This is a genomic window from Phenylobacterium sp., from assembly GCF_965229015.1.
In the GTDB taxonomy this organism is placed as follows: Bacteria; Pseudomonadota; Alphaproteobacteria; order Caulobacterales; family Caulobacteraceae; genus Phenylobacterium.
Map to the genome: position 1 here is coordinate 600,592 of NZ_CBDDIM010000002.1, position 110,667 is coordinate 711,258.

General features: G+C 68.4%; 109 protein-coding genes, 1 tRNA gene and 4 pseudogenes (1 of these 114 only partly in view). 51 read left to right on the plus strand and 63 right to left on the minus strand.

Features of this window, described 5'->3' with window-relative positions; translation table 11 throughout:
• Window positions 1–198 carry the 5' portion of a hypothetical protein gene (locus ACO06I_RS19215; RefSeq protein WP_421934229.1) on the minus strand. The gene continues 135 nt to the left of window position 1, outside the view, so 198 of the gene's 333 nt are visible here — the first part of the coding sequence; its start codon is at window positions 196–198; its stop codon lies off the left edge, out of view.
• A gap of 40 nt (window positions 199–238) precedes the next feature.
• On the minus strand, window positions 239–856 hold the full coding sequence (phaR, locus tag ACO06I_RS19220; protein WP_421934230.1) for a polyhydroxyalkanoate synthesis repressor PhaR: 618 nt from the start codon (window positions 854–856) through the stop codon (window positions 239–241).
• Window positions 857–1,031: 175 nt separating this feature from the next.
• On the opposite strand from phaR, the gene ACO06I_RS19225 reads away from it, so the two are divergent.
• The 3 genes from ACO06I_RS19225 to ACO06I_RS19235 all read left to right on the plus strand — a co-directional run bounded on the left by ACO06I_RS19225 (window position 1,032) and on the right by ACO06I_RS19235 (window position 3,877).
• On the plus strand, window positions 1,032–2,207 hold the full coding sequence (locus ACO06I_RS19225; RefSeq protein ID WP_421934231.1) for an acetyl-CoA C-acetyltransferase: 1,176 nt from the start codon (window positions 1,032–1,034) through the stop codon (window positions 2,205–2,207).
• Window positions 2,208–2,261: 54 nt separating this feature from the next.
• Entirely contained in the window at window positions 2,262–2,987 is a 726-nt protein-coding gene (phbB, locus tag ACO06I_RS19230) for an acetoacetyl-CoA reductase (RefSeq protein ID WP_421934232.1), read from the plus strand.
• A gap of 116 nt (window positions 2,988–3,103) precedes the next feature.
• Window positions 3,104–3,877, plus strand: coding sequence for a DUF4908 domain-containing protein (locus tag ACO06I_RS19235; protein WP_421934233.1), 774 nt, complete (start codon window positions 3,104–3,106; stop codon window positions 3,875–3,877).
• 132 nt (window positions 3,878–4,009) lie between these two features.
• On the opposite strand, the gene gloB is transcribed toward ACO06I_RS19235, so the two are convergent.
• Window positions 4,010–4,756, minus strand: a complete 747-nt coding sequence (gene gloB, locus ACO06I_RS19240; protein WP_421934234.1) for a hydroxyacylglutathione hydrolase — start codon at window positions 4,754–4,756, stop codon at window positions 4,010–4,012.
• Window positions 4,757–4,833: 77 nt separating this feature from the next.
• Between gloB and ACO06I_RS19245 the strand changes: the two genes are divergently transcribed.
• A complete protein-coding gene (locus tag ACO06I_RS19245) occupies window positions 4,834–5,589 on the plus strand; it encodes a class I SAM-dependent methyltransferase (protein WP_421934235.1) in 756 nt (251 codons plus the stop codon).
• Between the two features lie 82 nt (window positions 5,590–5,671).
• Window positions 5,672–6,016, plus strand: a complete 345-nt coding sequence (locus tag ACO06I_RS19250) for a P-II family nitrogen regulator (protein WP_304698340.1) — start codon at window positions 5,672–5,674, stop codon at window positions 6,014–6,016.
• A 163-nt stretch (window positions 6,017–6,179) separates the two neighbouring features.
• Here ACO06I_RS19250 and ACO06I_RS19255 read toward each other — a convergent pair whose 3' ends face one another.
• From ACO06I_RS19255 to ACO06I_RS19270, 4 genes are read right to left on the minus strand one after another with little or no spacing between them, the layout of a single operon-like run.
• Window positions 6,180–6,536, minus strand: a complete 357-nt coding sequence (locus tag ACO06I_RS19255) for a VOC family protein (RefSeq protein ID WP_421934236.1) — start codon at window positions 6,534–6,536, stop codon at window positions 6,180–6,182.
• Window positions 6,537–6,570: 34 nt separating this feature from the next.
• Window positions 6,571–6,963 (minus strand): VOC family protein, encoded by a 393-nt coding sequence (locus ACO06I_RS19260; RefSeq protein ID WP_421934237.1) that lies wholly within the window; start codon window positions 6,961–6,963, stop codon window positions 6,571–6,573.
• Window positions 6,960–7,370 carry a hypothetical protein gene (locus tag ACO06I_RS19265; RefSeq protein ID WP_421934238.1) on the minus strand — a complete coding sequence of 137 codons (411 nt, stop codon included), beginning with the start codon at window positions 7,368–7,370 and terminating at the stop codon, window positions 6,960–6,962. Before ACO06I_RS19265 ends, ACO06I_RS19260 begins: the two co-directional genes overlap by 4 nt.
• 14 nt (window positions 7,371–7,384) lie before the next feature.
• Entirely contained in the window at window positions 7,385–8,146 is a 762-nt protein-coding gene (locus ACO06I_RS19270) for an ArsR family transcriptional regulator (RefSeq protein ID WP_421934239.1), read from the minus strand.
• A 206-nt stretch (window positions 8,147–8,352) separates the two neighbouring features.
• On the opposite strand from ACO06I_RS19270, the gene ACO06I_RS19275 reads away from it, so the two are divergent.
• On the plus strand, window positions 8,353–8,775 hold the full coding sequence (locus tag ACO06I_RS19275; RefSeq protein WP_421934240.1) for a YciI family protein: 423 nt from the start codon (window positions 8,353–8,355) through the stop codon (window positions 8,773–8,775).
• Window positions 8,776–8,819: 44 nt separating this feature from the next.
• Here the strand turns inward: ACO06I_RS19275 and ACO06I_RS19280 are convergent, their stop codons facing one another.
• Together ACO06I_RS19280 and ACO06I_RS19285 are read right to left on the minus strand one after the other, a co-directional pair.
• Window positions 8,820–9,689: an alpha/beta fold hydrolase gene (locus ACO06I_RS19280; RefSeq protein ID WP_421934241.1), complete on the minus strand. Its 870-nt coding sequence runs from the start codon at window positions 9,687–9,689 to the stop codon at window positions 8,820–8,822.
• A gap of 260 nt (window positions 9,690–9,949) precedes the next feature.
• Complete coding sequence (locus tag ACO06I_RS19285) at window positions 9,950–11,272, minus strand: cytochrome P450 (RefSeq protein ID WP_421934242.1); 1,323 nt, start codon at window positions 11,270–11,272, stop codon at window positions 9,950–9,952.
• A 219-nt stretch (window positions 11,273–11,491) separates the two neighbouring features.
• Here ACO06I_RS19285 and ACO06I_RS19290 point away from each other — a divergent pair, with 219 nt between their 5' ends.
• Window positions 11,492–12,169 (plus strand): nitroreductase, encoded by a 678-nt coding sequence (locus ACO06I_RS19290; RefSeq protein WP_421934243.1) that lies wholly within the window; start codon window positions 11,492–11,494, stop codon window positions 12,167–12,169.
• 45 nt (window positions 12,170–12,214) lie between these two features.
• Window positions 12,215–13,840, plus strand: a complete 1,626-nt coding sequence (locus ACO06I_RS19295; protein ID WP_421934244.1) for an NAD(P)/FAD-dependent oxidoreductase — start codon at window positions 12,215–12,217, stop codon at window positions 13,838–13,840.
• Here the strand turns inward: ACO06I_RS19295 and hemE are convergent.
• From hemE to ACO06I_RS19310, 3 genes are all read right to left on the minus strand, one after another.
• A complete protein-coding gene (gene hemE / locus ACO06I_RS19300; protein ID WP_421934245.1) occupies window positions 13,837–14,889 on the minus strand; it encodes a uroporphyrinogen decarboxylase in 1,053 nt (350 codons plus the stop codon). The genes ACO06I_RS19295 and hemE overlap by 4 nt on opposite strands.
• Before the next feature lie 88 nt (window positions 14,890–14,977).
• Window positions 14,978–16,345, minus strand: a complete 1,368-nt coding sequence (locus tag ACO06I_RS19305; RefSeq protein WP_421934246.1) for a hypothetical protein — start codon at window positions 16,343–16,345, stop codon at window positions 14,978–14,980.
• A gap of 16 nt (window positions 16,346–16,361) precedes the next feature.
• Window positions 16,362–16,703 (minus strand): helix-turn-helix domain-containing protein, encoded by a 342-nt coding sequence (locus ACO06I_RS19310; protein ID WP_421934247.1) that lies wholly within the window; start codon window positions 16,701–16,703, stop codon window positions 16,362–16,364.
• A 149-nt stretch (window positions 16,704–16,852) separates the two neighbouring features.
• Between ACO06I_RS19310 and ACO06I_RS19315 the strand changes: the two genes are divergently transcribed.
• Window positions 16,853–19,906 (plus strand): autotransporter outer membrane beta-barrel domain-containing protein, encoded by a 3,054-nt coding sequence (locus tag ACO06I_RS19315; protein WP_421934248.1) that lies wholly within the window; start codon window positions 16,853–16,855, stop codon window positions 19,904–19,906.
• Window positions 19,907–19,918: 12 nt separating this feature from the next.
• A complete protein-coding gene (locus ACO06I_RS19320; RefSeq protein ID WP_421934249.1) occupies window positions 19,919–20,197 on the plus strand; it encodes a hypothetical protein in 279 nt (92 codons plus the stop codon).
• 115 nt (window positions 20,198–20,312) lie between these two features.
• Here the strand turns inward: ACO06I_RS19320 and metW are convergent, their stop codons facing one another.
• Complete coding sequence (gene metW / locus ACO06I_RS19325; RefSeq protein ID WP_421934250.1) at window positions 20,313–20,969, minus strand: methionine biosynthesis protein MetW; 657 nt, start codon at window positions 20,967–20,969, stop codon at window positions 20,313–20,315.
• The gene (metX, locus tag ACO06I_RS19330) at window positions 20,966–22,123 is read right to left on the minus strand and encodes a homoserine O-acetyltransferase MetX (RefSeq protein ID WP_421934251.1); all 1,158 of its coding nucleotides are present in this window, start codon (window positions 22,121–22,123) and stop codon (window positions 20,966–20,968) included. The genes metW and metX overlap by 4 nt, the downstream gene beginning before the upstream one ends.
• Before the next feature lie 107 nt (window positions 22,124–22,230).
• On the opposite strand from metX, the gene ACO06I_RS19335 reads away from it, so the two are divergent.
• From ACO06I_RS19335 to ACO06I_RS19350, 4 genes are all read left to right on the plus strand, one after another.
• Window positions 22,231–22,722, plus strand: a complete 492-nt coding sequence (locus ACO06I_RS19335) for a SixA phosphatase family protein (RefSeq protein WP_421934252.1) — start codon at window positions 22,231–22,233, stop codon at window positions 22,720–22,722.
• Between the two features lie 158 nt (window positions 22,723–22,880).
• The gene (locus ACO06I_RS19340; RefSeq protein WP_421934253.1) at window positions 22,881–23,222 is read left to right on the plus strand and encodes a DUF952 domain-containing protein; all 342 of its coding nucleotides are present in this window, start codon (window positions 22,881–22,883) and stop codon (window positions 23,220–23,222) included.
• The gene (locus ACO06I_RS19345; protein WP_421934254.1) at window positions 23,219–24,259 is read left to right on the plus strand and encodes a quinone-dependent dihydroorotate dehydrogenase; all 1,041 of its coding nucleotides are present in this window, start codon (window positions 23,219–23,221) and stop codon (window positions 24,257–24,259) included. The genes ACO06I_RS19340 and ACO06I_RS19345 overlap by 4 nt, the downstream gene beginning before the upstream one ends.
• Window positions 24,260–24,325: 66 nt before the next feature.
• Entirely contained in the window at window positions 24,326–25,810 is a 1,485-nt protein-coding gene (locus tag ACO06I_RS19350; protein ID WP_421934255.1) for a sensor histidine kinase, read from the plus strand.
• Window positions 25,811–25,959: 149 nt separating this feature from the next.
• On the opposite strand, the gene ACO06I_RS19355 is transcribed toward ACO06I_RS19350, so the two are convergent.
• Entirely contained in the window at window positions 25,960–27,669 is a 1,710-nt protein-coding gene (locus ACO06I_RS19355; protein ID WP_421934256.1) for a gamma-glutamyltransferase family protein, read from the minus strand.
• 102 nt (window positions 27,670–27,771) lie between these two features.
• On the opposite strand from ACO06I_RS19355, the gene ACO06I_RS19360 reads away from it, so the two are divergent.
• The 3 genes from ACO06I_RS19360 to ACO06I_RS19370 all read left to right on the plus strand — a co-directional run bounded on the left by ACO06I_RS19360 (window position 27,772) and on the right by ACO06I_RS19370 (window position 32,091).
• On the plus strand, window positions 27,772–28,797 hold the full coding sequence (locus ACO06I_RS19360) for a P1 family peptidase (protein WP_421934257.1): 1,026 nt from the start codon (window positions 27,772–27,774) through the stop codon (window positions 28,795–28,797).
• Between the two features lie 284 nt (window positions 28,798–29,081).
• Window positions 29,082–30,356, plus strand: coding sequence for a hypothetical protein (locus ACO06I_RS19365; RefSeq protein ID WP_421934258.1), 1,275 nt, complete (start codon window positions 29,082–29,084; stop codon window positions 30,354–30,356).
• A gap of 37 nt (window positions 30,357–30,393) precedes the next feature.
• Window positions 30,394–32,091: a glycosyltransferase family 4 protein gene (locus tag ACO06I_RS19370; RefSeq protein ID WP_421934259.1), complete on the plus strand. Its 1,698-nt coding sequence runs from the start codon at window positions 30,394–30,396 to the stop codon at window positions 32,089–32,091.
• Here ACO06I_RS19370 and ACO06I_RS19375 read toward each other — a convergent pair.
• Complete coding sequence (locus ACO06I_RS19375; protein WP_421934260.1) at window positions 32,067–32,732, minus strand: class I SAM-dependent methyltransferase; 666 nt, start codon at window positions 32,730–32,732, stop codon at window positions 32,067–32,069. The genes ACO06I_RS19370 and ACO06I_RS19375 overlap by 25 nt on opposite strands.
• Before the next feature lie 178 nt (window positions 32,733–32,910).
• On the opposite strand from ACO06I_RS19375, the gene ACO06I_RS19380 reads away from it, so the two are divergent.
• The 7 genes from ACO06I_RS19380 (at window position 32,911) to ACO06I_RS19410 (ending at window position 39,637) form a co-directional block, all read left to right on the plus strand.
• A tRNA-Arg gene (locus ACO06I_RS19380) sits at window positions 32,911–32,987 on the plus strand.
• Window positions 32,988–33,173: 186 nt separating this feature from the next.
• Window positions 33,174–33,419, plus strand: coding sequence for a hypothetical protein (locus ACO06I_RS19385; protein ID WP_421934261.1), 246 nt, complete (start codon window positions 33,174–33,176; stop codon window positions 33,417–33,419).
• A gap of 78 nt (window positions 33,420–33,497) precedes the next feature.
• Window positions 33,498–34,427 (plus strand): ArdC family protein, encoded by a 930-nt coding sequence (locus tag ACO06I_RS19390; protein ID WP_421934262.1) that lies wholly within the window; start codon window positions 33,498–33,500, stop codon window positions 34,425–34,427.
• Window positions 34,428–34,551: 124 nt separating this feature from the next.
• The gene (locus ACO06I_RS19395) at window positions 34,552–36,648 is read left to right on the plus strand and encodes a ParB/RepB/Spo0J family partition protein (RefSeq protein ID WP_421934263.1); all 2,097 of its coding nucleotides are present in this window, start codon (window positions 34,552–34,554) and stop codon (window positions 36,646–36,648) included.
• 68 nt (window positions 36,649–36,716) lie between these two features.
• On the plus strand, window positions 36,717–37,829 hold the full coding sequence (locus ACO06I_RS19400) for a DUF7146 domain-containing protein (RefSeq protein ID WP_421934264.1): 1,113 nt from the start codon (window positions 36,717–36,719) through the stop codon (window positions 37,827–37,829).
• Between the two features lie 256 nt (window positions 37,830–38,085).
• Entirely contained in the window at window positions 38,086–39,021 is a 936-nt protein-coding gene (locus ACO06I_RS19405) for a DUF2493 domain-containing protein (RefSeq protein WP_421934265.1), read from the plus strand.
• Between the two features lie 121 nt (window positions 39,022–39,142).
• A complete protein-coding gene (locus ACO06I_RS19410; RefSeq protein WP_421934266.1) occupies window positions 39,143–39,637 on the plus strand; it encodes a hypothetical protein in 495 nt (164 codons plus the stop codon).
• Between the two features lie 32 nt (window positions 39,638–39,669).
• Here ACO06I_RS19410 and ACO06I_RS19415 read toward each other — a convergent pair whose 3' ends face one another.
• Window positions 39,670–39,924 (minus strand): hypothetical protein, encoded by a 255-nt coding sequence (locus tag ACO06I_RS19415; protein ID WP_421934267.1) that lies wholly within the window; start codon window positions 39,922–39,924, stop codon window positions 39,670–39,672.
• Between the two features lie 105 nt (window positions 39,925–40,029).
• On the opposite strand from ACO06I_RS19415, the gene groES reads away from it, so the two are divergent.
• The 14 genes and pseudogenes from groES (at window position 40,030) to ACO06I_RS19485 (ending at window position 50,719) form a co-directional block, all read left to right on the plus strand.
• On the plus strand, window positions 40,030–40,344 hold the full coding sequence (gene groES, locus ACO06I_RS19420) for a co-chaperone GroES (RefSeq protein ID WP_421934268.1): 315 nt from the start codon (window positions 40,030–40,032) through the stop codon (window positions 40,342–40,344).
• A 51-nt stretch (window positions 40,345–40,395) separates the two neighbouring features.
• Window positions 40,396–42,033 carry a chaperonin GroEL gene (gene groL, locus ACO06I_RS19425; protein ID WP_421934269.1) on the plus strand — a complete coding sequence of 546 codons (1,638 nt, stop codon included), beginning with the start codon at window positions 40,396–40,398 and terminating at the stop codon, window positions 42,031–42,033.
• A gap of 173 nt (window positions 42,034–42,206) precedes the next feature.
• Window positions 42,207–42,455, plus strand: a complete 249-nt coding sequence (locus ACO06I_RS19430) for a zinc-finger domain-containing protein (RefSeq protein WP_421934270.1) — start codon at window positions 42,207–42,209, stop codon at window positions 42,453–42,455.
• A gap of 973 nt (window positions 42,456–43,428) precedes the next feature.
• Window positions 43,429–43,752: a DUF736 domain-containing protein gene (locus ACO06I_RS19435; RefSeq protein ID WP_421934271.1), complete on the plus strand. Its 324-nt coding sequence runs from the start codon at window positions 43,429–43,431 to the stop codon at window positions 43,750–43,752.
• 191 nt (window positions 43,753–43,943) lie between these two features.
• On the plus strand, window positions 43,944–44,201 hold the full coding sequence (locus ACO06I_RS19440) for a DNA -binding domain-containing protein (RefSeq protein ID WP_421934272.1): 258 nt from the start codon (window positions 43,944–43,946) through the stop codon (window positions 44,199–44,201).
• A 120-nt stretch (window positions 44,202–44,321) separates the two neighbouring features.
• Window positions 44,322–44,648 (plus strand): transcriptional regulator domain-containing protein, encoded by a 327-nt coding sequence (locus ACO06I_RS19445; protein WP_421934273.1) that lies wholly within the window; start codon window positions 44,322–44,324, stop codon window positions 44,646–44,648.
• Window positions 44,554–45,093 (plus strand): DUF2285 domain-containing protein, encoded by a 540-nt coding sequence (locus ACO06I_RS19450; protein ID WP_421934274.1) that lies wholly within the window; start codon window positions 44,554–44,556, stop codon window positions 45,091–45,093. The genes ACO06I_RS19445 and ACO06I_RS19450 overlap by 95 nt, the downstream gene beginning before the upstream one ends.
• A 146-nt stretch (window positions 45,094–45,239) precedes the next feature.
• Window positions 45,240–45,521, plus strand: a complete 282-nt coding sequence (locus ACO06I_RS19455; RefSeq protein WP_421934275.1) for a helix-turn-helix transcriptional regulator — start codon at window positions 45,240–45,242, stop codon at window positions 45,519–45,521.
• Between the two features lie 17 nt (window positions 45,522–45,538).
• Window positions 45,539–46,357: pseudogene (locus tag ACO06I_RS19460) on the plus strand (replication initiator protein A); the annotation flags it as partial.
• Between the two features lie 227 nt (window positions 46,358–46,584).
• Window positions 46,585–47,049 (plus strand): DUF2840 domain-containing protein, encoded by a 465-nt coding sequence (locus tag ACO06I_RS19465; protein ID WP_421934276.1) that lies wholly within the window; start codon window positions 46,585–46,587, stop codon window positions 47,047–47,049.
• Window positions 47,046–47,597 (plus strand): S26 family signal peptidase, encoded by a 552-nt coding sequence (locus tag ACO06I_RS19470; protein WP_421934277.1) that lies wholly within the window; start codon window positions 47,046–47,048, stop codon window positions 47,595–47,597. The genes ACO06I_RS19465 and ACO06I_RS19470 overlap by 4 nt, the downstream gene beginning before the upstream one ends.
• A gap of 35 nt (window positions 47,598–47,632) precedes the next feature.
• The gene (locus ACO06I_RS19475) at window positions 47,633–47,974 is read left to right on the plus strand and encodes a DUF736 domain-containing protein (protein ID WP_421934278.1); all 342 of its coding nucleotides are present in this window, start codon (window positions 47,633–47,635) and stop codon (window positions 47,972–47,974) included.
• Window positions 47,975–48,111: 137 nt separating this feature from the next.
• On the plus strand, window positions 48,112–48,729 hold the full coding sequence (locus ACO06I_RS19480) for a lytic transglycosylase domain-containing protein (protein ID WP_421934279.1): 618 nt from the start codon (window positions 48,112–48,114) through the stop codon (window positions 48,727–48,729).
• Between the two features lie 250 nt (window positions 48,730–48,979).
• Window positions 48,980–50,719 (plus strand): relaxase/mobilization nuclease domain-containing protein, encoded by a 1,740-nt coding sequence (locus ACO06I_RS19485; protein WP_421935105.1) that lies wholly within the window; start codon window positions 48,980–48,982, stop codon window positions 50,717–50,719.
• A gap of 129 nt (window positions 50,720–50,848) precedes the next feature.
• On the opposite strand, the gene ACO06I_RS19490 is transcribed toward ACO06I_RS19485, so the two are convergent.
• Complete coding sequence (locus tag ACO06I_RS19490) at window positions 50,849–51,277, minus strand: hypothetical protein (protein ID WP_421934280.1); 429 nt, start codon at window positions 51,275–51,277, stop codon at window positions 50,849–50,851.
• Window positions 51,278–51,683: 406 nt separating this feature from the next.
• Between ACO06I_RS19490 and ACO06I_RS19495 the strand changes: the two genes are divergently transcribed.
• The 3 genes from ACO06I_RS19495 to ACO06I_RS19505 all read left to right on the plus strand — a co-directional run bounded on the left by ACO06I_RS19495 (window position 51,684) and on the right by ACO06I_RS19505 (window position 55,106).
• On the plus strand, window positions 51,684–52,358 hold the full coding sequence (locus ACO06I_RS19495; RefSeq protein ID WP_421934281.1) for a GntR family transcriptional regulator: 675 nt from the start codon (window positions 51,684–51,686) through the stop codon (window positions 52,356–52,358).
• Between the two features lie 270 nt (window positions 52,359–52,628).
• Entirely contained in the window at window positions 52,629–53,297 is a 669-nt protein-coding gene (locus tag ACO06I_RS19500; protein ID WP_421934282.1) for a lasso peptide biosynthesis B2 protein, read from the plus strand.
• A gap of 9 nt (window positions 53,298–53,306) precedes the next feature.
• Window positions 53,307–55,106: an asparagine synthase-related protein gene (locus tag ACO06I_RS19505; protein ID WP_421934283.1), complete on the plus strand. Its 1,800-nt coding sequence runs from the start codon at window positions 53,307–53,309 to the stop codon at window positions 55,104–55,106.
• On the opposite strand, the gene ACO06I_RS19510 is transcribed toward ACO06I_RS19505, so the two are convergent.
• From ACO06I_RS19510 to ACO06I_RS19545, 8 genes are all read right to left on the minus strand, one after another.
• Entirely contained in the window at window positions 55,100–57,541 is a 2,442-nt protein-coding gene (locus ACO06I_RS19510; protein ID WP_421934284.1) for a prolyl oligopeptidase family serine peptidase, read from the minus strand. The genes ACO06I_RS19505 and ACO06I_RS19510 overlap by 7 nt on opposite strands.
• A gap of 24 nt (window positions 57,542–57,565) precedes the next feature.
• The gene (locus ACO06I_RS19515; RefSeq protein ID WP_421934285.1) at window positions 57,566–60,646 is read right to left on the minus strand and encodes a TonB-dependent receptor; all 3,081 of its coding nucleotides are present in this window, start codon (window positions 60,644–60,646) and stop codon (window positions 57,566–57,568) included.
• A gap of 124 nt (window positions 60,647–60,770) precedes the next feature.
• Window positions 60,771–61,802 carry a FecR family protein gene (locus ACO06I_RS19520; RefSeq protein ID WP_421934286.1) on the minus strand — a complete coding sequence of 344 codons (1,032 nt, stop codon included), beginning with the start codon at window positions 61,800–61,802 and terminating at the stop codon, window positions 60,771–60,773.
• A gap of 17 nt (window positions 61,803–61,819) precedes the next feature.
• Window positions 61,820–62,359, minus strand: a complete 540-nt coding sequence (locus tag ACO06I_RS19525) for an RNA polymerase sigma factor (RefSeq protein WP_421934287.1) — start codon at window positions 62,357–62,359, stop codon at window positions 61,820–61,822.
• 633 nt (window positions 62,360–62,992) lie between these two features.
• Window positions 62,993–63,409: a helix-turn-helix domain-containing protein gene (locus tag ACO06I_RS19530; RefSeq protein WP_421934288.1), complete on the minus strand. Its 417-nt coding sequence runs from the start codon at window positions 63,407–63,409 to the stop codon at window positions 62,993–62,995.
• Window positions 63,410–63,538: 129 nt separating this feature from the next.
• Window positions 63,539–64,513 (minus strand): HEPN domain-containing protein, encoded by a 975-nt coding sequence (locus tag ACO06I_RS19535; protein ID WP_421934289.1) that lies wholly within the window; start codon window positions 64,511–64,513, stop codon window positions 63,539–63,541.
• Between the two features lie 2 nt (window positions 64,514–64,515).
• Window positions 64,516–65,022, minus strand: coding sequence for a GNAT family N-acetyltransferase (locus ACO06I_RS19540; protein WP_421934290.1), 507 nt, complete (start codon window positions 65,020–65,022; stop codon window positions 64,516–64,518).
• A gap of 3 nt (window positions 65,023–65,025) precedes the next feature.
• Window positions 65,026–65,316: a DUF1778 domain-containing protein gene (locus ACO06I_RS19545; RefSeq protein ID WP_421934291.1), complete on the minus strand. Its 291-nt coding sequence runs from the start codon at window positions 65,314–65,316 to the stop codon at window positions 65,026–65,028.
• A 123-nt stretch (window positions 65,317–65,439) separates the two neighbouring features.
• Between ACO06I_RS19545 and ACO06I_RS19550 the strand changes: the two genes are divergently transcribed.
• Window positions 65,440–66,528 carry a LysR family transcriptional regulator gene (locus ACO06I_RS19550; protein ID WP_421934292.1) on the plus strand — a complete coding sequence of 363 codons (1,089 nt, stop codon included), beginning with the start codon at window positions 65,440–65,442 and terminating at the stop codon, window positions 66,526–66,528.
• Here the strand turns inward: ACO06I_RS19550 and ACO06I_RS19555 are convergent.
• The 16 genes and pseudogenes from ACO06I_RS19555 to ACO06I_RS19630 form a co-directional block, all read right to left on the minus strand.
• On the minus strand, window positions 66,497–66,751 hold the full coding sequence (locus ACO06I_RS19555) for a DUF7662 domain-containing protein (RefSeq protein WP_421934293.1): 255 nt from the start codon (window positions 66,749–66,751) through the stop codon (window positions 66,497–66,499). The genes ACO06I_RS19550 and ACO06I_RS19555 overlap by 32 nt on opposite strands.
• Window positions 66,752–66,822: 71 nt before the next feature.
• Window positions 66,823–67,041 carry a DUF2274 domain-containing protein gene (locus ACO06I_RS19560; RefSeq protein ID WP_421934294.1) on the minus strand — a complete coding sequence of 73 codons (219 nt, stop codon included), beginning with the start codon at window positions 67,039–67,041 and terminating at the stop codon, window positions 66,823–66,825.
• Entirely contained in the window at window positions 67,041–68,264 is a 1,224-nt protein-coding gene (locus tag ACO06I_RS19565; protein ID WP_421934295.1) for a TrbI/VirB10 family protein, read from the minus strand. The genes ACO06I_RS19560 and ACO06I_RS19565 overlap by 1 nt, the downstream gene beginning before the upstream one ends.
• Window positions 68,261–69,265, minus strand: coding sequence for a P-type conjugative transfer protein TrbG (gene trbG / locus ACO06I_RS19570; RefSeq protein WP_421934296.1), 1,005 nt, complete (start codon window positions 69,263–69,265; stop codon window positions 68,261–68,263). Before trbG ends, ACO06I_RS19565 begins: the two co-directional genes overlap by 4 nt.
• Window positions 69,262–69,928 (minus strand): annotated as a pseudogene (gene trbF / locus ACO06I_RS19575) (conjugal transfer protein TrbF). The gene trbG and the pseudogene trbF overlap by 4 nt, the downstream one beginning before the upstream one ends.
• Before the next feature lie 2 nt (window positions 69,929–69,930).
• Window positions 69,931–71,193, minus strand: coding sequence for a P-type conjugative transfer protein TrbL (gene trbL / locus ACO06I_RS19580; RefSeq protein ID WP_421934297.1), 1,263 nt, complete (start codon window positions 71,191–71,193; stop codon window positions 69,931–69,933).
• 4 nt (window positions 71,194–71,197) lie between these two features.
• On the minus strand, window positions 71,198–71,467 hold the full coding sequence (trbK-alt, locus tag ACO06I_RS19585; protein WP_421934298.1) for a putative entry exclusion protein TrbK-alt: 270 nt from the start codon (window positions 71,465–71,467) through the stop codon (window positions 71,198–71,200).
• Window positions 71,468–71,475: 8 nt separating this feature from the next.
• Window positions 71,476–72,216, minus strand: coding sequence for a P-type conjugative transfer protein TrbJ (gene trbJ, locus ACO06I_RS19590; protein WP_421934299.1), 741 nt, complete (start codon window positions 72,214–72,216; stop codon window positions 71,476–71,478).
• Window positions 72,217–72,219: 3 nt separating this feature from the next.
• Complete coding sequence (gene trbE, locus ACO06I_RS19595) at window positions 72,220–74,658, minus strand: conjugal transfer protein TrbE (protein ID WP_421934300.1); 2,439 nt, start codon at window positions 74,656–74,658, stop codon at window positions 72,220–72,222.
• 9 nt (window positions 74,659–74,667) lie between these two features.
• Window positions 74,668–74,931: a VirB3 family type IV secretion system protein gene (locus ACO06I_RS19600; RefSeq protein ID WP_421934301.1), complete on the minus strand. Its 264-nt coding sequence runs from the start codon at window positions 74,929–74,931 to the stop codon at window positions 74,668–74,670.
• Window positions 74,931–75,275 (minus strand): TrbC/VirB2 family protein, encoded by a 345-nt coding sequence (locus tag ACO06I_RS19605; protein ID WP_421934302.1) that lies wholly within the window; start codon window positions 75,273–75,275, stop codon window positions 74,931–74,933. The genes ACO06I_RS19600 and ACO06I_RS19605 overlap by 1 nt, the downstream gene beginning before the upstream one ends.
• Window positions 75,272–76,192: a P-type conjugative transfer ATPase TrbB gene (gene trbB / locus ACO06I_RS19610; RefSeq protein WP_421935106.1), complete on the minus strand. Its 921-nt coding sequence runs from the start codon at window positions 76,190–76,192 to the stop codon at window positions 75,272–75,274. Before trbB ends, ACO06I_RS19605 begins: the two co-directional genes overlap by 4 nt.
• Before the next feature lie 202 nt (window positions 76,193–76,394).
• On the minus strand, window positions 76,395–76,829 hold the full coding sequence (locus tag ACO06I_RS19615; protein WP_421934303.1) for a CopG family transcriptional regulator: 435 nt from the start codon (window positions 76,827–76,829) through the stop codon (window positions 76,395–76,397).
• Window positions 76,830–76,837: 8 nt separating this feature from the next.
• On the minus strand, window positions 76,838–78,829 hold the full coding sequence (locus ACO06I_RS19620) for a conjugal transfer protein TraG (protein WP_421934304.1): 1,992 nt from the start codon (window positions 78,827–78,829) through the stop codon (window positions 76,838–76,840).
• Between the two features lie 736 nt (window positions 78,830–79,565).
• The gene (locus ACO06I_RS19625; protein WP_421934305.1) at window positions 79,566–79,802 is read right to left on the minus strand and encodes a hypothetical protein; all 237 of its coding nucleotides are present in this window, start codon (window positions 79,800–79,802) and stop codon (window positions 79,566–79,568) included.
• Between the two features lie 13 nt (window positions 79,803–79,815).
• A complete protein-coding gene (locus ACO06I_RS19630; RefSeq protein WP_421934306.1) occupies window positions 79,816–80,226 on the minus strand; it encodes a hypothetical protein in 411 nt (136 codons plus the stop codon).
• Between the two features lie 103 nt (window positions 80,227–80,329).
• On the opposite strand from ACO06I_RS19630, the gene ACO06I_RS19635 reads away from it, so the two are divergent.
• Window positions 80,330–80,632 carry a hypothetical protein gene (locus ACO06I_RS19635; protein ID WP_421934307.1) on the plus strand — a complete coding sequence of 101 codons (303 nt, stop codon included), beginning with the start codon at window positions 80,330–80,332 and terminating at the stop codon, window positions 80,630–80,632.
• Here the strand turns inward: ACO06I_RS19635 and ACO06I_RS19640 are convergent.
• The 3 genes from ACO06I_RS19640 to ACO06I_RS19650 form a co-directional block, all read right to left on the minus strand.
• Complete coding sequence (locus tag ACO06I_RS19640) at window positions 80,533–81,162, minus strand: HpcH/HpaI aldolase/citrate lyase family protein (protein ID WP_421934308.1); 630 nt, start codon at window positions 81,160–81,162, stop codon at window positions 80,533–80,535. The two genes, ACO06I_RS19635 and ACO06I_RS19640, sit on opposite strands and share 100 nt — an antisense overlap.
• Window positions 81,163–81,246: 84 nt before the next feature.
• Window positions 81,247–82,275 (minus strand): hypothetical protein, encoded by a 1,029-nt coding sequence (locus ACO06I_RS19645; RefSeq protein WP_421934309.1) that lies wholly within the window; start codon window positions 82,273–82,275, stop codon window positions 81,247–81,249.
• Window positions 82,276–82,474: 199 nt separating this feature from the next.
• Entirely contained in the window at window positions 82,475–83,155 is a 681-nt protein-coding gene (locus ACO06I_RS19650; protein WP_421934310.1) for a class I SAM-dependent methyltransferase, read from the minus strand.
• 211 nt (window positions 83,156–83,366) lie between these two features.
• Between ACO06I_RS19650 and ACO06I_RS19655 the strand changes: the two genes are divergently transcribed.
• On the plus strand, window positions 83,367–84,836 hold the full coding sequence (locus ACO06I_RS19655) for a PfkB family carbohydrate kinase (protein WP_421934311.1): 1,470 nt from the start codon (window positions 83,367–83,369) through the stop codon (window positions 84,834–84,836).
• Between the two features lie 29 nt (window positions 84,837–84,865).
• On the opposite strand, the gene ACO06I_RS19660 is transcribed toward ACO06I_RS19655, so the two are convergent.
• Both ACO06I_RS19660 and ACO06I_RS19665 read right to left on the minus strand, forming a co-directional pair.
• On the minus strand, window positions 84,866–86,923 hold the full coding sequence (locus ACO06I_RS19660) for an FkbM family methyltransferase (RefSeq protein WP_421934312.1): 2,058 nt from the start codon (window positions 86,921–86,923) through the stop codon (window positions 84,866–84,868).
• Window positions 86,920–87,750, minus strand: coding sequence for a phytanoyl-CoA dioxygenase family protein (locus tag ACO06I_RS19665; protein ID WP_421934313.1), 831 nt, complete (start codon window positions 87,748–87,750; stop codon window positions 86,920–86,922). The genes ACO06I_RS19660 and ACO06I_RS19665 overlap by 4 nt, the downstream gene beginning before the upstream one ends.
• 118 nt (window positions 87,751–87,868) lie before the next feature.
• Here ACO06I_RS19665 and ACO06I_RS19670 point away from each other — a divergent pair, with 118 nt between their 5' ends.
• Window positions 87,869–89,788: a hypothetical protein gene (locus ACO06I_RS19670; protein WP_421934314.1), complete on the plus strand. Its 1,920-nt coding sequence runs from the start codon at window positions 87,869–87,871 to the stop codon at window positions 89,786–89,788.
• A gap of 6 nt (window positions 89,789–89,794) precedes the next feature.
• Here ACO06I_RS19670 and ACO06I_RS19675 read toward each other — a convergent pair whose 3' ends face one another.
• The 6 genes from ACO06I_RS19675 to ACO06I_RS19700 all read right to left on the minus strand — a co-directional run bounded on the left by ACO06I_RS19675 (window position 89,795) and on the right by ACO06I_RS19700 (window position 96,189).
• Window positions 89,795–90,922, minus strand: a complete 1,128-nt coding sequence (locus tag ACO06I_RS19675; protein WP_421934315.1) for a class I SAM-dependent methyltransferase — start codon at window positions 90,920–90,922, stop codon at window positions 89,795–89,797.
• Between the two features lie 3 nt (window positions 90,923–90,925).
• Complete coding sequence (locus ACO06I_RS19680; RefSeq protein WP_421934316.1) at window positions 90,926–91,918, minus strand: SDR family oxidoreductase; 993 nt, start codon at window positions 91,916–91,918, stop codon at window positions 90,926–90,928.
• A gap of 61 nt (window positions 91,919–91,979) precedes the next feature.
• The gene (locus ACO06I_RS19685; RefSeq protein ID WP_421934317.1) at window positions 91,980–92,669 is read right to left on the minus strand and encodes a hypothetical protein; all 690 of its coding nucleotides are present in this window, start codon (window positions 92,667–92,669) and stop codon (window positions 91,980–91,982) included.
• 142 nt (window positions 92,670–92,811) lie between these two features.
• A complete protein-coding gene (locus ACO06I_RS19690; RefSeq protein ID WP_421934318.1) occupies window positions 92,812–93,552 on the minus strand; it encodes an ABC transporter ATP-binding protein in 741 nt (246 codons plus the stop codon).
• Between the two features lie 61 nt (window positions 93,553–93,613).
• Window positions 93,614–94,402 (minus strand): ABC transporter permease, encoded by a 789-nt coding sequence (locus tag ACO06I_RS19695; protein ID WP_421934319.1) that lies wholly within the window; start codon window positions 94,400–94,402, stop codon window positions 93,614–93,616.
• A gap of 26 nt (window positions 94,403–94,428) precedes the next feature.
• The gene (locus ACO06I_RS19700) at window positions 94,429–96,189 is read right to left on the minus strand and encodes a hypothetical protein (protein ID WP_421934320.1); all 1,761 of its coding nucleotides are present in this window, start codon (window positions 96,187–96,189) and stop codon (window positions 94,429–94,431) included.
• A 379-nt stretch (window positions 96,190–96,568) separates the two neighbouring features.
• Here ACO06I_RS19700 and ACO06I_RS19705 point away from each other — a divergent pair, with 379 nt between their 5' ends.
• Window positions 96,569–97,168, plus strand: a complete 600-nt coding sequence (locus ACO06I_RS19705; protein ID WP_421934321.1) for a hypothetical protein — start codon at window positions 96,569–96,571, stop codon at window positions 97,166–97,168.
• Window positions 97,169–97,182: 14 nt separating this feature from the next.
• Entirely contained in the window at window positions 97,183–97,845 is a 663-nt protein-coding gene (locus tag ACO06I_RS19710) for a class I SAM-dependent methyltransferase (RefSeq protein WP_421934322.1), read from the plus strand.
• On the opposite strand, the gene ACO06I_RS19715 is transcribed toward ACO06I_RS19710, so the two are convergent.
• Both ACO06I_RS19715 and ACO06I_RS19720 read right to left on the minus strand, forming a co-directional pair.
• Window positions 97,833–98,567 carry a nucleotidyltransferase family protein gene (locus ACO06I_RS19715; protein WP_421934323.1) on the minus strand — a complete coding sequence of 245 codons (735 nt, stop codon included), beginning with the start codon at window positions 98,565–98,567 and terminating at the stop codon, window positions 97,833–97,835. The two genes, ACO06I_RS19710 and ACO06I_RS19715, sit on opposite strands and share 13 nt — an antisense overlap.
• A gap of 207 nt (window positions 98,568–98,774) precedes the next feature.
• Window positions 98,775–98,882 (minus strand): annotated as a pseudogene (locus ACO06I_RS19720) (CarD family transcriptional regulator); the annotation flags it as partial.
• 187 nt (window positions 98,883–99,069) lie between these two features.
• Between ACO06I_RS19720 and ACO06I_RS19725 the strand changes: the two are divergent.
• Window positions 99,070–100,231 (plus strand): annotated as a pseudogene (locus ACO06I_RS19725) (IS3 family transposase).
• 47 nt (window positions 100,232–100,278) lie between these two features.
• On the opposite strand, the gene ACO06I_RS19730 reads toward ACO06I_RS19725, so the two are convergent.
• A complete protein-coding gene (locus ACO06I_RS19730; RefSeq protein ID WP_421935107.1) occupies window positions 100,279–100,638 on the minus strand; it encodes a PilZ domain-containing protein in 360 nt (119 codons plus the stop codon).
• A gap of 62 nt (window positions 100,639–100,700) precedes the next feature.
• On the minus strand, window positions 100,701–100,919 hold the full coding sequence (locus ACO06I_RS19735) for a hypothetical protein (protein WP_421934324.1): 219 nt from the start codon (window positions 100,917–100,919) through the stop codon (window positions 100,701–100,703).
• Window positions 100,920–101,306: 387 nt separating this feature from the next.
• On the opposite strand from ACO06I_RS19735, the gene ACO06I_RS19740 reads away from it, so the two are divergent.
• Together ACO06I_RS19740 and ACO06I_RS19745 are read left to right on the plus strand one after the other, a co-directional pair.
• Complete coding sequence (locus tag ACO06I_RS19740) at window positions 101,307–102,851, plus strand: PAS domain S-box protein (RefSeq protein WP_421934325.1); 1,545 nt, start codon at window positions 101,307–101,309, stop codon at window positions 102,849–102,851.
• Entirely contained in the window at window positions 102,848–103,345 is a 498-nt protein-coding gene (locus tag ACO06I_RS19745) for a response regulator (RefSeq protein WP_421934326.1), read from the plus strand. The genes ACO06I_RS19740 and ACO06I_RS19745 overlap by 4 nt, the downstream gene beginning before the upstream one ends.
• A gap of 303 nt (window positions 103,346–103,648) precedes the next feature.
• Here the strand turns inward: ACO06I_RS19745 and ACO06I_RS19750 are convergent, their stop codons facing one another.
• The 4 genes from ACO06I_RS19750 to ACO06I_RS19765 form a co-directional block, all read right to left on the minus strand.
• The gene (locus tag ACO06I_RS19750; RefSeq protein WP_421934327.1) at window positions 103,649–105,541 is read right to left on the minus strand and encodes an ATP-binding protein; all 1,893 of its coding nucleotides are present in this window, start codon (window positions 105,539–105,541) and stop codon (window positions 103,649–103,651) included.
• Window positions 105,542–105,746: 205 nt separating this feature from the next.
• Window positions 105,747–106,160 carry a TadE/TadG family type IV pilus assembly protein gene (locus tag ACO06I_RS19755; RefSeq protein WP_421934328.1) on the minus strand — a complete coding sequence of 138 codons (414 nt, stop codon included), beginning with the start codon at window positions 106,158–106,160 and terminating at the stop codon, window positions 105,747–105,749.
• Complete coding sequence (locus tag ACO06I_RS19760) at window positions 106,150–106,575, minus strand: TadE/TadG family type IV pilus assembly protein (RefSeq protein WP_421934329.1); 426 nt, start codon at window positions 106,573–106,575, stop codon at window positions 106,150–106,152. Before ACO06I_RS19760 ends, ACO06I_RS19755 begins: the two co-directional genes overlap by 11 nt.
• A complete protein-coding gene (locus ACO06I_RS19765; protein WP_421934330.1) occupies window positions 106,572–107,723 on the minus strand; it encodes a pilus assembly protein TadG-related protein in 1,152 nt (383 codons plus the stop codon). The genes ACO06I_RS19760 and ACO06I_RS19765 overlap by 4 nt, the downstream gene beginning before the upstream one ends.
• 560 nt (window positions 107,724–108,283) lie before the next feature.
• On the opposite strand from ACO06I_RS19765, the gene ACO06I_RS19770 reads away from it, so the two are divergent.
• Window positions 108,284–109,432: a hypothetical protein gene (locus ACO06I_RS19770; protein WP_421934331.1), complete on the plus strand. Its 1,149-nt coding sequence runs from the start codon at window positions 108,284–108,286 to the stop codon at window positions 109,430–109,432.
• Between the two features lie 3 nt (window positions 109,433–109,435).
• Here ACO06I_RS19770 and ACO06I_RS19775 read toward each other — a convergent pair whose 3' ends face one another.
• Entirely contained in the window at window positions 109,436–109,717 is a 282-nt protein-coding gene (locus ACO06I_RS19775; protein WP_421934332.1) for a response regulator, read from the minus strand.
• 457 nt (window positions 109,718–110,174) lie between these two features.
• Window positions 110,175–110,567, minus strand: coding sequence for a response regulator (locus tag ACO06I_RS19780; protein WP_421934333.1), 393 nt, complete (start codon window positions 110,565–110,567; stop codon window positions 110,175–110,177).
• Window positions 110,568–110,667 lie beyond the last annotated feature (100 nt).

Consider the following 110,667-nt stretch of genomic DNA (forward strand, 5'->3'; position numbering starts at 1 on the left):
CTGGCCCATCAGCTGGGCGCTGAACACGCTGGCGCCCTCGGCGGCATGGTCGGGGGCGGGGCGCACGGTCTCGCCGGAGACGATGGCCGGCACACTGCGGTCGTCGGTGTCGTGCAGCCTTTCGGAGTCGTCCACGCGGGAGCGATGGGCCCGGCGGGCCTGGGCGGCTCTGCGAATGGGGTCGATCGGCGAGGTCATGGTTGCCGATCCTGGCCCCGGCTTCGTTAAAAAACCACGCCTAGGTCTTGGAGATCAGCTTCTCGATCTGGGCCTGCATCTCCTCCATCCGCCGCTTCATCTCGGTCAGGGCCTCGTCGGCGGCCGGGCTGGGCGCGGCTTCGGGGGCCCGCGGCGCGGGCGGCGGCTCCTCGGTGCGGGTGTAGGCGAAGGGCGAGAACATCTTCATGGCCCGGTCGAAGAGGGCCAGGTTCTGGCGGATCTGGTCGTCATAGACCCCGATCCCGGCGCCCTGGCCGAGGGTCGAGAACTGCGAGCGCATCCGCTCCTGCTGCTCGGCGAAGGTCGAGAGCGACAGCTCCAGATAGGAGGGCAGGAAGGCCTGCATGGAATTGCCGTAGAAGCCGATCAACTGCCGCAAGAACTGAATGGGCAACAGATTCTGCCCCTCGCGTCCCTCCTCCTCGACGATGATCTGGGTCAGCACCGAGCGGGTGATGTCCTCGTTGGTCTTGGCGTCATAGACCACGAAGTGGACGCCCTGCTTGACCATGTCGGCGAGGTGCTCGAGCGTCACATAGGAGCTCGAGGCGGTGTTGTAGAGCCGCCGGTTGGCGTACTTCTTGATGACCACGCGGTCTTCGTTGGATTTGCCGGTATTGCCCTGAGCGTCCGCCATCCCAGTTCCTTCTTGGCGACCCGCCGCCCCCGGCGAGCCTCTATCTTGCGGCGCAGTATCGCGGATGCGAGCGCATTCGCAAAGCGCGCCGCGCATGGCCCCTACGATTTCACCCCCTTGCTCATTCCCGAGCGGTTCTCGATAGATACAGCTTCAGAGCTTGAAGGAGCCCGCCATGACCGACGTCGTCATCGTCTCGGCCGCCCGCACCCCGGTCGGATCGTTCAATGGGGCGCTCTCCGCCCTTCCGGCGCATGAGTTGGGCAAGATCGCCATCCAGGCCGCCATCGAGCGCGCCGGCATCACCGCCGCCGACGTCGAGGAGGTGATCATGGGCCAGGTGCTGCAGGCCGGCGCCGGCCAGGGCCCGGCCCGCCAGGCCGCCGTCAACGCCGGCATCCCGGTGGAAAGTCCCGCCTGGAGCCTCAACCAGCTGTGCGGCTCGGGCCTGCGCGCCGTGGCCCTGGGCGCCCAGCAGATCGCCGACGGCTCGGCCGCGATCGTCATCGCCGGCGGCCAGGAGAGCATGAGCCAGTCGCCCCACGCCTCCCAGCTGCGCACCGGCACGAAGATGGGCGACACCACCTTCGTCGACACCATGATCAAGGACGGCCTGCTGGACGCCTTCCACGGCTACCACATGGGCCAGACCGCCGAGAACATCGCCTCGCGCTGGCAGATCACCCGGGCCGAGCAGGACGAGTTCGCCGTGGCGAGCCAGAACAAGGCCGAGGCCGCCCAGAAGGCCGGCAGGTTCACGGGCGAGATCGCGCCGGTCACCATCAAGGGCCGCAAGGGCGACACCATCGTCGACCAGGACGAATACATCCGCCACGGCGCGACCCTGGACAGCGTCTCGGGCCTGCGTCCGGCCTTCAACAAGGAAGGCTCGGTCACCGCGGCCAACGCCTCGGGACTCAATGACGGGGCCGCGGCCCTCGTGCTGATGAGCGCCGAGGAGGCCAAGAAGCGCGGGCTGAAGCCTCTGGCCCGCATCGCTTCCTGGGCCAGCGCCGGCGTCGATCCGGAGATCATGGGCACCGGCCCGATCCCCGCCAGCCGCAAGGCCCTGGAAAAGGCCGGCTGGTCGGTGGGCGACCTGGACCTCATCGAGTCCAACGAGGCCTTCGCCGCCCAGTCGATCTGCGTGGTCCGCGACCTCGGCCTCGACCCGGCCAAGGTCAACGTCAACGGCGGCGCCATCGCCATCGGCCATCCCATCGGCGCCTCGGGCGCCCGCATCCTGACCACCCTGCTGCACGAGATGAAGCGTTCCGGAGCCAAGAAGGGCCTGGCGACGTTGTGTGTCGGCGGGGGCATGGGCGTGGCCATGTGCGTCGAGCAAGTCTAGCCGAACGCCGGACCAACCGGCGTGGGCCTTTGTAGTTCTTAGGGAGAGACAGGAATGGCGAGAGTCGCATTCGTCACGGGCGGGACCCGTGGCATCGGCCGGGCGATCTGCGAACGCCTGAAGGCCGACGGCATGAGCGTCGCGGCCGGCTATTCCGGGAACGAGGAGGCCGCCGCCGCCTGCGCCAAGGAGCTGGGCGTGATGGTGGTGAAGGGCAATGTCGGCAACTTCGAGGACTGCGAGCGGGCGGTGAACGTGGTGATGGCCGAGCTCGGCCCCATCGACGTGCTGGTGAACAACGCCGGCATCACCCGCGACGGCGTCTTCCACAAGATGAAGCCCGAGCAGTGGTCCGAGGTCATCCGGGTCAATATGGACTCAGTCTTCAACATGACCCGCCACGTCATCGAGGGCATGCGCGAGCGCGAGTGGGGTCGGATCATCAACATCTCGTCGATCAATGGCCAGAAAGGCCAGATGGGCCAGACCAACTACTCGGCCGCCAAGGCCGGCGTCATCGGCTTCACCAAGGCTCTGGCCCTGGAGAACGCCCGCAAGGGGGTGACGGTCAACGCCATCGCGCCCGGCTACATCGACACCGAGATGGTGCAGGCGGTGCCGGAGAACGTGCTGGCCTCGATCATCAGCCAGATTCCGGTGGGCCGCCTGGGCAAGGGCGAGGAGATCGCCGACATGGTGGCCTTCCTGGCGGGCGAGCACGCCGGCTACGTCACCGGCTCCACCCTGTCGCTGAACGGCGGCCAGTACATGGCCGGCTAGGGCCGATTCCCTTGCGGGAAAAGGACTGGCGAGGTCGAACAAGGCGGTGGGAGCTTGAGCGTAGGCCTATTGGCGTCCAAAAAGCGCCCCAGTCCTCCAGCATCACCTTGCGTCTGATGATAAGCGAACGACCGGCGCAGGCTTGCAAGCTCGCCTTCGTCGCGGCCCTGGCCGCGGCGGGGCTGGCCGGACTCGCAAGCCCGGCCTGGGCGGGCCCCGAGAACCTGCGGGAGAACCTGTTCGGCGAGCGCCAGATGGCGCCGGGCCGCAACACCTCCCCGCCCATCGCCCGCTATGTCAGCCAGCAGGGCGACGTCTTCGTCCTCGACCGCAGCCAGAACCGGCCGCTGCTCAAGTTCCAGGACAGCCCCGAGGTCTGGGCGCTCAAGCCCCAGCCGGCGCCGCGGGGCGACATCATCTACAAGAACGACCTGGGCGAGCCGGTGCTGCGGGCCACCCGGCTGGGGGGCCTGACCCTGTTCACCGAGGACCGGCCCGGCGGCACGGCGGCGGCCCTGGCCGGGGGCGGACCGGCCCTGCGGCTGCCGGCGCTCGGCCCTCAGGCCCTGCTGGAGCGCCTGGCCCAGGCCAGCGCCCGGGCGACGCGGGCCGCGCGGCGGCTGATCCCCTTCGAGGCCGACGCCTCGCCGGCCTCCTCGGCCCTGGTGGCCGACGCGGCCCTGGTGGCCTCGGAGGCGGTGATCCGGATGTCCAAGAAGCCGGGGGGCCTGAGCCTCATCAACCGGTTCAACAAGGTCGCCCTGGTGGAGGGCCGCAAGCCCGGGGCGAGCGTGCACCAGGGGGTCATGCACATCACCATCACGCCTGGCGACGGCCTGGCCGGGCGCCCGTCCTCCGACCGCATCATGGCCGCGGCCGGCAGCCGCTGACATGTTGGTGGCCGCGGAGGGATGAGAGCGCCCTTCAGAGGCCTCCAGGCGCCGACGAACCCCTGATCCACAGGGGGTCAGGCCGGCCAACGCGGGCCGACAGGTGGCCGTCGAGGTCCCGACGAAGCCCGATCAGCCCTTGAAACCGTCCTTGGCCGCCCGCACCGCGGCGAAGGCCTCGTGGGGCGCCAGGCCGGGCTTCAGCACCGGCGCGCGCAGGAAGGGGTTGGTGGCCTTCTCCAGGCCGATGGTGGTGGGCACGGTCCATTCGCCCCGCTCGCGGGCGGCGAAGATCGCCTCGGCGCGGGCCTTCAGGGCCGCGCCCGAATCCACCGACAGGGCGAAGCGGGCGTTGGACGCGGTATATTCGTGGGCGCAGTAGACGGCGGTGTCGTCGGGCAGGGCGGTGAGCCGCGCCAGGCTGGCCCACATCTGCTCCGCCGTCCCCTCGAACAGCCGGCCGCAGCCGAGCGCGAACAGGGTGTCGCCGACGAAGGCCACGCGGTCGGCGGCGTCGAAATAGGCGATGTGGCCAAGGGTATGGCCGCCGGACTCGATCACCTCGAAGCTGGTCTCCCCCAGCTTCACCACGTCCCCGCCCGCCACCTTGCGGTCGACGGGGGACAGGCGCTCCACCTCGGCGGGGCCCACCACCGTGCAGCCGGTGGCCGCCTTGATCGCCGCGTTGCCGCCGGCGTGGTCGGGGTGCCAGTGGGTGTTGAGGATCAAATCCAGCTTCCAGCCCAGCTTGGTCAGTTCGCTAAGGATCGCCTCGGCGTCGGGGGTGTCGATGCAGGCGGCCAGGCCGGTGGCGTCGTCGCGCACCAGGAAGCCGTAATTGTCCGATAGGCAGGGGAACTGGTGGATGGTGACCGACATGGGCTTCCTCCTGGATGGACCTAGCCGATTTAGGTTGGGGGTCGCGATAAGTCGAGCGGAGCCTTAAGTTCCAGGCCATGCGCCGCGACGTCCTCGAGCTCCGCCAGTTCTACGCCTCCAAGCTGGGGGCCGCGGCCCGCGAGATGACGGCGCGCAAGGTGCTGGAGACCTGGGGCGACGGCCGCGGCCTGGACATCCTGGGGCTGGGCTACGCCACCCCGTTCCTGGGGCCGCTCGCCCCCGGCGCGCGCCGGGTGGTGGCGGCCATGCCCGCCCAGCAGGGGGTGGAGCTGTGGCCCGCCGGCCCGCGCAACCTGGCCGCCCTGACCGCCGAGGACAGCCTGCCGTTCCAGAACGCCCTGTTCGACCGCATCCTGGCGGTCCACGCCATCGAGGAGAGCCCCGATCCGGTGGCCCTGCTGCGCGAGGTCTGGCGGGTGCTGTCCCCCTCGGGGCGGGTGATCCTGGTGGTGGCGGCCCGCAACGGCCTGTGGGCCAACGCCGAGGCCACCCCCTTCGGCCATGGCCGGCCCTATACGCGTAGCCAGCTGGCCGAGCTGCTGCGGGAGGCCGAGCTGGAGCCGTCCGGCTGGACGCGCGCCCTCTATGTCCCTCCCGTGACCTGGCTGGCCGGCTGGGCCGAGGGGTTCGAGCAGGCGGGCTCGCGGCTGTGGCCGGGATTCGCCGGCCTGGTGCTGATGGAGGCGGTGAAGCAGACCTTCGCGGTCAAGCCCCGCGCGGCCCGCGCCCGGGTCCGCGTGGCGCGCCCGGCGCTCAATCCCCTGCCGGCGGGGCGGGCGCCTGTTTCGCGGGCGCCTGGCGGAACCGACTAGCCCACCCCTTGGAGCCGGCGGCGGATCGCCCTAGCTTGGGGGCTCAAGCGGCCGCCCGCGCGGCCCATCCGGAGATCCGCCCATGAAAATGATCGTCGCGATCATCAAGCCGAGCCGCCTCGACGCGGTGCTCGAGGCCGTCACCGAGGCCGGGGCGTCGGGCCTGACGGTCACCGAGGTGCGCGGCTACGGCCGCCAGCGGGGCAAGACCGAGGTCTATCGCGGCGCCGAATACGAGGTGAAGCTGTTGCCCAAGGTGAAGCTGGAGATCGCCGTCCCCGACGACATCGCCGACACCGTCATCGAGGCCGTGGCCCGCACCGCCAACACCGGCAAGATCGGCGACGGCAAGGTCTTCGTGCTGGACCTCGAACAGGCCCTGCGCATCCGCACGGGCGACCGGGATGCCGCGGCGATTGCGGGGTAGCCACACACCCGCTCATCCCCCAAATTACGGTGACCGTGCACGAATGGAAGTCGCCAGCAGGCCGCGACCGCTCGCGGACCTCAATGATGCACGGTCACCGAATTAGCGAGACGATTTGAGGGCGCTGTCACCGCGTTCCGGAATTCCGGGATTCGGGCCTGTCTCAGTCGTACCTGACCAGCTGGATCTCGAAGCCGCCGGACGCCTTCAGGAAGGAGGTGACCATGCGCGCGATGTCCCGGCGGTGGGGGGCCACGGCGTCCTCCATGCCCGCCGCCACCAGGGTCTCGTGGGTGGCGGCGACGTCGTCGGCGCGGAAGCCCAGGTGGCGGAAGTGGGCCTGCGCGTCGGCCGAAGGGCTCAGCTCCAGGCTCAGGCCCGACGCCGGGTCGGTGACCAGGGCGAAGTGATCGGACCGGACCTGGGCGACCATGCCGAAGTCGCCGGTCAGCCGGTCCACCAGGCCCTGGAGGTCGGGCACGGTCAGGGCGATGTGGTCCAGGGCCGGCGCGGTGCTCATGTCAGGGTCTCCGATAGGGATGTGGGCCTGGAGGTCAGCCCGCCGCGGCGGGCTGGAACAGTTCGACGACGTTGCCCGAGGGGTCCAGCAACAGGACCTGCTTGCCGCCCGGACCTGAGAGGATCTCGTTGCGGAAGGTCGCGCCGGCCGTCCGCAGGCGGGCGACCTCGGCCTCGATGTCCTCGACGATCAGGTGGATGCGGTTCCAGCCGCCGGGTCCGGGCCGATCGCCATCGGGCATGGGGCGGCCCGCCGAACTGGCGGGTCCGCTCAGCAGCAGCCGCAGGCGGCCGCGAGCCACATCGGCGAAGGCGGGCGGGAAGCTGGTGAGGACCTCGAAGCCGAGCATGGTGGTGTAGAAGTCCGTCGCCGCGGCGACATCCTCGACCATGTAGCGGACGCTGACCCGTTCCACGGACTGGGTCATGCGCGGCGTCCCTGCGTCTGGGTGGCCTGATCCCGGACCGCCAGGGCGATGGCGACGACGAAGGTGTGACTGCCCCCCTTGACCGACACCGTTCCCCCCTGGTGCACGGCGACAAGTTCGTCATGGGAGAACGCCACCTCGTGGGTGTGCCCCCGCGCCAGGGTCGAGGTGAGGGTCACGCCCTCACGCGGCGGCGCGCTGAGGACCGCGTACGGGATCCAGAGATCGTGGGTGTGGGGCACGAAACCCTGGCCGGAACGGATGATCAGGGCGCCGGCGGACGGAGGGCCGCCGGCCGGCGAAGGCGCCGCCGCGCGCGCGGCCGAGGGCAGGACCTGAAGGGACAGGAGCGCCAGCCCGACGCCCGCGATCACGCCTCTTCGGTGGGTCTCGTTCGCAAGGCGCATGGCTGGTCCTCGTTTCAGGTTGCGGTTTCGTGGGGAAGGGCGGCGAGCAGGAAGTCGGCGCGGGTGGCGATGTCGGCGGCGGCCGCCACGAACCGCGGGTAGGTGACCGCATCGGGTTCGCCGCCGGCGGGGTTGACGATGCTCCAGTGGAGAACCTCCGCGGCGCCCGGGAACGGGGGGCAGACCTCGCGGACCCGGTCACACAGACTGACCACCCGGTCGAAGGCCTGATCGGCGAACACCTCCAGGGATTTGGAGACCTGACCGCTCAGGTCCAGGCCGTAGTGCTCGGCCATCACGCGGGCCGCGTTGGGGTGCAGGGGCGCTGGATGGCTGCCGGCGCTGTGGGCCTCGACGGCCCCGCCGGACCGGGCCCTGACCAGGGCCTCGGCCATCTGCGAGCGCGCGCTGTTGCCGGTGCAGAGGAACAACACCCGCGCCGGCGCGACAGGCCCGCGGGGCGGCGGCGCGAGCCGGAGGCCGGGGTGGAGCGCGCCTCCGGCCTGCGACAGGAGCGCGCCGAACCGGGTCAGGTCCAGGCCGTAATAGGTGTCGCGGCCGTCTGCCGAACTGCGGCGCGCCGAGACCAGGCGGGCGTCCCTGAGCTTGGCCAGGTGGTAGGACACCAGATTCTGCGCCTCGCCCACCCGGCCGGTCAGCTCGTGCACCAGCCGGTCGCTTCGCGCCAGCTCGCTCAGCAGGCGCCAGCGCAGGGGGTGTCCTGCCAGTTGCAGGAAGTCCGGCGGCGAAAGGTCGGTGGCGGCCAGGGATGTCATGCATCATGGATACATCAATCTAGATTGATTAATCAAGGTGATTTGATGCATGCGCAGAAAGTGCGATGACGAAATTCGCGAAATTCGGTGCGAATTCGGTGAGCCGAAGGTGATTTGACGCACTGTCGCCGAACCCGATGTCGATTTCCGCCGCGCTCGTTCGTCGTTCCGATGAGCCGCCGAGGGCTCAGGCCGGGAGACAGGCGATGCGGGTGATGGTGTTGGCGAAGGCCACGCAGGCGAGCGAGGCGGGGACGCCCCCCACGATGGAAGCGTTCGAGGCGATGGAGCGGTTCACCGAGGAGCTGGTGGCCGCCGGGGTCCTGGTGGCCGGGGCCGGTCTGAAGAACTCCGGCGCGGCCAAGCGGATCGTCTTCGAGGGGCCGGAGCGGACGGTGATCGACGGACCCTTCGTCGAGAGCAAGGAGCTGGTGGCCGGCTTCTCGATCTGGGAGGTCAAGGACATGGACGAGGCCGTGGCCTGGGCCCGGCGCAGCCCCAACCCCATGCCTGGCCGCAGCGAGATCGAAATCCGGCCTTTCTTCGAGGCGCAGGACATGGCGCAGGCCCTGGACCTGGAGGTTCCGGCGCCGCAGGGCGGGGAACGCGGGGCGCTAGGGGTGGCCTAAGGGCCGGGATGACGGCGGCTATAGGTCTATCAGCGCCCCGCCCCCTATTCCGCCAGGAAGGTCTCCACCTCGGCCATGAAGGCTTCGAGGCGGTCGTGGTGGACCCAGTGGCCGGCGCCTTCGAAGTTCACCAGGCGGGCGTTTTGGAAATGCTGGATGCGGCCGTCGACCACGGGGTCGGAGGCCCAGGACTCGGCGCCGCGCACCAGCAGGACCGGGGCGGTGATCTGGCTCCACAGCCGGTGCTGGTCGGCGTGGGAGAGGCCGCCGACCCCACCGCCGCCGGTGTGGTTGTCGAACTTCCAGCTATAGGTGCCGTCCTCGTTCTGGTTGACGCCGTAAAGGGTCAGGTGGCGGGCCTGCTCCGGCGAGAGGTGGGGGTTCTGCTGGGCCATGCGGGCCACGGCCTCGTCGAGGCTGGGGTAGCGGCGCGGGGTGCGGCCGGAATTCTTGCGCCGGTCGTCGACCCAGGCGCGCAGGCGTTCCTCCACCGTGCGCTTGGCCTGTTCGGCCATCATGGCCGGGGAGGGGCCCAGGCCCTCGATGGCGACGATCCTGCTCACGCTCTCGGGGAAGGCGCCGCTGTAGTTGAGCGCGATCCCCGCGCCGAGGGAGTGGGAGATGATGGTGGCCGGGGCCATGCCCTTCTGGTGGATGATCTGGGCCAGGTCATAGAGGTAGGCGGCCTGGTCGTAGCCGCCCCCCACCGCCCATTCGCTGTCGCCATGGCCGCGCAGGTCCGGGGCGATGACGTGGTAGCGGTCGCGCAGGCGCTGGGCGACCCAGTCCCAGTTGCGGCAGTGGTCGCGGCCGCCATGCACCAGGACGAGGGGCGGCGCCGCCTCATTGCCCCAGTCGACATAGTGCAGTCGCAGCCGCTGCGAGACGTAGAAATGGGACGTGGGGCCTTCCATGACGATCTCCGCGGGCAGGGCCGGCGAGGCTTAGCACCCGCAGGCCCGCGGAGGGCAGGGAGATTTGGCGCTGTAGATGCCCCGCCCTTTGGGGAGCTCCCGGCCGAAGGCCGGGTGACGGGGACTGGAATGCGCTTTGCGGGGGCCGGGCGGTCGCTGAGGGAGGCAAAGTCCCCCTCAGTCAGCTTCGCTGACAGCTCCCCCAGCGGGGGAGCATCGGGGGCGCCCCGTCGCTGCGATCGCTCGGTCTGCGCGCCGCCCTAGAGCTTGCGGGGGATCATCACCTGCATGGACTTGTAGCCCTTGACGAAGGTGGAGGGGACGCGCTGCGGCTCCTCCAGGACCTTGATCTCGGGGAAGCGCTTGAGGATCTCCTCCCAGATGATCTTCAGCTGCAGCTCGGCCAGGCGGTTGCCGACGCAGCGGTGGACGCCGAAGCCGAAGGAGAGGTGCTGGCGGGGGCGCTCACGGTCGATGATGTAGGCGTTGGGGTTCTCGATCACCGTGTCGTCGCGGTTGCCCGAGGCGTACCACATGACGACATTGTCGCCCTTCTTGATGGTCTTGCCCCCCAGTTCGAAGTCGCGGGTCGCCACGCGCTTCATGTGGGACAAGGGGGTCTGCCAGCGGATGGTTTCGGAGACCATCGAGGGGATCAGGTCGGGATTGGCGCGCAGCTTGGCGTACTGGTCGGGGAACTTGTTCAGCGCATAGACCGAACCGGAGATCGTGTTGCGGGTGGTGTCGTTGCCGCCGATGGTCAGCAGGATGATGTTCCCGAGGTACTCGAACTGGTTCATGTCCTTGGTGGCCTCGCCGTGGGCCAGCATGGAGACCATGTCGCCCTCGACCGGCTGGGCCTTGCGCTCGGCCCACAGGTTCAGGAAGTAGCCGGCATAGGCGGCCATCTCGGCGCGCTTCTCCTCCCAGGTCTCGACGACGCCGTCGCCGGGACGCGACATCACCGTGTCCGACCAGCGGGTCAGCTTGCGGCGGTCCGCCTGCGGCATGCCGAACAGGGTGGCCAGGGTCATGGCCGTCAGTTCCATGGAGACCTTGTCGACCCAGTCGAAGGCCTCCCCGATGGGCAGGCTGTCGAGGATCATCCCGGCGCGCTCGCGGATCAGCGGCTCCATGATCTTCAGATTGTGCGGCGAGACCGCCGGGCTGACGGTCTTGCGCTGCTCGTCGTGCTTGGGCGGGTCCATGGCGATGAACATGGTGGGCCCGCCGCTGGGGCCGCCGAAGGGGCCGCCGGTCATCTGGGCGCCGCTGGCCACCAGCTTGGCGATCATCTCCTCGCTCGGGCCCAGGCTGATGCCTTGCGCCGAGGAGAAGACCTCGTGATTGGTGTCGACGGCCATGATGTCGTTGTAGCGGGTGACGGCCCAGTGGGGCTCGAAGTCGCTGGCCGGGGTCCAGTGGACGGGGTCCTCGGCCCGCAGGCGCTCGAAATAGGGCCACTGGGCGTCGGCCTGGAAGAGCGCCGAGTTCGCGACGTTCAGGCTTTCGATGGGCTGGGCGTAGACCTCTTCCCGGACGGCGTCGGCCGTGCGGCCTTGGAGCGTGGCGCTCTGGCTCATGGGGGCGTTCCTCGATTGGGTCAGGTCCTTGGAGACCCGTTGCCCCCACATCTGTCGCCTTGAACGGCGTTCGACAAGGGCCATCCTGACGGGGGCGTCATTTTCATGGTCACGTTTCCGGGGGCGCCCGGGCGGCGCCCAGGGTTTGGAATTGTGGCGACGGCGCCCTTAGACTGAGGCGACAGCGGTTTGGCCGCCCAACTCTCCCAGGACCCCTCCATGAAGTTTGACGACGTTATCCTCGGTCGCCGGAGCATCCGCGGTTACAAGCCCGACCCCGTCCCCCGCAAGCTGATCGAGGAGATCATCGCACTCGCCATGCGCGCGCCGTCGTCGATGAACACCCAGCCGTGGAACTTCTACGTCATCACCGGCGAGCCGCTGGACAGGATCCGCGCGGGCAACACCGAGCGGATGGTGGCCGGGGTGCCGCAGTCCCGCGAGTTCCGCCAGGGCCAGCCCTTCGCGGGTCCGCATCGCGACCGCCAGGTGGTGGTGGCCAAGCAGCTGTTCTCGGCCATGGGGATCGCCCGCGAGGACAAGGAGATGCGCCAGGACTGGGTGCTGCGCGGCTTCCGCCAGTTCGACGCCCCGGTCTGCGTGATCGTCACCTATGACAAGGTGCTGGACGGCAGCGACGACACCCCCTTCGACTGCGGCGCGGTGACCACGGCGCTGGTCAACGCCGCCTGGTCGCGCGGCCTGGGGGCGGTGATCAACAGCCAGGGGATCATGCAGTCGCCGGTGGTGCGCGAGCACGCCGGCATCGCCGACGACCAGGTGATCATGAAGTCCATCGCGCTGGGCTGGCCCGACGACGACTTCCCGGCCAATGCGGTGGTGTCCGAACGCAAGGCGGTGGAGGAGGCCACCGTGTTCGTGGGGTTCGAGGAGTAGCGCCCCACAGGTGCGCTGAACCCCCAGAACCGCTAGAGAACCGCCATGTTGCGGATCTCGGAACTCAAGCTGCCCCTGGACCATCCGGCCGACGCCCTGCCGGCGGCGATCGTCGCGCGCCTGGGCGTGCCCGCCGGCGACCTGCTCAGCTGGTCGGTGTGGAAGCGGGCGCATGACGCGCGAAAGAAGGCCGCGATCCTCAAGGTCTATATCGTCGACGTCGAGCTGAAGGACGAGGCGGACGTGCTGGCGCGGAGGGCGGGCGACCCGCATCTGCGGGTGACGCCGGACACGTCCTACAGGCCGGTGGCCAGGGCCCCGGGCGGGGCGCCGCGGCCGGTGGTGGTCGGGGCCGGGCCGTGCGGCCTGTTCGCCGGGCTGATCCTGGCGGAGATGGGATTCAACCCCATCATCCTCGATCGCGGCAAGGCCGTCCGTGAACGGACGAAAGATACCTGGGGCCTTTGGCGGCGCGGCGAGCTGAACCCCGAATCCAACGTCCAGTTCGGCGAGGGCGGGGCCGGGACCTTCTCCGACGGCAAGCTCTACAGCCAGGTGAAGGACCCGCGCTTCCTGGGCCGCAAGGTGCTGGCCGAGTTCGTGGAGGCCGGCGCGCCGGCCGAGATCCTCACCGAGGCCCACCCGCACATCGGCACCTTCCGCCTGGTGACCATGGTGGAGGCGATGCGCGCCAAGATCGAGGCGCTGGGTGGGGAGTACCGCTTCGGCTGTCAGGTGACCGACCTGGAGATCGAGACGGGGGCCGACGGCGTCCGGCGCCTGGCGGGCCTGCGCCTGAAGGGCGGGGAGGTCATGGCGGCCGAGCAGGTGGTGCTGGCGGTGGGCCATTCGTCGCGCGACACCTTCGAGGCGTTGCATGCCCGGGGCGTCCACATCGAGGCCAAGCCCTTCTCCATCGGCTTCCGCATCGAGCACCCGCAGTCCTGGATCGACAAGGCCCTGTTCGGCCCCTGCGCCGGGCATCCCGACCTGGGGGCGGCGGCCTATTCCCTGTCGCACCACTGCGCCAACGGACGGACGGTCTACAGCTTCTGCATGTGCCCGGGCGGAACCGTGGTGGCCGCGGCCTCCGAGCCGGGCCGCGTGGTCACCAACGGCATGAGCCAGTATTCGCGCAACGAGCGGAACGCCAATTCCGGTTTCGTGGTGGGGATCTCGCCGGAGGACTACGGCAGCGACCATCCGTTGGCCGGGATCGAGCTGCAGCGGGCCCTGGAGAGCGCGGCCTTCGTGGCCGGCGGCGGCGACTATTCCGCGCCGGGGCAGAGGGTGGGGGACTTCCTGGCGGGCCGGGCCTCGACGGCGCTCGGTGAGGTGGTTCCCAGCTACAAGCCCGGTGTGCGGCCGACGGACCTGGCGGCCCTGATGCCGGACTATGTGAGCGCGGCGATGCGCGAGGCCCTGCCGGTCTTCGGCCGCAAGATCCCGCGCTACGACGATCCCGACGCGGTGCTGACCGGGGTGGAGACCCGCACCTCCTCGCCGATCCGAATCACCCGCGACGCCGACTTCCAGAGCCTGACCCTGCGCGGCCTGTTCCCGGCCGGCGAGGGGGCGGGCTATGCCGGCGGCATCCTCTCGGCGGCCATCGACGGCATCAAGGTCGCCGAGGCGGTGGCCCGGGCGATGGTGGGCGAGGCGGTCACCTAACCCCGCCAGGCCTGGACCTGGCGAACCAGGGCGCCGACGTGCTCGGGCGGGGTGGTCTTGGGGATGCCGTGGCCGAGGTTGAAGATGAAGGGTCCGCCCGTGGCCGCCCGCAGGATGCGGTCGGTCTCGGCGGCCAGGGCCGGGCCGCCGGCCACCAGGAGCTGGGGGTCGAGATTGCCCTGGATGCAGCGGCCCTCGCCCTGGATCCGGTCGGCCGCCCAGGCCAAGGGGACGGTGGTGTCGAGGCCGATGCAATCGGCGGCGACCTCGGCCACATAGGTCTCGTAGAGCAGGCCCGCGGCGCGGGGGAAGGCGATCACCGGCACGGTGGGATGTTTGGCCTTGAGGGCGGCGACGATGGCGGCGGCGGGGGCGACGCACCAACGGCGGAAGAAGGGCTCGGGCAGCAGGCCGGCCCAGCTCTCGAAGATCTGGACCGCCTGGGCGCCGCACTGAATCTGGCGGTCGAGGAAGGCGATCACCGCCTCGGTGAGCAGGTCGATCAGGGGCTGGAAGCTGTCGGGATCAGCCAGCGCCCACTGGCGGATGACGGCGTGGTCGGTGGCGCCGCCGCCGCGGCCCTCCACCATGTAGGTGGCGATGGTCCAGGGGGCGCCGGCATAGCCGATCAGGGTGACGTCGCTGGGCAGCTCGACGGCGAGCCGGCGCACGGTCTCATAGATCGGGGCCAGGTTCTCATGCAGGCGCTCGGCGCTGAGATGGCGCTCGATGTCGTCGGCGCAGCGGATCGGCGGGCTCAGCGTCGGGCCCTCCCCCTCGACATAGTCCAGGGTCTGGCCCAGGGCGGCGGCGAGCTGGGGCAGGTCGGCGAACAGGATGGCGCCGTCGAGGCCGAAGCGGCGGATCGGCTGCAGGGTGACCTCGACAGCGTGGTCGGGGGAGTTGCAGAGCTGCAGCATGCCGCCGGCCGCGGCCCGGGTGTCGTGATATTCGGGCAGGTAGCGACCGGCCTGGCGCATCAGCCAGATCGGGGGGCGCTCGGTGCGCTCGCCCCGCAGGGCGCGCAGCAGCAACTTCTCCTGGACCATGTCATCTCCGCCTTGGGTTGAAGCTGCGCCCTATTGCTAGCAAGCCGGGTGGGAGTCGCCAATGACGGAGCGGGGGGGGCGGCGGGCCCTAGCCCAGGAAGTCGCCGTCGGGGATGGGCGGGTGGACCGGGAGGGTGATGGGGGCGCTGTCGGGGGCGATGGGCGGATGGGCGCCGCCGGCGAGGACATGGTTCACCAGGCCCGCGGCGCCGGTTCCGGCGACCATGACGAAGCCGTCGGCCTGGTTGTCGCCGTTGACGTCCACCTCGACCCGGAAGCCGGGGACCGGCGGGGTGGGGAGGTGGCCGGTTCCGGTGAAGCCGCGCAGGCCGCTCAGCACGTCGTCCTGGCGGATGGCGTTCAGGATATTGATCAGGCGCCCCGCGCCGTCGGCCAGGCGGTCGCCGGCGGAGAAGTCGAGGATCACGCCCAGGGCGTGCTGCGGGGGCGGGGTCTGGTCGTGGGCCGGCGGGGTGATGACGAAGGTGTCGTCTCCGGCGCCGCCGATGGCCACCACGTTCTGGCCGAGTTCGATGCGGTCGTTTCCGGCGCCCCCCTCCAGGAGGTCGACCTGGGTGGAGCCCGCCCCGCCGCCCGCCAGGGTGTCGTCGCCGTCGCCCCCGAGCAGGTGGTCGCCGCCGCCGCCGCCGTTCAGGCTGTCATTCCCGGAGCCGCCCGTCAGCAGGTCGTCGCCGTCGCCGCCGCGCAGCGTCTGGCCCCCCTCGGCGCCCTGGAGCGGGCGGGCGTCGCCCGCCAGGGTGGCGTCGGCGTCGCCGGCGCTCGCCTCGGCCTGCAGGGACGACTTGGCGGCGTCGGCGTCGGCGTCGGCGTCGGGCGGGGCGAGGGCCGGGGTGGCGGGCTGGTCTTCGGCGCCCGCCGGGTCGGCGGAGGACCCCTGAGGGCCGTCGGTCTCGGCCGGGGCGGCGTTGCGTTCGAAGCGCTGGTGCTCCTGCGCCTCTGCCGAGGGGGCGGCCAGGGTCACGGCGGCGGCGAAGGCGGCCAGGATCTCGGCGGGCGTGTCGTGATGGCCGTCGAAGTCGGGCGCCTCGTGGGCCTGGGCGGTCATGTCGAAGAAGGCGGCGGCCACCACCAGGGCCATCAGGGTCTGGGCCTGGCGGGCGGCCATCGGCACCACCACCTGGCCCTCGGCCTCGCGCCAGCCCTCGCCCAGCAGGCGGTCGAAGGCGGTCCAGAGGGTGTCGCCCTCCTCCACCGCGTCGGCGGCGGCGTCATGGATGACGAACTGGCCGTTGATGCGGGCGACGTGGACCAGGACCTCGTCGTTCTCGTCGGTGATCACGCACCAGGGGTCGCCCGCGTCGGTGGCCCCATAGACCACCCGCACATGGATGCCCTCGGCGGCCAGGCGGTCGGCCAGGTCCGACAGCTTGGCGCGCTCGCCGGCGGTCCAGCCGCCGGTGTCAGGCCTCGGGGTGAAGGGGACGACGTTGCTCATCGGGAAGGGGCGGTCCTCAGGTCCCGAAGGCGCGCTGGGCGTCGGGGATGATCTCGGCGGCGTCCCCGAACAGCAGCCGGTTCAGCTCGGGCTCGTAATAGGCGAGCAAGGTGCGGGCGAAATGGGCGGGATCAAGGCCGACCGCAAGGGCCCAGGCCCGCTGCATCTCGATGGGGACGCGGCCCAGGCCGCTCTCCACCTGGGAGACGAAGGTGTAGTAGCGCATGCCCACCTGCTCGGCGAGTTCGGCCTGGGTCAGGCCCGCGGCCTCGCGCCCGGCCTTCAGCCAGCGGCCGGCCTCCTGGCGCAGGGCCTTGGTGGCGGCGGCGCGCACCGGGTCCACGGCGGGTCTCGGCATCTCGGTTCCTACTCCAGGGCGGCGCCATCTTGCCGCCGCAATCGACACAATATACAGTTCTTACGAAACACATTAATACGCGACGTATAACGCCTCGTCGTCCGTACAATAGACGACCTCCCCTCGTCCCGCCACCACCTGGATCGCCCATGTCGCCTCGCCACCTCCTGCTCGCCGCGGCCTCCCCCCTGTGCCTGATGGCCGCGCCCGCCTGGGCCGAGACCGCCATCTCCACCGCGGTGACCACGCCGGTGGCCACCGCCACCGCCGCCAGCGGGGCCCGCGACGACGTGCGCGTCACCTCGGCGGGCTCCATCAAGCCCACCAGCGGGACCGCGATCACCCTGAACAGCAACAACAACGTCACCCTCGAGGGCGTGGTCGCCATCAGCGACGCCAACAACGCCGTCGGCCTGGCGGTGGTGGGGGGCAATACGGGCGAGGTGAAGCTGTCGGGCTCCATCACCGTCGATGAGTCCACCGAGATCAAGGACACCGATTCCGACGGCGACAACGACGGCCAGTTCGCCGTCGGCTCGGGCCGGTTCGGGGTCCGGGTGACGGGGCCCGCCACCTTCCATGGCTCGATCACCCAGACCGGCGGGTCGATCGTGGTGGAGGGCAATGATTCAGCCGGCGTCGCGTTGGAGAGCGCCATCGACGGATCGCTGCAGACGGCCGGCGCGATCTCGGTGGTCGGCGACCGTTCCTTCGGTATCCACACCGGAGGCACGGTCGGCGGCGACGTGGCGGTGACCGGGAGCGTCACCGCCCAAGGCCTGGACTCCATCGCCGTGGCGGTGGACGACAATGTCGGCGGCAAGCTCTCCCTCAATGCGGCGGTCTCGGCCACCGGCTTCCGGTCGACCACGCGGGGAACCGACGCGGTGGTGGCCAAGCTGGACGCCGACGACCTGCTGCTGGGCGGGCCGGCAGTGCGGGTGCGCGGCGACCTGTTCGGCGGCCTGCTGGTGGGGTCGTCGGGGGCCGTCACCTCCTATGGCTCGGCGCCGGGCATGGTGATCGGCGCGGCCGGCCGCGGCGTGCGGCTGGGCGTCCTCGGGACCGGGGCCGACGCCTATGGCCTGATGAACAAGGGCGTCATCCAGGCGGCGGGGATCTATGACGGGATCACCGCCACGGCCCTGCAGCTGGGCGGCCAGGGCGGGACGGTGACCGTGGACGGCGGGATCTGGAACGCCGGCTCGATCCTGGGGGTGGGGGTCAAGGCCAGCGCCACGGCGGTCCGGGTCGGGTCGGGGGCCCAGAGCCCCAGCCTGACCAACACCGGGATCATCCGGGCCACCGCCACCGCCACCGACGTCGCCGACGCCACCGCCCTGCGCCTCGACGCCGGGGCGAGCCTGCCCTACCTGGCCAATGGCGGGGTGATCAATGCGGTGGTGAATGGCTCCAAGGCCTCGGCCACCGCCGTCCTGGACGCCTCGGGGTCGCTGCGGGCCATCGAGACCACCAATTCCATCACCGCCACGGTGACCGCCACCGACTCCACGATCGCCGTCACCGGCCGGGCCATCGCGCTCGACCTGCGGGCCAATACGGCGGGCGTGCTGCTGCGCCAGTACGCCAATACCGACACCACCATCATCCCCACCATCACCGGCGACGTGCTGTTCGGCTCCGGGGCGGCGCGGCTGGAGCTGCTGGCCGGGGTGCTGAACGGCGCCGTCGGCTTCGGCTCGGGCGCCGACAGCCTGCTGATCAACGGCGGCGCCAGGCTGACCGGCGCGCTGACCGACGCCGGCGGCGGCCTGGCCATCGACATCGTCAAGGGCCGGCTGACCGATACGAGCACCCAAGGCGTCAACCTCACCAGCCTGAACGTCGGCGCGACCGGCGAGCTGGTGTTCACCGCCGATCCCAAGGCCGGCAAGGCCACGACCTTCAACGTGGCAGGCGCCGCCACCCTGGCCACCGGCGCCAAGGTGGGCCTGGCCTTCGCCTCCAAGCTGGAGGCGCCGGCCAGCTTCACCCTGATCAGGGCCGGTTCGCTGACCACCGGCGCTCTGGATGAGAGCCTGCTGGGGGACACCCCTTTCCTCTACAAGACCAGCCTGCGGGTCGACACGCCCACCGCCAGCCTGATCGCCGAGGTGCGCCGCCGCACCGCCGCCGAGGCCGGGCTGACCACGGCGGAAGGGGCGGCCTATGACGCGGTGTTCGCCGCCTTCGACAAGGACGCCTCGGTGCGCGACGCCCTGCTGTCCAAGACCACGGCGGCGGGCTTCCAGGCCCTCTACGACCAGTTCCTGCCCGACCATTCCGGCGGCCTGTTCCACACCCTGGCGGCGGCCTCGGACGCCGCGGGCCGGGGCCCGGAGGCCGACGCCTCCATGGCGGCGGGGGACGGCGTGCGGGCCTGGACCCAGGAGATCGCGGTGATGGTCAAGCGCGACCTCGACCGGGCCTCCTCCTACGACGCCGGGGGCTTTGGCCTGGCCGCGGGGATCGAGGTTCCCGACACCGCCTTCGGCACGCTGGGCCTGCAGACCAGCTTCCTCAATGTGGACGTGGACGAGGCCGGCTCGGTGGGCTCGGAGTCGCTGACCGGCTCGGTGCTGTCGGCCGGGGTCTACTGGCGCGAGAGCCTCGGCGACCTGACGGTGGGGGCGGGGATCACCGGCGGCTACGCCTCGCTGAAGAGCGAGCGGGTGCTGACCGACTCAGGCTTCACCCGCACGGCCTCGGCCGACTGGAACGGCGCCACGGTGGCGGCCCACGCCCACCTGAACTGGAACCTGGAGGGCGACACCTTCTACGCCCGGCCCCAGGCCAGCTTCGACTACTTCCTGCTGAAGGAGGGCGACCGCACCGAGACCGGGGGCGGGGACGCCATGAACCTGGCCATCGACGAGCGGTCCTCCAGCCAGATGGCGGCCTTCGCCGGGGTCAGCGTCGGGGCGAGGTTCGGGCTGAAGGGCGACTTCCGCTGGGGCCCGGAGCTCACCGCCGGCTGGCGCCAGGTGGCCGGCGACGGCGCCGATTCCACCACCGCGCGGTTCGTCAGCGGCGGATCGGCCTTCACCATCGCGGCCCCGGAACTCTCGGGCGGCGGGGCGGTTGTACGGTTGGCCCTGCGTGGCCAGGGCGAGTATCTCGACTTCGCCCTGGAAGGCGGCGGGGAGATTCGCGACGACTACGAGGCCTATGACGCCCGCATCGTCGCGAGGATGTTGTTCTAGGGGCTTACTCCGATGATCCACCTGGCCGGAGGACTTCTGGCGCTGGCGGCGGTTCTCGTCTGCGTCGCCCGCCACACCGCCGGAAAGCCGCCGCTGTGGCGCTCCAAGGTCGCCTTCGCGGGCTCGATCCTGTGCCTGGTCGCCGGCGGCGTCCTGGTGGCCCTCGACCCCCGCGCGCTGGGCGAGACCCCGGTGCTGATCGTCGCGGCCCTGTGCCTGTTCGAGGGCGCCATGGCGGCCATCAGCCTGATGGCCGCCGCTGGCCTGCGCCAGCCGAGGTGGCTGGCCTGACAAGTCCCCCCCGGGCGCTCATCCCGGCCTGCCCCCAGGCCGGGACCCAGGACAGACAGGACCCCTCCCCGGGTCCGGCGTCCCGGGCCCCGGCCGCGCCGGGGTGAGCGGGGGGTTATTTCGGAAACAGTTCGCCCGGTGGGATCGCCGCGGCCTGCGCTTGGCCCTTGCGGCTGAGCAGGAAGAGGGCGGTCTCCGAGCGCCAGTTCTCCAGGGCCCGGGTCGGGTCGATGGCCCGCGCCGGCTTGCCGTTGTTCAGCGCCGCGCAGGCCTCGATCCGCAGGTCGAGGTCGTCGCACAGGGCGGTGAAGTCGTGCAGGGTGCAGAGGTGGATGTTGGGGGTCGACCACCAGGGCTCGGGCAGGGCCTTGGTCTCGGGCATGCGGCCGCGCACCATCAGCGACCAGCGCACCCGCCACTGGCCGAAATTGGGCAGGGAGACCACCGCCCGGTCGGCGATGCGCAGCAGCTCGTTGAGCACGTGCCGGGGCTCGCGCATCTGCTGCAGGGTCTTGGACAGGATGGCGTAGTCGAAGGCCTTGGTGGGGAAGTGATCGAGGTCGCGGTCGCCGTCCCCCTGCACCACCGCCAGGCCGCGGGCCAGGCAGGCCGAGACGCCTTCGCTGGAGATCTCCAGGCCCTGGCCATCGACATGCTTCTCGCGGGTCAGCAGCTCCAGGAGCTCGCCCTCGCCGCAGCCGACGTCCAGCACGCGGGATCCCGGGCGGACCAGGCGCAAGATCTCCTTGAAGTCCTCCCGCTGGGTCCTCACGCCAGGCCCCGCTTTTCCGCCGCGGAGGCCAGGAAGCCGCGCAGGGCCGAGTCCAGGGCCGGCTCCTCCAGGAAGATGGCGTCGTGGCCCTTGTCGGTGGTGATCTCGGCGAAGCTGGCCCGGCAGCCGGCGGCGTTCAGGGCGCGCACGATGTCGCGGCTCTCGGCGGTGGCGTAGAGCCAGTCCGAGGAGAAGGAGAGCACGCAGAACCGCACCTTACGGGCCTGCAGGAAGGCGTTGGCCAGGACCCCGCCGTGGTTGGCGGCCAGGTCGAAATAGTCGAGCGCCCGGGTGATGTAGAGGTAGGAGTTGGCGTCGAAGCGGTCGACGAAGCTGGCCCCCTGGTGGCGCAGATAGCTCTCCACCTGGAAGTCGGCGTCGAAGCCCCAGGACAGGCCGTCGCGCTGCAGCTCGCGGCCGAACTTCCGCTGCAGGGCGGTCTCCGACAGATAGGTGATGTGGGCGGCCATGCGGGCCACGGCCAGGCCCTTCTCGGGGCGGACGCCCTCGAGCTCGTAGGCGCCGCCGCGCCAGTCGGGGTCGGCCATGATCGCCTGGCGCCCCACCTCGTGGAAGGCGATGTTCTGGGCCGAGTGGCGGGCGGCGGCGGCCACGCAGATGGCCGAGAACAGCCGCTCGGGATAGTCGGCCGCCCACTGCAGGACCTGCATCCCGCCCATGGAGGTGCCCACCACGGAGAACAGGGTCTCGATCCCGAAGGACTCCACCAGCATGGCCTGGGCGCGGACCATGTCGGCGATGGTGATCATCGGGAAGGCCAGGCCATAGGGCTTGCCGGTGGTGGGATCGGGGGAGGCCGGGCCCGTCGAGCCCATGCAGCCGCCGATGACGTTGGCGCAGATGATGAAGTAGCGGGCCGGGTCCAGCGGCAGGCCGGGACCCACCACCGTGGTCCACCAGCCCGGCTTGCCGGTCACCGGATGGGTGGAGGCCACATACTGGTCGCCGGTGAGCGCGTGGCAGATCAGGACGGCGTTGGACTTGTCGGCGTTGAGGGTCCCGTAGGTGTTGTAGGCCATCTCCAGGGGGGCGAGGATGGCGCCGGAATCCAGGCGCAGCGGCCGGTCGGCGGGCGAGCGCCAGATCCCGCCCTGGGTCGGGGTCGCGAGGGGGGCGTGGCCGACGTCGCTCATGGGCCCGCTTGGACCGCCAACCTCTTTCGCTGTCAACCGCTTCGCGTCGGCGCGCTTGCCCGCTATGAACCGATCGACTCCCAGCATGGCGGGGTGACGGAGAGACCATGGACCGGCTGATACTCCTGCGGCACGGCGAGGCCGAGCGCGACGCCAAGAGCGGCGACGACTTCGACCGCCGCCTGGCGAGCCGGGGCGCGGCCGAATCGGCGGCCATGGGCGAGACCCTGGCGGAGCTGGGCCTGTCGCCGGACCTGGCCCTGGTCTCGGCCGCCGCCCGCACCCGGGGCACCTGGGCCGCGGTGGCCCCGGCCTTCCCCAAGGCCGTGGCCCGCTTCGAGGACAGCCTCTACCTGGCCGAGGCCGAGACCATCCGGGTGCTGGCCGAGGCGGCCGGGGCCACGGCGGGCACGGTGATGGTGGTGGGGCACAATCCGGGCCTGCAGGAGCTGGCGGTGCAGATGCTGGTCCAGGGCGGCGCGCCCCCGGCCCTGATCGCCCGCGCCCAGAACGGTTTCCCCACGGCCGCGGCGGCGGTCTTCCTCTTCGACCATGCGGGGCGACCGTCCTATGACGGACTGTTCTTTCCGGGGCGGTAGATGATGAGCGAAGCGTCGAACATGGTCACCTCCTCTCCCCCCGCCTCTTCGGGGGGAGAGGGTAGGGTGAGGGGGACGTATCGACCGGACGCCGCATGGGTTGAGAGGCCGCAGACCCCTCACCCTACCCTCTCCCCTGAGAAGGGGAGAGGAAGGGCATGACCCGCATCTACAAGCTCCTGCCCCGTTCCGAATGGACCGCCGCCCAGGGGGCGGGCCAGTTCGCGGGGTCGGGGATCGACCTGGCCGACGGCTATATCCACCTGTCCACCGGCCTCCAGGCCGCCGAGACGGCGCGGCGCTATTTCAAGCACATCCCCGACCTGGTGATGCTGGAGGTGGAGACCGAGGTGCTCAGCCAGGCGGTGCGCTGGGAGCCGTCGCGGGGCGGCGACCTCTTTCCCCATCTCTACGAACCCCTGCCGGTGAGCGAGGTCGTGGCGGTGCGCGAGGCCCCCCTGGGCCCCGACGGGGTCCCGGTGCTGGGAGACCTGGCGTGATCCACGACCTGGCCGCCCGCGCCCTGCATCTGCTCGATCCCGAGGACGCCCACGGGGTGACGATCAAGGCCCTGGAGCTGGGGCTGGGTCCGCGCGGGGGCGCCGACGATCCCATCCTGGCGACGACGGTGGCGGGGCTTTCCCTGCCCAACTGCGTGGGGCTGGCGCCGGGGTTCGACAAGAACGCCCAGGTCTTCGGTCCCATGCTGGCGGCGGGCTTCGGCTTCGTGGAGTGCGGCACGGTCACGCCCCTGTCCCAGGCGGGCAATCCCCGGCCGCGGCTGTTCCGGCTGACGGAGGACCAGGGCGTCATCAACCGGATGGGCTTCAACAATGCGGGGCTGGAGGCCTTCGCCGCCCGGCTGACGCGGCGCGGCCCCGGGGTGGTGGGGGCCAATATCGGCGCCAACAAGGACGCCGCCGACCGCATTGGCGACTATGTGACGGGGCTCACCCGCCTGTGGGGCCTGGCCTCCTATTTCACCATCAACATTTCCTCGCCCAACACGCCGGGCCTGCGCGCCCTGCAGACCAAGGCCGCGCTGGAGGAGCTGCTGGGAAGGCTGGCCGAGGCCCGCGACCGCCTGCCGGCCGGCGGCCGGGTCCCCACGTTCCTGAAGGTGGCGCCCGACCTGGAGGCCGGCGAGGTGGAGGCCATCGTCGAGACGGTGATCGCCAATGGCCTGTCGGGGATCATCGTCTCCAACACCACCATCAGCCGCCCGCCCCTGGCCTCGCCCCAGGCTGGGGAGGCCGGCGGACTCTCGGGCGCGCCGCTCAAGCCGCTGGCCCAGCAGATGATGGCGGAGTTCCACGCCGCGGCGACGGGGCGGACGGTCCTGATCGGGGCCGGCGGAATCGCCTCGGGCGCCGACGCCTATGCGCGCATCCGGGCCGGCGCCAGCGCCGTGCAGCTCTATTCGGCCATGGTGTTCGGCGGGCCGGGCCTGGTGAGCCGGATCAAGGCCGACCTGGCGCGGCGCCTGCGGGCCGACGGCTTCGCCCAGGTGGCCGACGCGGTGGGTGCGGATCGCTAGATTCCCCTCACGCGCGAACAGACGTCGCGTTGCCGAAAGCGCCACGGTGAAGTAGGGGGAAGGTTCATGGCGGACGCCCCTCAGCCTCAGGCGCCCCCGAGGCGGACCAGACGGCGGTTCTTCTGGCCGGGCGGCCTCTCCGCGCGTCTGCTGATCCTCACCATCCTGTTCGTCTCCGCGGCGGGGGGCATGATCCTGCCTCCGGCGCTCGCGGCCTTCGAGGAGCAGTGGCTGCTGGACCGGGTCCGCGCCGCCGAACTGGCCACCATCGCCCCCGACGTCGCCCCCGACCGGGTGGTGAGCGAGGCGCTCGCCGCCCAGCTGCTGGAGGGCGCCGGGGTGCAGCGGGTGGCGATCCAGACCGAGGGCATGCGCCGCCTGGTGCTGCAGGGGCCCAAGCTGGCCCGGGCGCCCTATCTGGTGGACCTGCGCGACCAGGCGCCGATCTCCTGGCTGGCGGCCCCGTTCCAGACCCTGATGGGCGGCGGCGAGGGCCGCATGGTCCGGGTGATCGCCGAACCCCGCATCCGCAAGGCCGACTTCATCGAGATCGTCGCCCCCGACGCGGCCCTGAAGCGCGAGCTGACCCGCTATCTGTGGCAGCTGCTGCTGGTGATGGCCTTCGTGGCCGCCATGGCCGGCATCCTGGTCTATCTGTCCCTCGCCTTCTTCCTGGTGCGGCCCATGCAGCGGATCACCCACGCCATGGAGCGGTTCCGCGCCGATCCGGACGACCCGGCCTCGCACCTGGAGCCCTCGGGCCGCCGCGACGAGATCGGCCGCGCCGAGGTGGAGCTGGACCTGATGCAGGCCGACCTGCGGGTGGCGCTCAATTCCCGCGCCCGTCTGGCCCAGCTGGGCGAGGCGGTGGCCAAGATCAATCACGACCTGCGCAACATGCTCACCAGCGCCCAGATCGCGTCGGAGCGCCTGGCGGCCTCGCGGGACCCCAAGGTGGCCCAGGCCCTGCCGCGCCTGGAGCGGGCCCTGGACCGGGCGGTGAAGCTGGCCACCGACGTCCTGGTCTATGGCAAGACCCAGGAGGCCGCCCCCGACGCGCGGCCCACGCCGCTGGCCGCCGCCCTTGAGATGGCCGCCGAGGAGGCCCGCCTGTCGCCGGAGACCGTGCGCCTGGAGATGGCGGTCGACCCCGCCGACCAGGTGGTGGCCGATCCCGACCAGCTGCACCGCATCGTCGTCAACCTGCTGCGCAATGCGCGGGAGGCCGTCGAGCAGCAGGAGGGGCGCCGCGAACCGGGGGTGGTCACCGTGGCGATCGCCCAGGCGGAGGGCGCGACCCTGATCCGGTTCACCGACAATGGGCCGGGGGTCTCGGCCCGGGCGCGGGAAAAGATCTTCCAGCCCTTCGCGGGGTCCAGCCGGCCGGGGGGTGCGGGCCTGGGTCTGGCCATCGCCCGCGAGCTGGCCCAGGGCCACGGCGGCGACCTGGTGCTGGCGGAGACCGGGGAGGCGGGCTCGGTGTTCGAACTGCGCCTGCCGGGGACCCCGCCGCGCTTGAAGCCGAAGCGGACGCGGACGAAGAGCTCCTAATTCCTCCCCCAGGCCGCTGGCCGTTTCGGGGGAGGTGGATCGTGGCCGAAGGCCGCGAGACGGAGGGGGCTAGGCCCTTACCGGGTTGCACAGCCCTAACCCCCTCCACCGCTTCGCGGTCCCCCTCCCCCGGAGGGGGAGGAATTTGGCTACGGCGCCTTCGCCACGCCCTCGCGGCGGGGGTCGGCGGCGCCCACCAGGCCGGTGGGGGTCATGACGATGCCGTGCAGGCCGGAGTCCTCGCCGCCGCCCTTGCTGAGCTTGACGCCCTTGGCCTCCAGGCCCTCGACGACGCCGGGGGGGAACTTGGCCGGTTCGGAGGCGTAGACATCGCCGCGCGCGATCAGGTTGGGCAGGGCGATGGCCTGGTCGATGGGCAGCTTCCAGTCCAGCAGGGCCACCAGGGCCTTGAGGTTGTAGGCCAGGATGGCCGAGCCCCCCGGCGAGCCCACGGCGGCCACGAAGCGGCGGTCCTTGTCGAGCACCACGGCGGGCGCCATCGACGAGCGCGGCCGCTTGCCCCCGGCCACCGCGTTGGCGGCGGCGACCCCGTCCTTCTCGGTGGGCGAGAAGGAGAAGTCGGTGAGCTGGTTGTTGAGGAAGAAGCCGCCGACCATGCGGCCGTTGCCGAAGATGCTCTCCACCGTGGTGGTCATGGAGACGGCGTTCCCCTCGGCGTCGACGATGACCATGTGCGAGGTGCCGCCGGGCTCCAGGGTGGCGTCGGGGGCGCGGACGCCTGCGCCCTTGGGCTTGCCAGGGACGGGGGCGGGACCGGCCATGTCGGGATTGATCAGGGCCGCGCGGCTGGCCGCATAGGCCGGGTCCAGCAGGCCGGCGGTGGGGACGTCCACGAAGTCGGGGTCGCCCATGTAGCGGTCGCGGTCGGCGTACATCAGGCGGCTGGCCTGGGCGAACAGGTACCAGCCCTGGACGTCATTGGGGTGGGCCGCGACGTCGGTGTGCTCCAGGATCGCCAGACCCTCCAGCAGGGCTGGGCCGCCCGAGGGGGCCGGGGGCGTGCAGACCAGGTAGACGCGGAAGGTGCGGCAGGTGGCGGGCCCGGCCTTGGGCTTGTAGGCCGCCAGGTCGGCCAGGGTCATGGCGCTGGGCCGGTCGCCCTGGTGCAGGCGCGCCACGATGGCCTCGGCGATCGGGCCCTGCAGGATGGCCTTGGGCCCCTCGGCGGCGATCTTGCGCACCGAGGCGGCGTAGGCGGGGTTCTTCAGCGTATCGCCGGCCACGTAGCGGGCGCCGTCGGGCTTGGTGAAATAGGCCACCACGTCCGGGGCGCTGGTCTGGGGGAAACGGCCCTGAATCATGTAGGCCAGGCGCGGACTGACCGAGAAGCCCTGGTCGGCCAGCTTCTCGGCGTCGCCGAACAGGGTGTTCCAGGCCAGCTTGCCATGCTGCGATTGCGCCAGGGAGAGCATGGCGATGGCGCCGGGGACGCCGGTGGAGCGGCCGCTGAGCACGGCGACCGGGAAGGGCAGGGGCTTGCCGGTGGCCTCGTCCAGGAACAGGGCCGGGGTGGCGGCGGCCGGCGCGGTCTCGCGACCGTTATAGGCGGTCACCTTGCGGGTCTTGGCGTCGTAATAGGTCATGAAGGCGCCGCCCCCGAGACCCGAGCTCTGCGGCTCCACCAGGCCCAGCACGGCCTGGACGGCGACGGCGGCGTCCACCGCCGAGCCGCCCCGGGCCAGCACCTTGACGCCCGCCTCCACCGCCAGGGGGTTGGCCGCGGCCACCATGCCCTTGCCGGCGCTGGGCGCCGGGGGGGAGGGGGTGGTGTTGAGGCTGGCGCAGGCGCTGGCGAGGCAGGCCAGCAGGACGATGCTCAAACGCTTGAAATGCGACACGGACGGACCACGCGGAAAAGGGGGAGCGACGGAAATGCGAGGCGCCACCTTAACCAGCCGCGCGTGGACAACAAACCTCAAGCCATGCTCTTCGTGCCGACCATGACCCAAAAGCCCGCCGCCGCCCCCGGAACGCGCAACCTGATCACCGATGTGCCCGGTCTGACCGTGGGCCAGGCCCAGGACGTCGCCGCCCGCACCGGGGTGAGCGTGATCCTGCCCGACGACCGGGCCGTGGCCGCCTGCGACGTGCGCGGCGGCGGACCCGGCACCCGGGAGACCGACGCGCTCGCGCCGGAGAACCTGGTGGAGGCCATCGACGCCATCGTGCTGTCGGGAGGCTCGGTCTACGGCCTGGCGGCCGGCGACGGGGTGGTGGGCTGGCTGGGCGCCCGCGGGCGGGGCTATGGCGGCCTGGCGCGGCCCGGCGTGCCGCCCTCGCCGGTGGTCCCCGGCGCCATCCTCTTCGACCTGGCCAATGGCGGCGACCGCGACTGGGGGGAGGACCCGCCCTATCGCCGCCTGGGGCGCGAGGCCGTGGCGGCCGCGGGCCTGGACTTCGCGCTCGGCACGGCCGGCGGCGGCTACGGCGCCATGGCCGGATCCCTGAAGGGCGGGACGGGCTCGGCCTCCATCGTCGCGGCCGACGGGATCACCGTGGGCGCCCTGGTCTGCGTCAACAGCTTCGGCTCGGTCGTCTCCGGGGACGACAGGACCTTCTGGGCCGCGCCCTTCGAGATGGGGGCGGAGTTCGGCGGCCTGGGCGTGGCGGGGCTGTCGGCCCGGCCCGACGCCTGGGGACTGGCCAAGGCCGACCCCAAGGCGCGGATGAACACCACCATCGCCTGCGTGGCCACCGACGTGGCGCTGACGCCGGCCCAGGCCAAGCGGGTGGCGGTGATGGCCCAGGACGGCCTGGCGCGGTCCATCCGCCCGATCCACGCCCCCTTCGACGGCGACGTGGTCTTCGCGCTGTCCACCGGCCGCCGGCCCCTGGAGGGCGGCGACTTCACCATCGCCCGCATCGGCGCCCTCGCCGCCGACGTCCTGGCCCGCGCGGTGGCCCGGGCGGTGTTCGAGGCCACTCCCTGGCCGGGCTCGCAGGTTCGCTGCTGGCGGGATCTGTAGGGGGTCCGTCTCCGACCCACTCCCGTCATCCCGGGCGACCCGCAGGGGAGACCCGGGACCCAGGGGGACTAATTGCGGCCCCTGGGTCCCGGCTCTCCGCTTCGCTGCGGCCGGGATGACGTGGTGGGTTGGCTTGTGTCCCCCGCCCTTGACCCCGATCAATCCCACGGCCCCGCGCCTGGGCTTTGCTGCGGGAACGCAGACCCCCTCTTCGATTTTGCCGAATGCCCTCGGCGGACGTAAAAGCTAAGCCACGCGGCTTTCGGGGTTTCAGGAGACGTCCAATGGCTTGGGTGAAGACGGCGACAGCGGTCAGTGTGATGGCGCTCACGGCAGGGGCGGCCGACGCGCAGCAGAAGCAGGTCGTGACCGGCCCGGTGGCGGTCTACTGGATGAGCGCCCAGACGACGTCGGGCTTCGGCGCCGGGATGGCCGGCGGCGGCGCGGGCGGCGCGCGGCCCTCCATGGGCCAGATGATGGGCATGATGGGCGGCGGCGGCGGGGCCAGCAAGACGCTCACCCTGCAGCTCGGCTCGGCCCGCAAGCCAACGGGGGAGCCCACCGCCGAACACCTGCCGCCCCAGGCCCTCAAGGCCGGTCCGAGCCTGCCCCTGGTGACCCCGCGCGCCCAGCCGACCCAGCGCACGGAGGAGAGCCCGACCGTGCCGCGGGACTATCAGAAGCCCAAGGGCCGGATGCTGATCTTCTGGGGCTGCGGCGAGCACGCCAAGCCCGGCCAGCCGATCGTCATCGACTTCGCCCAGATGGCGGCCGGCAAGGCGCCCGCCGGGATGGAGGCCATGGGCCGCGGCCTGGCCATCACCCCGATGCAGCCGCCCTCGCCCACCCGCAACGCCACCTATGGCGAGTGGCCCAACGAGAAGACCCGCACCAGCGTGCCGGGGAACGGCTCCCTGGTGGGCGAGCACCTGATCCGCGGGACCTACAGCCCCGACATCCGCTTCAGCCTGAATGCGGGCCAGGACTTCCTCGGGCCGCTGAACCTCGTCACCAACGCCATCGGCGCCAGCGGCGCGGGCCAGCTCGGCTGGGGCGCGGTTCCCGGGGCCCAGGCCTATCTGGCCACCGCCATCGGCGGCGGCGAGAACGACACCGTGGTCCTGTGGACCTCCAGCGAGGTCCAGGCCTCGGCCTTCTCCCTGCCCGACTATCTCAGCAATGGCGACATCGCCCGGCTGGTGGCGTCGCGCGCCCTGATGGGACCGCAGACCACCGCCTGCACGATCCCGCAGGAGGTGGTGAAGGTCGCCCCCCAGGCCATGGTGCAGCTGGCGGCCTACGGGAACGAGACCAACCTCTCCTATCCGGCCCGGCCCGCCGATCCCAAGGTCCCGTGGAACATCGAGTGGACGGTGAAGGTCCGCTACAAGTCGCAGACCGGCGCCCTGCTGGGGATGGAGATGCCCGGCGGCGGCCCGCGCGGCCAGGCCGAGGGGCGTCCGGCCCCGGGCGCGCCGCAGACCGCGCCCCAGACCCCGGCCGAGGCCATTGGCGGCGCCTTGCTGCGCGGTCTGGGAGGTCGTATTCCCCGCTTCTGATCGGGCGGGCAGACGCCTCTAGAGAACGAGGCGGGCCTTGGCGTCGCGACTGGCGATCTACCATCCCTCGGGCCAGTTCAACCTGGTCAACAACCCGTTCGGCAAGGACGTGGCCAACCTGGAGCTGTTCCGGGCGCTGGCCGCCCATGGGGGCTTCGACCAGGTCAGCTTCCTCAGCCAGGCCAATATCAGCGACGCGGCCCTGCGCCAGGGCCTGCTGGGGGACGCGCCCGGCGGGGCGGCCCTGACCACCGCCAGCCTGCTGGCCCAGGGGCGGGTGGCCGAGGCCGGCGTCCTGCTGCGCGGCACCCCGGCGCTCTCCGACATCGCCTGGCTGCGGCGTCGCGCCGTGGGGGACCGGGCCTACAGCCTGATGGGTCTGGTCCACACCCTGGCGCCGCCGGCCCTGCGCCAGGACATGGCCACGGCGGCCATCTCCCCCATCCAGGCCTGGGACGCGCTCATCTGCACCTCGCCCTCGGTGCAGGACGCGCTCAACCGCATGTTCGACGAGTGGGCGGAGTTCCTCGGCGACCGCTTCGGGGGCGCGAAGAACCCCAAGCCGCGCCTGCCCCTGATCCCGCTGGGCGTCGACCAGCCGGCGATCCAGGCCCGCGCCGATCGCCCGCAGGTGCGCGCGCAGCTGCGCCAGGAACTGGGCCTGGGCGAGGACGACATCCTGGTCCTGTGGCTGGGGCGGCTCTCCTTCTTCGAGAAGGCCGCCCCCCAGCCCATGTTCCGCGCCGTGCAGGAGGCCGCCCAGGCCGCCGGCGCCAAGGTGGCCTTCGCCATGGTGGGCTGGTTCCCCAATGGCGACCAGGACCGGGCCCGCTACCAGCAGGCCGCTGAGGCCTACGCCCCCGACGTGGCGGTCCACTTCCTGGACGGCAACGACCAGGGCCGGGTGGGGGGCTTCTGGGCCGCCTCGGACATCTTCATCTCGCTGGTGGACAACATCCAGGAGACCTTCGGCATCACCCCGGTGGAGGCCATGGCCGCGGGCCTGCCGGTGGTGGTGAGCGACTGGGACGGCTACCGCTACACCGTCCAGGACGGCGAGCAGGGCTTCCTGATTCCCACCCTGGGCGGGCCGCCCGCCAGCCTGGGGATCGCCGCGGCCGAGCGGCACGTCCTGGGGCTGGAGTCCTACCAGCTCTATGTGGGGGGCCTGGCCCAGCACACCGCCGTCCATGTGGGGCGCGCGGCCGAGGCCATCGCGGCCCTGATCGCCTCGCCCGACCTGCGTCGCCGCATGGGGGAGGCCGGCCGCCAGCGCGTGCGGGCGGTGTTCGACTGGCCGGTGGTGGCCCGCCAGTACGCGGCCCTGGCCGACGAGCTGACCGCCATCCGCCTGGCCGCGCCGGCGGATGCGACCCGAGGCGGGCTCAATCCGGTGAAGGGCGATCCACACCGCGATTTCGCCGGCTTCGCCAGCGAGGTCCAGACCCTGGAGACCCTGCTCTGCGTCCGGCCGGGGGTGACGCCGGCCGATATCGACCGCGCCATGGGCCTGGAGCTCGACCGTTTCGCCAGTTCCTGGCGCTGTTCAGCCGAGGAATGCGCCGCGGTGCTGGCGGCCCTGGGGACGGCTCAGCGCACGGTGAAGGACATCCTGCTCACCTTCCCGCCCGAACGCCGGCGGGCCGTGCAGATGGGCCTGATGTGGATGTGCAAGCTCGGCATGCTGGACTGGCTGGCGGCCGGCGAGGATCAGGCCCCGATCTTGCGGGTGTAGAGCTGGCCCAGCGGCGCGCCGCGGAAGACGTTCATCTTGCGCTGGAAGATGTTGATGAAGGCGTCGATCGCCGGCTTGGGCATCTTCAGCACGTCCTGGGTCCCGGGCCGGTCCATGGACCACAGGTAGTCGTCAAAGATCATCACCCCGCCGACCCGCAGCAGCGGAAAGGCCATCACCGCGTCGGTCAGGACGTCGGGCGCCTGGTGCGAGCCGTCGATATAGATCAGGTCGAAATACTCGATCTTCCGCTGCGCGATCAGGTCGGCCAGGGCGAGGTTGGAATAGCTCTTCAGCTTGCGGATCTCGGCCTTGTGGGGGGTCTTGGTGCGGGCGATCTCGATATTGCGGTCGAAGCGCTTCTCGACGTCGGGCATCGAGGTCTCGATCTCGCCCCCCGGCTGGTGCTCGATCCCGCCGCCCCAGCTGTCGACGCAGAAGATCTCGATGTCGCCGCCCGCCGCGGCGGTGCAGTGCTCCACCATCCAGACGGTGGAACGGCCCTCGAAGGACCCGATCTCCAGGATCTTGCGCGGCTTGTCGCGCTCGACGATCTGCCGCCAGGTGGGGATGTTGCCCGAGAACCAGTCGGTGGAGAATTCGTAGAAGACGATTTCGGGCGGGGCTGCGCTGTCGGTCATCTGGGTCGCCTTGTGGGTGCGCGGTTGCGGCCACCCTCGTTGCATCCCCTATGTTGGCTCCCACCGGACGCGTCAAGTTCGCCGGGACATATCGGCCTTGGCGGCCCATGCGGCGAGATCGTGGTTGAATCGCCGCCAACGAACCGCTAGATACCCGCCCTTCGCCGACAGGCGATGCGCGCCCGTAGCTCAGCTGGATAGAGCATCAGACTACGAATCTGAGGGTCGGACGTTCGAATCGTTCCGGGCGCGCCAATTTTCCCAAGAAAATCAATGCGATGTGGCAGCCTCTCGGGGCCGCCCCCGACTAGAAACCGACTTTAGTCGGGGGTTTAGTCGGGGGATTTCGTTTGTGTTCTGATGGGCGTGCACTCTGTGGATCGTGGGAGTGGGCGCCAGATCGCTCGGATTGGGCTGCGGCAGTGATTTACCCTCGCGCTCTTGCGCGAGGCGCTGAGGCACAATCCTGACTCCCTGACCCAAATTCTGCACGCCGTTGTTGGCTTGCCGAAGGAAAAGCAGAATCAGTTCTCGTCGCTGCTTGAGCGCACCGAACTATCCAGCATCATCTCGGCGTCCAGCCTCATCGCCGACCGGATCGCGTTCCTGCGGACTCTCGAACAGGCGGTCTTCGATCCCCGATGGAGCAAAGTGATCCGGGAGAGGGGTGGGCTTCAAGACGCCTAGAGCGAGAGTGCGGCCGGGTTGGCCGTGACGGGTTGAGGTCGCGGGAGAGGCTCGCGGCGCCCGTCGCGGAGATCCGCGATGCCACGCAACGCCGCTCGCGCTCGGTCCGGCCAGGCCCGGACGAGCCTATACCAAGACATCACTGACAAGATCATCGCCGAGTTGGAGGCCGGCCGCCTGCCGTGGGTCCAGCCCTGGGCGGCCAACAAGACGACGCTGGCCATGCCGAGCAACGCCGCCACCGGTCGGGCCTACTCCGGGATCAATGTATTAATCTTATGGGGCGCCGCCATCGACCACGGCCATGGCAGCCCATCGTGGCTCACCTTTCGCCAGGCGCTGGGGCTGGGGGGCAATGTCCGCAAGGGCGCGCATGGCGTGACCGTGGTCTTCGCCGACCGCTTCACGCCTAGCGACGAGCGGCAGCGCGTCGCGCGCGAAGGCGGTGAGGCGAGCGCCGTCCTCTTCCTCAAGCGCTTCACGGTGTTCAACATCGACCAATTTGAGAATCTGCCGCAGGACATCGCCCCGCCGCCCGCGCCGATCCCTGACGGATTGATCGCGCCGCAGGCCGAAGCCCTGATCGCCGCGACGGGCGCAGACTTCCGAATCGGCGGCGATCAGGCCTTCTACAGTCCGTCGCATGACTTCGTGCAGGTCCCTCGGCCCGACGCCTATTTCGAACCGATCAATTGGCACCGGACCGCGCTGCACGAACTTGGCCACTGGACGGGTCATTCGGCGCGGCTGGCCCGGGATCAATCGGGCGCCATGGGTTCGGCGCTCTACGCCAAGGAGGAATTGGTCGCCGAAATGACCAGCGCCTTCGTCTGCGCCTCGCTCGGCATCACGCCCAGCGTCCGCCACGCCGACTATCTCGGCGCCTGGCTGGATGTGCTGCGAGCGGACAATCGCGCCATCGTCCGCACCGCCAGCGCCGCGTCGAAGGCCGCGGACTATCTCCTGGCCTTCCGGCGCGACGCGCCGGCCGCCGCGGTGGCCGCGTGACGCGCGTCCCGCCTGCGCTGCCGGGGCGGTGGATGGGTCACAGAGGAAGAGGGGGGCGGGAGCTTCGTGACGGGCTTGAAGGTCGAGAGAAGGTCTCGCGGCCGGCCCGTCATGGAGCCCTACCATGACCCAGGTTCAGAAGATCGTCCTCAGCGCCTCGCGCGACATCCCCTTCAACAAGCTGGTGCTGAGCCAGTCGAACGTCCGGCGCGTCAAGGCCGGCGTCTCGATCGAGGAGTTGGCCGAGGACATCGCCCGGCGCACCCTGCTGCAGAGCATCACTGTGCGGCCCGGGCTGGACGCCGACGGCGCCGAGACCGGCATGTTCGAGATCCCGGCCGGCGGTCGCCGCTACCGGGCGCTGGAACGGCTGGTGAGGCAGAAGCGCCTGGCCCGCACCGCGCCCGTCCCCTGCGTGGTCCGCACCGATGGGATCGCCGAGGAGGACAGCCTGGCCGAGAACCTCCAGCGTGCGCCGCTGCATCCGCTCGACCAGTTCCGCGCCTTCCTCGCCTTGCGCGAGAAGGGCCAGAGCGAGGAGGAGATCGCGGCGGCCTTCTTCGTCGGTGTGCAGGTGGTTCGCCAGCGCCTGCGCCTGGCGTCCGTCTCGCCCAAGCTTCTGGAGGTCTATGCCGAGGACGGTATGACCCTTGACCAGCTCATGGCCTTCTCCGTCGGCCCCGACCACGAACGCCAGGAACAGGTCTGGGAGGCGATCCAGCGGGGCTACAACAAGGAAGCCTATCAGATCCGCCGCCTGCTGACCGAGGGCGCGGTGCGCGCATCCGACCGGCGCGCCCAGTTCGCCGGGACGGACTACGAGGCCGCCGGCGGCGCCGTCATGCGCGATCTCTTCCAGCATGACGAGGGCGGCTGGCTGCAAGACCCCGGCCTGCTCGATCATCTGGTGGCCGAGAAGCTGGAGCGCGAAGCCGACGCCATCCGGGCGGAGGGCTGGAAGTGGGTCGAGGTCGCGACCGACTTTCCCTATGGCCACACCTTCGGCCAGCGGCGGCTGTCGGGCGAGGCGGCCGCGTTGACGGATGAAGAGGCCGCGACCCAGGTCGCGCTGAAGGCCGAGTACGAGGGTCTGGAAGAGACCTATGCCGAGGTCGAGGATCTGCCCGACGAAGTCGACCAGCGGCTCGGCGAGATCGAGACGGCCCTGGAGGCGCTCCAGAACCGTCCCGTCGTCTACGAGCCCGCCGATGTCGCCCGCGCCGGCGCCTTCGTCAGCGTCGATGCGTCGGGAACGCTGCGCGTCGAGCGCGGCTATGTCCGCCCGGAGGACGAGCCGGTGGTCGAAGAGCCCGACGCCGACCCCGCCGATCCGGCGGCGTCGGACGAGCCCGAACATCACGACGATGACGAGGCGGACGTCGTGGCCGCTAAACCGTCGGAAGAGGACGAAGGTCTCCGGCCGCTTCCCGATCGCCTCGTCACCGAGCTGACGGCGCACCGCACCCTGGCGCTCCGCGAGGCCCTGGCCGGTGACCCGGACCTGGCGTTCCTCGCGATGCTGCATGTCCTCTGCCTGAAGCTCTTCTACCGCTATGGCTTGGACTCCTGCTTGGAGATCGAGGCCAAGAGCGTCGTGTTCGGCCAGCAGGCGCCGGGCCTGGCCGATACGGTGAGCGCCAAGGCGGTCGAGGCGCGCCACCGGACCTGGACCGACCAACTCCCCGGCGATCCCGGGAGTCTGTGGGACGCGCTGGCAGCCTTCGACCTCGACAGCCGTCAGGCCCTGTTCGCCCATTGCGTCGGCCTGACCTTGAACGCCGTCCACGAGGCCTGGAACCGGCGACCGAAAGCGTTGGCCCACGCCGACCGTCTGGCCCAGGCCCTGGGTCTCGACATGGCGGCGGTGGGATGGACGCCGACCGTCGACAACTTCCTGGGCCGGGTCACCAAGGCGCGCATCCTTCTCGCTGTCCAGGAAGCCAGGGGCGAGGCCGCCGCCCAGCGGATCGATCATCTCAAGAAGGGCGACATGGCGACGGAGGCCGAACAGGTGTTAGCAGGGTCGGGCTGGCTTCCGGAGCCCCTGCGCACCCCGCGCGCGCGCTCGTCGGACCCTGTGGTGGAAGCCGAACAGCCGTCCGTCGACAACGTTGAGGCGCCGTCGGCGGCGATCGGCGGCGAACAGGCTATCGACGCCGGACCGGACGATGAGGATGCTGGCGGTCGGCAGGCGGACCCCCACGCCTTCGCCGCCGAGTAGGTCGAGCCCCTGATCGACCTGAGGGACCCGTCGTCTGCGGCGGGTCCCTTTTCTTTGGGAGCCATGCCATGCGGACGACCGCGTCCGACCTGGCGCACCGCCTTGCTGATCACGCCGAGGCCGTGTGCCGCCACTACCTCTCCAAGGGCCGGCGCGAAGGCCGTTACTGGCTCGTTGGCGATGCTCGGAATACACCGGGACGCAGTCTCTATGTCCGACTGCGGGGCTCGGACGAGGGGCGGGGCGCCGTGGGCAAATGGACCGATGCGGCCACGGGCGAGCATGGCGATCTGCTCGACCTCATCGCCCTGAACCAGGGTCTCCACCGCTTGCGCGACACCTTGGACGAGGCGCGCCGGTTCCTCGCGCTGCCAAGACCAGAACCCGCTACGGCGCCACGCCGCCGCCATGTCAGGGCGTCCACGGGATCGCCACAGGCGGCGCAACGCCTGTTCGCCATGTCGACGTCGATCTCGGGCACGATCGCGGAGGCCTATCTGTGCAGCCGTGGCATCGCCGATCCACGGACCAGTGCCGCGCTGCGGTTCCATCCGCACTGCTTCTATCGCCCCGGCAAGGACGATACACCCGACGCCAGAACGGCGTGGCCCGCGATGATCGCCGCCGTCACCGACCTCGCCGGCCGGCAGACCGGGGCGCATCGCACCTGGCTGGATGACGCCGTCTGCGCCAAAGCCCCGGTCGCGTCCCCGCGCCGGGCGATGGGACACCTCCTGGGGCAGGGTGTCAGATTCGGCGTCGCGCATGACGTCATGGCGGCCGGCGAAGGCATCGAGACCTTGCTGTCGCTAGGCCGCATCATGCCGGACCTGCCGCTTGTCGCCGCCCTCTCGTCGGCGCACCTCGCCGCCCTTCTTCTACCCCCGACCCTTCGGCGCCTCTACATCGCGCGTGACGACGACCCGGCCGGCCACGCGGCGGCCGCGACTCTCGCCGAGCGCGCCGTGAACGCCGGGATCGAGGCGGTGGTCCTTTCGCCGAGCCTGGGCGACTTCAATGACGACCTGCGCCATCTCGGCGCCGGCCGCTTGGTCGCGGGGCTGCGATCCCAACTCGTTCCCGAGGACGTCCGCCGATTTCGGAGCAGGGTCCACGTGAGCGGGGGCCTGGGCACCCAGGACGGTTCGGGGTCGCTTGCGGAAAGGCACCGGTCGGCATGATCGCGGGCCGTCGGAGAGCCGCCGTCCACGGCCTTCTAGAGGGCGATCGGTCGGCAAGCAGCCCGGCCCCGCAACGGCGGGGGCGGCTATTTTCCGCCGCCGAGCAGGCTCGGCTTTGCATCGCGAGCCAAAATAGCCGCCCCCGCCGTCCTCCGCTCCGCTGCGGCCGTGCCGGTGCGGGGCCGGTCCGCTCGCCTCCAGAGGATCGCCACGAAGTCCGCGATGGGCGCGGCCGATCCGACAAAGGCCTGACATCATGACGACCGATCCCTTCCTCGACGACGAACCCGAGCACGCCGCGTCTTCCACCGCCCACCTGATCGACGACCTCGCCCTCTACGGCTACCGGCCCCTCGACGACGCGCCAGACTCGCGGCCGTCGCCTGAGGCCAATGCGATCGCCGGCGCCGTGGCCGACATCTTCGACGCCCTGGTCTCCACCCTCGCCGACACCTGCCTCGAACCCGATCTGCAGGAACTGCTCTGGTCGGCGGTCAACCTCTTCCACCGCGCCGCCGATCGGGTGCAGCGACGACTTGACGACAATGAGGCCGCCCAGAAACGCAGCCAGCGCGAACAGGACGGCTCCGAGGTCCGATCGGTCGAACTGGAACGCCTGCTGGCGGACGGTCTGGTCCTCATGGAACGCCGCGACGGCCTGGAACTCTACCGCGATCAGGCGGCCGATCAGTTCCAGATCCACACGGGTTCGCCTTGGTCGACGCGCTCAGGCTCGAAGGTCAACCACCGTGCCCTGACCGCCGCGATGATCGACAGCCGGGACTATCTCGCCGCCAAGCGCCGCGCCGACACCGTGGCTCTGTTGCCGGCAGGTCCGAAGATCGCCTTCACGGGCGGCGCGGCCTACAACGATCACGCCCGCATCTGGGACGCGCTCGACAAGGTCCGCGCCAAACATCCCGACATGGTGCTGCTGCATGGCGGCACGCCGACCGGCGCCGAACGCATCGCCGCCTGCTGGGCCGAGGCCCGCAAGGTCACCCACATCGCTTTCAAGCCCGACTGGACGCGCCACGCCAAGGCCGCCCCGTTCAAGCGCAACGACAAGATGCTCGAGGTCCTGCCGATCGGGGTCCTGGCCTTCCCCGGCACCGGCATCAACGCCAACCTGGCTGACAAGGCCAAGATGATGGGCATCCCCGTCTGGCGGTTCGGCGAGGGCGGCGCGTGAGCGCCCAGCCCGCTCACCCCCGCCCGCGATTCCAGGAAGGACGACGATCGGCTATAGTTCGCGCGCGCCGTGGTGGTGGTGGAGGCGCGCCCGTTCGACCCTTGTCACGGAGACCATCACCATGATCGCCATCGGCCTCATCCTCATGATCGTCGGCCTGGCGGCCGTCTGCTGGCTGCTGTTCAGCCTGGCGATCTACGCCCTGCCGCTCTTGGCCGGCTTATCGGCTGGCCTCTACGCCCACGGCACTGGCACCGGCCTATTCGGCGCGATCCTTGTCGGCATCCTCGCGGGCGCCGCCACGCTGGTCGCTGGGCAGGTGGTGTTCGCGACGGTGCGGCCGCCGCTGGCGCGGGTCGCCGTGGCCCTGGTGTTCGCCATCCCGGCCGCGGTCGCCGGCTATCACGCAACCCACGGCCTCGCAGCGCTCACCGTTCCGGCCGAGCCCTGGCGGCAGGCCTTCGCCGTCGTGGGCGCGATCATCGTCGGCGCCACGGCGTGGGTGCGGCTGGCCGCCTTGTCAGATGGCCCCGTCCGCGAACAGATGCGGCCTGGGCGCCCAAGGACACGCAAAGTGGTCACGCTCCGCGCCCCACACGGTGTCCGCCGGCCGTGATTTGACGGACAAGACGTCAATGAGACGGGAACTCAGCCCGATCCGAAACGCACCGGCGGGTTTTCTGGTCGCCCGCCCGCGCTCGGCGTCTTCAGGGCGCCAGAGATGGGCAAATCATCGTCGCTGCTTCGGTGATTTGCCTGCCGGCGGGAAAAGTACTGCAGCCAGATCGTCGGGTTTTCGGTGTTTTCCTGGCACTTGAAAGCTGCACCAGAAAGCTTGGAGGGGTCGATAGAGGCTGAATTGGGAGGCTGTTTTTCTTCAGTCGAGCGCTGAATATCTTGCATTCCGCGGCCACCATGTCATCGCTAGGGCGTGATTGGCACTCTCTGTGTCCGAGTGCCAAACTGGCTGCAAAATGCGCGAGCCCCGCCCGACCAGGAGACTTGAACATGGCGTTTCGTCCGCTTGGCGACCGCGTTGTCATCAAACGCGTCGAAGAAGAAGCAAAGACCAAGGGCGGGATCATCATTCCTGACACCGCCAAGGAGAAGCCGCAGGAAGGCGAGGTCGTCGCCGTCGGCCCGGGCGCTCGCGACGAGGATGGCAAGCGCGTCCCCATGGATGTGAAGGCCGGCGACCGCATTCTTTTCGGCAAGTGGTCCGGCAGCGAAGTGAAGATCGACGGTGAGGACCTCCTGATCATGAAGGAGTCCGACATCCTCGGCCTCATCGAGCCCGTCCCCGCCCAGGCCAAGGCCGCCTAGGCGGCTCCCCAGACCCCTTTCAGCCCCTAGCTTCTTCGAAAGACCAGGCAGATGGCCGCCAAACAGGTTCACTTCTCCTCCGACGCGCGCGACCGCATGCTGCGCGGCGTCAACATCCTCGCCAACGCCGTGAAGGTCACCCTGGGGCCCAGGGGCCGCAACGTGATGATCGAGAAATCCTACGGCGCCCCGCGCTCGACCAAGGACGGCGTCACCGTCGCCAAGGAGATCGAACTTGAAGACAAGTTCGAGAACCTCGGCGCCCAGATGATCCGCGAGGTCGCCTCCAAGACCAGCGACAAGGCCGGCGACGGCACCACCACCGCCACGGTCCTGGCCCAGGCCATCGTCGTGGAAGGCCTCAAGTCGGTGGCGGCCGGCATGAACCCGATGGACCTGAAGCGCGGCGTCGACAAGGCCGTGGTCGCGGTGGTGGAGAGCATCAAGGCCTCCTCCCGCAAGGTGACCACCAATGACGAGATCGCCCAGGTGGGCACAATCTCCGCCAATGGCGACGAGGAAATCGGCGCCATGATCGCCAAGGCCATGGCGCGGGTCGGCAACGACGGCGTCATCACCATCGAGGAAGCCAAGACCCTGGAGACCGAACTCGAAGTGGTCGAGGGCATGCAGTTCGACCGCGGCTACCTGTCGCCGTACTTCATCACCAACGCCGACAAGATGGAGGTCGACCTCGAAGAGCCCCTGATCCTGCTGTTCGAAAAGCGCCTGTCATCGCTCCAGCCGCTGCTGCCTCTGCTCGAAGCCGTGGTCCAGAGCGCCCGTCCGCTGCTGATCATCGCCGAGGACGTCGACGGCGAAGCCCTGGCCACCCTGGTGGTCAACAAACTGCGCGGCGGTCTCAAGGTCGCGGCCGTCAAGGCTCCGGGCTTCGGCGATCGTCGCAAGGCCATGCTGGAAGACCTCGCCATCGTCGCTGGCGGCCAGGTCATCTCCGCGGACCTCGGCATCAAGCTGGAGAATGTCACCCTCGACATGCTCGGCAGGGCCAAGAAGGTCACCGTCACCAAGGACGACACCACCGTGATCGACGGTGCGGGCGACAAGGCGGCGATTGCGGGCCGCATCGTTCAGCTCAAGGCCCAGATTGAAGACACCACCTCCGACTACGACAAGGAAAAGCTGCAGGAACGCCTGGCCAAGCTGGCCGGCGGCGTTGCGGTCATCAAGGTCGGCGGCTCAACCGAGGTCGAGGTGAGGGAACGCAAGGACCGCGTCGATGACGCCCTCAACGCCACCCGGGCGGCGGTCGAGGAAGGCGTTGTACCGGGCGGCGGCGTCGCCCTGCTCAAGGCCTCCAGGGCCCTGGACGGCTTCAAGGGTCTCAACCCCGATCAGGACGCGGGCGTCGCCATCGTGCGGCGCGCGCTTCAAGCTCCGATCCGCCAAATCTCCGAGAACGCTGGCGTGGAAGGCTCGATCGTCGTCAGCAAGGTGCTGGAGCACGCCTCGGCCACCTTCGGCTTCAACGCCCAGACCGAAGAGTACGCGGACATGGTCCAGGCGGGCGTGATCGACCCGACCAAGGTGGTCCGCACCGCCCTGCAGGACGCAGCCTCGGTGGCCGGCCTGCTGATCACCACGGAAGCGGCGGTGGCCGAAGCTCCCAAGAAGGGCTCGGGCGCGCCGCAGATGTCGGACGGTGGCATGGGCGACATGGGCTTCTAGGTACGGCCTCCGCTCCCCATATCATTGGCGGCGTGGCTCCTGGCCGCATCCATGAGTTTCTGACTCGGCAGGATCGCGCCGGGCGAGATTGAAGAAGAGACCACCGACGGAAATCATCGCGGCAAGGGCGGCCATTGAGATCGCCATCATCGAGAACGAGTTGGCCAGGTGCGATGGCCCGTAACGATTGTGTGAAATTCAAGAACGACCAGGGCGTCCCGGAGATCCGAATCGGGGTCAAGGCGTTCAAGTGCGCCGGCGCTTCCGCACCCCAAGACCATCCGCACATCCATCTTGATATGGGCGCGGCGGACACGATCCTCTGTCCCTATTGCGCGACCGTGTTCCGCTATGATCCCCGCCTCGGTCCGCGTGAAGCCGACCCGCCGGGCAGTTCCTTCATTGACGACTTAGGAAAATGAGGAGGAAGGCTTGTTGCCCGAAAACCTCGGGCAAAGGCTCGTCAGGGGCATCTCGTCGAGGGGGCGACCGCCCGATATGGCTCGAAAGCCGACTCCGGCGTGTCCGGGAAACGATAACCAGGCGGACAGGTGAACGCTTGTCCGGATCCCCTACCTAGATGACGAGTTTCCGGACAGTTTGATTTCCGGACGGAAAAACGGACACTGATGGAACTCCAGTGCTCAGAGTGCCAGGCGTCCAGTTGACTGGCGCAGAGCGTGACCAATTTGTGTGTCCTTGGGCGCCAGCCTATTTGGCTGTGGGCGCCCGGCGTACGTGGCCACAGGCGCCCAGATCGGTGACTGCTTCCACGAAGGCGCTGCGCAGGCCGTTTCGACCTACGCCGGCCATACGCCCGCGCCGACAGGAAGCTGGCCGGGGTCCTTGCCCCTGATGAGATGGCGGCGGGCTCGTGTGCGGGTCTTCGGACTCGGCCGAAGTGGTGATCGTCCTGCGGTGGCGCCTCGCCGCTCAGGCGCCGATTTCGGTCCGGCCCACATCATCCGTGCCCCGGGGAGGTCTTTCGTCCGAGGTTCGGATTTGACCGTTTGCACAAGCTCTGCGCCCATCCGCGACGAGCACGAGATCGGATCCTGAAACGCATTGCCGGCCTCCTCCGTAGAGGTGGATGGTTGCCTGAGGTCGGAGCGCTTTGATGCCTGTCCGGTCGCTTGCGGCCCGCGCGGCCTCTCAATGGCCTGATCTGGCCGAAGGCCGGCTGCGCCTCGATCGCCTCAGCCGCAACGCCGTCGGGCAACTTTCTTCCCCTGGCCTGCGGCCATTCCTCGCGGACCAAGAAACTCGTCCAACGTCATCCTCCGCTGCGCTCCGGCTTGGCTGCGCCAAGTGCGGCGCCGATCGCCTCCGGCCTTGGGATCGCCATCGAGCCCGCGACAGGCGCGAGCCCGAGAACAGGAACCAAGGAGCACGACAATGGCGACCATCGGCACCTTCAAGAAGGCCGGCAACGAGTATCAGGGTGAGATCGTCACCCTCAGCGTCCAGGCCAAGGGCGTCCGCTTCGTCCCCGAAGCCAACCGCTCGGGCGACAACGCCCCCAGCCATCGGATCTATGTGGGCCGGGCCGAGATCGGCGCCGCCTGGGCCAAGACTTCCAGCGAAGGCCGCGACTACCTCTCGGTCAAGCTGGACGATCCGAGCTTCACCGCCCCGATCTTCGCCAACCTCTTCGATGACGAGGACAGTGAAGCCTACACCCTGATCTGGTCGCGCCCGCGCAAGACCAGCGGCGACTAAGCCCGCCGGCCGGCCCCGCTCCCGCCCGAGCGGGGCCAAGCCGATCGGTGGCGGCGGTTCAGCCGCCGCGCATGATTGCCGGGCGATGCCGCCCGCGCATCTCCGCGATGTCGCGTGACGCCCATCCCGACGCCGGCAAAGGCCGCTAAACTGAAGGCATGATCGGTGGAGGCGCCTAGGGAGGAAGACCCGTGACCGACTTTCTAGACGAACCGCCGCAGCAGCCGTCCCTCACGGATTATGATCGCGCCCACCTGAGGACTTACCTGCGCCTGCTCGACGCGGCCGACGACGGCGCCGACTGGCGCGAAGCCGTCTCGGTGATCTTCGGTCTCGACATCGCGGACGATCCGGATCGCGCTCGGCGGGTCCATGACAGCCACCTCGGTCGCGCGCGCTGGATGACCGAGCACGGCTACCGCGACCTGCTTCGCCAAGCTCCCGGCTAGGTCGCCGGGCGATGCCGGGGCGACATCGACCGGCGCCCTTTCCACGACTTCCCGCCCGGCACGTCCGTCGCAAATCGTAAGGGCGCTCGCCCTGGAGGCGATCCGAACGCGGAGCAGTCCATGTCGCCCGACGCGTCCCGGTGGCGATCCTCGGCCGAGTACGACTATCTCGACGACCTCATCGCGTCCGACCTCGCCTGGGAATACCTGCGCCGCAACCCCGAGTACCAGCGCGACTATGCGCAGATCGGCGGGCGCGCCACCGGCGTCGAGCAGGCGACCAAGCGTCTTCGCCTGCGCTGGGGGTTGCGATTTCGCGGTTCACCCGGCGCTCAACACCACGGCGCAGCCGGTGTTCTGGACGCCGGAAGCCGACCTGGCGACGGTGCTCCTGACCCCCTCGCCCTCGACGGCCGGGGTCCCTGCCGGCGTATTGGCGGCGGCTGACGACGACCGCACGCGGACCGACGCGCCTGGACGGGGCCTGGTTCTGGGCGACGGCGTCTCCGCGATCCATGTGGCGCTCCTCGCGGCTGCGGCCCCCGATCAGCCGCTCGCCGTGGTCATCCCCCTGGACGCCGACCTTCCCGCACGACTCGCCGCGGCCACCCGCCTCTGGCGCAGCCTGCAGGCCGGTGCGGCCGCGGACGATCCGCTCACGGCCCAGAAACGGCGGCGCATGAAGCAAATGCTGCGCGCCGTCGATGGACGCGCTTGCGGCGCCGCCCATCGTGAGATCGCCCAAGCGCTCTATGGCGCCGAGCGCGTCGCGGCCGAGGCCTGGAGGATCTCCGCCCTGAGGGACGCCACGATGCGGCTGGTTCGCGACGGCCTGGCCATGGTGCGTGGCGGCTATCGCACCCTCCTTCGTCCGCACCGCCTCTCTCGCTGACGCCGACCTTCCGGGGGCGAGGCGGCCCCGGGTGCGGTTTCGCAGCGGAATCTTCGCACTCCCTCGCCATGGGCAGACCCCGCCACCGTGTCCCCAGACCCCCGACGCCATCCGGCGGAGCGCGGGGACGACAGGGAGGCTCGATCATGTCCGCCACACCGCCTGGTGCTTCGCCGCGGTTCCTGCGCACCCCCGAGGCCGCGCGCTATCTCAGCCTGTCGCATCGCACCCTCGAAAAACATCGCACCTACGGCACCGGTCCGGCCTACCGCAAACTGGGCGGCCGGGTGGTCTATGCGGTCGAGGATCTGCAGGCCTGGGCCGACCGCGGGGCCAAGATCTCGACCTCCGATCCGGGCGTCGGAACCGTCCTGCCGGCCAAGCGCTTCGCCCGCCCTGACGGCGACCTCAGCGCCGGCCGGCGTTGAGACGGGCGGCGCCGACGATGACAAAGCGTTCCACCTTCCCGCCCAGCGAACGCGAACGGCTCGATCCGTTCGTCGTGGCCGCGGGCGACGCCAGCCCGCGCGATCAGCGCGATCTGATGGAGCGGCCGTTCTTTTCCTTGTCCAAGTCACACCGCACACGGCCGATCCTCTACAAGGCCGGCGACGTCGAGGTGCAGGTCCACGGCCTGCCCGAGCACGGGATGGCGACCATCTGGGACGCCGACGTGTTGATCTGGGCGGCCTCGCAGATCGTCGAGGCCGAGAACCGGGGCTTTCGAACCTCCCGCCTGCTGCGCTTCACGCCCTACCAATTGCTGACGGCCGTCGGCCGGGCGACCGGGGCGACCGAGTACCGTCTGCTCAAGAGCGCGCTCCAGCGCCTGCAATCGACCGTGATCGCCACCTCAATCCGCCAGGGCGAGCATTGGCGGCGCCAACAGTTCTCCTGGATCAACGAGTGGGAGGAGCTGGCGACGCGGTCGGGCCGGGTCGAGGGCATGGAGTTCATCCTGCCCGACTGGTTCTACCGCGGCGTCGTCGACCGCTCCCTCGTCCTGGCCATCGACCCGGCCTACTTCCGCCTGACCGGCGGCATCGAGCGCTGGCTCTACCGCGTCGCGCGTAAGCACGCCGGCCGCCAGAGGGGTGGCTGGGTCTTCGACATCGCCCACCTGCACGCCAAGTCCGGCAGTCTCGCGCGGCCGTCCGACTTCGCGCTGGATCTCCGCCGCATCGCCGCGCGCCAGCCGCTGCCGGGTTACCGGCTCACCCTTGAGCGCTTACCCGGTCGCGAGCGCCTGCGGATCACGCCGCTCGATCCCTCCACGCCTGTGGACGGACCTGTGACTCGGGTCGTGACATCAGGCGCAACAGGTGTCGGGACATCGGGCGCAGGCCTATCGGGAGATCAGGCGCACGCCCCGCCGCCAAGCCCTTGGCCGGACGGGGAAAGCCGCACCGCTAACTTGGACTCTAACCGAGAGTCTAACTCTCCTATTGTAGACGGGCTTCGGTCTGATCGTTCGCTCGGCGGGGACGCGCCATGAGCGCCGACCTGACCGTGGTCCACCTGCTCTGGGTCGAGAAGCGTGTCGAGCGCTGGATCCGCTTCGGCCGCGTCGTCCACGAAGAGATGCTTGACCGCCGCCGGCGTGTCGTCGGCTTCGCGCCCAACAGCATCTTCGCCTTCGTCCGCTGGGCGGCCAACGACTATGGCACGGCCGTCTCACGGCTCGACGTGCTGCGCGCCGTCTCGCCCGGCGAGGCCTATTGCACCGTGCCCTGCGTGGCGCCCGGCGCGGACATCCTCCTGCGCACCTTCGGCTGGACCCACACCGAACGCGCGCTCAAGGCCATCGACGCCATCGAACGGGGCGGCGTCGATCCTTGCGACGTGGCGCCAGACCACTGGCGCCACGTCCATGACCGGCTCGCCGCGCGCGAGGCGCCGCGGCCCTATACGCGTGAGCGCCATCGGGCCTGGCTTCTGCGTCGGAGGCTGCAGTGACCTCGCGCGCCTGGCTGCCGCTCATGGCCGCGGCGCTAGCGGTGACGGCCACGGGCGTCACCCTGTGGCGAGATCCGCCGCCGATGCTCGTCTGGAACATCACGGCGAGCGCGCCGATGGGCCTCTACCGGGTAAGCCGGGCCGACCCGTTGCGCCGCGGCGATCTTGTCGTGGCCAGGCCTTCCGGGCGGTTGGCCGCCTTCCTTGCCGAGCGCGGCTACCTCCCTCTCGGCGTGCCGCTGATCAAGCCGGTGGCGGCGCTTCCCGGGCAGCGCGTCTGCCGTGTCGGGAGCGCCATCATGATCGACGGCGCCGTGGCCGCCGACGCGCGCCGGCATGACCGCTGGGGACGGGACCTGCCGGTCTGGTGGGGCTGCCGGACGATCGCGCGGGGCGAGGTCTTCCTGATGAACCCGGCGCGGCGGGACAGCCTCGACGGGCGCTACTTCGGCGCCTTGGCCGCCACCTCCGTTGTCGGCCGCGCGCAGCCGCTCTGGGTCTTGCCAGGGCCCGACGACCGCAGCCCGTCGGCCGAGCGCCGGCGCTGAATCCGCCTTCTCACCCCAGCCAGATGGAGATCCCCATGGCGCGTATCGGAACCTTCACCCGCACCGCTGACGGCTTTGCCGGCCGGCTGCATCTGCTCACAACCGAGGTCGACCTCCTCCTCGTCCCGGCCAGCCCCGCCGGCGGCGGCAAGGTGCCGGACTATCGGATCTTGCGCGCGGGCGACGATGGCGGCGAGGTCGGTGCAGGCTGGAACCATACCGGCGAGAAGGCCGGGGCCTACATCTCGCTGGTGCTCGACGATCCCACCTTCGCGCAGCCGATCCGCGCCAATCTGTTCCGATCCGACGCCGACGACGGCGTTTTCCATCTGCACTGGACCCGGTCCCCGCGGTGGCAAGGACGGGACCAGGGCTGATGGCTCCGGGCTCGTCGTCTCGGCGGCGGCGCGCGGAAGTCATGCGTCGCCGGCTCGCCTGGATCGCGCTCGCTGTGCTCCTGGCGGGTCCTGCGACCCCCTTGGCGGCGCCGGCAGGTTCGACGTTTGATACTCCGATGCCGCGCGACGGGATCGCCGCGCATGTCGCCGAGGCGGCGCGGCGGTTCGGTCTTCCCGAGGCCTGGATCGAGGCCGTGATGCGCGCAGAGAGCGCCGGCGATCCGCGCGCCGTCTCCTCCGCCGGCGCCATGGGACTGATGCAACTGATGCCGGCGACCTGGGCCGACCTGCGCATTCGATACGGATTTGGCGGCGATCCCTATGATCCCCGCGACAACATCCTCGCCGGCGCGGCGTACCTGCGCGAACTCCACGACCGTTATGGTGCGCCCGGATTCCTCGCAGCCTACAACGCAGGACCAGGGCGCTACGAGGACGCCCTGACGACGGGCAGGCCCTTGCCGTCCGAGACGCGCGCCTACCTCGCCAAGCTGGCGCCGGTCGTGGGCCTGATGCGCGGCCGGGGCGTCATTCTCCAGCGTGTCGACCTCACCGCCTGGACCCGATCGGCGCTATTTGCGGACCTCTCGACCGTCGCCGACACCGGTCGAGATGCCGCCGATCCACCATTGGACCGTCCTTCCTCCGCCCGATCCGACGCTCATCGCTCCGTCCAGGCCGTGGACCACGCTGGTATTTTCGTCCGCCGTTCTCATCAAACGACGGCGCCATGACCGTGATGGTCCGGCGGCGAGCGTCTTCGGCTTCCGGCGAACTCCGGCGTGGGATTGTGTCGGGCGCATCGAAAGCGAAGGCTCGATTGCGAGATAAAAGCACCGCCGTCGGCGGGTGCTCTGGGCCTTGGTGGGATTGGGTTTTCAGCGCCATCGCCTCAAATGGCCTGCTGGCGTTCCCGGGCAATTCATCAAATCTTTCAATGATTCTAGCGCCGTCGCCGCGCCATCGGCTCGCGAGCATCATCCGGTGAACGACTCCGATGATGACTTTCGGATTCGGCCGGGACGGGGACGTGACGGGGGGCGTCGCGTCGAGAGCTTCGTGGGTCAGGTCAAGCGCGCGACGATGAAGGCCGGCGGCCGGGGCGTGGGTCCGCCCAAACGCACCGGCGGCGGTTCGCGCTTCGGGCGGGGACGCGGGGCGGCCCTGCGCCGGGGCTTGCGGGCGAGGGCGCGGCGCGTGGTGGTCAAGGCCAGGATCGTGCGCCATGCCGGGTCACGGTTCCGCGCCGCGCCCCTGGCCCGCCACATCGGCTACCTCGAACGCGAAGGCGTCACCCGCGACGGACAGCGGGCGCACATGTTCGACATCGGCGCCGAGCAAGCCGACGTCGCGGGGTTCGCCGAGCGGTGCGAGGGCGACCGCCACCATTTCCGGTTCATCGTCTCGCCCGAGGACGCCGGCGACATGGCCGACCTGCGCGCCTTCACCCGCGAGCTGATGGAGGACGCCGAGCGGGACCTCGGCACAAGGCTCGACTGGGTGGCGGTGGATCATTGGAACACCGACAATCCCCACGTCCATGTCCTGGTCCGCGGCCGGGCCGACGGCGATGAGGACCTGGTGATCGGCCGCGACTACATCAGCCGGGGCTTGCGCGCCCGCGCCGAGGAGCGCGTCACCCTCGAGCTGGGTCCGCGCAGCGAGCGAGAGATCGAAGCGGCGCTTCAACGCGATGTCGCGGCCGAGCGGTGGACGGGCCTCGACCGCGCGCTGCAGGCCGCGGCCGATGCGGGCGGCGGCCTGGTCGATCTGCGGCCGCACATGCCCGCCCCCGATCCCGAACTGCGCCGCCTGATGGTCGGTCGCGCCATGACCCTCGAGCGCCTGGGACTGGCCGATCCGGCGGGCGTGGCGCGCTGGAGCCTCAAGCCCGGGTTGGAGGAAACCCTGCGCGATCTGTCGATCCGTGGCGACATCATCAAGACCCTGCATCGGGCGATGGGGCAGGCGGGGCGGACGGCCGATCCGGCCGGGTTCGCGGTGCACGATGAGGATGTGCGCGATCCGGTCCTGGGCCGGCTGGTCGAGCGCGGCCTGCATGACGAGCTGGCCGGCAGCGCCTACGCCGTGATCGAGGGCGTCGACGGCCGCAGTCACCATCTGCGCTTCGGCGATCTTGAGATGACCGGCGATGCAAAGCCCGGCGCGATCGTGGAGCTCCGGTCCTGGGAGGACGCCCAGGGCCGCTCCCGCCAGGCGCTCGCCGTGCGATCCGACCTGCCGTTGGAGGCGCAGGTCCAGGCGCCCGGCGCCACCTGGCTGGATCGCCAGCTCGTCGCCCGCGAGCCCGTCGAGACAGGTGGGGGATTCGGGGCCGATGTTCGCGACGCCCTCCAGCGTCGCACCGAGCATCTGATCGACCAGGGGCTGGCGCGGCGTCAGGGTGGGCAGGTGGTCTTCGCTCGCGATCTCCTGAGCGCCCTGCGGACCCGTGAACTCGGCGCCGTCGCCACCAACCTCGCCGACGACACCGGCCTTGCGCACCGCCCGTCTGCGCCGGGTGAATTCGTAGCGGGAACCTATCGTCGGCGCCTGGACCTGGCCTCGGGCCGCTTCGCGATGATCGACGACGGATTGGGCTTCCAGCTCGTGCCCTGGCGGCCAGCGCTCGAGGCCCATCTGGGGCGTCATGTCTCGGGATCGATGACGCCCGGTGGCGGCATCGATTGGAGTTTCGGCCGCCGCCGCGGCCTAGGGCTTTGAGCGGGGCAGGGGAAAGGTCAGGCTCCCGCGCCAGATCGGCCAGGAGCATGGCCACCATCGGCAGCCTGGGCGGATTCTCCTCCCAGCACAGGAGCGTAACCCTGCCCAAGATCGGCCAACCGAATGATCTCAGTCGTCGTCATCGGCCTTGTCAGGCGACTTCCGCTTGGTCGGAACGCCGACATTCGGTGACTTCTGATGCAGGAACTTCTCGGCCCAATCCGCCTGGCTGCGAACTTCGGTGGCCAACCCCTGGAACAGGTTCGAGAAGGCTGCGACCAGCGTCGTCGTTTCCAGCCGCTGGATTTCCGGCCCCTGTTCGGTGGTGAACTCCTGCAAGGCGATCGCCATGGCGATCATCATCTTGTTGTTGGCGCAGTACGCCGCCAGCTCCGGCATGCCGAGGAACACGGCGGCCAGGATCGCGTAGGGGTCGCTGTCGGTCGCCTGCGCGAACCGAAAGACCAGGTCCACGCTCAACCGTCCGCCGCCTGCCTCGAAGTGCAGGTACGAGCGCGGCGGGAGGCCCATGGCGGCGGCGATCTGACGTGTCGTCATCGACCGAGTTCGTCGCACCGCGCGCAGAGCGAGCGATAGGAGTTGGCTCCGCTTGCGGCTTTCCGGATCACTGGAAGACATACAACCCACACGCCCGATGTTCTACCCATACGTGTCGCCAAACTGTCGCGGTTCAAGAGGTTGATCAACGCTTCCCGCCGGATGTCACGGCGGCCGGCGCCCTCAGGACTCGCTTCAGTGCAGATGAGGAGATATAATGTATAATGAAATACTGAAATAGGAAAAGTGGCGCAAAAATCTTGCGCGATGGCGCAAATAGGTTGCGTCGTGGCGCAAATGTACTGCCGACAACTATCAATTGTAACTTCGGTTTGAATTGTGTATCTATGCGTAGTGGATAAAACGCAGTGTAGCGGCGCGCCGCTTGCAGTCGTGGAGCGCTTTCTTGCGGAGCACGCCCTCGCTCAACAGCCAAGATCCGTTCCGCATGGCGCTGGGAAAGCTGCGCGGGCAGTTGCGGGATGGCGACTACGTGCTGGGCGAGCCGCTCCCCATCGTCGATCTGGCGCGTGGCATGGGGCTCAGCGCGACGCCCATTCGCGAAGCGCTCGCGCGCTTGGCGGGGGAAGGGTTGATAGAGGATCGCCGCGGCCGGGGCTATTTCGCCTGGCGGTTCGACGTGGCCGACCTCGTCGAACTCTACGCCCTGAATCTGTTGCACCTGACGGGCGCCCTGGACATCGCGCTGGCGCGGAAGGCTGTCGGCGGCTCGCCGCGGGAACTGGCCCAGGAGGCCCTGGACGCCATGCTGGCGGGCCTCGGCCCGGCTCAGGGCTTGGCCGCGTTTTCGGAGCACCTGTTCGACCGCGTGATCGCCGAGGGCGGCAACCGGGCCCTGATGGGCGCCTATCGGGCGATATCCGACCGCCTGGGTCCGGCGCGCCGCGTCGAGGCCGAGGTGATCGAGGGCATGGCCGATGAAGTCGCCAACCTCGCCGCATTGTTCGACGCGGCGGATCGGACCGGTCTGCGCGACGCCCTGCGTGGCTTTCATGGCCGAAGGCGCGAAGAGGCTGGAAGCATTGTCGGCGCCATGCGCGCCCGGCGGGCGTTCCAATGAACTATTCTCTCAATATAGTTTCAATATACGGATCTCCGTAGGCTGATGATGTCGCCGCAACCTAGCGGTGTTTTCTAAAATGCACGGAGATTGTGATGCCCAAGATGCGCAAGTTCGGTCTCATCCGGCTCGGCAGCGCCAAGCGCCTGACCAAGGGCGACGAAGGCGTGGGCCTCGAGATCGCGACGTTCCGCCGCGAAGAAGGCTGAAGGCCGGCTTCGTGAGGCGCCGGGCGGGGTCCGCCCGGCGCCGCTCTCCGGGTGGCTCGGCATGCAGAACACGGTGTGGCGCCTGACGCCGCGAACGCATCTCGCCTTCGTCGGCCCGGACCTCGTGGTCTTGGATGTCGAGGACAACGCGTATTTCTGCTTGCCCGGCGCGGTCGGGTCGATCCGCCAGCTCGACGGGGGCGACGTGGTGTTCGAAGACGCCGATCTCGCTGAACAGTTCGCCACCGCCGGCTTCCTGTCGTCGGCGCCCGCCGAGCCCAGGAGCACGCGGCGCCTTCCGGATCGGCCGAGCGCCGATCTGCAGGCGCTGACCGCCGCCTCGATCGACCGCCACGCGATGGCGGGCATGTTGGGGGCCTTCGCCGGGATGCTGCGGCACTACTACGGCAAGCCCTTTTCTCACCTCATCGGCGAAGCTGCGCGGGGCGCGCTCGATCCGGGCGCGGCGGAGCGGCCTCCGTCCATGGCGCTGACGGAGCGGGTGGCCGCCTTCGGGCATCTCCTGCCCTGGGCGCCGTTTCAAGGCGAATGCCTCTACCGATCCTTCATGCTCCTGCGGTTCCTGCGTTCGGCCGGCCATGACGCGCGATGGGTCTTCGGCGTCCGCACCTGGCCGTTCCAGGCCCATTGCTGGCTCCAGGCGGGCGGAACGGCGCTCGATGACGCCGCCGAACGCGTGGCCCCGTTCACGCCAATCCTGGCGGTCTGAGATCCGGCCGTGGCCAACTATGTCGCCCTATCCTGGCCGCCCGAACGTGAAGCCGCGCGGGCGCGCGTGGACCGGCTCCTTGAGGATCGGGTCATGCGCCGCGGCTGGCGGCCGGCCGAACAGGGGGAAGGCTTCTGCATCCTCGTGGAGGCTGCAAGGCCTCTTCGGATCCGCCGCGTCGACGACGACAGCGCTCGCATTCTGGGGGACCTCTTCGACCGTCCGACCGGCCAGCCCGCGGCGGAGATCCTCCCAAGCGGCGGCCGGCGGGCCGGCGTCGAAGCGCTCTGCGCGTATCTGGCGACCGCCTATTGGGGCCGCTACGTGGCCGTCCAGCCCGATCCCTCTGGAGGGATGGCGGTGTTCCGAGACCCATCGGGCGCCCTGGATTGCCTGACCTGGCAAGTCGACGGGATCACGATCGCGGCGTCATCGCTCCCCGACTGGCTGCTGTCGGCTCTGCCGCCCCACCTTGAGCTGAATTGGCATGCCATCGGCGCCTTCCTGGCCGACCCGGCGGCCCTCGGGGCGCGTCTCGGCCTGGACGGCGTCGCCGCGGTTCTTCCGGGAACCCTCCACGGGCCAGTCGCCGGACGGGCGCCGCTGGCAATCTGGCGTCCGGCTTCCTTCGTCCGCGCGGCGGCCCCCGGTTACGCCGAGGCCAAGGCCGTCCTGGCGCGCACGGTGGACATGTGCGTGGCCGCCTATGCCGCGTCCGGCGGACCCCTGCTGGCCGAAGTCTCCGGGGGCCTCGATTCCTCGATCGTGGCGTCGGCCCTGGCGCGAGCGCCCGATGCGCCGGTCGCCCAGTGGATGAACTTCCATGTGGCCGACCCGCAGGGCGATGAGCGCCGCTACGCGCGAGCCATGGCCGATCGCCTGGGCGTGCCGCTCACCGAGATCGCCAAACCGGAACTCGCCCTGACCCATGACGGGCTGGACGATCAGATCGTCGGGGTCAGGCCGAGCCTCAACGGCATGGACCGGCATTATGACGTCGACATCGCCGAGCGGTGCGCCGCCTTGGGGGTGCGATCCATCCTCACCGGGCAGGGCGGCGACATGATCTTCTTCCAGGCGCCGACGCCCCTGGTCGCGGCCGATCTATGGCGCCGGCGCGATGGCCGACAGGCGGCCATCGGGGACATCCAGGTCATCGCGCGCTGGACCCGGCGGTCGGTCTGGTCGGTCCTGCGCGCCGCAGGCCTCGCCGCCACCGGCTTGGGAGGCCGGCGGCGGCGGCCACCTCCGGCTTTCCTGACGCCACAGGGCGCTGCTCTCGCCGCCGACGTCGCCCTTCATCCTTGGCTTGAAGACCTGCGGGGCGTCACGCCCGCGAAGCGGCTGCAGATCCGAGGCCTGGCCAACGCGCAAGGGTTCTTCGGCGACTGCCGGCGTGCCCGGCGGGCCGAACTCGTCCATCCGTTGCTCTCCCAACCGATCGTCGAGCTTTGTCTGGCCATTCCCGCGATCGACCTCACGCGCGGCGGTCGTGGCCGGGCGCTCGCCCGCGAAGCCTTCGCCGATCGCCTGCCGGACCTGGTCACGCGGCGGCGGTCGAAGGGCGACCTGACGGCCTATTACGGGCGCATGCTGGGGCGCAGCCTCGAGATCCTGCGGCCCTATCTTCTGGACGGCCGCCTGGCGCAGGAAGGCCTCATCGACCGTGATGCGCTGGACGAGATGCTGACCGAGACGCACCTGATCTGGCGCGGTGATTATCCTGATCTTTTGCGACTGCTCGCCGTGGAGATCTGGCTGCGACGCTGGGCGAGCCGCATCGGCGATCTCGCATCCCACCGTCATTGACCGGCGGCCGGCGCGGTCAGGGCCCGATCCAACCAGTCGAAGACCTCGGTATAGAGGACGCGGATGTTGGCGGGGCTCGAGGGTATGTGGCCCTCGCCCCAGAGGGTCATCAGGATTGCGTCCTTGTCCTGCCGATAGAGCGCCGCGAACATCTCCTCGCCCTGGGCGAGGGTCACGAAATCCTGGTCGCCATAGATCAGGAACACAGGTGTCCTGATCCGGTCGGCGGCCAGCACGGGGCTATTGCGGACGTAGCGATCGGGATCGCGCCACGGCGGGGAGCCGAGGCTGGCCTGGCCGCTTTCGGCCCACCCCATGTGCAGCGTGGTCGGATAACCGTCCTCGGGCGCCATCCGGTAGAAGGGCGGGACCGAGCCCCAGCCGCTGATCAGGTCCGCCTTGGCGGCCTGGGCGATGATCGCCCTGAACCGCGTGGTCTGGGTCGCGGTGACAAGCGCGGCGTAGCCGCCGAAGCTATGGCCCCAGAGCGCCAGCCGGTCGCGATCGACCAGGCCCTGGTCGGCCGCCACGTCGACGATCTTGAGGATCTGGTCGGCTAGGCCGGCGGCCGGCTCGCCGGTGGCGCGGTCGCGCGGCAGGCTCGGGACCAGCACGGCGTAGCCGTGGGCGGCGAGGAGCTGGGCGTTGGGCGTGAAACTGGGGGCGCCGGCTGCATAGCGCACCGGCGGGCGCGGATGCATCGAGCCGGGATAGGGCAGGACGACGAGCGGCGGGCGTGACCCTGGTCGGCGGTTCGGCGGCAGATAGAGCCAACTCTTGAGGGCCTGTCCGGCGGGCCCGATATGGTCGAGTTCTCGGATTTCGGCGCCGTCGACCTTGGCGAGCTCCGCGTTGACGGTCAGCACGGGCAGCGGCGGTCCGCGCCGCCGCGTCAGGGCAAGCCGCTGGACGCCGTGGTCGTCACGCATGCGCACCACGATCTGATCATCTCCAAGAGCGACGAAGGCCGTGTCGTCGGCGATGCGGAACGAAGCCGATGTCGTATCCGACGTGACGCGCTCGACGGCGTCCGGCGTGGACGTCAGCAGCCAGCCGCGGCGCGGCGGCGCGTTGACGACGAACCGTTCGCCGAGACCCAGGGCCACAATCGGCCGCGCCCGCCGACCGCGGCCGTCGGTCAGTCGCCGTGCCTCTCCAGTTGGGTCGACCTGCCAGGCCGCGCCATCGGCGACCAACAGAAGCGCCTTCGTGTCGATGGCCGAGAGGGTCGGCGGCGGCTCGGACAGGCCCTTGGTGAGATTGATCGCCTTCGCGCCGCCGAGTCGGAACCAGTCGGCGCGTCCCTTCGACCCAAGGCGCCGCCCATAGACGACTGGCTGAGCGCCCAGCCAATCGGCCCGGACAATGGCGATGCCTTCGGCCGTATAGGCGACGTCCGGCTGAACGACGCCATGACCCGCCGGCGAGAGCCGTCCGGTCGCGGCGTCGATCATAAGCAGCCGCCCCGCCGACCAGGCCTGGCCGCGGTCGCGCGCGAACATGAGCAGGGCGTCGCCGGCTGGCGACCAAGCGAGCAGATGGGTGAGCACGTCACAGGCTTCGCAGGGCGTGCGGACGGCGCCCGTCGCAAGATCGACGATGGTGAGGGCCCGTCGATGCGCCGGCGTACCCACCCGGACCGCCGCGTCCGCCTTGGGCTGCAGCGGCTCGGCGTCTGCGACGGCGGCGACATAGCGGCCGCTCGACGACAGCTCGAGATCGAAGAAGCCGCCCTCGGCCAGGGTCCGAACCGCCCCGCTGCGGAGATCGACCTTGAGCAGCCGGCGCGGCGCGGCAGGCCGGCGACGGTCGAGGAACCGGCCGCTGCCGGCCAGGGTGACGGCCGCCACGCGCCCCTCGGCCGCTCGCCGCCAAAGGTCCGGAAGGCGCGCCGTCGCCTGCCAGCCGGTGCGCAGGTGAAGCGGGACCGTGCCGGTCGGAAGGGCGATCAGGACGAGCTCGGTCTCGGAGCGCCACTGGACGGTTCGCCCATAGAGGGCCTGTTCGGTGGGAAGGCCGAGCCAACGGACCTGGCGGGTGACGAGATCGACCACGCCGGTGTCCCAGGTCCGGTCGCGGAACCGATAGACGACCATGGACCGCCCCCGCGGTGAGAAGGGGCCGGCGACATAGCCCGCGCCGGCCTCCGGTATGATCAGAGGCTGCGCCAGGTCCGGGTGATCGAGGTCGACAATCCGGAGCCGGCCCAGAGCCGGCTGCCGATAGCCGTCGAAATCGAAGCTCGGCGCGGTGTCATGGGCCGCGAGCGTTTCGGCCACCAGCCACCGGCCGCCCGGCGCGATCGCCGCCTGGCCGAGATCCTCCAGTTTCAGGAGATCGTCGAGCGAGAGCGGCCGGCCGGCGGCCGGCCCGTACGACAGGGCCAGGCACAAGGCCGCGATCTGCGGCAGCCGGCATCTGGAACGGGTGCGCATCCGAGGTCTGCCTGGACCGTCAGGTCACCAGCGTTTGGTCAGTTGCAGCGAGGCGAACCGACCGATCGGATCGGCGTTGGCCGGGTCGTAACCGACCCCTTGCGGGGCGTCGTAGAACGGCGGCGCGCGATCGAACAGGTTCTGCACCGAGAGCGCCAGCAGCAGGCCCCGCGCCGGTCCCGCCGTCGGCCGCCAGCGCAGTTGCAGGTCCGCCGTGGTCCACGAGCCCACCCGGTGGCCGACGCTGTCGTGGTAGTCATCGACATAGTTGACGCCGAGCGTCGCGCCGAAGGGGCCGCGGGTCCAGCTCACCGAGCCCTGGGCGCGCAGATCGACGGGCTGGCCCGCCACGTCCACGAACTGGGTCCATGACCCGTCCGGGGTGACCTGGCGCTTGTAGTCGATCAGATAGGTCGCGTTGGCCGCCAGATCGAAGCGATCGGCGCCGACGTCGAAGCCATAGGACGCGGCCAGGTCGAGGCCGCGGACGTGGAAGCCGCCGGTGTTGACGAAGCGGGCGTCGACGATCGCCGTATAGGCGTTCGCCGGAAACAGGCCGGCGCTCGACGAGGTCGACTGCGCCAGCAGCGCCGTCACGCGCGCCAGATCGGCCGGATTGTTCGGATCGACGGCATGGACGAAGGGCGCATAGATCGGGTTGCTGAGGACGTTGTAGATGTCGTCGCTGACAGGCTGGGCGATCTGGTCGGTGAACTTGATGTCGAACCCGCCGGCGCTGAGCCGCAGGCCGGGGATCGACTTCGGCGCGATCTCCACGCCGGCCGTCCACGACCTGGCCGATTCCGGCTCCAGGTCCAGATTGCCACCCACTTGGAGGAGGACCAGCTTCTGCGCCCCGCCCTGGGGCAGGAAGCCCGGCCCCGCGTCCTGAACTTCATAGACCTCCGACAGGGCGGGGGCGCGGAACGAGGTTCCGTAGCTGGTGCGGACCGTCACCCCGGCGGCGGGCGACCAGATGAGGCCGACCTTCGGATTGCGGGTCGTCCCGACATCGTCGTAGTGCTCGATGCGGCCGGCGATCGACGCTTCGAGACGTTCGATCCCCGGGACCGCGTTGTCCGGACCGACGATCGGAACGCGAAGCTCGAGAAAGGCCGCGCTGACGGTGCGCTCATAGGGTCCCGAGGTCTGCGTGAGCGGAGAAGACTTCGAGGTCAGGCCCACGCTGCTGGTTTCGAACCGTTCACGGCGGACCTGGACGCCGACAGCCGCCTTCATGTCCCCGCCGGGCAGGGTTAGGACGACGCCGTCCGCCTTGGCGTTGGCCGAGGCGACCTGGCTGTGATTGCGCGACGCCACATAGCCGCTGCCGACGAAGTCGAGCACGGTGCGGGAATTGGCGGCGCCTTCGCCATAGGCGTTGAAGTAGCCATCGCGCGCCGCGCTGAAGCTGGTCGCCGGGTCGTCGGCGATGGTCCCCAACGCCTCCTGCAGGAAGCGCGTATTGAGGCGATGGGTGCTGGATCGCTTGCCTGTCTCCTCCGCAAAGGCGCCATAGGCCTCGGCGCGCCAGGTCTTGCCGACGTCGGCGGTGAGGCCCGCCGAGGTTCCTAGGCTCTCGGAGCTGCCGGTCGAACGTAGCGGTCCCAACTCGTCGGTGAAGGAATAGGCGATCTGGTTGGAGGTCGCGCCGTTGGGCGAGACGAAGAAGGGGTTGTTGCGGTTGACGGTGATGAGCGCGACCGACCCCGGCAGCGCATAGGCGAATTCCCGCCGGCTGTAGCGGGCGTCCGCCATCAGATCGATGCGCTCGCTCAGGGCTTGGCCGACGTTCAGATAGACGCTGTTGCGTTCCTGCTTGGGAAGGATGTCGGCCTGAGCGCGCTGGTTTTCGAGATTGACCTGACCCGCCAGGAAGCTCGCTGGCGTCAGACCCGCTCCGTTCTGCCCCGGCGGGATCGCCCAGGTCGGCACGTAGGCGGAGGTCGCCGCGTCCCGCCGCATCACATTGCCGGGGTGGCTGTAGAACAGCCTGCGGTCGGTTCCCCCAAGCGGCCGCAAATCGGCGTTGGCCGTGAAGTCCCGCTCGGCGCCGGCCAGCGCGTCCCGGTGATAGTACTCGTAGGACAGGAGGGCATGACCGCTGGCCCAGGTCTTGCCGAACGTCGGGCCGAACTGCCGCTCCTGGGCTGCGCCGCCCGACGCCACGCCGAGCCTGGCCCGCGTTTCCGCGCCGTCGAAGTTGCGCCGCAGGATGATATTCACCACGCCGCCCACCGCGTCGGACCCATAGAGGGCCGAGGCGCCGTCGAGGAGGACTTCCACACGCTCCACGGCCGCCGTCGGTATGGCCGACACGTCGGCGAAGTCGCCCTTGAGGCCGGTCCCTGCCATGCGGCGGCCATCGACGAGGACGAGGGTGGCGGAGGTCCCCAGGCCACGCAGGTTGACGCCGGTCGAGGCCACGGCGTTGGTTCCAAGGCGGTCCGAGCCCGTGAGGAAGGTGTCGGGCGATCCGACTCCGCCGAAGTTCTGCGGCAGCTCAGAGAGCAGGTCGGCGACGGTGGCCCGGCCGGTCTGGTCCAATTGCTCGCGCGAAACCGTCACGACCGGCGACGGGCTGGCCGTGGGGCCGCGGATCAGCGTTCCGGTCACAACCACTTCGGAAAGCGTGGTCGATGCTTCCGCCGGGGCTTGGCCGGGCTTCTCCTCGACGAGGGCGGACGGATCCGAGCCGGTCACGGTCGAGTTCGCAGTCTCCGAAGCGCCCGAGCCGCCGCCGAGCGCGACCGGTGTGGCGCGCAGCTTGAGGACGATCACGTTCGGCCGGCTGCGCTGGACGGCGATGCCCGTCCCGGCCAGAAGCCGGTCGAGCGCTTCGTCGGGGGACAGGCGCTCCTTAAGGCCAAGGGAGCGCCGGCCGGCGACGAGTTCGGCCGGATAGATGAGCTGGCGGCCGGTTTGCACGGCGTAGGCCATCAGCGCCGCGTCGAGCGTGCCGGCCTCGATGTTGAAGGCGACGGCGGTCGTCGGCGGCGCGGGCGCGCAGATCGCGGCGGCTGGGTTGGCTGCGAGCGCCGCGGCGAGGCTGGGCATGATGAGCCCGTGACGAAGATAGCGGTGGTGGAAGCTTTTGGCGGTCAATTCGGGGTCCCCTCTGACGCCGCTCCGGCGCCCGTCTTGAGACGGGTTTCTGGGTCGTCGGACGGCGCGTCTGTGGGATAGACGCGAGCGCCCAAGGGAGACCCTGGCGAGGGTCAGAAGATTTTTATCCGCCGGGCGCGGGCGCGGGCGCGGGCTCTGGCGGGGCGGTCAGGTGGATCGCACCATCAGCCTGCCGCGTGGCGCGCAGGCCGTGGAGATCGCTGACGGCGGCGACGAAGGCGTCGGTGTCGCCGCTGTCGAAGACGCCGGTCACCGGAATCGCGCCGACATCGGCGGCGTCGAGTTCGATCTTCTGCGCGCTGTATCGGTTGATCTCCGCGATCGCGGCGGTCAGCGGCACGGCGTGGAACGTGATCCGCCCGGTCGTCCAGCTTGTGGCGGCCGCGACGTCTACGGCCTTTTGTACGGCAGGCGCGCGACCGGTGGTGAGCTGCTCGCCCGGTTTCAGCGTCCAGCGGCGGTCTTGGGCGGCGTCGCGGGACGCCGCCGCGCGAACCTCGACCGCGCCCTCGACCAGGGTGACGCGGACGCGGCCGTCGTCGCGGCGAACATCGAAGCGAGTCCCGATGGCGCGCACGTCGGTTTGGCCGGCGTCGACGATGAACGGGCGGCCCGCGTCGTGCGCCACCTCGAAGAACGCCTGGCCACGATCGAGCTCGACGCGGCGCACGCCGCTGCTGAAGCGGACCTTCAGGCGGGTCTGGGTGTCCAGGCGAACGCGCGAGCCGTCCTCAAGCCGCACGAGGCGCTGTTCGCCCACTCCTGTGGAATAAACCGACCGCGCGTCGATGATCTGCACGCCAGCGAAGACGGCGACCGCCGCGACGACCGCCGCGCCGACGCTCGTGAGCGGCCGGCTCCTGAGGGCCGCCAGAATGCGTTTCCAGGGATTGGCCCTACGGGTTCGCGCGAAAGCCGCCGACACCGCGGCGTCCATATCGGGATCGCCCTTCAGCGTCCCGCCTTTGCGCCAAAGCGCTTCGATGGCGGTGTAGGCCTCCCGATTGCCGGGGGTCTGGCGCCAGACACGGAACTCCTCGAGGGCCGCGGCGGAAATCGAGCGCGTGTTGAGGCGCGCGAACCAGGCGGCCGCCTCTTCCTTCGCACGATCGGCAAGAGGTGATGAAAGGCTCATGGCGTGTCTTCCGTCGCCTAATCCTGCACGCGCGCCGCGCAATGGGCCAGGGCCCTGGACATCCGCCATTCAACCGTCTTGATCGAAAGCCCACTGTGAGCGGCGATTTCTTCATAGGTCAAACCGGCGATCCGGCTCAAGACAAACACATCCCGGGACGCATGCGGCATCGACAAGAGGATCTGCTTGAAGAACAGCGCCTCGACCTGATCGGCGTCGATGCGTTCGGCGGCGTCCACCGGATCCTCGACAGCAAATTCGACCTGCACGCCCCTGACGTTGTTTCGCCGCATCTGGTCGCGGGCCAGGTTCGACGCCACCCGCATCAGCAACGCTTGCGGCCGGCGGATCTGCCCAGCGGCCTCGTAGGGCGCGATGCGGACATAGGTCTCCTGGACGAGATCGTCTGCCGTGTCGCCGATGCTCGCGCCGAAGCGGCGTCGTAGCATCGCCGTCAGCCAGTCGGCATAGCGGCGGTAGAGGATATCGAGCCCATTGTCTCCGCCCTGCGACGGCGGAGCTTGCGCCGTTTCGGGCCGTCGCTGAGATCGTCGCATGCCGCGTGCTCCCACTGGTGTCAGAGCGGGGCGGCGGCGGTTCAGCCGATCTGTTGGAAATCCTAAGCGGGACGTTGTGGCCATGGCTCGCGTTCGCGCGATCGCGAGCTCGCCTTCCTCCTTAGGAAGGCGAACACCAAGGCGCACACTCGCAAGCCGCGTTCAGAAGGCTCAGGTCATCGCAAAGGGGTTTCCACGCCCCTGCCGACGCTCTCACGCCGACAGGGGGAATCCTGAATCAAATAATTCCGTCACGCAAGGCAGGGGCTGATCTGACTCTGGGAATGGGGGCGAGCGTGGAAACCTCTGCGATTGAAGAGGCCGCGATCTTCAGAACCGACCGCCGCCGATTGCCCCCGGCTCCAGGTCGGCCCCTATGTCGCGGCGCCCGCATGCAGATGATTATGACCGCGAAGCAGGCTCGGCAAGGCGCGCGCCGCGAGCGTTGGCTAGTCGCCGATAGGGCGACGCCTCGGCACGATGCCGCCTATGGCGTCTCCGAGTTCACACGTTAAGATTGCTTCGCCGGTTCGAACCGCAGCCATCAGGTCGGGGAGCCTGCGGGCATGTCCAGGCGCTTCGGCGCTAAAACCCGCGGGGATCGTTCGCACGATCTTTCCACCTCCCCGACTTTCAGCCGGTCGCCGGCTTGGCGGTTTCATCCGCCAGCGCTTCAACCAACGTCAGGACTTGGCGTCGCCACCTTGCCGGCAGCTGTGGGACGAGTTCGGCCAGTCTGACGCCTTCGCTGGAGGAAAGGAACGCCCCGATCATGGCGGCCTGAGCGCCATCGACGGCGGCCGTCGGGTCCTGGGTGTCGGGCAGGCCCTCGAAGAACGTGGCGACGGGGACGTTCAGGAACTGGGCCGCCTCGAACAGCATCGAGGCGCTGACGCGGTTGGCGCCGCGCTCGTACTTCTGGATTTGTTGGAAGGTCAGCCCCAGCGCCTGGGCCAACTCGCTCTGGCTGGCGCGTCTGAGGTTCCGCTGCATTCGGATGCGCGCGCCCACATGCAGGTCGACGGGGTGGATATTGGGCTTGGGCGGCATCGCGAAGGCTCTCCGGCGGGGTGGTCGTCTCCTTGAGAAAACGCGCAGGAGAGGGTGCGACCCTGGAACGTCCGCCAGATTTCAGCCGTCCCGTTGCGTGGCAAGCCGAGACGTCCGAGACGCGAGTTCCTAGGCCGATGCGGCCTCAACCAGAACCGCGATCCGCTCTTCGCAGATTTCGCGGACGAGCCCCTGCAGGCGGGTGATCCGCTCGTCGAGCCAGGCGAGCTCTTCGCGCGTGATCTTGTAGCGGGCGGAATAGCGGGCCTCGACATAGGCCCGGCGAAGCAGGTCGTAGCCGCGGCGCTCGAACTTGTTGGAACCGGGCCAGATCCCGATCAGGCGCGCGTCGAGTTCCTCGGCGAGGTCTCGCAGCCGGTTCATCCGATGGGTCTTCGGGCTGTAGAGCGTCATCACCAGCAGGACGCAGTGGTAGAGCTTCTCGGCGGACTGGTGCAGGAGGAACGCGGCCTCTTTCGACATTCCTTTCCGGCAAGCATCCTCGGAGAGGCTCTGAAAGTTGCCCGCTCCCACGAACCATTCTTCGAAGTACGCTTTCGTCTCCGTTAGCGCATCCAGCGCCGACAGCGGCTGCGGATCAACGAAGGGATGGCCGGGCTCGGCGTGGAGCAGGATACCGTCGCGCAGGATGTCCATGAAGAAGTAGCGGCCGAGCTTCAGCTTCTCATTCACGTCGTCGAGGCTGTGAACCACCAGGCTGGGCTGGGTGCGCAGCTTCTCGCCTGAAGCCAGTTCCTTGAGTAGGCGCTTCTCGGTCTTGTCCCAGAATTCGGCGAGGTCGGTGAGGTCCTCATGGTTGACCACCACCAGCAGGTCGTAGTCGGAGAAGTAGCGTCCCACCGGATCCTCGACCCAGTCGCCCCGCGCATAGCTGCCGAACAGGATGATCTTCAGGATGCGGCCGTTCTTGAAGCGCGGCATGGTCCGGTGCGCGATCGCCTCGGCGAAGCCCTCGCGCAGAACCTCGACCACGAACTCCAGTTCCTGGCGCTTGCCGGCGGGGAGTTGGTTCAAGCGCGTCTTCATCAGTCCCTGCGGCCCGTCGGCGTGAGGCGGCGTCCCCGTCTTGGCGGGCGTGTCCATGTCTATAGCCTCTCCATCGCGGTCGCCGCCTGCGAGGTGAGCAGGAAAAGCCGGTTCGGGCGAGAGGGGAAGGCACGGAAGCCGAACGCGCCGTAGAACCGCGCGGCGTGCGCATCCTTGGCGTCCACCACGATGGCGAAGACGGCGAGCGTGCGCCCCGCGCCGAGGATGCGCTTGATGGCGTCGGCCAACAGCAGGTCGCCGATCCCTTGGCCGCGCACCCGCTCGTCGCGGGCCAGCCGGCCGATCAAGGCGGCGGGAATGGCGTCGTAGCGCGGCAGCTTGCCGGCGAGGCCTTCGGGCAGGTCATCGAGCGCCAGGGTGAAGGCGCCGAGGCTGTAGAAACCCACCACGCCCAGCGCGTCATCGACGGCGACGAAGACGCGCGCGACATTGCGGCGTTCGTCCTGGCCGGCCCGCTGGCGGAACCAGGCGTCGAGGTCGGGCTGACCGCAGGCGAAGACGCCGCGATCATGCTGTTTCGTGAGCGCCTCGATCGCGACGGCCAAGCGTCAGCCCAGCCGGTCGCGGTGGGCCCGAAGGGCGGCGACGAGCCGGTCGGTCGGCTCCGGCGGATTGGTCACGGCGTCCAGGAAGGCGTCGCGGTCGGCGCCGGTCAGCACCAGGCGCTCATGCTCGTCCAGCACCCGGCGCGCGCCCTCATAGGCGAGGTCGCCGGCGGTCAGGCCGCTGACGGCCATGGCTCGCTGGATCAGGTCCTTGGCGGAGGCGGCGACGCGCAATTCGATGCGCTCCTTCTTCAGTTCGCGCGGAGCGCTTTGGCTGGATGAAGTGGCGGCCATGGGTATGTCCTTTCGCCGGGAATGTACGGCAAAAGTCCGTGCGCTACAAGATCGCCGCGCTGTCGACGATCCATATGCCGGGGTCGGCCGAATATTGCGCGTATATCCGGTCAATATGCTCGCTTGGATCGCCAGAATGCGCCTGTCTGGACCCCGGCGGCCGCAACGGCCGTCGCCAGCGAGGGGGCGAACCTGCCGTTTCCCACCGCTCATCTGAAAGATCTCGACGAGGCTGCGCCGCGGACCGCCGTCACGGGCGGCCGGGCGCACCGCGCGGCGATCAAGCTGCACCAGTTGCGCTACATCATGAGCGCCGCCCATCACGGCAGCTTTCGCCGCGCCGCCTGCGCGCTCGACGTCCAGCAGTCGACCATCTCTCGCCGCATCCGTGAACTGGAGGAGCGCTTGGGCGCTCCGATCTTCGAGCGCGGCCACTTTGGCGTGCGGCTCACGCGGGATGGCGAGCGGTTCCTGGACGGTGCGCAAGGCGCGCTGGCCGAGCTCGACCGTGCCGTCGATCGCATCGGCGCGGCAGCGCGCACGGAACAAGACCTCGTCAGGATCGGTCTCCTGGCGCCGTTGACCGGTGGTTTTCTGGACCGCCTGCTGCGCGCCGCCGTCGGCAAGTGGCCAACTCGCCAATTCCTGATCACCGAGGCGTCGTCGCGCGATCACATCGCCGCTCTCCGCGGTGGGCGACTCGACGTCGCCTTTCTCGTGGGGCGGCCTTCGGTGGCAGGTTGCGCAGTTCGGCCGCTCTGGCGCGACAGCCTCGTCGCCGTCGTGCCGAGCAGTGATGACCTGGCCGCCTTGGCCGAGGTGAACTGGTCTGACCTGATCGGGCGGCGGTTCCTCATCCCCGAGGCCGGTCCCGGGCGTGAGATGGAGGATTTCCTCGCCCGCCGCCTCGCCAGGCGGGGCGGACAGGCGGTTATCCTGCGCCAGGCTGCGGGCCGCGATACCCTGCTGCACCTGGTCGCCCTCGGACAGGGCTTGATGCTGGCGCCGGCCTCGGCGTCGGCGACCGGTCCCGATAGCGTCGTCTACCGGCCCATCGCTCGCGCCATTCTGTCGTTCAACGCGATCTGGTCGCCGAATAATCCCAAGCCGGCCGTTCACCGACTGCTGGCCTTGGCGGAGGCGCTGTCTTGCAACGACCGCGACGGCAGCCGTCGTCTTGTCAGGCCGGTGGGGACCGACGTCGGAAGCTGACACGCTCGCCTGAGAGCAAGGTGGCCTCATAACCTGCATCCAGCCACGCACGGTGCTGCACGGTCTTAGCGTCGTCCGCGACGTCGTTGGACCACCAGTCATGATGCTGCGCGCCCTTCGGCAGCAGGGCATGGAGAATACGCTCGAGATCGTCGAAGCTGAGCTCGAGCGGCTCGCCGCGCTTGCGTCGCAGATAGGCGCGGAGCGGATCGTACTTGCCCACGATAGAAATCCCCAATCGAACTGGGTCCGATCCTTATCGTCCAGCACGGGAGCCACAAGTCATCTCGGGGTTCAGTCTGCGCGCCGCGCCTTGGCGAACGCACGATCCGTCGCCATGAACCGCGCCAGCATCGGCGCGACCAGCTTGGCCGGCTCCCCGATCGGCCGGCCGGTCTCGCGCGCCAGCGCCGCAGCATAGGCCACGAGGTCGCGATGGATCGGGGCCGGCAATTCGGGTGTCAGTTTGACCGGCTTGTCATCGGCCAGCGGCCCCAGCTTGAGCTTGGCCATCATCGCGCCTCCGAGGAGATGGGCCCAAGGACGAGGTCGCGGGTGACCAGGACGCGAAGTGGGAACCCTGGGCGGATGGTGAGCAACGGCTGGACATTCATCTGCCGACGGACGATCTGCTGGCCGGTCTGGTTGATCGTGTCCTGGGTCCCGCGCCGGATTGCCCGGGCGAGCTCATCGTCGCTGTCGGAGCCCAGTTCGGCGCCGACACCCAGCAGGGTCGAGAGCATCGCCGCCTTCGCCATCATGCCCCAATGGTTGTCGGTCCGATCCTGCAGGCCCGCATAGCCTGCGCCATCGACGCCAGGCTGACGATCCAGCGTGATCGAACGGCCGTCCGGAAGGATCAAGCGGTCCCAGGCCAGCAGGATGCGGGTCTGCCCGAACGAGACCTCGGAATCATATTCGCCGATCAGGCGCGCGCCTTGGGGTATCAGCAGGATCTTGCCGGTCGGGCTATCATAGACGTTCTGCGTCACCTGGGCGGTGATCGGTCCCGGCAGGTCGGAGCGGGCGCCGGTGATCAGGGCCGCGGCGATGACGCCGCCAGCCTGCAGCACATGGGGCGAGACTGGCGGGTTCAGCCGGCCGGAAGCCGTCGTTGACGTCGGAGCGGCGGCGTCGAGGAACGCGCGCTTGGCCGCCTGGTCGTTCTGGTCAGGAGTGTCGGATGCCGCGACCGCGGGTGCGGCGACGCCATCGGGGCCCAGCGATCCGGGAAGGGACAGATCGGCCGGCGCGGACGCGATGCGGTCCGCGGCCGCGGTCCGCTCCTCGCCGCTGGCGAACAGCCGGCTGGTCCGCGCCGCCTCGCGCGCCTGACGCGCGGCATCGGCGGCGGAGGCTTGCGGACCGGTCAGCGCCGGCGCGCCCATGGGCGGCGCTGGACCCTCGGCGCCGCGCAGATGGGCGCTGAGGATCGGCCGGCCGAGATCGCCCGGCAGCGGTGGTCCAAGCTGGGGGATTTGGGCGTAATCCTTCGGCGCAGAAGTCAGGCCCTCGGCGGTGGTATGGCTGTCGGTGCTGTAGAGTTCCGCCCGCGTCTTGGCGGGGCCGCGCGTCTGCAGGGCGTAGATCAGCGCGCCGCCGACCGCGAGGGCCGCGACCGCCCCCATCGCGGCGAGCGTCTTGCGCGACAGGCGCATGACGCGGGGCGGATCGGCGCGCAGCCGCAGGGCCGCGGCCGGGGTGGCGGACGCTTCGCCAAGCTGGGGAGCGCTCATCGTCGCGCGGTCCCGTCGGCGCGGACGAGGCGCACGCGCTGCTGCGAGCGTTTGTCGCCCAGGCGCAGCTCGGCCGCCCCGAACAGCCGGTCGACGATCATGTGCCGGCCGGCGACACGGTAGTTGACCAGCTCGCCCGCGCCATCCGCGCCCAGGACGAATAGTGGCGGCATCTCGCCCTGGCCGATTCCGGCCGGAAACTCGATGAACACCTGCCGGCCGTCGTCGAAGGCGCGCAGCGGCCGCCAGCCTGGCGCGTCGCCCTCGATCCGATAGCGGAACCGGAGCGCGTCGACCTCGACGCCGGCGGCGATTGGCGCGGCGCTCGCAGCGGCGGCGTTGCGGGCCCTGAGCGCGATGAGCTGGTCCTGCGGATAGGTCCAGGAGACCGAGGCCATGTAGGTCGCCGCCGTGGCGCGCAGCTCCAGGTGATAGGTGCGCCGATCGGTGTTGATCACCAGGTTGGTCGCCAGGTCCGCAGCCGTCGGCTTGACGAGGATGTGGACACGCTTGGCGGCCCCGGCGCCGCTCTCGGTGTCGCCGATGATCCAGCGCGCCGTATCGCCCGCGGCGACCGGCCCCGCGCCGGCCAACTGCTCACCGTCCTGCAGCGCGATGTCCGTCACCTGGCCGGGCGCCGTATAGACTTGGTAGAGCGCGCCCTCGCTCCAGGGATAGCGCTGCATGGCGTTGATGAAGCCGCCCTGGGCCGGCTGCACCCGGGCCGCCGCGTTGGCGGCGCCGACCCGGGCGCGGGGATCGGAGGCCACCGGCGGCGACGGGGCGGCGACCGGTTTGAGTTGTCCGGGGAGCGGCAGGGGCGTCGGGATTGCCACCACCACCACTGGCTTGGGCGGCTCCGACGTCAGGACGGCCAGCGTCGCCTGCTCGGCGTCGTAGGCGATGGCCGGCGGCCTGGCCGCGCCGGCGCAGCCGGCGGTGGCAAGTCCGGATATCAGCAGCACCGGCAAGGCGGTTTTGCGCGACGGCGTGATTGTCATTGGGCGAGCTCTTTCGACCAGTTGATGGCGGTGACGAAGACGCCCAGGGGGTTCTTCTTCAGGCGCTCGGCGTCGCGGGGCGGCTGAAGGACGACGGTCACGATCGCCGACCAGCGCTCGGTGGCGGCGAGCGCGCCGTCCTGATAGCGGCGCTCGGTCCAGGCGACGCGGAAGCTGTCGGGCGAGGCGCGGATCACGCTGGAGACGTCGACGGCCACCTGGACCTTGCCGACCTGGGCGAAGGGGTCACTGGTGCGGGCGTAGTCGTTGAGCGCCAGCGCGATCGTAGGCGCGCAGCCAGTTCTGCCGCACGACGATAGGATCGGCGGGGATGGCGCGGACCTGTTCGATGAAGCGCGCCAGGTGGAAGGCGACCTGCGGATCGCTCGGTCGGTAGCCGGCGGCGGCCGGCGCGACGGCTTGGGCCTCGCCAAGCTTGTCGACCTGCACGACCCAGGGGACGACGCTTCCCCGCGCGGTCGTCCAGACCAAGGCGGCGGTCAGGGCGAGGATCACGCCGGCTTCGGCCATCGCCAGCGCCCAGACGTTGCGGCTGCTCACCGCGACCTGCCCGACCCGATCGTCCCAGACCTGCCGCGCGCGGCGGTAGGGGGTGTCGGGCTCGGGCGTGCGGCCATAGCGCACGGTGGGGCGTCGGAACATCGTCAGGATCCTTCCGAAAGATCGATCGAGGCGCCTGCGCCGCCCCCGTCGCCCGAGCGGACGGCATGGGCGGCGGTCGAGGCGCCATGGGTCAAGGTCTGCTCCGTCCGCATCCGCTGCGCCCAGGCGGGCGGGCCGCCGCCGGGTGGCGAGGCGGGATCGGCGCTCGGGGCGGCTGTGCCGGTCGCGTGCTGCTGGCGCGCGGCGTCGAAGCGCGCGCGTAGGCCGTCGGCAGCGCGGCGCAGCGGGCTGGCCGCCGCCGATCCGGCGGCCTTGGCCACGCCCGTGGCGCCGCCCGCCTGATAGGCGCCGGTCGCAGCCCCGGCCGCGCTCGCCGCGCCTCGCGCCGCGCCGGCCATGGCCCCGGCCGCGCCGCCGACGGCGAGGCCAGCGACCGCCCCGCCCGCGGCGAGGGCGCCGCCGGCGGCGAGGCCCGTCGCGACCGCGGCCCCGGCGCCAAGTTGCGGGCCGCCCGAGACGATGCCGTTGGCGATGCCGGGGCCGAAGATGCCCAAGCCGAGCAGCGACAGGGCGCCCAGGACGATGGCCAGCGCCTCTTCGATCGAGGGCTGGGCGCCGCCGAAACCGGCGGTGAACTGGGAAAACAGCGTCGAGCCGATGCCGACGATCACGGCCAGCACCAAGACCTTGACCCCGGAAGCGACCACATTGCCGAGCACCCGCTCGGCCAGGAAGGCGGTCTTGCCGAACAGGCCGAAGGGGATGAGCACGAAGCCGCAAAGCGTCGTCAGCTTGAACTCGATCAAGGTGATGAAGAGCTGCACCGCGAGCACGAAGAAGCTCAGCAGCACGATCAGCCAGGCCAGCAGCAGGACCGCGATCTGGATGAAGTTCTCGAAGAAGGCGACATAGCCCATCAGGCCGGAGATCGACTCCAGGATGGGCCGGCCCGCGTCGATGCCGACCTGGGCGACCCGGCCGGGGCGCAGGAGGTCGGCGGCGGAGAAGCCCGATCCCGACGCCTTCAGGCCCAGGCCCGCGAAGCTCTCGAAGACGATGCGGGCGAGGCCGTTCCAGTTGCCGATGATGTAGGCGAAGACGCCGACGAACAGGGTTTTGCGGACCAAGCGCGCGAGGATGTCGTCGCCCTCGCCCCAGGTCCAGAACAGCGCCGCCAGGGTGATGTCGATCACGATCAGGGTGGTGGCGATGAACGCCACCTCGCCCCCCAAGAGGCCGAAGCCTGAGTCGATATAGGACGTGAAGACGCCCAGGAACTGATCGATGACGCCTGTTCCGTTCATGGCGCTAGCGCCCTTCCGGCGGGCTTGCGGCGCCGAGGAATCGGCGACGGCTTTCCGCCCAAGCCGTCAGGCAGGCGGCGTCGCTGGCGCCGGCCTCGCCCAGCGCCTGGCATCGGACGAGCGCCGCACGCAGCGGATCGGCGGCCGCGGCCGGCCGTGGCGGGGTCGGCGCGAGCGCCGGCGCCGGGGGCTCGTGGAGCTGAACGGCGGTCGCGAGGATCGCCAGGACCACGAAGGCGACCGCGCCAAACCGCAAGATGAGCGAGGTGTCCATGGCGCGGCTCAGTTGTTGAACATCTTGGCGCCGCCCGGCTGGTAACCCGGGCCGGGCTGCAGGAACCGCCGCAGTTGCTCGCGCGCCTGGTCCTGGGCGGACGCCCGCTGGGCGGCCTCTAGGTTCTGGGCGCGGCCCTGGGCGGCCAGCAGGGCGGTCAGATCGCCGAGTTGCTGGGCCTGCAAGGCGAGGAGCTGGTTGCCGGCCTGGGCGGCCTGAAGCGCGCCGGTCGCCGACTGGCTCGCGCCGACCAACTGGCTCATCTGATCGCGGGCGCCGTCGAGATTGCCGACCACGCCGGCCTGGACCTTCAGGGCGTCCTCGAAGGCCGCCACGCTCGTGGTCCAGCGCTCGCGGGCCCCATCGACCAGGGCCTGGTCGGTGGCCTTCAGGTCGACGCCGCCGTACTGGGTCTTGAAGGCCTGATCGATCTGCTGGACGTCGTAGGCCAAGCGCTGAGCCTGGCCGAGGAGTTGTTGCGTGCGTTGGATCTGCCCCTGCAGCGCCTGCAGCGACGAGAACGGCAGGCTCGCCAGGTTGCGGGCCTGGTTGATCAGCGACTGCGCCTGGTTCTGCAGGGCGGCGATCTGGTTGTTGATCTGCTGCAGGGCGCGCGCGGCGGTCAGTACGTTCTGGGCGTAGTTCGTCGGGTCGAAGACGACGATCGCGGCGGCCGGTGGGGCCGAGACAGCGAGCGACAGCGCACAGACCCCGGCGATCAGGGCGCGGCGGGCAAGGACGGCAGTCATGGCTCAGGTCTCCAGGTTCAGGGTTGGGAGGAGGTCGGCCGCCCAGCCGAGATCGCGGGCGCGCAGCCAGGCGGCGGCGAAGCCCTCGCGGCCGTGTTCGGCCAAGAGGCGGGTGATCAGGATCTGGTCGGGCTTGGAGATGGCGGCGAAGGCCAGCGCCACCTCGCCCAGGCCCAGCTCGAACAGCCGGTTTCCGCGGCGCGACTGGCAGTAATAGTCGCGCTTGGGGGCGGCGCGGCTCAGGATCTCGATCTGGCGATCGTTGAGCCCGAAGCGGCGATAGATGGTGGTGATCTGCGGCTCCAGCGCGCGGTCATTGGGCAGGAAGAGACGCGTCGGGCAGCTCTCAACGATGGCCGGGGCGATGGCGCTGGTCTCGATGTCGGCGAGCGATTGGGTGGCGAAGAGCACCGAGGCGTTCTTCTTGCGCAGGGTCTTCAGCCACTCGCGCAACTGGGCCGAGAAACCCGGATCATCGAGCACCAGCCAGCCCTCATCGACGATGATCAGGGTCGGGCGGCCATCCAGCCGGGCTTCGATGCGGTGGAAGAGATAGGCGAGCACGGCCGGCGCCGCACCCGACCCGATCAGGCCCTCGGTCTCGAACGCCTGGACCGCGTCATAGCCGAGGTACTCCGCCTCGGCGTCGAGCAGCCGCCCGAACGGGCCGCCGACGCAGTAGGGGGCGAGCGCGCGTTTTAGGGGCGCGGACTGCAGCAGGACGGCCAAGCCCGTGAGGGTCCGCTCGCCCACCGGCGCCGAGGCCAACGAGCTTAGCGCCGTCCACAGATGATCCTTGGCCTCGGGCGTGATCGCGGCGCCCTCGCGGACCAGGATCGCCGCCAGCCAGTCGGCGGCCCAGGCGCGCTCGGCCAGGTCGTCGATGCGGCGCAGGGGCTGCAGGGCGACGCCGGGCGCCTCGGCGTCATCTCCGCTCGCGCCGACGGCGCCGCCGAGATCGTGCCAGTCGCCGCCCATGGCCAACGCCGCCGCCCGGATCGAGCCGCCGAAGTCGAAGGCGAAGATCTGGGCCTCGGCGTAGCGGCGGAACGACAGCGCCATCAGGGCCAGCAGCACCGACTTGCCCGCCCCGGTCGGGCCGACGACCAGGGTGTGGCCGACATCGCCGACATGCAGCGAGAAGCGGAAGGGCGTCGCGCCCTCGGTCTTGGCGTAGAAGAGCGGGGGCGCATCGAGATGTTCGTCCTGATCGGGCCCGGCCCACACGGCCGAAAGCGGGATCATATGGGCGAGGTTCAGCGTCGAGACCGGGGGTGTGCGGACATTGGCGTAGACATGGCCCGGCAGGGAGCCCAGCCAGGCCTCCACGGCGTTGACGCCCTCGGCGATCACCGTGAAGTCGCGGCCCTGGATGATTTTCTCGACCAACCGCAGCTTCTCGGCGGCTTTGGAGGCGTCCTCATCCCAGACGCTGACCGTGGCGGTCACGAACGCCTGGCCGATCTGGTCCGAGCCCAGGTCCTGCAGGGCCGCGTCCGCATCGGCGGCCTTGTTGGCGGCGTCGGAGTCCAGCAGCACCGAGGCCTCGTTGGTCATCACCTCCTTGAGGATGGCGGCGATGGACTTGCGCTTGGAGAACCACTGCCGCCGGATCCGGCTGAGCAGCCGGGCGGCGTCGGTCTTGTCGAGCATCATCGCGCGCGTCGACCAGCGATAGGGAAAGGCCAGGCGGTTCAGGTCGTCGAGCACGCCCGGAAACGTCGCGGTCGGGAAGCCGACGACGGTCAGGGTGCGTAGATGGTGGTCGCCGAGACGCGGCTCGAGCCCCCCGGTCAGCGGTTCGTCGGCGAGCAGGACGTCGAGGTGCATCGGCGTCTCGGGAACCCGCACCCGCTGGCGCTTGGTCGAGACCGTGGAGTGCAGATAGGTCAGGGTCTGCGCGTCATCGAGCCAGGCGATCTCGGGGACAAAGCCCTCGACGAGCTGCAGCACCCGCTCGGTGCGGTCGATGAAGCCCTTGGCCTGCTCCCACGCGTCGACGCCCTTGGCCGCGCGACCCTCATAGAGCCAGCCCTCCGCACGGGCGGCGTCCTCGGCTGGCGGAAGCCACAGGAAGGTCAGGAAGTAGCGGCTTTCGAAGTGGACGCCCTCCTCGGCGAACTGCTCACGCCGTTCGAGGTCCACCAGCGCCGAGGCCGGGTCGGGGAAGGCGCCCTCCGGATAGTGCGCCGCCGGCGTCCGCTGGGCCTCGACGAAGATCGCCCAGCCCGACCCCAGCCGGCGTAGCGCATTGTTGAGGCGCGCCGTCACCGCGACCAGCTCGGCGGGTGTGGCGCTGTCGAGGTCCGGCCCCCGAAAGCGCGCCGTACGCTGCAGGGCCCCGTCCTTGTTGAGGACCACCCCCTCAGCGACCAGGGCCGCCCAGGGCAGGAAGTCGGCCAGCGCCGGGACGGAGTTGCGGTAGACGCCGAGCTGCATCATGGCGCCGGCTCACACCCGCAAGAACGGCGGGTAGCGCAGGTGGCGGCGCGCGACTTCGACGAACTGGGCGTCGCGCTTGGCCGCCCAGACGGCCGCGGCATGGCCGATGGCCCAGAGGACCAGCCCCGCGATCCAGAGCCGCAGGCCCAGGCCGACGGCCGCGGCCAGGGTGGCGTTGGCGATGGCGACGGCGCGGGGCGCCCCGCCGAGCAGGATCGGCTCGACGAGCGCGCGATGCACCGGGGCGGTGAAGGCGGCGACGGGGTCGTCCATCAGACCAGCGCCCCGCCGCCAAACGAGAAGAAGCTGAGGAAGAAGCTCGAGGCCGCGAAGGCGATGGAGAGGCCGAAGACGATCTGGATCAGCCGCCGAAACCCGCCATTGGTGTCCCCGAAGGCGAGCGTCAAGCCGGTGACGATGATGATGATCACCGCGATGATCTTGGCCACCGGCCCCTCGATGGACTGCAGGATCGACTGCAGCGGGGCTTCCCACGGCATGGACGATCCGGCCGCATGCGCGGGCGCGGCGTAGAGCAGGCCTGCCGCAATGATGCCGACATGGCCCAGCCGATGGAGCACCGTGTCGCCGAGCAGCCGGCGCTTGGTGGAGGTCATGAAAGGTCTCCTGTTGAGATGAGGGCGTAGTCGCCGGCCGGGCCGAGGCCCTCGACGCGGGCGAGTTCGGTGAGGCGCCGCTCGGCGCCGCGGCCGGCCAGGACGGCGACCAGATCGATGGTCTCGGCGATCAGGGCGCGCGGGACGGTGACGACCGCTTCCTGGATGAGCTGTTCCAGCCGGTGCAGCGCCCCGAGCGCCGATCCGGCGTGGATGGTGCCGACCCCGCCCGGGTGGCCGGTGCCCCAGGCCTTGATGAGATCGAGCGCCTCGGCGCCGCGCACCTCGCCGATCGGGATACGGTCGGGGCGCAGGCGCAGGGATGAGCGGACGAGATCGGCCAGGGTGGCGACGCCGTCCTGGGTGCGCAGCGCCACGAGGTTGGGTGCGGCGCATTGGAGCTCGCGCGTGTCCTCGATCAGGACCACGCGGTCGCCGGTCTTGGCGACCTCGGCGAGCAGGGCGTTGACCAGGGTGGTCTTGCCGGTCGAGGTGCCGCCGGCCACCAGGATGTTGCGGCGCTCGGTGACGGCTTGACGAAGCGAGTCCGCTTCGGCTCGGGTCATGACGCCGGCGTCCGCATAGTCATCGAGCGTGAAAACGGCGACGGCAGGCTTGCGGATGGCGAAGGCGGGGCCCAAGGCGACAGGCGGGATCAGGCCCTCGAACCGTTCGCCGGTTTCGGGGAGTTCGGCCGAGACGCGCGGCGCGCCGGCGTGGATCTCGGCGCCGACATGGTGGGCGACGAGACGGATGATCCGCTCGCCATCGGCGGCGCAGAGAACCTGGCCGGAGTCGATCAGCCCCTCGCCCAGGCGGTCGACCCACAGGCGGCCGTCGGGGTTGAGCATCACCTCGACGACAGCCGGGTCATCGAGCCAGGCGGCGATGGCCGCCCCGAGCGCGGTGCGCAGCATCCGGGCGCCGCGGATCACAGCTTCGGAGCGGAGCGGATGGATCGCCACGTCGGGCCCCTCGTTGAGGCCGGCCGGGATGCGGCCGGTGAACGGGGGTGATTAGAAGGGGCGGGAGACGGGCCGGAACAACAAGGATTTTGCGCCGTCGTAAGCTGGCGTGCAGCGACAGGCGGATGGCGGGATGGGCCCGATCCGACCGGAGTCAGGCCGGGTCCGCGTCCGCGTCATCCGCCTGGGCCGCGACGTCCTCGGAGAGCTCGCGGGCAAGGCTGGCGCCTTTAGCCATGCGCCGGCCCAGCGCCTCGACGAACCCCGCATAGCGCTCGCGGCCCTTGGCCTGGGCCGCGGCCAGGGCGCCGTCCGGCAGGGGCGGCGTGCTGGTCAGCCAGAAGCGCACGAAGAGCGCCAGCGCTTCGTTGGAGATCTCGACATGGTGTTCGAGCCGGTCGGCCTGCCGGCTCAGGCGGTCGAGCCGCCGGCTGAGCGCGGCTTCGAGGCGATCGGCGCCGTCGGGCGACAGGAAGGAGGCGAGCGCGGTCTCGACCACCAGGGCCTGCGAGACCCGTTTGCGGATAGCGTACTCGGCGAGCTGGCCCGCGAGCTTGGGCGGCAGCCGGAAGGTGTGTTTGGTCCGCATGACCGCGCTCAAAGCTCCAGGCCGTCGCCGGGATCGAGCGAGGCCTGACGGGCGAGGCCGCGCATGCGCTCCTGAAGCGCGCGAAGCCGCACCCCTTCGTCGTCGCCGTCCTGGTCGTCGAACCCGAACTCGGGACGGCTCAGCGGCGGAGCGATGATCTCCTCGTGCTCGGGTAGGTCCGGCTCACGGCGAACCCCCGCGTTCGCCGGATCGCCGTCGACCTGCTCCGCGGATCCAGCCGTCGGTGCGGGCGGCGGCGGAGTGGGTTCGGACATGACTGCCAGGCCGCTCCAGTCATCGGACGGCGGTGATGAAGATGATCGCGATACGGGCGGCGGAAGGATGCGCTCGGCGAGCCGCCGGTCCTCGAAATAGCGCGCCTTCTTCGCCCGGATCGGATGGATGCCGGAGACCATGACGATCTCGTCAGTGGGCGGGAGCTGCATGATCTCGCCGGGCGTCAGCAGGGCTCGGGCGGTCTCGGCACGCGACACCATCAGGTGGCCGAGCCAGGGCGATAGCCGGTGGCCGGCATAGTTCTTCATCGCCCGCATCTCGGTGGCCGTGCCGAGCGCATCGGACACCCGTTTGGCCGTGCGCTCGTCGTTGGTCGCGAAGCTCACCCGCACATGGCAGTTGTCGAGAATCGCATTGTTCGCGCCATAGGCCTTCTCGATCTGGTTCAGCGACTGGGCGATCAGGAAGGCCTTCAGGCCATAGCCGGCCATAAAGGCGAGCGCGCTTTCGAAGAAATCCAACCGGCCGAGCGCGGGAAACTCGTCGAGCATCAGCAAAACGCGCTGGCGCCGGGTCTTGGGCGCCAGTTCCTCGGTCAGCCGCCGGCCGATCTGGTTGAGCACCAGCCGGATCAGCGGCTTGGTGCGGCTGATGTCGGAGGGCGGGATGACGAGGTAGAGGGTGCAGGGCCGGCCGGCTTCGACGAGGTCGGCGATCCGCCAGTCGCACCGGCGCGTGACCTGCGCCACCACCGGGTCGCGATAGAGGCCAAGGAACGACATGGCCGTGCTCAGCACGCCCGAGCGCTCGTTCTCGCTCTTGTTCAACAGTTCCCGCGCCGCCGACGCCACAACCGGATGGGGACCCGTCTCGCCAAGGTGCGGCGTGCGCATCATTGCGCTCAGGGTCGCCTCGATCGGCCGCTTCGGGTCCGACAGGAACGCCGCGACGCCGGCCAGGGTCTTGTCCGGTTCCGCGTAGAGGACGTGCAGGATGGCGCCGACCAGCAGCGAGTGGCTGGTCTTTTCCCAGTGGTTGCGCTTGTCGAGCGAACCCTCCGGATCGACCAGCACGTCGGCGACGTTCTGGACGTCGCGCACCTCCCATTCGCCGCGGCGGACCTCGAGCAGAGGGTTGTAGGCGGCCGAGTTCCGATTGGTCGGATCGAACAGCAGCACGCGGCCGACGCGCGCGCGGAAGCCGGCGGTGAGACCCCAATTCTCCCCCTTAATGTCGTGGACGATCGCTGATCCTGGCCAGGTCAGCAGCGACGGGACGACCAGGCCCACCCCCTTGCCCGATCGGGTCGGGGCGAAACACAGCACATGCTCGGGTCCGTCGTGGCGCAAATAGGCGCGGCCAAGCCTGCCCAGCACCACGCCGTCGGGCCCCAGCAGGCCCGCGGCCCCGACTTCCCCCGGGCTCGCCCAACGCGCCGATCCGTAGGTCGCGACCTCCTTGGCCTCCCGCGCGCGCCAGACCGACATTGCGACGGCGACCACGATGGCAAGGAGACCGCCGGAGGCGGCGACAAACGCCCCGCGCGCGAAGATCCGCGGCGCATAGGCGTCGTAGGCGAACCACCACCAGAAGAAGGCGGGCGGCGGATAGAGGCGGTAGCCGTGGATCGTCAGCCAGGGTGGTCCGAGCTGGGGCTGGTGGCCCAACTGCGCCGCCGTCCATTGCGTGGCGCCCCAGGTGGTCAGGACTACGATCCCGAGAACGATAAGGACCTGGCCCCAGAGGATCTTCGTCGCCGGCATGCGAAATCCCTTCCGTCCAAGCGCCAAACTCGGGGTCGGACCCGGCGACCGGCAAGGGCGGGACGCTGGCCGTCGCGGTATCGGCAGCCATAGCGCGCAACGACAGGCGCAGGTGTTTGGAGGACGTCCGCGTCGCTCGTGAAACGCCAACGCATGTCGCTCGTGATGCGCGGACCTCGGTGTCATGCCAGGGGTAGCCATCATGCCGATGGAGCGAGGGCGATCATCATGAGGTCCTGGCGGCGCCGGCTTTCGATTTCGGCGATGTAGCGGGCGAACTCGCCCGCCACGTCACGCGGCGCTCATGACCATCAAAATTCGATCCCATGATGGATCTGACATAATAGTTAATGTTTTCAATTAATTACCCTGGAAGGCGCGCGCGGATAGCACACGAACGTTCGCGTTCACGTTCGTTTTCGTTCCGGCGATTTCGGTCGATCCAGCCAGCTGAGCTGACCGGCAGGGCGACGCCAGCGTCGCGAGCGCGATCCACTAGCCGCGCCGCTCGCGCACGTGTTGGCTGATGGTCGTCTGGGTGGCCTCCACGGCCCGCGCCGCGGCGTCGACGCTGAGAGCACGCTAGGGCGAGCCCGCGCGCCGCCATTGGGACCACGGCGCTGCGGCGATGGGCTCGTCCGCCTATCGACAGCAGCAGTTCGTGGCTAAACCGTCCAGCGAACTCACCCGCGGCACGAACACCCTGTGGGACGGTCTGGGGACTGAGAGGCGTCGGTCAGTCCAAGGTCTTCAGCAGCGCCTTGCAGCGGTCCTTCAGCGCGCTCGGTGGGGGGCGCGTGGCCAGCCAGTCGCCAAAGGCGACGATCCTGGCTTCGTCCGGCTTCGACCAGCCTTCCGTGCGCGCCAGGTCGGCGAAGATCGCCCGGGCCCTGGCGTGGGGATCGGGTGCGCTCGTCAGGGTGCGGACCATGGCCTTGGCGTTGGCCAGGGCCGTGAGGCGGCTGTTGGTCATTGGCGTCTCGAGGTTAGTCGGCCTCACTGGCCAGTTTCGGGCCCGATGTCAAAGATGCGCCACGGCGGCGTCGCAGGAGCGAGAGGCCTGCCAGACCGGCCAGTCCCAATCCGACCAGGAGGATGTTGCGGGCGCCATGGTGCGGCCGCACGGCGAAGCGGTGGAACAGGCGCTCGTCGGCCGCCCACCAGGCGCCGGAGGGTTTGTGGAAACCGTGGCGCGCAAAGGAGGCCGCGGCGGATCTTCCGAGGTCGGCGGCGTCGGAGGCGCTGCGAGCACTGGCCACCACCTCTGTCAGCGGCTTGGTCGCCTTGGGATCGGCGGCGAGATCCCATGTCTCGCGCACCAGGCTGTAGCCCAGGCCCAAGGCATGATGCGCCGGGATCGCGGGCCCATGGCGCAGGAAGCGGTCGATCTGCGCCATGGGCGCCTTGAGTCTCCTCGAGTTGATCCTGGTCTAGCTCGTATCGCCTCGACCCGTCATGCGCGTCGCGATAGGTCCCAGGTTCAACGCGTGAGCACCCTATATGGCCTTCATCGACATCTCCGGCGCGTCCGGCGCCAACTATCGCTTTCGGCGCTGGCCGGACGGAACCGGCCATCTCCCCGTCGCCGGCAATTTCGTCGTGGTGCTGGAAGGGGCGTTCCCTGTCGAGGTCGTGGTGATCGGCATGACCAACGACCTGTCGCAGGCGCGTTCGGGGACCAAGACCAACGGGGAGGCCCGCGTCTACACCCGACTGAACGTGGCGCGAGCGACCCGCGAGGCGGAGCACGCCGACCTGGTGGCGCGCTGGCCCAAGGCTCGGGTCGTTGAGGAGGAGGGCTGAGGGCAGGTATGAGACGTGTCCACTCGGCCGACCCTAGGTCCGGGCCGACCCCTTTCACGCGGGCGACATTCCCGCGACGCCACAGCGCAGCCTCCCATTGCTGTTGTTGGACGCCTCACGGCCCGGGCGACGGCGTCACCGAGGGCTGCAGCGCGCTTCAACATCTGCTCCGCCCTGAGCCGGACCGGCGGATCGACCATCTCGCCCGCGATCTTGCCGACCCTGCCGTCCGTGCTGACGATGCGGCGCGCCCAGGCGATGTCATCCGCCGACGGGGCGAAGCCCTCGCGGACGAACGCCACCTGGCTGGGGTGGACGCATAGCTTGCCGCCGAAGCCCAGTTCCACGGCGTGGCACGCGTCATGTCGCGCCAACGCGCCATCGTCCAAGGCGAGGGTGACGCCATCGAGGGGCGGGGCTATCCCCGCCAGGCGGGAGGCCAGCACGATCTCGCAGCTGGCCGCGAGCAGGGCCGTCTGGGTGTGCGCGCAGCCCAAGTCGGCGCAATAGTCGATCGAGCCGAACGCCAACCTAGACGTTCAGTCCGAGTGAGGCGGACGGCGACGGGCCCGCGAGTAGCAGCCCCCCGCATTAACCCGGTCTGCTCTCCCAAGTCAGGGTTCCAACTCCAGCAGTTCGATCGCCGCAGGCGACAGCGCCGCCCACATCCCTTCGCGCACGCGCTCACCGACGCGACAACGCCAGCGATCATCCAGTCCATGGACGAAGTTGACCCGCAACTCGGCTGGCTTGAGATCCAGCTTCGAATTCAATGACGGATAAAGCGGCGCAAGAGCTGACAGCATGTCTCGCCAGACCAGCTGGAGGTCCGTCCGTACGAGTCGCGACTGGATCCAGCGAACACGTAGATGGCCGGTGTTTGCTGCAGCGATCCATCCTTCGAGCCATGGGATAAAGAAATGTCGATAGGTATCGAAGACGTTTGCCGTCCATTGGGCGTCGTCGATCGGCTGATCAAACCTGCTGGTCCCGAAATCGACCACCGAGGCGGCGGCCGCTCTCGGATCGCGCACCAGCACGAACACTTCGCTCACGCCACAGCTCCTAAGGGTCGCCAGGTTCTCCGGCGTGGCGCCGAAGTGGTCGTGGAGCACGGCGCCGCCCGGGCTGGCGCTGTTGAGCCAGCTTGGCGCCAACATGCAGTGCGGGAAGTGGCCGAGACTCACTCGGAGCACCGGCATATCCAGGCTCCGCGCCAGGGACTGCGTGAGGCTCGTGCTCGCGGCGCGCGGCATGGAGGCGATCAGGAACGCCGGCACGCCTCGGGCTCGCGCCGCCTCGCGATGCTCAAACAGGCCGAGCGAACGGGCGACGTGGTCTGGATACAACAGGTCCCCGCCGTCCGCTGGCAGTGTGCCGGACCGCTCGATGCAATCGACCATCTCCATTGATCGTCCAAGATGGGCGTACGTCTGGGCGAGGTGGAAGGCGAGCGCCTCGGCGAAATAGGACTCGTTCATCAACCCAGGCCGCAGGCCGATCGCCGCCAACAGGGCCGCAACGCCGGCCGCGGCGCCGCCTTCTGCGGCGAGTGCGGCCGCAAGTGCGCCCTCAAGGCGCGCTCGCTCACGCACCGCGACGTCGGGATCTGCCACCCCAGAGTCGAAAGCGAGTTCCAGCATCCGTGGTTCCCCCAGTGCGTTTCAGCCCGGCCGACGCCCCAGGCGGACGCATGCGGCCACTGACTTCACCAGCAGCCGGCCGAGCAGAGATTCGATGCTTGCCTAACGCATGGCCCAAGCCGTCTGCTCCCTTCGTCCATCGCGGAGAGGGTTTTTGCAGTCTTCAGCGCCGTCGGTTGGAGAACCTTGGCAATCTTGCCTAGTTCTTCTTCTGGCACGCCAGAGCGATCAGGTAATGGGCCATCTTGTGATACCCGGTGTGGACCAGTTCGTCGTTCATGGAGAACATGAACACGTTGTGGAAGTACGCCTTCATCAGGGCCTCCAAGTCCGGACCACTCTTGCAGTTTATATGCCCAAGCCTGCTGGGCTCAGAGGCGTACGCCTGACTCTCCAACGAGGGCATGCCTATGATCACGGCGCCATCGTCGGTTAGGGCCCGAACCACCTTCTGCAGGACGATCTGTTCTTGAGCCGAGTCGATGTGTTCGAGCATGTCGAGCGAGTAGATGCCGTCGTACCTGCCGGGAAACTCGTCCTTCAGCACGTCGACAACGACCGCATCGTAGGGCCAGCGGTCGCGGACCCGTGACTTCGCATCTGCGATAAAGAGAGGATCGAAGTCCGTAATCGTCAGATTCTCAACCGCTTGGCGAACGATCGGAGCATTGAAGCCGTCTCCGCACCCGACCTCGAGAACGTTTCGTCGCCCCGTGAACATCTTTGCAACGAACTTGTAACGCGACATCGAGAAGAGGATGCGCTTGGGATCGTCGTACCACTCCCAGTTCTTCAGGACGCCGAATCGCGTTTCTCCGATCTGCTCCTGCACAGTGTATCCGGGCCGGTTGGCAGGATCCTTGGGGACGTCTGCAGACATATTGGGCCTCGGTTCGGCGTGCTTGACGGGTAGTCTGTTCCAAGCTTTGGCGAGGAGGTCAAGACGAGCGGGAGGGCCGCGCGTCGCTCGCATGAACCGCGCAGCGCACCGACGGTCTTGCCTAAGCCCGACTCACCTAGTCTAAGCTGCGGACACGCCGCGCGACCGCCTCGGCCTCTCCGAACCTGCGCATAGAAACGAGTAGCTTGCTTTGCCTCCTGCCCCCAGCGGTGATGACGACTCCGCCCTGTCTCCGCGCGGGCGCACCGCTTTCGTCTCGGGTAATTTCAGCGTGTTGCATCCGGGCCATTTCCGGCTGCTGAAGTTCGCTGCGGAGAGCGCCGACAGGCTCGTCGTCGGGGTCAATCCGGATGGAACGCCGGGGGCGATCGGAGCCCAGGAAGACCGGCTCGCGGCGGTGCGCTCGCTGGACATGGTCGACGAAGCTTTCATCCTTGAAAGCTCGCTACAGGAGGTTCTGGAACGGCTCAAACCTGAGGTCGTGATCAAGGGCAAGGAGCATGAGAACCGCCTGAATGTCGAGAATGCGGTGGTCGAGCGCTATGGTGGAAAGATCCTGTTCAGTTCAGGCGAGGTGCGCCTGTCGCCTCAGGCGCTACTGCGTGGATCGGAGGCGGGCTTCTCCACCATTCGAAAGCCGGACGATTTTCCCAAGCGGCACAGGTTCGACCTCAGTGACCTGAAGGCGGCGCTTGGAGCCCTCGAGGGCATCCGGGTGGTGGTCGTCGGCGACCTCATCGTCGACACCTACGTCAACTGCGATCCGGTCGGCATGTCCCAGGAGGACCCAACTCTTGTAGTGACGCCGGTGGAGGAGACGACTTTTGTAGGCGGCGCCGGCATCGTGGCGGCGCATGCGCGCGGTCTGGGGGCGAAGGTGTCCTTTATCTCGGTCGTCGGTGCGGATGAACAGGGCCGCTTTGCAACACGGTTGCTGGATGACCTCGGCGTGGATACTCATCTGCTCCAAGACGTCACCCGACCCACGACCCACAAGCGACGATATCGGGCCAAGGGAAAGACGCTGCTGCGCGTCAACCACCTGCGCCAGCACCCTGTCGATCAAGAGCTGATCGCGGCCATGATGGAGGCCGTAAGAGAACGCCTCGACGAGGCGGATCTGTTGCTGTTTTCCGATTTCAACTACGGTTGCCTTCCACAGACCCTCGTTGACGCCTTGATCGGTATGGCCCGCGCCCGTGGCGTGGCGATGGCCGCGGACAGCCAAGCCTCCTCCCAACTGGCCGACATTTCGCGCTTCAAGGGAATGGACCTGATCACGCCCACGGAGCGGGAGGCGCGGCTGGCGCTCCAAGACTTCCAATCTGGATTGGCGGTCATTGCCCAGGAGTTGCAGAAGAAGGCGCGGGCCAAGCAGGTAGTGATCACCCTCGCCGAAGAAGGGCTGTTGGCCTACGGGCCCGACGGCGACGAATATCGCGCAGATCTCCTGCCGGCCTTCAACGTCTCGCCCCGGGACGTCGCGGGCGCCGGAGATTCGCTCTTCATAGCCACGGCCCTGAGCCTGCGGGCAGGCGTCAACTTCTGGCAGAGCACCTATCTCGGCGCCCTGGCGGCGGCATGCCAGGTCTCGCGGATCGGCAACTCGCCTCTGACGCGGAACGATCTGGTGGCCGAGATCGAGTGGCTCGACGGTTAGCCGACGCCCCAGGGCTTCCCAGCCTTGGCCTAGGAATCCATCTGAGGACCAAGCTCGATGATGGGAACGAGCTGCGCGGTCCGGTCGACTTCCAGCGATCCGATGGGCTCCCAGGAAGGTCCGGCTACGAACAGGTCGACGACGTCCGAATCGTCTCGGCCGATGGCGAAGACAGCCTCATAGACCAAGGCATCTCCGTCGTGGCGCTTCGCGCGAACCACGCCACGTAGCTTCCCGCCCGTGGGCAGCGGCAGCACGGCTTCCCCCCCCGTGCGGACCCCTTGGTCATCGAATTGGAAGTAGAGCAGCGAGGTCTCGTCCGCCATCAGCACATAGGCTTCATAGGCCGACTCGTGCGAGAGCGCCCGCACAAGCACCGGCTTGCCGGGGCAGGCAAGGGCGGCTTTCCACTCGAACGTGCGCGAACGGGAATCCCAGGCCCCAACGCCCATGTGCAGGGTCGGCTCACACACGGCGACGCCCAGAATATCGTTCATACCCCAGACCGGCAGAACCACGGAGCCGGTGGCGCAGCCCATGGCTTCAAGCCATTCGATCTTCAAAGGGTCGTCCGTCGAGCGGCCGAAGCTGAGTCGGGTATTCCCATCGTCAAAGCAATGGCGGGTCGCAAAATAGGCTGTCGGGCCCCGTTCCCAGACAGCGACCACGACGTCGGCCTCCATCCGAGGCGCGCTCTTCAGGTCGCCTCCGCGCCAGGAGCGGCCCTCAAATCGGCTGAGCACCCGGATGGATCCCTGGTAATGGCTGCGCGGCTCGCGGTCGTAGAGGTAGCAAGACACTAGACCCCGCTCGACGCCGTGCGGAGCCCCGAAACACTGCCCCACGCCCGAATGCCCGGTCTGGGCCGCCCGCTCCTTGGGGACGGCGTACAACAACGTCTCGAAGCGGCTGTAGCCATACTGCCTTAGGTAGAATCTGTAATCTTCGAGATTATCGATAAGAAACTGCGGGTAGTCCCAAAAATGCTCGGGCTCATGATAGATCGCCACCGCGAGCTTCGGTCGGTACTTTCGGATGGTCTTCAAGGCGCCTTCAAGGATGTATCTCTCTCCGCCCTCCACGTCCATTTTCAGGTACTCGAGGCCGGTGAAAACCCCTTCCGCGTCCAGAGAATCGAGCGTTCGAATAGGGAACGTAGACTTCTGAACATCGTCTTTAATTGCGGACTCGCTCGAGCGCACCATCTTCGCGTCGGTGACGGGGAGGTCGATCTCGCCGTTGTAAGATCCAAGAAGAACTCTGTGGTTCTCCATCATTCCTTCGAATGACGTCAGCATCTCAGCGAAGGGACTGGTCCCGTAATCTATCATGCAGTCGAAATTATATATGACCCCTTCGCCATTTAGCTTGCAGATGAAGTATGGAAGCTCCCAGCCTCGACCAACTCCGCAATTTACGATTCGGTCCCCAGGCGCGAATTCGACGATCTCCATGTACTGCTGATCGCCGAAGACTGTCTTCACAAAAGAGGCCAGGATTTCCTCTATGCCCCCAAACAGTATGCGCGCATATGTGGATCGACTGCTATCGTCGGCCAAGTGGGCGAAGACCCTGGTGATCGCGCCGCCATTCGCCTGGAGCAGGCGCCCGTACTCCTGGGTCGACGATCCCCCCAGAGCGGTCAACCGGCCCGCGAACGGACGTCCGGCGAGCCAGCGCTCCAGGAACGGCTTTAGATCGGACAGCGCCTGCTCATCCACCATGCGGCTGCGGAAGACGCGCTGGAGCGAGCCGCCGCATCCCTTGGCGAAGTCCCAGTACCCGCTTGGATCGTAGTCGAAATACAGGAGCACCCGCGCCTGCTCGCCGGAGACGCCGGCGGCGGCCAGCGCCTGGCTGTGGCGCGCCCACACCGGCGCGGCGATGAAGACCGGAAGCGCCGAATCGCGAAGCGACGCCGGATCGCTGTGGACTTCCGCCGGAGCGCCGCGGCAGGCCTCCATCAGCTGATGCATGAACGGGTCGGCTAGCTCGTCCTCAAACAGCGCATAGGGCTGATCGCCCGCGCAATCATCTGCGGAAAAGAGAAAACGACAATCGAAAAATGAAGAGTCCAGCCCAGTCACTTGCACTCTGATCTGTAAAGGATGGTAGTCTCGATAGAAATTCGTGAATTTCGGCCTCTGTTTAGAGCACCGACATGGAGAGTGTGGTAGTTGAAAAGGACGGGTTGGCCGACATCGCCGCAGTATTGTCGAAGGCCGATCTCATGGATGTCAAACTCGGGGACAAATTCCACCTTCCCCTGGCCAGGCTTAACCGTATATGGTCGCGGAGATCGATGGCTGCCCGGCGCCAGTCTGAGTCCGTTCAGTTCGGGCTCCACGCAGATCGGAACCCAGACCTTCGCACGACACATGCCGTCGTCGAGTCGCGTGCCGTAGTGATCCCAAAACCAGGCATCACAGTGAAGCGATCCGACGTCTTCCTGCCGGCCGGGGCGAACCAGACGGAATGTTATCTGCTCGTGCCCCACGTCTTCTTCGTCGGCCAACTGGAACTCGCCGAACAGCTGTCGCACAAACCCGAAGAACGACATGCTTTTGATTTCTTCGACTGAAGATGCAGGGAGAATGCGACCGCGCTTTGATAGCATTCGCGCATGATTGTAGCCCTCGATTTCGTGGAAACGTTCCAGTTCTGTTTGCGACAGCATCTCTACGGCCTGAGGCGAAACCTCCTGGGCCGTCCTCAGCATATGCGCCTTGATCAGCTCCCGCATACGACGCACCTCGGCGGGCTGGAAGCTCGGGCCTTGGCCGAGGCCGAGATCGGCTCCAAAACTCTGTTCGGAACGTGGTCCGTCGAACCAATGTCGCAGCGCATCCCTCCGCGGCAACTCAAGGGGCGGCGTCTCTATGGTCGCGGCGTTCTCCGGGAGTGCGTAGGTCAACGGGGCTCCTTTACGCGGCGAGAGAACCAAACTTGCGTGCCACTTGCAAGCGAGCTCGAGCGTCACCCTTGCGGTCGGTTCAGCCTTTGGTATGGAATGCCGGTCGCGAGGGGGGCGAATGGCTTTCAAACAGGAAACGACGGCCCGCAAAGGCGCCGCAAAGCGGCTGGGGCGACGACCTCCGGTAAAGATACTCGTCGCAGTCTGGGGGGACGACTACATCCGGCGATTTGAGTTGTTGGGACTTGGTTCCGTTCTATCCGAGAACAACCTGCCGGCCCTTGCAAAGGACTGCGACGTTGAGTTCGTCTTTCTGACGAAGGCTCTGGAAGTTGAGAGATTCGAGAGCCTGCCCCTCGTGCTGCAAATCCGCAAGCATGCCAGCATTCGTTACGAGGCGATAGATGACCTCATAGTCCCTGGGCTTTACACGGTCACACTCACGCTGGCGTTCACCCGGGGAATGACAATATTTGGCCCTGATATGACGAATATGTATTTCGTCTACTGGAACGCCGATTTCGTAATCGGCGACGGCTCGTTGACCCACGTGCGGCGATGTATCCAGGAAGGCCAAAAGGTGGTGCTCGCGGGAAGTGTTCGCGTGATCTCCGAGGAGGTCGAACCCATCCTGCGGAGCGCCATCGGGTCGGACGGCGTGCTTCGCGCGCCGCCTCGACAATTGCTGGAACATCTCTTTCGACACCCACACCTGATGCAGGTGGCCAAGACGGTGAACCAGGATTTCTGCTGGGCGAAGTATCCAAATCATCTCTTCTGGGAGGTGGACGAGAAGACGATCGTCGCGCGGTTCTTCCAGATCTTCATGTTCTGTTTGCGACCGACGCGCGCGCTCAGCGTGATCGACGGCTATTGCGACTATAGCTTCGTGCCAGCCTTCTGCCCTGGAGAGCCGATCTATGTGGTCGGCGACAGTGACGAGGTTTGTCTGCTGGAACTGCAGGGACGCTGGCAGGAAGCCTCGGACGTCCACTTCGGTCCAGGACGCGATGAGGCGTGGCTGAATAGCCTGGATGAGTGGTGTACGCCGCAGCACGCCGAAATCGCCAGAGCTCCGATCGTCTATCACGCCGGAGAGCTGCCGCCGACCTTGCCGCTGGTGCTCGAGGACTCGGCGGAATTCGTCGAGGCGTGCCTCCGAAAGATCCGCGAGCCCGCGCCGCACCCGGGGCACTACTACTGGATCTATGGAGTCGCAGCCTGGCGCCTTCGCCGCCCGCCCGAGGCGATCGCGCAGGGCTGGCCCCCGGAACTCAGCCTGCGTCTTCCCGTGCAGACCCTCAAACACCCGAGCTTCGACCATGACAGAAGAGCCAGGGCGCGGCCCTCAGTCTCGGCAATCGTGGGTGCGGCGGGTTGGCTTCGTCGCCGCTGCCTGGGCGAGCCGCCGCAGATCACCCGTTTCCATCCCGATGCGGCGGCGTTGCAGCCGCTGATCGATCAGGCGCGGGGCACGCGCGCGCGCCTTGACGAGAATCCCCAGCACAAGGTGCTGCTCGTGGCCGACCTAGGTCATTGGATAGACGGCGTCCTGACCATCGATCACGAGCGCATATTCCGGACGGAGCCGCTGGTGGCGAGCACGTGGCGGCTCGAGCCGCAGCCGGAGGTGGACGAAGTTGTGATCTACCAACGCGGCGGTCCAGAGGGTGGATTGGAGGCGATCTTGAAGAATGTCGCGCCCGCGCTGAGGGCGGGCGGCCGGCTGAGCGTGCTGTGCCACTATCCTGTGTACGAGGACGTCGATCCAGAATGGATCGGGCGGGATCGACTGAGTTTTGCGGTCGCGCCGCTGGAGGCCAAGCGGGTCTCGCACCATTTCGCCGGCGCCGGTCGCCTGCGCTATGCCCGGAGCCTGGCCCGTTACGCCGAGGCAGTGGAGCGGGGCGGGACGATTTCGCGCATCAAGGCTTCCATCTGGCTCGCCGGCGAGATCGCAGGCGCAGCGCTTCAGCGGCGGAGATCAGGCCGGCATGCGGCCTGGGTGTTCACCGCCCGAGCGTATGACCCGGCCTGACGCTGCTCACCTTCGCGGTCGCATGAAGTTCCGCCCGGGTTGAACCGGGAAGCCGTTGATTGCGAGGGAGCCGAGCATGAGCTCCTCGCCGGGCGTATACAGGTTTGCTTCCAGGAAGACGCGACCTTCGTCGCGGGCAGGGGGTAGCACGAGCCGCGTCGGCCGGTACTCAAAGGCCTGTCGGCCGGGAGCGATCTCGGTGATAAACCGCTCGCCCACATCCAAAGCCTGCGCGTCGTCCTGCGCGTTTGGGATGCGCCGAAGGTTTATCGATCCGTTGAGGCGAACCGGGTGTGAGTTCGCGTTCACCAGTTCGCCCATGATAAGCTCGACGACGCAGCCTCGGAACTGGTTCAGGTGGAAGGCCAGGGCCCGGCGGTTCAGGTAGACGGTCTCGGGCTTGCGTATGATGATGAAGGCGTTTGGCGTGTCCAATGGCTCGAGGTGGTCGTCCAGGTCGATGCCCAGTGTGCTGTGTTGGGATTGCCCGGTTACGGCCGCCCGCGCGAGCTCTGCACGAGGCGATAGCCGCCCGAAGTCGCGGCTGGCGTCCAGCACGTCGACCTGTTCGGCATTGTCGACCACGATCAGCCCTCCCGGGCGCAGCGCTTCATAGGAGGCGAAGAGATCGTGCATCACATTCGGATAGCTGTGGTTGCCATCCACCAGGACGAGGTCGAGCGGCGGGACGTCCAAGCTGGGCACAAAGAAGTCTGAGGAGAACTTCGGCCAAAAGATCGTGATCTCCTGCAGCGATCTTGGCCACCGGGCGATGATCTGAGGCGCACGCTCCTGCCCATAGGGGTCGATCGTGTAGACGCGGCCTCGTCCCGCCTGCAACATCGAGGCGGCTAGCAGCAGGGTCGTACCGGCGAAGCCCGTGCCAATCTCCAACACGCAACGGGCCCTGGCTTCGGAGATCAGCCAGTGCAGCATCGCGCGCTGGGGTGAGGAGATCAGCGAGTCCGGAGGCCAATGCTCGAGCTGGGCAACGAGCGCCCTGTATTCGGCGGTCTCCGAAATGGCGGCCAGGCTGGCGAGCAGGGACGAGCCGCTTCCCACGCCGCGCTCGGGCGGTGGCAAGGCGGGGATCGTCACGTCTTCGGTTTGTGTCTTCTGCTTCCAGCTGAACATGCGCTACCCGAGTTGGTCGCCCGACGTGCAGTGGAGGTGCGCTCCCGGCGAATCAGGAGCGAGAGGAAGTTCTCGTCCGCTTGCACCGGATGAACTGGGAGCCTTCAGATCGCCGGGGCCCCAAACCTGTGAAGCAAGACTTGAACAGAGCGATGTCATCGGGGCGAACGGCCAGCCAAGGGCGCGTTGCAGCTTCGAGATGTCGAGCGACGTGTCAATCGGGCGTTCTTCGCTGAAGGGCAGGTCGCGCAGCCTGCACGGCACGATGTCGGCGTGGGCGCCCGGCGACCTGGCGACCACCTGCGTCAGCAGTAGGCGGAGCAGTGCGAGCCGGGTGAACGCTTCGGGGCCGGCGACGTTGAAGAGCCCGGTTGCGCCGCCCTCCGCCAGGCCGACGGACACGCCGGCGGCATCCTCCGCCGCCAGAGGACAGAGGACCTGGTCCGACGCGCAACGGATCTGCTGGCCGTCCCGGATGTTCCTGATCCATTCCCAAAGGATGTTCTGTGGTTCCTGCCGATCGCTCACGACCTTGGACAGCCGCACGACGAGCCAGGGGTGCGTCTGCCGCGCGAGCCAAGTCTCGACGGCCGCCTTCTGGCGGCCATAGGCCGTAAGCGGAGCCAAGCTGTCGTCTTCTGACCAGAAGCCCCTGCTGCCTGGGAAGACGTAGTCGCTTGAGAAGAAGACCGGTGTCAGCCCCTGTCGGAAGCACTCGCCGGCCACGTCCAGGACGCTATCGATGTTGATCGCCGCCGTTCCATCCCAGTCACGGGCGCACCTTTCAGGATCGATCGCGCCATAGAGGATGAAGACATGGGTAAGGTCGCCCGGCAGTTGCGAAAGCACGTTTGCGAAGCGGTCCTGACCGGCCAGGAAACGGACGCCGCCCGCAATCGGTTGTGAGGCGAACGCGCCGACACCCCGCTCCGGTCCCAGGCGTTCGAGCACACGGCGGCCGACGAAGCCGGAAGCGCCAAGGACCAGCGCTTTCAATCGCGCGCCCTCCGCCTGCCAGACGGCCCGAAGTCAGGGCAAGGCCCTGCACGGCTGTGCCTCATCTGGGCGCCACTTCAATCCCACCGATCGTCAGCTTCATGCCCGACTCGCCGGCGAATACGTGCTGGCCCTTCGACGTCATCCCGACGGTGAAGATCAGCCAGCCGTCGCGGGTGTTGAGCTGGGTCGTGATCTTTTTCCAGTCGCCATCCTGAACAATGGCTGCTGCGGGGAACCTGGTCTCGTCGGTGACCAAGGGACTCGGCTGCGAGGCGTTGCTCTCCAGATCGAAGAGGGCCACGCCATAGTCGGCGGCCCGGGAGGGGGTGACGAGCGTCTTGCCGCGACCTTCGATGATGACCCCGACGCCCGGTGAGGCCTTTACCCAGACCGTCACGCGGTAAGCCCCAGGTCCATAGGACCCGCCGAACCCGACCCGGTGGAGGCTGGCGTCGGCGGTCGGGCTGATCTGGAGCGCGGTCGAGCCGCTCGCGACGCCCTCGCCGTCAGCCAGCCCAGCCATGACGCCTTCGGCGAGGTCCCATTTCAGCGGGGCGGGCAAGCCCATGATCGAGAGTTGCTGCACATCGGCCACCTTTGCCGGAGGCGCCGAAACCGCCTGCGCCGCTCCCTTTTCGGCGCCGTCCTTCGGTGGCGACAAGGGGCCACAGCTCGCCAGTGCGAGAGCCGCTGCGAGAGCGCCCAGCCGCAGTCTAAGAAGGGAGGCCACGCAGAGGATCGAACGCATTGCAGCTGCTCCGAGCGAAGTTATGACAGGTCCGAGCATCTGCCGTAGGTTAAGGCTCCGAAGCGTGTCAAGAACCATGTTTTTTCATGACACGCGCCAGCAAAGAGCGCGCGGCGTTGGGAGGCCTAGGCCTGAGACGGCGTCATATTTCCCCGATCGACTGCAGAAACTTGGTGTAGGTGGCGATTACATCATCGATCGGTCCAATCGCCTTGACTTCACCGGCGTCAATCCAAAGCCCGATGTCGCTGAAGCCGCGTAGAATGTGATCAGAGTGGCTCGCCACTACGCTGATTCCTGAGTGGCTGCAGATCTGCTTCGCCCGCCGAACCGCCTTATCGATGAACTTGTTGTCGCCCGCGCCGATCCCTTCGTCGATCAGCACGATATCAGCCTGATTCGCCGTGGCCATGGCGTAGCTCAACCGGCCAAGCATCCCCGACGAGTAGGTCCGAACCGGAAGCTCCAGATAGGGCCCGAGCTCGCAAAACTCGATGGCGTCGTCGACAGCCCCCTTGAGCGCCGGTCCGTTCAGGCCGTGCAGCCGCGCGATGAGCTTCATGTTCTGCAAGCCGGTCTTGTCCGAATCCAAACCGAAGCCGCCGAGGACACAGCCCACGGAGCCCACGACCCGCCGCTCTCCTGCAGACGGTTGAACGATCCCGGCCATGAGGCGCAGGAGCGTGCTCTTTCCGGAGCCGTTTCGGCCCATCAGGCCCAGGCGCTGGCCATGGCGCAGATGCAGGGAGACGCCGTTCACGGCCAGGACATACTGGGTGGTATTGGAACCGCCGCCGAGCCGGCCGAAGCTCATCGAGCTCGCGGCCGCGGCGAAGGCGGACCGTTGCGCCGCGGAGACAATCACGGGGTACGCGGCTCGCACGTTCCGCAGCTCTAGACACGCCATTGGTGCTCGTCGGCCTTTCGGTGGGGGAAGGGTGGGATCAAAGCCAATAGACGACCTGAGGACGCATCCTCGCATACACGATGAGGCCCGCGGCGAGTGTGACGAGCGCGATGAGCGACGCGGTCACCCACACGTACGGTGCGACGGCCTCTCCGATCAGCGGCGCGCGAACGACCTCGAGCAGATAGTAGAAGGGATTGTACATGACGAGCGGCGACTCGATCTGCTGGCGATCCGGGACCCAGAAGACGGGGGTCAACACGAACATCAGGCCCGCGCCCATGGCCGAGGCCGGTCCAAGGTCTCGGAATCGGGCGCCGAGGGGACCCAAAAGAAGCGCGGCGCCCACGCCGAAGACCATTGTGATCAGCAGGCCCGGCGCGACGCCCACGAGAGCCGCGCCCATGGTCCCCTCGTATGCCGCCACGACGACATACACCACTAGAAGGTGCGCGTAGTTCACGTAGGAGGCTGCGACGGATCTGACGCTGTGGATCGCCATGGGTATGGGATAGGCGTCGATGTAGCCCTTGGCCCTGACCAGGGAATTGCTCCCGTCGACCACCAGAGCGGCAAGCAGCCCCCATGTCGGCAGGCTGGCGGCGAGATAGGTCAGGTAGTGCGGGTTGTTCCCGGCGAATTTCTCTCTCAGCAGATAGAGGCCCGCGATGAAGCCGGCCTGGCCCAGCGTGATCCACAGCGGCCCCAGGATCGTTCGCCGATAGCGTCCGGCGACATCGTCCACGGCGATAATTCCCCAGATCCGCCACGACGTGAGCGCGCGCAATATTTCATGCAGGCTGTTTTGAAGGGTGTGCCGGGCCACGCCAGGTGCTCTCGTGGAATGGGCAGTCATGGTGAGCCTCGCCGTTGCGCTTCAAGAATGGCGATGGAGACGTGTTTGGGAGATCGCTGCTGAATTCCCAGCAGCCTGGCGCAACTGACGGCCGTCATCACCCCCACCGCGACCGCCGATGCGCCCACCAACAGGAGCTTGCGCCAGACAGTGGCCCCGGCGAACTGGTCCGCCAAGCGCCCGTGTGTGCGCCGCACCCACTCGTCGATCCTCAAGTCATACATGCGAAGCCGCCGAACCTCCATATGCGCTTCTAACCACGAGAACATCGCCGCCAGGTTATGGCGCTCGACGGCGCTAGAGCCCTCCGCCAGAAGGAGAACCGTGGCTGCTGTAGCGCGTTCGAGCGCCGGTGCGGCCATGGCGAGCGCCTGTGTGCGCTCTTCGGTCCGGCTCGCGAGTATCCCGACGAACAGCGACGAAGGCCGAGCCGCCGCCGTCGTGTCGAGATCGGAATCAAAGGCGCAGAGCTCGCCGAAGACGCTGCGTCCGATAACTTGAGCCTGCAGGTCAAGATCATGGTCGCGGCGCGCGAGGCCCGACAGGACGCGCGCGACCCGCCAACGCGGATGCCAGAATCGAAGCCGCCCTGGCCGCCCGGCCAGAAGCGCTCGCGCCAACCGCCTTACGGGTCCGGGCGGCGGGCGCGGCGGTTCCATGCGTGCGCTGGCGAGCTCCGGGGGGTCCGCGACGACGCCTCGTTCCGCGCGGTCGGCGCGCCACATCGCCACCGCTGCGAGCCAGCCGACATGATCCTTCAGCAGCAGCGGCTCGGGAGCGCTGGCGAGCACCTCGTTCACGAAGGTCTCGGACGCCTCGACCGCCGACGCCACGCCGGGGCCCGGATCGGCCGCACGGAAGAAGAGCGGGGTATGGGCCTGGTCACGGTGAAACTTCACCGACCACCGCCCAATGGCCTTCGCGGCTCGCTTCGGGTCAGCCCTCCCGATCTGGAACAAGTCAAGCTCATGTTCCAGGGCGGCCAACTCGAGGGCGAAGAATTCGTCGCTATCATTCAGTATGACGGGCTTGGCGTCCGGAACTTGCAGCGGGATCAGGCCGTAGTCGCAGAAGCTCTCGGCCGATCTTACCGGAGGCTTGATCTTCAGCGCTAGGGGAAACAGGCAGAAGCCACGGCCCACCAGGGTCTGCGGCTCCGGCCGCCAGACATAAAGATGGGCGCCAGTCGAATGAATCTCGCCCTGATCCATCCGGGCGCAAAGCACCGTCGGATGCAGGGTCCGCAGCGCGATCGACACGAGGTCGCGCGCCGACACCGAGAGCACAGTAGGGGATTGCTTTCGAGCCGCGAGAAGCTCGACGGCCTCGGACTCGATCACCCGCAAGCTCGGAGACAGGACCGCCGTGGCGCCCGCATCGAGCGCGCGCACCAAACCGCCCAGGGCGTTGCGGGACAGGATGAAATCGCTGTTGAGCAAGACCGCCGATCCGCCGTCCGGCCCGATCGACCGCGCCAACGCCCGATGGTAGGCGAGCGTCAAGGTCACATAGGTTGCCGCCGAGGAGAGTAGGTCGTCGATCGAGATGAAGTCAACGTCAGCCAGGGCGCTCAGCTCATCCAGCGCCCGGCTGGCGCGCAACGCTGGGATGTCCTGGGTACGGGTGACGATACTGAAGCTCACGGGCCGGGTCGCAGCGACGGCCGGGATGTTCTCGTCGGCGAGTAACGACGGCAGGGCGAAATCCACGAACGGGCGAAGGTAGGCCGACCCCCATACCGGCACCACAAGCAACAAGGGGTCCCGCCCGCCCTCGGGCGGGCGACGTCCTAGGCTTTCTTCGCTCGCAATCAATTGGGTCTCCCAACTGGACCATAGGGCCGGCTCGCGACAATCCAGCCAGCCTTCTACGGGCGCCGGCGCCCACCGGCAATGCGGGTCGGACGGCGCTACGCCTGCCGTAGGCGCACGGCTGGAATGTGGCGCGCATGTCGCTGAACTGCGCCCGGCCTCTCGAAAGCCCCACTCCCGATCCGCTCCGACGCCGCAATTTTCGGCAACTAGGTTCTGTTGACGACGTGCCTGAGCCAGAGTCGGGCGGAGGCGGCGAGAATGAAGCCGATGTAGCCTGTCGGCGGTCTTGTCGTATCGGGTGCCCTTGGCGGCCGAGGCCTGCATGAGCGTCGCTGACCATCTTTCGATCGTGGATCGCCGGGTGGAGCGCCTGCGCAATCTCGACCCGGAGGCGCCGTGCTGCGCCGCGGCCGAAGAGCTGGTGCGCGGTGAGCTCCTGCCCCTGTGGCGTGAAACCCGGGAGAGAGTCTCCGGCGCGACCCGGACCCTGGGCATCATCTTGGATGAAACCTTGGAGGCTGGCGCCGAATGCGTCTCTCCATCGGACGTGGGATTCCACAACGCGCTCGTGTCGGGGCGTCGCGTGACATTCATCGATTTCGAGTACGCCGGCCGTGACGATCCGGCCAAGCTCGTCGCAGACCTGTTCTGCTGCCCGGAAGCGCCGCCGCCCTTTGGTGAGTTCGAAAGCTTCGTCGATCGCCTGTTCGCTGGACTGGGACTTGCCGACGTCCACGCCGCGCGCTGCCGACTGCTGATCGATGTCCATCGCCTCAAATGGGCGTGTATCGTGCTCAACCAATTCCTTCCGATAGGCCGCCAGCGTCGGGCGTTCGCCGCCCAGTCCGGCGCGGCGGAGGCCCCCGAGGCCTTGCTCGCTCGCACAAGGCGTAGCCTGGCACAAATCGGATATTCAAGCTGATTAAGGAAGCCAACATGCCCTACCGAGAATTCGTCAGCCTGGTCCACAAGGCGACCGCCCGCAACTATCTCGAGCGCGTCAATGAGGTCGACAAGGCTGTGGTCGCGGAGGTCGCCACCCAGTTCGGTGAAGCGTATTGGGACGGCACGCGCCTGCAAGGCTACGGCGGTTACCGATACGACGGGCGCTGGCGCAAGGTGGCCGACGCCATGATCCAGGCCTATGACCTGAAACCCGGCATGCGTGTTCTGGACGTAGGTTCGGGCAAGGGGTTCCTGCTCCACGACTTCAAGGAAGCCTGTCCGGGCCTGGAACTGCACGGTCTGGAATATTCAACTTACGCCATCGACAAGACGATGGAGTCTGTGCGGTCCAATATCACCCACGGCACCGCCGCCAGACTTCCATGGCCAGACGACTATTTCGACCTCGTCGTCTCCATAACCACCCTGCACAACCTCTACAACTACGACCTCTGGGATGCGCTGCGGGAGATGAAGCGGGTATCCAGGGGGCACAAGTACCTATGTGTGGAAGCTTATCGAAACGAGAAGGAAAAAGTAAATCTCATGTATTGGCAGCTCACCTGCCGCATATTCCACACACCTGCCGAATGGGAAGCGGAGTTCAAGCTCACTGACTACACAGGCGACTACGAATTCATCTACTTCGAATAGAGCGTCGCACCAACGGGATCGGCGTCGCCGAAGTCTACACGCGCTTGCCGCAGGCTCTCAGGCGAGCCGATGTCCCGGTGGTAGCCCGCGTGATGATGCGCAAGGATCCTGCCGAGGTAGAGCGGGATGACCTCGGTGCTCAGATCCAGCGTCTCCTCGGCGAACAGGGTCTTGCAGGTCGAGATGACCTCGGGCTCGAAGATGTAGACAGCGGCGTTCGCGCGGGTCCCGGGAGGATCAGGAACTTTCTCGTGAAAGGCCGTCACGACGTCTTCGTCGTCCCGTTCCACGATGCCGCTGGCGCGAGGCTGGTCGGTATCGAAGGTCGCCATCGTCATGGCGCACCTCGGCGGCCGGCCGGCGTGGGCGCGTATCATGCCCGGCAAGCCTAAATCCGACAGGTTGTCGGCGTGGAGCACCAATCCTGCCTCGCCTTGGAAGAATTCAGCGTTGGCGGCCACCGTCCCGCCGGTCCCGAGCAGACGGGGTTCGTGAACGATCTCCACCTTGCCGCTCTCGCCGTAGCCGGCGAGGAAGCCGACCACGAGTTCGCTAAGATAGTGGGTGTTCACGAGCACGCGCTCCAACCCAGCAGCCAGCAAGGCGTCCAACCAGTGCTGCAGCAACGGCTTGCCGGCGATGGGCACGAGGCACTTCGGCAGGTGATTGGTTATCGGGCGGAGGCGGCTGCCAAGCCCTGCCGCGAGCAGAAGTGCGCGCATGAAAAGACTCCATTCATCAGCGAAACTGCGTAGAGGGCTGAGGTGATCTCGGGGTCGGCCCCAAATGGCAACAGCGTGCGGACGTCCCCTCGATCCGGCTGAGCTACCGGGCCACACCGACCGTGTTAGCGCGGCGTGCCGCGGCAGCTCAAATGAAAACGCCCGGCGCTAAGGTCGAAGTGTCTCGCCGTCATCCCGTCTGGCGAGTCAGGCCGCGACGGCCGTGGTCTTCACCGGCGACTTTCGCAGCATGACGATCGCGGCCTCGGGGTCGATGCATCCGATGGCGGCGACCTCGCGGGCCATGCGATCCAGGTGTTTGGTCCCGCAGTGTGGGACTCAGCTTAGCTGAGTGCCCACGCCGGGAGGAGCTATGAGCCAGATACTCCACGGCAGCGCCACGACCACGCACACCATCCGAGCGGCGATACGGCGATCGATGATCCTCCCCCGGATTGGTGGACACCCATGCTAGCTCTGAGGAGCTGGAGAGGAGTGTCAGATGAGCGGTACGCGCCGGGTGTTTCCGGAGACGTTCAAGCGCGAGGCGGTCGACCGGATGGCTGTGAGCGGCCTGTCGGTGGGCGCGGTGGCACGGGAGCTGGGGCTGCACGAGACGGTGCTTCGACGATGGATGATGCAGTTCGGGGTGCAGGCGACGGGGGCGGCGAGGCGCCCCACCACGCAAGCGCCGGCCCCGTCGCCGTCTGACCTGGCCGCGGAGAACGCTCGGCTTCGGCGCGAGAACGAGCGGCTGCGGATGGAGCGCGACATTCTAAAAAAAGCCGCGCTCATCTTCGGAGTGGCCTCCCGATGAAGTTCGGGTTCGTCAATGAGCATCGCGCTGTGTGGCCGGTTCGGGTGATGTGCGCGGTCCTGGGGCTGTCGGCCAGCGGCTACCACGCCTGGCGCTCCAGGCCCGAGAGCGCACGGGCGCAGGCCAACCGCGCGTTGCTGGACGACATCCGCCGGATCCACGCCGACAGCAGCGGGACCTACGGCTCGCCCAGGGTGCATGCGGTGCTGCGCGGCCACGGCCTCCGCGTCGGGCGCTCGCGGATCGAGCGGCTGATGCGCCACGCCGCCCTGCGGGGTCTCGCGGCTCTGCCCGGCGCACGCGCACCACCGACAGCCGCCACGGCTATCCGATCGCGCCCAACCGGCTCGGGCGCAACTTCACCACCCAGGCCCTGAACCAGGTCTGGCTCGCCGACCTCACCTACATCCCCACCGGCGAGGGCTGGCTGTACCTGGCCACCGTGCTCGACCTCTTCACCCGCAAGATCGTCGGCTGGTGCATGCGGCCCACCCTGCACGTGGAGATCGCCCTGGGCGCCCTGCAAATGGCCATCGAGCGCCAGCGGCCGGCGCCCGGCCTGATCCATCACTCCGACCGTGGCATCGAGTACGCCGCCGAGGCCCACCGCTCCGCCCTGGCTCGAGCCGGCATCACCCCCTCGATGAGCCGCAAGGGCGACTGCCGGGACAACGCCCCGCTGGAGAGCTTCTTCCACACCCTCAAGACCGAGCGCGTCCATCACCGGGTCTACGCCACGCGCGACCAGGCCCGCAGGGAGTACATCGAGGGCTTCTACAATCCCCGCCCCCTGCACTCAGCCCTGGGCTACATCAGCCCTGCCGAAGCCGAGCGCAGAGCGGCCTAACCCCGTCCACTTCTTCGGGGGAGGATCAATGCCGGCTTCCTTGCTGTCTAGCGCGCGCTTCGTTCGATCCAAAGCCGGCGCGCGGTCGCCTCTCGGCCCGTCAGCGGGGCGGTGAGATCACATCGATGCAAGAATGAGAGCCCGATCTCATTGCCCCGTCGCCACGCGATTTCGCCCTCGAAGGCGTCGCCCGAACGACAGACCAGCAACATCAATGGTTGCGAAAGATCATCAGGCGCGCCCAGCCGGACACGCGCGCCAGAATCGGTCAGGTCACGGATCGTACAGTCGACGGTCAGGTCGGCGGGACCGTGAATCAAGATGCCGGTCAAGAGAACCCTTCGCCGGAGTTCCTCACGGCGTTCTGCGCCGACGGCTTGGGAAGGAGGGGGCGGACGCTCGACCATGAGACCAGGATGGGGCTGAAAGCTTGAAGCGGGCTTTACGGCGTCCCGCAAGAAGGTCGCCTCTAAGCCCTAGGCTCCTCCGGTTCATCGCCCAGATCGGGAGCTATCGGTGCGGCTTCGGGTCGGCCGCCACCGCTCGCAACGGCCACAGCCTTTAGATGCCAACTTGCCGCTTCATCGATCAGGCGTCCGCGCTCGGCCATGTTCGCCGCCGCCGCCGCCTGGCCCAATAGCTCGTCAGCCTTTCGGCGATAGGTTTCGACTAGCAGCGCGTCGATCATGCGGGTCTCAATTCTCATCGAGTGGTCGGGTACCCGACTATTCGTAACGCCGTTCTTTGTCACCCAACCTGGGGGCGAAACGACCCAAGAAATGCGACAAGGGAGCGGGCTCCTCCTCGTATGTCCCGACACGAGCCGCCTAGCTGAGGTCGCCGCGGTCTCGATCGGCATCCAGAGCTCGCGAACCGGAGCCAATCGGCATCACCGTCGCCGGGATTTTTCCTTGGCGTCACTGCGACCAGGGCGCCTTCGGAGGATCAGATCGGTGATCTTGGCCGCCGAGATCTTGCACGCTCGTGAGTCGGCCGCGCTCAGTGAATTCAATCCTTCGAAACCACTGTTGGTGCTACAACCTGGGGCATAGGCGCGTCGGGAAAGGCCGACCTCATGACGTCACCGTCGTTGCGCACCCCTCCGACCACCGAGAGCCTCGCAGTGCTGCCGCTCGTGCTTGAGACGGCCTTGGACGGTGTCGTCGTCATGGGAACCGACGGGGTCATGCGGGATTGGAACCACCAGGCCGAAAGCATCTTCGGATGGTCGCGGGCGGAGGCTGTCGGTCGGCCCCTGGCCGACCTCATCATTCCAGAACCGCTTCGCCAAGCGCATCGGGAAGGTCTCGATCGGTTCCTCAAGACTGGTGAGGGGCCGCTCCTCGGCCGACGAATAGAGGTTACGGCCATCCGCAAATCGGGTGCGGAGTTCGCTATCGAGCTTTCCATCTCGCCTGTGAACATGGACGGCTCGATCTTCTTCCTGGGCTTTATCCGGGACATCTCCGAACGCCGTCGCCATGAAGAATTCCTGAAGCGGCAGGCGCGCGAGGCCGAGGTGTTGAACCACGTCACCACGCTGGCCGCAGAAACCGAGTCGCTCGATGAAATCCTGCGCCTTTGCCTGGCCTCTGTCTGCGAACTGACCGGGTGGCCGGCGGGGCACGCCTATCTGCCACAGAGGGGCGCCTCGCCGCGGCTTGCCTCGAGCATGATCTGGCATGGCGACCTCAGTCGATTTTCCGCACTCAAGGCGATCACCGAGGCCACCACCTTCGGGCCGGGCGAGGGCTTGCCTGGCCGCATCTGGAGCAGGCGGGAGCCTTGCTGGATCTTGGATGTCGACCACAGCGACGCCTTTCCCCGCGCATGGCTCGCCGAGGAGGTCGGCGTGCGCTCCGCCTTCGGCTTTCCCATCATGAGCGGCGGCGACGTGACCGCGATCCTGGAGTTTTTCAGTCACGAGGCGGCGGAGCTCGACCCTCGCCTCCTGCACATCGTCCGGGCGCTTGGCCAGCAGGTCGGCCGAGTGCTGGAACGCCGCGCCGTGCAGGAGCGCCAAGCGCTCCTGTTGGCGGAACTCGACCATCGCGCCAAGAACATGCTGGCGGTTGTGATAGGCATGGCCGATCAGACCGCCCGGCGGTCGGACTCGCTGGAAAGCTTTCAGGAGACATTCTCGGCGCGCGTAGGCGCCCTGGCTCGGGGCTACACCCTGATCACCGCCAGCCGCTGGCGGACGACCTCGCTGGAGGCGATCGTCCGCGAGATCGTCGAGCCATACGTCGCCGACGGCCAGGCGCAGATGGAGATGAGCGGTGACGCCATGGTCCTGTCCCCGAAGGCGGCCCTGGCGGTGACCATGATCCTGCACGAACTGGTCTCCAACGCCACGAAGTACGGGGCGCTCTCCATGCCGAGTGGTCGGATAAACATCAGGTGGGCGGTCTCGGCGGGCAGCCGGCGCAGGGTCGAATTGGAGTGGCGGGAGACGGGCATGATCGGTCTGCAGCGTCCCACGCGGCGCGGGTTCGGCGCCAAACTCATCGAGGCCACCGCGAGCCGAGAACTTGGTGGAGACGTTACAACCGAGTTCGCCCCGGAGGGGGTGCGCTATCGCTTCAGATTCCCGGAACCTGATATTCAAACAGCAGCATGAGACACTTCGACGGATCCGTATTCGCAGCGGCGCTGCTCGAGCCCGCGACCGCCAACCTCTGGTGCGCCAGCGTCGCGCCAAAGGCGCCCGCGCCAACAGGCGCCCTTTCCCCGGTCGAGAAGACCGGGCGCCTGCGCGTCCTGATCGTGGAGGACGAGATGATCGTCGCCATGAGCCTGGAATCCTTGGTCGAAGACTTCGGCTTCGAGGTCTGCGCCATGGCCGCGACGGGGGCCGAGGCCGTGACTTTCGCCAAGGCGCTCCGCCCGGACCTCATTCTCATGGACGTGAACCTGATCGGCGACATGGACGGCGTCGAAGCGGCGCGACAGGTTCGCGAAACCATGGACGCGCGGATCGTTTTCGTGACGGCCTATGGGAGCGGCGAGGTCGTCGAGCGCATCCAATCCACCATTCCCCACGCTGTCGTCGTATCCAAGCCGGTTGTCGGTTCGGCGCTTCTGCGCGCGATTGAGCGCACCGACCCCGATTGACCCGCTCGGATGGGCGCATAGGCGCTTGCGCCTTTCGTCCCTGAGCCGCGGTCGAGCAAGCCTAGGGGCTTGTGGCGCATGACGCAGGCGCTGGATTGCGGGCCGATGCTTGGCAGGCGGCCAGTGAAGGGACCTTAGCTGCCTTGACTGTCAGAGTATTCCGCGGTGCTGACGACAAACAAAAAGCCACCGGCGTGGCCGCGTGGCCGGGGTGCAAAGGATATTCGCTCGAATGCCCTCCGCAATCGTTCCTATGGACGAGGGCGGATGCTGCGCTGATCGATCGCCGACGAACCGGCCAACCTAGGATTGGCGTACGCTAATCTTGGGTTCGGGGGCTTCCGTCTTGATCGCAGCCTCAATGGCCCGCATGAGGTCCGGAATTTGAATGGGTTTCGCCGCATGTTCGCTGAATCCCAAGCCAAGATAGTGATCCCGGCCGCCGGAGACTACATCGGCCGTGAGGGCCACAACGGGCGTCAGGCGATTGCGGGCGTTTGACGCGCGCAATTTCTGCAATGCCTCAATCCCCGTCATCCCGGGCATCTGGATGTCCATCAGCACAAGGTCGAAGACCTGGGCTTCAAGGTGAGCCAGGGCCTCAGTTCCGCTTTGTGCTCTCGTGGTCTCGTGACCGAAGGCGGCGAGGAGTTGTTCCAGCACGAGCAGGTTGGTCGAATTGTCGTCGACGACGAGGATCCGCAGCGGGGGCATATCAACCTCATCGGCCACCGACGCTTCTCCCCCGATGAGTTCCTGGCCAGGGTCGGCCAGACCGAGCGGGAGCTCGATGTGGAACACAGATCCCACGCCCAGCTCGCTCGCGGCCCAAATACGTCCGCCCATCAGCTCTGTCAGTCGCTTGGCGATCGAAAGCCCGAGTCCGGTACCGCCGAACCGGCGTTCCGCCGTATCGTCGGCTTGGGAGAAACGGTCAAAGAGTTTGGGAAGGGCGCCGGTGGCGATTCCCGCGCCGGTGTCATGGACTGCGACATGGATCCAGGCGCTATCATCCGTGTTTGGACGAGCCGCGACCAAAATCTTCACTGAGCCACGCTCGGTGAACTTCAGCGCGTTCCCGACAAGATTGAACAAGACCTGCCGCAGCCTCAGGGCATCCACCCAGACATGCCGCGGCACGGCCTCATTGAGCGACAGCGTGAGGGCGACACCTCTTTCGTCGGCGCGCGCGCCCCAGAAGTTGACGATGTGGTCCATGAAGGCGTGGAAATCCTCGACGACCGGCTCGATCTCGAGGCGACCCGCGTCGATCTTCGAAAAGTCGAGAATGTCGTTCAGGATCGACAGCAGATATTCACCGCTTTGGATCAAGGTGTCCAAACGTTCGGTTTGGCGAGGGTCGCGTCCGTCCCGCCGAAGCAGCTGAGCCATGCCGAGCACCCCGTTCATGGGCGTGCGAATCTCGTGGCTCATGGTGGCGAGAAAATTCGACTTCGCGGCATTCGCCCGCCGGGCGTCTTCCCGGGCTTCTTCGGCCAAGATGCGATCTCTCAGCGCCTGGTCGCGCGCGGCCTCGAGTTCCGGGATCATTGCGGCGTTAGCGTTGTAGGCGGCGTGCCACTCACCGATGGCCCTTAGGGTGTGCGTGGAGATGAGGGCGAGCGTGAAGCCAAGCACGCTCAAGGCCCCGATGACGCCGAGCGCCTGGGCGATCGGCAAGACGATTATCGCCACGACCGCGCTCATGAGCAGCGAGGGGGCGGCGAACGCCATCATCACAGATCGCGAGAACGACCCGTTCGCGAGCCCCAGCGCGATCAAGGTGGATGCGATGGCGCTCAGATAGGCGACCTCGCCGAGCCCGGGTCTGGCCAGCACCATGGACATCGGGGCGACGAGGTAGACGCAGGCGCGGAGGCCACAGAGGCCCGCGATCTGCCGAAAACCTATTCGTTCGTCGGTCACGTGACAGGTCAGCGTCCACCGCGCGAGTCTATGCTGCTGGAACCAGTCTACGCCGCTTGCCAGCACAAACCCCATTGCGCCGAGCCAGGGATGGCCGATCGACGCGATGCAGGCCCCGGCGAAGGCGTTGAAAACAAGATGCAAGCGAACGGGAAACCTCAGCCCCAGCAGGGTGAGCTGATACGGACTGGCTCGACCCGTATTGGGGTCATGTCTGACGAAACCCTCGCCGGAAGCCGCCAATGTCCCCTCCCAGAGAGATTCGATCATCGGACGTATAGGGAGAAGGTCTTAATGTTTGCAGACAGCCGAGCGGTGTGGATGTTCCGCGCGCAGCCACATCATCCACAACGTGCCGGCTCGCAGCATGTGAATAGCTCACCGAGCAGGGCGGGCGGCGCGAGGGTGGCTGCTATTTCGGCGCGATCGCAACCGGCGGCCGGAGGATCGGGCGCCAAGGCTGACATGCGTTTTTCTAGGGCGCGACGCGCAGCACCGTGGTGACCTTGACTCGGTACGGGATCCTGAAGCTCGCGAGCCCCGGCACGCCAAACTCGACGACGTAGGTCGTGCTCAGATCGGCGATTTCACCCCCATCGACCTCGACCTTTGTCAAGGTCACCGTAACATCGGGGTTTGCCGTACCGGCCAGATTCGAGGTCACGATCGCCTGGAGGGCGGGTTGCGTCAGCTCGGGGTCGATCACCAGGGCGCGGGAGGCCCGATCCACAGCGTGACGCACGTTGGACAGGCTGTGCTGCGTCCAGCCAAACTGGAAGATGCCAAACAGCATCATCAGCATGATCGGCGCGACAATCGCGAACTCCACGACGGTCGCGCCGCGTTCGTCGCCCGCGAGCCTGAGGTCTTTGCGGGAGCTACCGAACACGGACGGTGGTCGTGTCGAGCATGACATCCGCCGAATTGACATCCAATCCCGGCGCGCTCGCGGTTAGCGTTACATAGACTGCGGGCGGCCGGCTGGCCGGACAGAGGTCGGTGCAGGCGATCGCAGTCGTCCCGCAGCGGCACGCGCGCGAGACGGTCATAGCGCTGGTCGCCGGCCGATTTCGCCAGCCGTTCTGAACGAGCGACGCGGCGATCGCGTCGTCCGTTCCCCCGTTCTGATAATACTCGGCGCCGACCTTCAGGGCGCTTCGCATGTCCTGATGGCGATCGGCGAACTCCCAGAGCATGAACGAGGTGGCCGCGAGCAGCGCGATTACAGGCGTGATGATCGCGAATTCCACGGCCGCCACGCCGCGCTCGTCCCGCAATCCGCGAAGAAGGGTTGGCATGATCATGCGGTGAGCCTCACCAGGTTTGGCAGGGGGATGGCCGTCATGCCTTGGGCGGTGCAATCGGCAGCGACGGTGGTGTTCCCCGTCCATTGAACCGTTCGCGCAACGACTTGCAAACACCCGTTGACGCCCGAAAAATTGCCCTGGTAGTCGACTTCCTGCGACGCGAAGTAGATCGCGCCCGTCATTTGCGAGCCGGCGTCGCCAAGGAACTTGTTCGTTCCGCCGATGCTGCCGCGGTCGCCGAAAAAGAGGACGCCGGAGTAGATGCCGCTCGTCGGTGCGGCGAGGTCGATATGGGCGGAGCCGTTCATCTTCACGTGGCCGCCGCCGGTCATATAGATCGTGACCCCGGAGCCGGTGACGCTCGCCGTCGCATTCACCGTCAGGTCGCCCGCCACATAGTAGACACCCGGCTGGAGGGTCATTTCGCCCTTCAAGGTCATCCCACTGCAGTAGCGTCCGGGGCTCAGGCTGCCGTTCGCTGGGACGGACCGGCATCCGCCGGTGGGGGAGGGGGCCGGCAGGGCCTTGAACGGGTCGGCGACCGGAGGAGCCCGGGTCATGGGCGCCTCGCATTTCGACAGGGTCAGCCCGGCCGTGGCCGTGACGCCGCCCGCGGAGATGACGCAATCGGCCTTGAGCTTGGCCGCGCCCTGGACGGTGACAGCGTCTGCGGCCGCGGAATTCGCCATGACGCTGCAACCGTCGAGGGTCAGTTGTGAGCTCCCGGAAAAACGGGCCGCACTGCCTGCGGTCGGATCGAGCGCGAGAATGCAGGCGTTCGCGGCGGAGCTGAACGTCGCCACAGCGCGGGTCGAGAACTCGACATTCTCCTTGAGGAAAAAGGCGCTGAAGAGCCGCGGGGCCTCATCGCGCAGGATTACTTCCACCTGGCCGCCACCCGCCATGTCCTGCGGAAGGACCTCGATCGAACCTGTCGTCAGGTCGAAGCCGTTGTCCTGCGCTGTGAGCGTCGCGATCGCGGCGACCTCCTCGTCGGTAGAGCCGGAGCGGTCTTCGATCGCCGCGGCGAAGGCGGCGGCATCCGCCGCAGCCTGCATCTCCGTGCGCTTGGCGTACCAGAGGGTGGTTTCGACCCCCAAGGCCCCACCGCCGATCACCAGCGGCAGCGCCAGGGCAAACAGCACCGCGACGTTTCCGCCCTGCTCAGCCGCGAACGACCGGAGTCGCATCATCCTCGCCCACCCCCAGGACGGAAAGTCCTAAAGGCACAGTGGGACCATCGTATTGAATCCGGCCTTAAGCAGAGAGGTTAATGCGCAAAAGAATTCGCCGTATCCGGCGAGGCTTGGCGCCAAGTTGTGCTTAATTTCGAAGAATTCTGATCTTGTCTATGAGGAACGCGCTCGGTTCACTCCAGCATCGGGGATAGTGCGACAATAGAGCGCAGCCGTCGATTTCATGGGTGGCTGGCGCCGCGATGTGTTGCCGGATTTGTCGCCGTACCGGTTGGGCCGGGCCACTCAAACGCTTGTTTGGAAACGATTTCGACGGCGGGCCCACCAACTTGTCGGTGAACCATCGCGCGGACTAACGCGTTGATCAGGCGTCGCGATCCACTGCTGCGCTGCAGCATTCCGTCGTCGTGGGCACGGCCTGTTTACCGCAATGTGCGACCTGGGGGGATCGAACAAGAGTGTCGGAAAAGGAGTGAATCTTGCCGGCGGTCGCTTGCCTGAGGGTCGCGTTGGACGACGATCGGACGGGGCTCGACGCCGAGACCGTCAGCCGGCTGGTGGCGAAATTCTCGAGCGCCTACCTGGAGACCCGGTGGACCTGGCCGCGGCGCTTCGAACCGTTGACCTCGTATTCCTTCCTCCTGACCGATCCGGGCGCCGACGAAATGGACCCGGCGGAGCTTTCCCGCCTCTCCGAGGAGTTGCAGGTCAAGCTGTTCGGTGAGCGGGGCTTTGGGGAGGTCACGCTACTGTTGTTTGAAGGCCCGCTGGAGGCGGTCACCGCCTTCGCGGCGCTCGATGCGAGCGCCGTGGCCCGCGCCTTGGACGACATCTCGTTGCTTCCGGCCGGCGGGCGGCTGACGCAGATCAGGACCAACGCGTGGGAGTTGATCGTCTCCGCCAGGCCGGTCGAAACCGCAGCGCCAAGCGCGGCGGTTCCAGAACCCCCTTTGATCCGTTTCCAGGGTGTCTACCTGATCTCCAACGAAGTGTTCGTCGGCGACGTGATCTCAGCGACGCCAGCTTCGTCGCGTGTGGGTCTGAGCCTGCTCGATGGCCCAGCCCACTTGCCGACCGATCATATCGCGTTCGATTCAGACTGCCTGGAGGGCGGCCTGGCGATGCTCTCGGTCCCGGAGTTCAAGGGCGTCCTCTATTTCCCAGTATCGTATTCCAGTATGGCGCGGCCCAGCACGCGCGCGGTCTATGAGGGCATGTTCGCGAAGCTTCCCGCCGACCGGAGAAGGCAACTGGCCGCCGCGGTTTATGACGTGCCCCGCGACCCGGGATTCAGCGCCATGACCCAGCTCAAACGCACGCTGTCGGCCTATTTCGGGTCGATCCAGCTTGGCGTCACCGATCCGGAATTCCAGGTGGAGACGTTGCCGCCGGGAATTGTGAGCGGCGTCAACTATGTGCTGCCCGAAGGTGACGTGCGCTTCCGTCTGAAAGCCCTTCGTCGGTTCGTCGAGCGGCGGGATTTCTACAGGCGCAAGCAGATCTGGGCCTCCATCACGAATGTCCGCACCCGTATGGAGCTGGAGGCCTGCGCGACCCTACAGGTGCAGATCGTGACCGGCCCCGCCGTCTGTCCGCTGGGGCTCCAGCCGGTCGGCGGTCGTGTCCGCCCAATGGATCACCTGCCCGTCGCCGCTTGACCTCTAAGGGTCGGGAGCGGCGACGGGAGCGCTTGGGATTTGTAGCAGGTCCAGGGTCTCCGCTCTTGTTGCCATGCGAACGCCGGATGAGGCCGACACGGACGTCGCATCGTATCGCGGCATGTGGCGATCCATCAACATCAGGTCGAACGCTCTGGCGGTTGCAATCTCGATGGCCTCGCCGCCATTGGCGGCGAGGCGAACGTCGCAACCGATGGTCGCGAAGATCGAGCGCATGGCCGGCCGGCGCACCTCGTGATCGTTTACAATGAGCACCCACAGCACGGACGGAGCCGCTGACCCGATCAGGGTCCTGACCTTCCGCGGCGCAACTCGTCAGCATCTCATCATCGCCTCGAACGGCGTCGCGAAGCCCAGGCCCGCCTCATGACATCCTGGCTGGACTTTATACTAACCGGAGGTGGTGCGAGGCGCGCGCTGCGGCGTAAAGCTCGGTAACGTCACACGAGGTGGCCAGCACGGCGCAGGCTCGTGGGGCGCGGCCGGCTCGGGCGGGGGGTTGAGCGGTGCGAGCCGGCCGCGGCGCCTGAAGGTCGTGACTTCAAGGCGACTTACCATAACACCGCGGTGAGCAAAGGTGTAGGCCATCGGGGCGGTCAGCTATGTCGCTCTGGATCGGCCCTCGTTGCGGTCAATGCGGCTGGGCGGCCGGGGACGATTGCTTGGATTGACGCCTCGCCGGCAGGCCGCCCGCGAAGCCCCGCTTGATCGTCGGCGACCGCTACTCGCGTTCCGCTGCGAGCGCGCGCAGGATCATGATCAGGAGGTCGGGGTCGAACGGCCTGGCCACATGGGCCGCGCCCGGAACGCCGAATTTCTCAGTCGAATCATGACGGGCGCTGGTGATGAAGATCACGGCTATCGTTCCGTGCAGTCGTCTCGCATAGCGGGCGACGTCGAACCCCGTCGTCCCGGCCCGCAGGTCCGTGTCGACCACGAGAGCGTTGAAGGCGCGGGCTTCACGATCCAAGGCCTCGTACGCCGTCACGTCTGTGGACGCGCTCAGCACGTCGAAGCCGCAATCTCCAAGAACCTCGTCGAGCAAGACGCGGCTTACGCCATCGGGGTCCACGACGAGAACTCGAAACCCGCGCTCCAAACCGATCTGCGACACGCCTACCCCCACCTGCTCACCAGAACAGAGCGTCTTGTGTCGGAATACCCGCCGTTGGCTACGGCATTCTCGCGCGAGTTGTGTCGCGCTTGCCGCGCGG

What these genes read in the sequence shown, in the direction of transcription:
- phaR (WP_421934230.1), bottom strand. Translation starts at nt 856, where the DNA reads ATGGCGGACGCTCAGGGCAATACCGGCAAATCCAACGAAGACCGCGTG.
- ACO06I_RS19225 (WP_421934231.1), top strand. Translation starts at nt 1,032, where the DNA reads ATGACCGACGTCGTCATCGTCTCGGCCGCCCGCACCCCGGTCGGATCG.
- phbB (WP_421934232.1), top strand. Translation starts at nt 2,262, where the DNA reads ATGGCGAGAGTCGCATTCGTCACGGGCGGGACCCGTGGCATCGGCCGG.
- ACO06I_RS19235 (WP_421934233.1), top strand. Translation starts at nt 3,104, where the DNA reads ATGATAAGCGAACGACCGGCGCAGGCTTGCAAGCTCGCCTTCGTCGCG.
- gloB (WP_421934234.1), bottom strand. Translation starts at nt 4,756, where the DNA reads ATGTCGGTCACCATCCACCAGTTCCCCTGCCTATCGGACAATTACGGC.
- ACO06I_RS19245 (WP_421934235.1), top strand. Translation starts at nt 4,834, where the DNA reads ATGCGCCGCGACGTCCTCGAGCTCCGCCAGTTCTACGCCTCCAAGCTG.
- ACO06I_RS19250 (WP_304698340.1), top strand. Translation starts at nt 5,672, where the DNA reads ATGAAAATGATCGTCGCGATCATCAAGCCGAGCCGCCTCGACGCGGTG.
- ACO06I_RS19255 (WP_421934236.1), bottom strand. Translation starts at nt 6,536, where the DNA reads ATGAGCACCGCGCCGGCCCTGGACCACATCGCCCTGACCGTGCCCGAC.
- ACO06I_RS19260 (WP_421934237.1), bottom strand. Translation starts at nt 6,963, where the DNA reads ATGACCCAGTCCGTGGAACGGGTCAGCGTCCGCTACATGGTCGAGGAT.
- ACO06I_RS19265 (WP_421934238.1), bottom strand. Translation starts at nt 7,370, where the DNA reads ATGCGCCTTGCGAACGAGACCCACCGAAGAGGCGTGATCGCGGGCGTC.
- ACO06I_RS19270 (WP_421934239.1), bottom strand. Translation starts at nt 8,146, where the DNA reads ATGACATCCCTGGCCGCCACCGACCTTTCGCCGCCGGACTTCCTGCAA.
- ACO06I_RS19275 (WP_421934240.1), top strand. Translation starts at nt 8,353, where the DNA reads ATGCGGGTGATGGTGTTGGCGAAGGCCACGCAGGCGAGCGAGGCGGGG.
- ACO06I_RS19280 (WP_421934241.1), bottom strand. Translation starts at nt 9,689, where the DNA reads ATGGAAGGCCCCACGTCCCATTTCTACGTCTCGCAGCGGCTGCGACTG.
- ACO06I_RS19285 (WP_421934242.1), bottom strand. Translation starts at nt 11,272, where the DNA reads ATGAGCCAGAGCGCCACGCTCCAAGGCCGCACGGCCGACGCCGTCCGG.
- ACO06I_RS19290 (WP_421934243.1), top strand. Translation starts at nt 11,492, where the DNA reads ATGAAGTTTGACGACGTTATCCTCGGTCGCCGGAGCATCCGCGGTTAC.
- ACO06I_RS19295 (WP_421934244.1), top strand. Translation starts at nt 12,215, where the DNA reads ATGTTGCGGATCTCGGAACTCAAGCTGCCCCTGGACCATCCGGCCGAC.
- hemE (WP_421934245.1), bottom strand. Translation starts at nt 14,889, where the DNA reads ATGGTCCAGGAGAAGTTGCTGCTGCGCGCCCTGCGGGGCGAGCGCACC.
- ACO06I_RS19305 (WP_421934246.1), bottom strand. Translation starts at nt 16,345, where the DNA reads ATGAGCAACGTCGTCCCCTTCACCCCGAGGCCTGACACCGGCGGCTGG.
- ACO06I_RS19310 (WP_421934247.1), bottom strand. Translation starts at nt 16,703, where the DNA reads ATGCCGAGACCCGCCGTGGACCCGGTGCGCGCCGCCGCCACCAAGGCC.
- ACO06I_RS19315 (WP_421934248.1), top strand. Translation starts at nt 16,853, where the DNA reads ATGTCGCCTCGCCACCTCCTGCTCGCCGCGGCCTCCCCCCTGTGCCTG.
- ACO06I_RS19320 (WP_421934249.1), top strand. Translation starts at nt 19,919, where the DNA reads ATGATCCACCTGGCCGGAGGACTTCTGGCGCTGGCGGCGGTTCTCGTC.
- metX (WP_421934251.1), bottom strand. Translation starts at nt 22,123, where the DNA reads ATGAGCGACGTCGGCCACGCCCCCCTCGCGACCCCGACCCAGGGCGGG.
- ACO06I_RS19335 (WP_421934252.1), top strand. Translation starts at nt 22,231, where the DNA reads ATGGACCGGCTGATACTCCTGCGGCACGGCGAGGCCGAGCGCGACGCC.
- ACO06I_RS19340 (WP_421934253.1), top strand. Translation starts at nt 22,881, where the DNA reads ATGACCCGCATCTACAAGCTCCTGCCCCGTTCCGAATGGACCGCCGCC.
- ACO06I_RS19350 (WP_421934255.1), top strand. Translation starts at nt 24,326, where the DNA reads ATGGCGGACGCCCCTCAGCCTCAGGCGCCCCCGAGGCGGACCAGACGG.
- ACO06I_RS19360 (WP_421934257.1), top strand. Translation starts at nt 27,772, where the DNA reads ATGACCCAAAAGCCCGCCGCCGCCCCCGGAACGCGCAACCTGATCACC.
- ACO06I_RS19365 (WP_421934258.1), top strand. Translation starts at nt 29,082, where the DNA reads ATGGCTTGGGTGAAGACGGCGACAGCGGTCAGTGTGATGGCGCTCACG.
- ACO06I_RS19375 (WP_421934260.1), bottom strand. Translation starts at nt 32,732, where the DNA reads ATGACCGACAGCGCAGCCCCGCCCGAAATCGTCTTCTACGAATTCTCC.
- ACO06I_RS19390 (WP_421934262.1), top strand. Translation starts at nt 33,498, where the DNA reads ATGCCACGCAACGCCGCTCGCGCTCGGTCCGGCCAGGCCCGGACGAGC.
- ACO06I_RS19395 (WP_421934263.1), top strand. Translation starts at nt 34,552, where the DNA reads ATGACCCAGGTTCAGAAGATCGTCCTCAGCGCCTCGCGCGACATCCCC.
- ACO06I_RS19400 (WP_421934264.1), top strand. Translation starts at nt 36,717, where the DNA reads ATGCGGACGACCGCGTCCGACCTGGCGCACCGCCTTGCTGATCACGCC.
- ACO06I_RS19405 (WP_421934265.1), top strand. Translation starts at nt 38,086, where the DNA reads ATGACGACCGATCCCTTCCTCGACGACGAACCCGAGCACGCCGCGTCT.
- ACO06I_RS19410 (WP_421934266.1), top strand. Translation starts at nt 39,143, where the DNA reads ATGATCGCCATCGGCCTCATCCTCATGATCGTCGGCCTGGCGGCCGTC.
- ACO06I_RS19415 (WP_421934267.1), bottom strand. Translation starts at nt 39,924, where the DNA reads ATGCAAGATATTCAGCGCTCGACTGAAGAAAAACAGCCTCCCAATTCA.
- groES (WP_421934268.1), top strand. Translation starts at nt 40,030, where the DNA reads ATGGCGTTTCGTCCGCTTGGCGACCGCGTTGTCATCAAACGCGTCGAA.
- groL (WP_421934269.1), top strand. Translation starts at nt 40,396, where the DNA reads ATGGCCGCCAAACAGGTTCACTTCTCCTCCGACGCGCGCGACCGCATG.
- ACO06I_RS19430 (WP_421934270.1), top strand. Translation starts at nt 42,207, where the DNA reads ATGGCCCGTAACGATTGTGTGAAATTCAAGAACGACCAGGGCGTCCCG.
- ACO06I_RS19435 (WP_421934271.1), top strand. Translation starts at nt 43,429, where the DNA reads ATGGCGACCATCGGCACCTTCAAGAAGGCCGGCAACGAGTATCAGGGT.
- ACO06I_RS19445 (WP_421934273.1), top strand. Translation starts at nt 44,322, where the DNA reads ATGTCGCCCGACGCGTCCCGGTGGCGATCCTCGGCCGAGTACGACTAT.
- ACO06I_RS19455 (WP_421934275.1), top strand. Translation starts at nt 45,240, where the DNA reads ATGTCCGCCACACCGCCTGGTGCTTCGCCGCGGTTCCTGCGCACCCCC.
- ACO06I_RS19465 (WP_421934276.1), top strand. Translation starts at nt 46,585, where the DNA reads ATGAGCGCCGACCTGACCGTGGTCCACCTGCTCTGGGTCGAGAAGCGT.
- ACO06I_RS19475 (WP_421934278.1), top strand. Translation starts at nt 47,633, where the DNA reads ATGGCGCGTATCGGAACCTTCACCCGCACCGCTGACGGCTTTGCCGGC.
- ACO06I_RS19480 (WP_421934279.1), top strand. Translation starts at nt 48,112, where the DNA reads ATGCCGCGCGACGGGATCGCCGCGCATGTCGCCGAGGCGGCGCGGCGG.
- ACO06I_RS19490 (WP_421934280.1), bottom strand. Translation starts at nt 51,277, where the DNA reads ATGACGACACGTCAGATCGCCGCCGCCATGGGCCTCCCGCCGCGCTCG.
- ACO06I_RS19500 (WP_421934282.1), top strand. Translation starts at nt 52,629, where the DNA reads ATGCAGAACACGGTGTGGCGCCTGACGCCGCGAACGCATCTCGCCTTC.
- ACO06I_RS19510 (WP_421934284.1), bottom strand. Translation starts at nt 57,541, where the DNA reads ATGCGCACCCGTTCCAGATGCCGGCTGCCGCAGATCGCGGCCTTGTGC.
- ACO06I_RS19520 (WP_421934286.1), bottom strand. Translation starts at nt 61,802, where the DNA reads ATGAGCCTTTCATCACCTCTTGCCGATCGTGCGAAGGAAGAGGCGGCC.
- ACO06I_RS19525 (WP_421934287.1), bottom strand. Translation starts at nt 62,359, where the DNA reads ATGCGACGATCTCAGCGACGGCCCGAAACGGCGCAAGCTCCGCCGTCG.
- ACO06I_RS19530 (WP_421934288.1), bottom strand. Translation starts at nt 63,409, where the DNA reads ATGCCGCCCAAGCCCAATATCCACCCCGTCGACCTGCATGTGGGCGCG.
- ACO06I_RS19535 (WP_421934289.1), bottom strand. Translation starts at nt 64,513, where the DNA reads ATGGACACGCCCGCCAAGACGGGGACGCCGCCTCACGCCGACGGGCCG.
- ACO06I_RS19545 (WP_421934291.1), bottom strand. Translation starts at nt 65,316, where the DNA reads ATGGCCGCCACTTCATCCAGCCAAAGCGCTCCGCGCGAACTGAAGAAG.
- ACO06I_RS19560 (WP_421934294.1), bottom strand. Translation starts at nt 67,041, where the DNA reads ATGGCCAAGCTCAAGCTGGGGCCGCTGGCCGATGACAAGCCGGTCAAA.
- ACO06I_RS19565 (WP_421934295.1), bottom strand. Translation starts at nt 68,264, where the DNA reads ATGAGCGCTCCCCAGCTTGGCGAAGCGTCCGCCACCCCGGCCGCGGCC.
- trbG (WP_421934296.1), bottom strand. Translation starts at nt 69,265, where the DNA reads ATGACAATCACGCCGTCGCGCAAAACCGCCTTGCCGGTGCTGCTGATA.
- trbL (WP_421934297.1), bottom strand. Translation starts at nt 71,193, where the DNA reads ATGAACGGAACAGGCGTCATCGATCAGTTCCTGGGCGTCTTCACGTCC.
- trbK-alt (WP_421934298.1), bottom strand. Translation starts at nt 71,467, where the DNA reads ATGGACACCTCGCTCATCTTGCGGTTTGGCGCGGTCGCCTTCGTGGTC.
- trbJ (WP_421934299.1), bottom strand. Translation starts at nt 72,216, where the DNA reads ATGACTGCCGTCCTTGCCCGCCGCGCCCTGATCGCCGGGGTCTGTGCG.
- trbE (WP_421934300.1), bottom strand. Translation starts at nt 74,658, where the DNA reads ATGATGCAGCTCGGCGTCTACCGCAACTCCGTCCCGGCGCTGGCCGAC.
- ACO06I_RS19600 (WP_421934301.1), bottom strand. Translation starts at nt 74,931, where the DNA reads ATGGACGACCCCGTCGCCGCCTTCACCGCCCCGGTGCATCGCGCGCTC.
- ACO06I_RS19605 (WP_421934302.1), bottom strand. Translation starts at nt 75,275, where the DNA reads ATGACCTCCACCAAGCGCCGGCTGCTCGGCGACACGGTGCTCCATCGG.
- trbB (WP_421935106.1), bottom strand. Translation starts at nt 76,192, where the DNA reads ATGCTGCGCACCGCGCTCGGGGCGGCCATCGCCGCCTGGCTCGATGAC.
- ACO06I_RS19615 (WP_421934303.1), bottom strand. Translation starts at nt 76,829, where the DNA reads ATGCGGACCAAACACACCTTCCGGCTGCCGCCCAAGCTCGCGGGCCAG.
- ACO06I_RS19620 (WP_421934304.1), bottom strand. Translation starts at nt 78,829, where the DNA reads ATGCCGGCGACGAAGATCCTCTGGGGCCAGGTCCTTATCGTTCTCGGG.
- ACO06I_RS19625 (WP_421934305.1), bottom strand. Translation starts at nt 79,802, where the DNA reads ATGACCAACAGCCGCCTCACGGCCCTGGCCAACGCCAAGGCCATGGTC.
- ACO06I_RS19630 (WP_421934306.1), bottom strand. Translation starts at nt 80,226, where the DNA reads ATGGCGCAGATCGACCGCTTCCTGCGCCATGGGCCCGCGATCCCGGCG.
- ACO06I_RS19635 (WP_421934307.1), top strand. Translation starts at nt 80,330, where the DNA reads ATGGCCTTCATCGACATCTCCGGCGCGTCCGGCGCCAACTATCGCTTT.
- ACO06I_RS19645 (WP_421934309.1), bottom strand. Translation starts at nt 82,275, where the DNA reads ATGCTGGAACTCGCTTTCGACTCTGGGGTGGCAGATCCCGACGTCGCG.
- ACO06I_RS19650 (WP_421934310.1), bottom strand. Translation starts at nt 83,155, where the DNA reads ATGTCTGCAGACGTCCCCAAGGATCCTGCCAACCGGCCCGGATACACT.
- ACO06I_RS19670 (WP_421934314.1), top strand. Translation starts at nt 87,869, where the DNA reads ATGGCTTTCAAACAGGAAACGACGGCCCGCAAAGGCGCCGCAAAGCGG.
- ACO06I_RS19675 (WP_421934315.1), bottom strand. Translation starts at nt 90,922, where the DNA reads ATGTTCAGCTGGAAGCAGAAGACACAAACCGAAGACGTGACGATCCCC.
- ACO06I_RS19685 (WP_421934317.1), bottom strand. Translation starts at nt 92,669, where the DNA reads ATGCGTTCGATCCTCTGCGTGGCCTCCCTTCTTAGACTGCGGCTGGGC.
- ACO06I_RS19705 (WP_421934321.1), top strand. Translation starts at nt 96,569, where the DNA reads ATGAGCGTCGCTGACCATCTTTCGATCGTGGATCGCCGGGTGGAGCGC.
- ACO06I_RS19710 (WP_421934322.1), top strand. Translation starts at nt 97,183, where the DNA reads ATGCCCTACCGAGAATTCGTCAGCCTGGTCCACAAGGCGACCGCCCGC.
- ACO06I_RS19715 (WP_421934323.1), bottom strand. Translation starts at nt 98,567, where the DNA reads ATGCGCGCACTTCTGCTCGCGGCAGGGCTTGGCAGCCGCCTCCGCCCG.
- ACO06I_RS19730 (WP_421935107.1), bottom strand. Translation starts at nt 100,638, where the DNA reads ATGGTCGAGCGTCCGCCCCCTCCTTCCCAAGCCGTCGGCGCAGAACGC.
- ACO06I_RS19735 (WP_421934324.1), bottom strand. Translation starts at nt 100,919, where the DNA reads ATGATCGACGCGCTGCTAGTCGAAACCTATCGCCGAAAGGCTGACGAG.
- ACO06I_RS19740 (WP_421934325.1), top strand. Translation starts at nt 101,307, where the DNA reads ATGACGTCACCGTCGTTGCGCACCCCTCCGACCACCGAGAGCCTCGCA.
- ACO06I_RS19745 (WP_421934326.1), top strand. Translation starts at nt 102,848, where the DNA reads ATGAGACACTTCGACGGATCCGTATTCGCAGCGGCGCTGCTCGAGCCC.
- ACO06I_RS19750 (WP_421934327.1), bottom strand. Translation starts at nt 105,541, where the DNA reads ATGATCGAATCTCTCTGGGAGGGGACATTGGCGGCTTCCGGCGAGGGT.
- ACO06I_RS19760 (WP_421934329.1), bottom strand. Translation starts at nt 106,575, where the DNA reads ATGATCATGCCAACCCTTCTTCGCGGATTGCGGGACGAGCGCGGCGTG.